Genomic DNA, 115,343 nt, shown 5'->3' with positions numbered 1-115,343 from the left:
AATCGTTCATACAGGCGATATTATATTTTCGTGGTCTGGAACACTTCTCGTAAAAAACTGGTCAGGCAGAACCGCCGGTTTGAATCAGCACCTATTCAAAGTCACTTCAAAACATTATCCTGATTGGTTTATTTATGAATGGACTAAACACCATTTGTGTAAGTTTCAGGCGATCGCATCTGGTAAAGCAACAACTATGGGACATATTAAGAGAAGTGATTTAAAATCTTCGCAAGTCCTTATACCTAACAAGAATGAACTAGATATGTTAGATGCTAAAATGAACCCTTTTTACAACCAACGTATAGAACTTATTAAAGAGAATCAACGGCTAGTGGATCTTAAACAAACGTTACTGCAAAAATACTTCTAAGCCACTAAATTATCATTTACCGTACCAAGTAAAGAAAGGAGCGTGATTCGTTATCACAAAAGGATTTTTATTAGAAGCAGACGTTGAAAACCTTGCATTAGATACTTTAGAGCAAGTTGGTTACAAGGTTTATAAGAGCCCAAGTCCAACCGCACCACATCCAGAAATCGATGCGATGCGTGATAATAACCATACAGTAGCAATTTTAACTACCGTTGTTGAACAAACTATACGTCGACTGAATCCAGGATACCCGGACGAAATTTATCGCGAAGCTTTACGACAATTAACTCGTTTAGCAGATAATCCAGATTTAATGGTTAACAATCATTACTTCCACAAATTATTAATCGAAGGGATTCGTGTCAAAACGACAGTTAATGGTGAAAACCGGACTGAAGTACTATATCCTATTGATTTTAATCAGATTGAACGGAATAGTTTTATTGCGACCAATCAGTTCACTTTTAAAGGAAGCCATGAACGACGTCCTGATACGACAATCTTCGTTAACGGGTTACCAGTGGTCAATTTTGAGTTCAAGGATGCAAGTAACCCAAATGTAAGCATTACTAATGCTTATCGACAATTGCAGACTTACAAAGCAGAAATCCCAGATTATCTTAAATATAATGAAATTTTAGTTGCTTCGGATGGACTTAACTCACGAGCCGGATCATTAACTGCTGGATTTGACCGCTTTATGCGGTGGCGTGCACCTAAAAACATTTCAACAGGTGATGACCTAGAGTTAGAAGTTATGATTAAGTATATGTTGAGCCCGAAAGACTTACTTAATCTAATTGAGAACTTTATTATCTTTGAAACTGATGGAGATAGTACGATTAAGATTTTAGGTGCTTATCATCAGTACTACATGGTCAACAAAGCTGTTCAAGCGTCTAAACGAGCTCTTAATAATCCTGAAGATAAGCGAATTGGGGTAGTTTGGCATACAACTGGTTCGGGTAAAAGCTTATCAATGGTGTTCTTTTCCAGTATTGTGGCTAGAAAACTCAATAACCCAACATTGCTGGTGATCAATGACCGGAATGATTTAGATGACCAATTATTTGACACTTTTGCTACTGCCCATGAATTTCTTCGGCAAACACCGGAACACGCTGAATCGAGCGAAGAATTACGCAAGTTTATGGATAAGCAATCTGGAGGAATCGTCTTTTCTACCATTCAGAAGTTCTCACCTGACTTCGAACGTGGTGAAACTGAAATGCCAGTATTAACTAATCGGAGTGATGTAATTGTAATTGCTGATGAAGCCCACCGAACTCAATATGGGATGCGGGCTAAAATTACTGATAATGGTCTTCGCTATGGTTTTGCCAAGTACTTACGTGATGCTTTACCAAATGCATCATTTATTGGATTTACAGGAACACCAATTTCTACAGCTGATAAGTCTACTGTTGCAGTCTTTGGTAAGTATATTGATGTTTATGATATTACTCAAGCAGTTAATGATAAAGCAACTGTTAAAATTTACTATGAGAGTCATGTCTTCCCACTGAAGTTAAAAAAGGATGCCCAGGAAAAGTACCAACAACTGCTTAAAGAAGCTAACTTAAATGATGATCCAAATTTAGAAGAGAACGCTCGGCGTAATCGAGAGTTTTCGCGTCTTGAAGCTTTAGCGGGAGCTCAACCACGTCTGGAAAGTATTGCTAAGCATTTTGTCGAACACTTTGAGACTCGTCAAAAAGAAGCTTTTGGTAAGGCGATGATTGTTGAAATGTCACGTCGAAATGCTGTACGTCTTTATAACGAGATTGTAAAACTTCGCCCTGAGTGGGATAGCGATGACCTAGACAAAGGGAAAATCAAAGTTGTTATGACTTCTTCGGCTGCCGATGGTCCAGAAATGGCAAAATTCCAAACTAGTAAGTCTGAACGCCGGATTCTTCAAAAACGTATGAAGGATAATAATGACGAGTTACAGATTGTGATTGTAGTTGATATGTGGCTAACCGGATTTGATGTGCCATCGATGAACACAATGTATATTGATAAACCGATGAAGGGACACAATTTAATTCAAGCAATCGCACGGGTTAATCGTGTTTTCAAAGATAAGGATAGTGCACTTATTGTTGACTACATTGGAATTGCTGAAAATCTAAAGGATGCTTTAAATATTTATTCTACCGAGGATCAAGGCCAAGTTGGGGTTAACATGAAAAAGGCACTGGCTCTTTTAAAAGAGAAGTACGATATCATTACAAATGACTTCTTGTATGGTGTTGATTACTCAGACTTTGACTCCGAAGATGGGATAGTACGATTGAAGGTAACTCGTCGAGTAGCTAATGAAATTCTGCATGAGAATGATGAAACTCAAAAGAAGTTTCTAGATGTCGTTACAGAATTGCAAAAGGCATATGCTTTAACTTCAACACAACCAGAAGCTCAAGCTTACGGTAAAGAAATAGCATTTTTTAAGACGGTTAAAGTGTTTATTCAAAAGCTAAAGCAACCAGATGATCAACAAGCCGGAGATAGTGGACATGCTGATGTAGATTACCGAATGCAACAGTTGCTAGATCAATCTATCATTTCAGAGCCAAACGTTGATATTTATAATCAGTTAGGTATTGAAAGACAAAGCGTTGATTTGATTTCGGATGAATTCTTGCAACATGTGAATAATATGCAAGAAAAGGATGTGGCGATTGTTTTATTAGAAAAGTTGCTTAAAGGTAAAATTAAAGCAATGACTAGAACTAATAAAGTGACATCACAGAAATTTGAAGAGATGCTTAAGAAGTCAATTGATGAATATAACAAACGTGGAATTACTAGTGAACTTGTTATCCGTAAATTAATCGAAATGGCCAAAAACATTAATAAAGAGCAAGAGAAGGGGAAAGACCTCGGTTTAACCCCTGAGGAAGTTGCTTTCTATGATGCTTTGGCTGATCATGAAAAAGCGGTTCAAGTATTAGGGGAAGAAAAGCTTCACTTAATTGCGCAAGAATTAGTGAAATTGGTTAAAGAAGAATCTGGTGTGGACTGGGAAAAGCGTCGTAATATTCAGGCAAAGATGAGAGTTGCCGTTAAACATCTATTACGGAAATATGGTTATCCGCCTGATATTGCTCCTCAAGCTATTAATACCGTAGTTGAACAAGCAGAATTGATGGCATCAAATGATTGATAAGGAAGTTTATTTTTGAGGTTATTAATGAAAGTTGATAAATCAGAATTAAAAATTGTAGATTCTAGGAAAATTGGTCTTGTAATTAAAGTCGTTGAGGAAGAGTACCTACAGGACGCATTATCTGGTAAGTTATTCTTTGGTTCACTAGGTACTTATAGAGATGTTGAGAATGACAAAGGCGATAAAGTTATTGGTGATATGAATGAGGGACAGTTGTTTTCTAGATTCAAAGCATCTAAAACTATTATCAAATTAATTAACTGTAGGAAAAATGATAGTATGATTATTGAAATACCGATGGATATGCAGAAAGAGAATGTGACCCACAGATTTAAGATGAACACAGATAAGAACATCGGTATTTGTAGTTTTACTTATCTGAGTTTAGATGACTTTAAGGAATACCGTTATGAAAATGATCGTACTTATTTTGAACTGCGACAATCTGCAATGGATGATATAGATCAGTTTGTTAAGGCGAAGGAAAAGCTTACTGGACATAAATGTAAAATAGTTGTTTTTAAAAATGAGTTTTGGGATTGTTTGCATAAAAGTAGTAATTTAGATTTTGATTTTGTAGAATATTATGATTCTAAGAATCCTGAAGAAGTAATCAAACTTGAAAATAGAAAAAAACCTATGTATTTTTGTAAATCAAATAATTATAAATCTCAAAGGGAATTCCGAGTTGCAAAAGAACTGGGTAAAGAAAGTAAGGGTGAGATAGTTAATTTTAAATCTAAAGAAAATATTGGCATACAAGTTACCTTACCAGAATTAAAGAAATACGTGCTTATAGCAGAAGGATTAGTCAAATTAGATTAATTAATATGTCTTGAAAAGTATTATTAGGAATTTTTGACCATTTTCCTCAAACCGCCATAAACCAAATTGGCCCATCAGACACAAGTGTGTTCATGATGGGCCAATTGTGGATATTAGCGGTGGAAAGTTGAGAGATTGTAAGAACGTTGATTTGGTAACCTTTAGGCATGTCTTAGGCTTGACGGCAAGGTTGCCGGGACACGTTGAGAGCGTTACTTTGCTTGAGCGCGACTAGCAGGAGCGTGAAAGCTTAGAAACGCTCCACGCGATAGGTTCCCAAGAACGAGGAATGTGAGTGACGAGTGATTGGTTAGAACCGAACCGCCGAGAGTTTTACTTTGCTTGAGCGCGACTAGCAGGAGCGTGAAAGCTTAGAAACGCTCCACGCGATAGGTTCCCAAGAATGAGGAGCAAAGCGACGAGTGATTGGCTAGAACCGAACCGTCGAGAGTTTTACTTTGCTTGAGCGCGACTAACAGGAGCGTAAAAGCTTAGAAACGCTCCACGCGATAGGTTCCCAAGAACGAGGAATGTGAGTGACGAGTGATTGGTTAGAACCGAACCGCCGAGAGTTTTACTTTGCTTGAGCGCGACTAACAGGAGCGTGAAAGCTTAGAAACGCTCCACGCGATAGGTTCCCAAGAACGAGGAATGTGAGTGACGAGTGATTGGTTAGAACCGAACCGCCGAGAGTTTTACTTTGCTTGAGCGCGACTAACAGGAGCGTGAAAGCTTAGAAACGCTCCACGCGATAGGTTCCTAAGAACAATGAGGAATTGGCAATTCTTTACCCACAAATTAAGCAGTTCATATTGGATCATAACGGTCAATATCCAAGTAAAGAATCTAATGATGACTTGGAAGTCAAATATGCATATGCTTTAGCTAAGTTACGTGATCTAAGAGCACGGAGAAAGGCGGCAGAAAATGGCAAGTAGGCAATATCGAACCTTAGATGATATTTTTAGTGATCCAGAATTAGATGAAATCCTCAAGCCATTAGAAAAGAAGCCCAAGCTCAAGGCGATGGATCCGGATGTCCATTCTTTTGAAGAAGTACAGGACTGGGTTCGTGAACATGGCCGAAAGCCTGAAAATACGCGGTCAGATCTTACTGAACGACGAATGTTTCACCGATTGAAGGGGATGCAAAAGAAATATGATAAGCTGCATGACTATGATGAGCTGGGACTATTAGTGGCAGAGGATAAAAGTGTCTACAAACAATTAGCTGAAGAAGTTAAAAAAGACACCAATACTAAGTCCTTTAACACTCTAGATGATGTCCTGAATGATGATTCAATTTTATTTGATGATCTGGATAATATAGGATCTGACGAGCCAAAGTTTTTTGATACTGAGAAGGTTACTCGTAAGCAGGATAATAATCCAGACGCAGTTGCTCAACGTCAAAAGATGGACAACTTTGATGAGTATAAGCAAATGTTCCGAGCAGTCCAAAAGGATATTGCTAGTGGTCGACGTCAATTGCTACCTTTTAGGAACTATGAGATTTTGCTTCACCATTTTTATGTCCTACGGGGGCAACTTATTTATATTGAAGCATTTGGTGAAGATATCCAAAAGGATAATAAGAACGGTTCGTATAAAGATAAGCGAGTTCATGTTATTTATGAAAATGGAACTGAAAACAATGTTTTATTCAGGGGGCTAGGCTCATCACTTTATGGCCGTGGCGGTAAGATTGTTAGTGAACCTGAAAATGATGACATCAAGTTAACAGCTGATGATTACGAAACCGGCTATATTTACGTACTGAAATCATTAAGTAAGGATCCACAAATCTCAGAAATTAAATCACTTTACAAGATTGGCTTTACAGCTAGTAGCGTGAAGAAGCGAATTGCTAATGCTGAGAATGAACCAACTTATCTGTACGCCCCAGTAAAGCTAATTGAGCAATTCCAAGTGATCAATCTAGATCCTGAAGCCTTAGAAACTGCTATTCACCATACCTTAGCAAATTATCGTCTTGACGTAGATATTAAAGCACCAAATGGGAGAATGATTACTCCAAGAGAATGGTTTGTAGTAGATCTTCCAAAGGTTGAAGAGATTATTAACACGATTGTGGCGAGACTGCAAAGTGAACAATAGGTAGGAGGCTAGAATTCTGAAAGAAAATCAAGTTAACTCTATTGACGAGTATTTAAATTATCTTGATAAGTATAAGTCTTATAAAGAAGAAGGACAGCTTTTCTTTAGAGGACAGTTATCAAAATTTCCAAATATGATTCCATCAGTTGCCAGAGATAATAAAGTATTTACCAATGAATATCAGTATTACCAAAAATACGAGAATTTTCATAAGAGTGTTGTACAGAATTTAGCCAGAATGCAACATGATGGTAATCCTACTCGATTCCTGGATTTTACTACTGATCCCTTAGTTGCATTATTTTTTGCTACTCAGTCCAGTTTGAGGGAGGATGCCAGTGTATATTTATTTATTCGGCAGGCTTTTGATGCCAATAGTAAAGAGGTAAGGTTATCGGCGTTTATAGCCTCTCAAAAAGACCGTAATTTAAAGCAGTTGGTAAAAACATTTAATGAAGAAGAGAAAGAATCTATAAGTGTTGCAGAGGCAAAAATGATTTTAAGTCGTGGTATCTTTGTAAAACCTAACACGATAAAAGATCCTGATAACTTGAGAATGTTAAGGCAAGAGGGAACTTTTGCAATTCCAGGTAACTTGATAGAAAAAGAATATATTACTGAAATCTCCCCTTTTGAAAATGATTTATCATTTGAGGAAATAGTTATTCCTTTTGAGTATCAAGAAGAAATCAGAAAGGGATTAGTACGGCGAGGTTATACTAGAGAAAAACTATTAGGAGAAGCTGACAGAACAATAAAATATGATTGCTTATCTGAAAGTGATATCAGTCAAATTAATCCAAGGTATATTCAAAAGGCTTATTGCCAGTACTCCGTGACTGTTGAATCAAAAGAATTTATGACAGTTGGAGAAATGGAGCAGTTGGGATACAGGATTTCAAAAGATAGTAAAGCGGATTCTATCTGGATTTGGTTTAGAAGACCGGATAATGATAGTGGTAATAATATTTTAATCCAACACTGGTACAAGGAGAGCGTGAATAAGTACGATTGGAGTGGGAGTCAATATAAAGATCTTACTTTAGATGAGACAAAATGCGACTCTTACATTACTTACGAATACTTTAAAGCAAACTATTACCGTATCAATTATAAGCATTTACCTAATAATCCAAAGGCAAAGTTAGTTAATTTAGAAGTAGTGTATAAAAACTCAAAATTACTTTTAAAGACAAACTTGTTAAAGGGGACAAAATTGAGCCTGTCCTATAGGGTCAATGATAATGTTGAAAAGTCAGTAAAGTTGGAAGTATCTGAACCGGTAACATCTATTGACGTTCAAAGTTATAAAGAAGTTAGAAAGCTCGAAGTTGAAGTTATAATGATAGTCCCAATTTTACAAAACCAAAGCATAATAAAAAACTATGGTATTGATTTTGAAAAAATAAAGGGTGATTTTATTCAAAGAAATGAAAATGGACCATCCGTTGGCTATAAAAAGTTTGTATTCAATTGTGGTCTATAGCGAAGGTGATTGGAAATTAGCCAACTCCACTATCAAATATAAATGATGATTTATAAAAGCCTGCATCCCTTGCCATTAAGAAACTTAGCATGTTCGATTTGCCCAGAGCACTCACGGTACGTTGAGAGTATCACAGTATTATCAAGGAGCTGAAAGCGACGAAGAGAATACTAGTGATACTCCACGCGATAGGTTCCCAAGAACGAGGAATGTGAGTGACGAGTGATTGGTTAGAACCGAACCGCCGAGAGTGTTACTGTCCTAGAGAAAACCAACTAAGCCGCGTCATGGCGGGCTTAGCTAAAGATTTGAGTGTACCTTACTTGTGAAGACATTTTTCGCAAAGGGTACACTTTTTTTGATACCTTTTTTAAAAGAATGCTGACATATCAGTGTTTGTGGTACTTGAGTAGGCGATGTTCCCACTAGACAAACCCAGTGAAGATATACTGGGATACTAAAAGGCGTGTAAAGTGTTGGTATTACTGGGATTGAGTTAGTTTTTTGAAAATGGTATCGGAACCCCATTTTTCACAAAGTTTGGGTCGATTTTAGCCAAAAAAGGCTAATTTTAGCAGTTCATATTCCCACAGACTGATTGCGTGTGTTCCACAGACACATAGGAGAGTGAGGGAAAGTCCTAGAAAAATAGCTGAAAGCCTTGGTAGACATGGGATGGTACGGGTGGAGTGTGAGAAAATAATTGATTTTGAGAGTAAAGTAAAGCTCCCAACCTCAAAACTACTGAGACTAGGAGCTGCTTTTCTGTATCTTCAGGTTTAGCAGTCGATGGTGATTTCTTCACTGTCCATGAAAGTGAACTTGTAAGTCTTGTCGTTGATCTGGATTTTCTCAATGTATAAGCTGACTAACTTGGGCTCAAATTCCAGTAAGCCGACACGCGCAGTTGCTTGACATCATTGTGGTAACCTTTAATTTTAGTAATGGTCGACATGGCAAACCTCCTTTCATCAGTGTGGTATGTTAGCTCTGGAACGTTGATGTATCAACACTTTCAGGACTAAATAGCGGTGGAAAGGAATGCCTGTTCAATTCGTCGATTTTCTGAAATTGTGTAGTAGAAATCAGGCCTTTGTCCAGTAGATGTTGGATGATCTGCTTGGCTTGTCGATAATGCAGGTCATCGAGTAATCGCTTTTGCGTAATTGTTGTGTTAATCGGTGTCAGTGGTTGATGAGTTACTTCTTTAATTTGTTTGATCATCTTAATTACCTCCACTGATAAGCCAGTGGAAGCCAAAAAGTAAACCATAGCAAAAGAAAAAAGCTGACAGAAAACTGCCAGCTAAAAAGTTGAAAAATTCGAATAGATCAGATATGATTGTAAATGAAAAGAGAGCAACGAGTGGCGCCTCGTTACCCTCAAGCGTGATCTGGAATGATCGAGGTTGAGCTAGCCGTTATGGTTAGCTTTTTTTATTATCGCGTAGGCTTTAGCACAGTCGATGATCAACTGGCCGATTGCCACGATAACTATGGCGGCAGTGATGCCGAGTCCTCGATTCTTTCCAATTTAACATAGTCATCACCTCGCGTGTCTAGAAATGTTTGAGGGGTGATGAGACCATGTCCTTATCACTAAGCCTTCCATAATGGTAGCTAGTCATCACTTCCGGCCTGCTAATATTTTAGCATAGAAACAACCAAAAAGCCTACAGACCGTAGTCCACAGGCGAAAGTTACTTATCACCATCCTTATCGTGTAATTGTTGCAGAACACTCTTCAATTTGTCTGGAACTGGTAACCCTAAACGACTGATATTTTCACTGATCTCATCAATACTGTGGAGCTTAACCTAATTTTTAGCATCTTGACTTTGCACCTTTTCCTTTTGCTTTCTTAAATCCATAATCTGCTGGGTGAGACCATCGCAATCTTGGAGCTGGTTGGCTGTCTGAATTTATTTCATCTGCACTTCTTCAAGTTGCTTATCTAGTTGAGCAATGGTTGGCTCCTTAGAGTTCTTGATGACCTTCATGATGTTATCCTTAATTTGCTGACTAGCCAGCTTATGATTTTCAATTAGTTGATCAAAAGCATCCACGGTGGCTTCTTTGAGGAATGGTTCCTTGATATTCCAAAGTATACAGCGCCAACTAGTTTTGCTACGTCTAGTTCGACTGGCACAGCGCCAGACCGCTACTTTTTCTGGACGATACCATATATTTCTCTGCAGAATATCGCCACACTTGCCACAAAAGACTTTCTGGGAGAAGCAGTACTTGTCATTAATTCTTCGATACCGACAAGAGTATTGCTGTCCTGGAACGCGCAGAAAAATAGCCGGTGAATGCTGGTGTGACGGCATTTATAAGTAATTGGAAGTGTCCTTTTTCCTTTCTGGATGATGGAATTAGTACACTTTTTTGGTTCTTTATCAATCATTACCGATTAACAAAGAACCGTTTGTTTACTGTATACATCACTCTAAAAGAAAAGGTACAGATGCAAGGAATGAGGACAAAATAAAACGCCATGTTTGGATTACATGACGTTAATTACTATTATTTGTACTATGTTGTTTAATGATGTTAGCAACTTTTAGCATTTCATCCTCGGTATCATCAGCCAAGGTGATTTGCATTACTAATGCTTCACCTTCATCAGTCGTAAATTTTGTGTTATAACCATTCTTTTTCAGAAAAAGCAACGTTGTCAAGAAAGCAGTACGTTTATTTCCATCAGCAAAAATGTGCTTTTTAGTGATCTTTTGCATGATATAGGCAGCTTTTAACCAGATTGTCGGATAAAGGGTATGACCGTGAACTACTCGGCCATAAATGACCGAGCTTCCAGATCAAAAGGCAACAGTGTGCCTCTTGATCTGGAAATCGTTTAGGCAATGGAGAATCAAGTTACACTTGATTCTCGAACAGTTAAAACCGTTTCCGAAGGCTTTTCGCACCCGTTTTGCACGCTCAGGGTGATACGCCAAAGTCTCCTCTTGTAGCCTTTAAGGACGGCAAGGTTCTGTCCCGCCCGTGATGATATTAATTAATTTCAACTAGATATTCTGGCTTAATTGCTTTAGGGAGTCGTGTTTTAGCGACTCCTTTCTTTTTTGCGTCTTCAATTTCTTGTTGCCGTTCGCGATACTTGTAATGTTTCTTTGGATCGAGTGCCCAACTAAGAATATTCCAACTTGCGTTGAGATCCCGAATGATTTCTTTACCTGTCAGTTCAGAACGCCAGTAGCGTTCCACAACCTCATGTTTCTGGACATAATCAGTGCCGTATTCAACTTGACTTGTCTTGTAGGAATCAACCCTAAGCAGAGTTTTACCCTCGCGGTTGGCGACTTGCGTCAATAATTGGGCTAATTCGTAAGATTTAACTTTTGCTAAATGGCGGTTCTTACCGCGATTACCGGCTTTACTTAACGCCTTAGACTCACGACGCATTTCTTTAGCGTCGAGTTGCTCGATGGCTAGTAAGTCGTAATCATCAAAGAGTTGTTTAGCAATTTTACGGTAGGCTTCCGTTAGCAGATTCGTCCTTCGCACATTATAGTATCTAATTTGTTGGTTGAGATCAGCTAAGCGGCGGCACCGCTTGTTTAGGTGAGCGCTTAAAATATCTCGACGACTCTTGAGCCCGTTGATGATTGATTCATACTTATCAGCTAATGCCGACGCTCGTAAGGGCAGGTAAATTCGCTCGTCATTGGAAGTATGGAAGATTTTTTCGTCTTTCATGTTCCAATCAGCGCCAGCTTTTCTTGCTGGTTTAACCCGTTCAACTGTGGACTTTAGAACTAGCTGAAGCTCAAAAGTATCATCGCCTTTACGCTTAATCTTAGATGTGACAATCTTCTGGTTCTTTAGGTTCCGGATATCTTCTAATACTTGAACCACTCCATAATCTTGAAGCTTAATCCAGTGTGGTGACAGCACCTCGATTTGACCATTATCGGGCAAGGAAACCGTCTTATGACTAGCTTCATTCCGTAGGAATGTTAGTGATCCCTTACGGTACCAAGAGCGGTGTTTAGGATTGTTACCGTGCTTATTGTTACGGTAATCTTCTTTTTCTTGTTCGGTCATCATGGATGCTTTCTTGAGCACCTTTCGGTACTCGCCGAAATTAGTCAACATCGTTACTAAGAATTGATAAGCTGCTTGTGAGTGTAATCCGATTTTCTTAGCATTCCAACGTTTTAAATTATAGTATTCTTTTAAAAATCGCGGTAATATTTCATCCTTAATAATATAGTTCTTACCAGTACGAGTAGTTGGAAAAGTACGACCGAGATGCTTATAACCGTAGGTTCTTTCTAGGAATTTAAGCGCATAGTTGTGTAGTTCGTTTTCTACAGCCAAGTTACACATGTGTCTTTCAGTTAACTCTGCCGTAACAACTAGGTGGTACCGGCGAGTACGGACATATTCAGTTGTTTTAGGCAGTTTAAGCATTTAGCTCTCCTTTTTACGTTGGTCGTCAATATATTTAACTACAGCTTGCTCGTTTACGGCACCAATGCTTTCTACGTAATAACTAGGTGACCAAAGGTGGCGCCCCTTTTGTTTCCAATAGCTGGTCTGCAATTCTGGACATTTGCGAAATAATTGATATGCAGTGATCCCTTTTAACCAACGAACAATATTGGTGACAGATAGCTTAGGTGGTGCGCTAACCATTAAGTGAACGTGATCATCCTTGCCAATTTCAAGATGAGCAATTGTAAAGCCATACTCTTTAGCAATCTGATTAACTAACTCCTTAAACACTTGTTCAACATGTCCCTGCAAGACTTTGTTACGGTATTTAGTTCCCCAAACAATGTGGTAATTTAAGTTATATACGGAAGTTCTCCCATACGTAAGTTTATTTATATCTTTCATATCAGTAATTATACCACATATTTATCTACCCATGTGACCTAAAGGACAGAAAATTAGGGCAATTCATCACGTCCTTAAAAGAACGTGTTTCCTTGCCCGTTTTCAAAAAATTAAGCAAACGATCTGCGCAAGGTTTTTCCTTGAGCAGGTCGTTTTAAGTTTCGGGTTGATATAGCCGCCGTAAAATCTGGATAAAGTCAATTACCCGTTGGGAGGCCCCTTTCTTGACTACTAAGTAGTAGGGCATCCGAATAGTCGGTTGAAAGTTAAGCCAGGCGAAGTGAGGATCATCATCTTGGTAAAGGTCAGGGCTCAAGCAGACTGCTTGACCGGCGGCTATCCGGGTTAGCGTGGTGGCGTGATCGTGGCTAATCAGCGTTTTGATATCCTGGTTGCGGGTGACTTCGTCTTGTAGTGCTCGGAGTTCCCGGGAGCTACCACCACCAACTAAAAGAGTTCGCCCGCTTAGGTCGGCCGGCGTTACCGTTGTAAGTTTAGCTAGGGGATCATTCCTTTTTACAACCAGTTTTACCACGGTTTCGTAGAGGGGATAAGCCACCAACTGGCGCATATTTTTGATTTCTTGATTCCGAACCAGGAGAATGTCACTTTGCCCGGCTAAAAAATGATCCAAGCGGTTCACACTTTGGTCAAAGACGGGTTCAACGTAAACAGCTGAAGCTTGGTGACTGAAGATCTGCATTGCTTGGGGTAACTTTTTGATTGCGGAGCGGGTGAAGAGGCTGATCCGAATACTTTCTTGATAGGAGTTTGAAAAATTTTGACATTGTTCAATTAAGCGTTTTAGATCGGCATCAATTTCCCGTAACCCTTGGCAAAATTGCTTGCCAGCGTCGGTTAAGGAAATACTCCGTCCATTGCGGTTAAAAATTTGAAAGCCCAGTTCGGTTTCGAGATTTTTAATGTGATGGGAAAGGGTTGGTTGCGAGAGGTATAGGTTTTCGGCCGCCCGATTAAAATTAAGGGTTTTAGCGGCTTCGAGGGTACAGTTAATTTCTTGTTGGTTCATTTTTTGTCCTCTAATAGATATTATCAATTATAAATAGGATTTAAGTATTGGATATATCTATTATAGGCATTTATCATAATAATTGAAAGGAGCGAATCAACATGAACGTTTTAATTATCGGTGCGACCGGAACGATTGGTGGGACTGTCCGGGAACGCCTGTTACAAAATCCCCAAATTCACTTAACTTCGCTTGCTCGGCACGCTGATCGCTTAACGGAAGCTGTAAACGAGATCTTAGTTTCGGCGGATCTATTTGATGTAGCCCAGTTGGCGGAAGTCATAAAAGATCAAGACTTTGTTTTTGTGGCTGTTAGTGGTGATATGGTTGGCGCTGCTAAAGCAGTAGTTACGGCCATGGAAAAAACGGGTGTTAAACGCCTTGCCTTTATTTCTTCAATGGGAATTTACAACGAAGTTCCTGGTAAGGATCCCCAAGCACCAATCCCAGCCATCCTCCGGCCATACCGACAAGCAGCAGATTTAATTGAAAATTCCGCTCTTAACTATACAATAATTCGCCCCGGTTGGTTTACCCGGGGGCCGGTTGACTATCAAATTACCCATAAAGGCGAACCCTTTGGTGGTCACGATGTTTCCTTAAATAGTATTGCAAATCTGGTTAGCCGGTTAGTCCAGCAACCAACCTTGTATAACCAGGAAAGCATCGGGATTAATACCCCAAGTTAGTGAGGCAATTAGATAAAAAAACGTTACTTTGCGATACCACTTGCAGGATAACAAGCCGCCTTTCGATGAACTAGGTTGAATTTAAAGTTCCCTAACCCCGTCCGCAATCACTTACTTTTTGTGTTAATTTAACCTTAAATACAAACAAAGCGTTTTTTTAAATGCAAGAAGAAACAGTTTCAGGAGAAGTATTACAAAATGTACTCGGTAAAATTGAAAATACTCAGGCTTATAAAGCGGGAAACCGGGCGCAGTTTAGTCCGGTAAACCTTCAATTTGATCCAACTTCGCCCTTAGCTGGAAAGAAGATTGCTTTTCTTGGTCCTCGGTAACTTATGGCTTTGTCTCCCGTGGAGTATCTTTTGTTGACTACTTAGCGGCAAAAGATGGGGTGGTCGTAACTAAGTCCGCGATTTCTAAAACCACGCTTGCTGGCCAAGAAAGGGCAGGTTACTTAAGTCGACTCCCCAGAGATTTTAGTCAAGAGGATAAGGGCGACCTTTTTACTTTATCGTTTTCACCCACCAAACTAAGGCTTGGGCCATTAACTTTTGCTGGGTGGATCACTAATCGTGGCTTGGAGATCACCTTTTGGAGCCAGAATTACCGTGGTTACCTGCCGTGAATGGTTTTATTCATTTCCGTACCGCGCCCAGTATTCCGCAAGGTACTTAGTCGTTAAAGTTGTTGGCTGTTGAATTAGCTCGCTTGGACGGCCGGAGGCAACGATCTTACCACCCTTACTTCCACCACGGGGCCCGAGGTCGAGTAGGTAGTCGGCGTTAGCAATCAAATTTAGGTCGTGGGTAATGGTGATCATTGTTGCTCCCCGGTCCAAGAGTTCTTGCATCACATGGACTAAGGTTTTAACGTCTTCGGGGTGCAGGCCGATCGTTGGTTCATCAAAGACAAAGAGGGTCGTGGCTTGATTATGATTAAGGTGCTTAACCAGTTTTAACCGTTGAGCTTCCCCACCCGAAAGGCTTGGGGTGCTTTCACCTAGGTGAAGATAATCCATGCCGACTTCTTGGAGCAGGGTTAATTCTGCTTCAATCTGAGGAACGGCTTTAAAGACGGCTAAGGCTGCTTTAACGTCTAGCTTTAGGAGGTCAACAATTGAATAACCATGCCATTTAACGGCTTGGATGGCTTGGTTATACCGATCACCGTGGCAGGTTGGGCAAACTTGTTGCATATCCGGTAAGAATTGGATATCTAAAGTGACCATCCCCGCCCCGCCACAGGTCGGACACGCGCCTTGTTTATTATTGTAAGAAAAGTAACTGGCCGTATAGTGCTTTTCTTTTGCTAAAGCTTGCTTAGCAAATAATTTCCGCAGATTATCCATGATGCTAGTATAAGTGGCCACGGTTGAGCGAAGCGTCTTTCCAATTGGGGCCGCATCAACACTCACGACGTGTTTTAAGGGCGATTGCAAGTGCGTTAAACTGGCAGGTAAAGCTTGGTGGTGACCTTGGGCTTGAATCCCAGCGACCAGATTATCCAAGATCAAACTAGTTTTACCGGCCCCCGAGAAGCCAGTCACTGCCGTTAGTTGATTGACTGGGAGGTGGGCGTGAACGGCTTTAAGGTTATAGTAATTTTGAACGGTGAAGTCGATCGTCTTGTCAGCTGGTTGGCGAGTCGTTGACCGGGCCAGGAGCTTGGCTTGGCCATTGAGGTAGGGCGCAATGCGGGAATTGGCTTGGCCGATGATGGTTTGAGGGGTTCCTTGGGCAATTACCTGGCCGCCCGCTTCCCCCGATCCCGGGCCAATTTCAATAATCCAGTCAGCGGCCTTAATGATATCAACATTGTGATCAACGACCACCAGGGAGTTTCCTTGGGCTACTAATTCGTGAAAGACACTGAGCAGTCCCGTTATGTTATCCGGATGAAGACCAATCGAAGGTTCATCCAAAATGTAAAGCACTCCGGTCGTCGCTGTCCGCAGTGTCCGCGCTAATTGGATCCGTTGAAGTTCCCCAGTAGAGAGGGTATTCCCATTGCGCGACAAGGTAAGGTAGTCGAGTCCTAACTCTAATAGTGGCCGTAAGTCATCGTTAAATTCTTTGAAGAGGTTATTTGCTAGGGTCACCATATTGGCCGGTAAACTAGCTAAAACTTGCTTTTGCCACTGGGGGAGGGCGCCTAAGGTGAGGTCACTAACTTCCGCAATGTTCAAGCCCCCAGCCAGTTGGGTGAGTAATTCGGGGCGCAGACGGGTCCCATGACAAACTGGACAGGTGGAATAGTGGAAGAATTCGCTAATCCGCTTTTGGGCCCGTTCACTTTTACTGGACTTAGCGGAAGCCAAAACCGCTTGGTGGGCATTTTCGTACAAAGCGTTGAAATCGTGGAAAACCCGCCCGGTACTAGAGCGAAAATCAAGTTGATACTTCTTTTCCGGTCCATTTAAGACAAAATCTTTTTCCTTGGACGTTAATTCGCGGTAGGGGACGTTAATCCGAACGCCAGCCGCTTCGGCGACTGTCGGCATAAAGTTTCGCCCCGGGAGGTGCCAAGAAGCCACCGCCCCTTCGGCCAAGGTTAGGTTTTCATCTAAAATTAATTTACTTTCATCCAAATCCCGAACTTTCCCCGTTCCGTGGCAATTTGGGCAAGCTCCATCGGCATTAAAGGCAAAATCTTCGGCAGAAAACGCCATAAATTTAGTGCCACATTCCGGACAGGTAATTTGGCCCATGGCCGCGCCACTTTGACTCATTGCGTGGGCAATTTCTAGACTTGGCTTGATCCGGTGCCCGTTTGGACAGACAGGGGTTCCTAAGCGCGAAAAGATCAAGCGGATCATATTGAAAATTTCACTCATGGTCCCCACCGTTGCCCGTTCAGAGGGGATTTGGGGCCGTTGTTTTAGCGCGAGCGCAGCGGGAATATGCTTTACGCTAGTAACGTCTGCTTGAGCCCCTAACTTAATTCGCCGGCGGGTGTATGTTGATAGGGCTTCAAGGTACCGACGCGAACCCTCTTCGTATAAGATTCCCATTGCCAGTGAACTTTTCCCAGAACCTGACAATCCGGTGATTGCCACAAATTGATGGAGGGGAATATCAAGATCAACGTTTTTTAAGTTGTGGACTTTTGCTCCCCGGACTTCAATTTTGGTTGGTAACTTTTGCATTGCGAACTCCCTTCTTTAAACCTTAATGATATCTATATTATAAGCAGAAGTTATTGGGAGGTAAATTTACCGGAAATGGATTTAGGTTTAAGGTAAGAATTTTGATCAAGAGTCGGGGAAAACAGTAAAAAAGCGCCTAACCGATCTGGCTAGCCGCTTAATGATTAAACTTAATTAACCTACTTGCCGTTTAATACTTAATCCCAGCATTGAAAGTAAGCTTACACCAACGAGAGCGAGGATTCCGCGATTGCTTTGGTTACCTGTTTGTGGAAGTTGCTTTTGCTCGCTTTCCTTTTGGTTGTTAGTCCGAGCCACGCTAGAAGCAATCGTTACTTGACTAGTCGTCTTGGCTTGCTCAAGGTGTGACTTGGTACCGACTTCTGTATTTTCAGCAATAATTTCTTGTTGTTCAGGTGTTGTTTGTGTTTGGTCAGTGATATTTCCTTGAGTGGAAGGGTCTGTTTCTGCCTGTTCAGCCACTTGGGCATTAGTGAGGTAAACTTTTCGGTCTAATGCCGGTGTCTTGATTGGAGTTCCGGCTTTCGTCATTGAAGTAATGTAGTCGATGAAAGCTTCTGTGTCTTGACCAACGATCCCAACTAATTCCGTATCCTTAAAAGCTGAGAAACCATCCCCGCCGCCAGCTAAGAAATCGTTAATGACCACGTTATAAGATTGGTCATCGTTAATCGGCGTACCATCTGCTTTGTACATCTTAACTACCCGGTATGGTTGGTTAGTATCGTCTTGATCAGTGTAGGTGTACTTTAAGCCGGCAATTTGAAGATAGAATTTTTGATTCTCATCGTATTGTTGGTTTAAGGCCTGACGAATTTGCGCCCCGGTCATTTTAACGACTCGGAGAATGTTACCAAAGGGTTGGACGGCTTGGGCTGCTCCCCAGGTAATCGACTTATCTGGGTTAACCACGATATCAGCCCGAACCCCACCAGTATTGGTCATGGCAAAGTCAGCAGGAAGGCCGGCTTTCTTGGCTTCGTATAATTGACCATCAACTACAATCTCACCAGCCCCGTTTTCCATTGTCTTGGAATTGTTTAAACGACCAGTGATAGTTTGGTTAGTGGCGGCTTCCCCAATCTTTTTGTTGATAATGGTGGCCACCCGGGAGTTGGCATCTTCGACAATTGCTTGAACTTTTGGATCAGCTTTAGTCGTTGGATCATCAGTTTCGGAAAGTACCGGGTAAACGTGGGCAACCAAACTGTCGGAGATAAAATCGTTTGTGGCCGGATCAAGATAACCAATGATGTCGTCGTAAGCTTTCCCAGTGTAAATAGCCTGAACTAAGTGCGTTTGCCCAACGGTAGCATTAGCGTATTGATGAGAATGAGCAGCTAAATAAACGTCGACCGAGTTATTTGGATCGAGTTGGTTTACCTTTTGTAAAATATCAACCGCATCCCCCTTAGTTTCACCATTAGAAGATGCTACGGCGGTGTGAGCTAAGACTACAATCGCGTTAACTCCTTGGTTGCGGAGAATTTTTGCATATTTTACAATCGTTTCCGCTTCATCTAAAATATCATAATCTTTATAGTTATCGTACAGAGTGAGGATCGGAAGGGAAGTGGTTTCAATTCCAATAAAACCAACCTTTACGACTTGATTATCACTCGTATGAATTTCCTTAATTAAGTATGGTTGAAGCCCAAAAGGAACTTCACCGGTCGTTTTATCGACCACGTTAGCCGTAATAATGGAAATCCCACTTGGGGTGTGAGGATAAGCCATTTCGGCTTCGTTGTATTCCTTGGTTGGCGCTTGACCATTAACAATTCGTAAAAACTCTGGTAGCCCTTCATCAAACTCATGGTTACCAAGTGTTCCAATCGCTATTCCCATTGCTGAGAGGGCGTGCATGGTGGATTCATCTTGCAACAGCGCTGAGTTAGCTGGTGAGGCTCCGACAATATCACCAGCCTCAACCCGAATCGTGGTCCCAGTTGGGTTGGCCTGTTTAAAGTCATTTTCAGCCGCATTTAGGTAGGCTGCTAGTCGCGCTGCTGTCCCAGTATTTTGATAAGTTTTACCATCAATTTGCGCTTTTCCTCCAAGTTCTAAGCCCCCATGGAAATCATTAATTCCCAAAATTTGGATGGGGACTTTACCTTGATAATCCGCTGGGTTGGCCCAATCAGTAGTTTCACTTGGCTTAGCTGCTTGATCATGATTGGTAACTACAGTCACGGGATCAGTTGACTGAGCACTAGCAGTAGTTACCGTTGAAGTGGTAACTGTAGTTGGCTGGTTAGTGGCTGTTGACGCAATCGGTTGCGTATCTGCCTTGGCTGGATTAGCGAAGAGCGCTAGACCAACTAAGGCTGAGCCATAGAGTAAGATGGTTCGTGATTTTACGTTCGTCATAAGGAACCTCCAAAATATGAACTTAGCAGTTATCAACTACTAAAATATAGCAGATAAATAAAGCGCTTACAATAAATTTTGAAGAAAAAATGCTTAGAATATGAGATTATTGTGATAAATACTGATTAAACGTAAGTTAATGGTTAAATAAAATTAAGTCAAATAAATAATTGACAATTCTCAACAGATAAATTAAAATTTGGTTAACGAATTTCACAGATGACTCAAAGAAAGGAAGAATGATGATGGCTAATCAACAACGACAATTTAATCAATCTTCCCGGTCTTCAGCTTAGCTGGAGGCTGTCATTTGAGTTGGCCTCCAAGCAAAGTGGGGGCAAAAAAAAAAGTCCTCACTGCGGTGGGGGCTTTTTCTTTTTCTAACACGACGAAAGGAGTAATTTATGATGACGATTTATAACTTTGCAGCGGGGCCGGCAACTTTACCGGACCAAGTTTTAGCGCAAGTGCAAGCTGAGCTAACCAATTATCAGGGGACCGGGTTAAGTATTTTAGAGATTTCGCATCGCTCTGCGCAGTTTACCACTTTGCTTGCCCAGGCCAAACAACTATTACTCCAATTAATGAACTTAACGGAAAGGGAATATGAGGTGCTCTTCTTACAAGGTGGGGCCACCCTCCAATTTACGATGGTGCCCTTAAACCTGGCCAATAAATTTCACCGGGTAGCCTTCGTCAATTCAGGTCACTGGGCCGAACGGGCAATGGCTGAAGCTAAGTTAATCCCGGACTTAGCAGTTGAAGAAATTGCTACCAGTGCACCCCAATTTAATCATTTTCCCACCGTTGAGTTTACCGGCCCAGCCCAATATGACTATCTGCACTTAACGACCAACAATACGATTTACGGAACCAGTCTTAAGCAACTTCCTGCGGCTAATTTACCGTTAGTTGGTGACCTCTCTTCCAATTTTTTAGCCCAAGATTATCCCTTTGATCACTTTGATTTAATCTACGCGGGAGCGCAAAAAAACCTTGCTCCAGCCGGCTTAACCGTAGTGGTCGTTAAAAAGTCCTTACTATCCCAAATGCCAACTGCTTTACCAGCAATGTTGAGTTATCGAAAATTAGCCGCTAAGGATTCGACTCTCAATACACCACCAGTTTTCCAAATCTACGTCGCAAAGCTAGTCTTGGAATGGTTAGTAAGCCAAGGGGGCGTGAGCGCGATGGAAGCCATTAATCGGCAAAAAGCCCAGTTAATCTATGAGGCAATTGATCAAACTAATTTTTATCACAATCCGGTTCGGCCAGCCGATGGTTCGCTTACGAATATTCCGTTTACCACTGGGAACTCAGCGCTAGATCAAACCTTTATCACTACTGCTGAGCAAGCCGGCCTCAAAAATTTAAAGGGTCATCGTTTGACCGGAGGAATGCGGGCCAGCCTCTATAACGCTATGCCATTGGCAGGAGCCGTTGCCCTGCGGGACTTCATGTTGCAATTTGCGAAGGATCATGCGGAGGAAAAGTAATATGTATCAAATTAAAACTTTTAACGCCATCTCACCAGTTGGCTTAGCGACCTTTACGGCGGAATACCAAATTAACCAAAAAGATGCCCAGCCCGATGCCTATCTGATTCGCTCAGTTGATCTGCATGAGCATGATTTTCCACGGTCTCTCAAGGCGATTGGCCGTTGTGGTGCAGGCTATAATAATATCCCACTTGAACGGGCAAGTGAACAGGGGATTGCCGTTTTTAATACCCCCGGTGGTAATGCTAACGCCGTTAAGGAGTTAGTTTTAGCAATGATGATCTTAGCAAACCGCCAAGTTATCGCCGCCGCCAATTGGACTAACCAGGTTCAACCGGGCGCCGATATTACTTTAGAAGCTGCCAAAAGCCAATTTAACGGGCAAGAATTACTTGGGAAACGGTTAGCGGTGATTGGCCTGGGGCATGTTGGGTCATTGGTTGCCAATGCCGCCGTTAATTTAGGAATGGAAGTTATTGGTTATGACCCTTATCTTTCGGCCGATGCGGCTTGGCAATTGTCGCGGGAAATCCACCGGGCCCCAAGTTTAGCCGCAGTGGTTGACCAAGCTGATTTCATTACCGTCCATGTTCCCAAAAATGAGGAGACAACGGGGATGATTGATCAGGAGTTGATCAGCCAATTTAAGCCGACCGCCGTCCTGTTAAATTTTGCGCGTCACGGGATTGTGGACAACCAAGCAGTGATTGACGCTTTAAACACCAAGCGACTACGCTGGTATTCGACTGATTTTAGTGACGCTTTAATTCACGGCCATCCTCGAGTCACGATCTTACCTCACTTAGGCGGATCGACGGTTGAAGCCGAAGCTAATTGCGCCCGGATGGCCGCCAAAGCGGTGATGACCTACTTAACAACGGGGAACCTGATCAACAGTGTTAATTTACCAGCCCTCCAAACCCCCTTCGCCAGCCCAGAGCGGATTACTTTAATTCATCGGAATATCCCAAACATGTTAGGGCAGATCTCAAGTTTAATTGCCCAACATCAAATTAACATTGAAAACCTAGCTAACCGAGCGAAAGCTGACTTTGCCTATACGATTGTCGATGTCAGCGATTTTGCTAATCCGGATCAACAAGCCGCTTTAATTCAAGAACTTGCCCAAATTCCAGCCGTTAGTCGGGTTCGTTTAATTCACCAACCAAGAGGAGGAAACAAATGACTGAACTTTTAATTGTCCGCCACGGGCAAACTAGCTTAAATGTCAAAGGTATCAAGCAGGGGACGATCAATACTCCCGCAACCTATTTATCACCCGTCGGGAAGCAACAGGCGCAAATTCTCGCCGAAAAACTTGAGCTTAGCCAAACCAAGCAGCTGTTTGTCTCCCCCCTAACCCGGGCTCGGGAAACGGCCGCAATCTTGAATCAAGCTGCCCAATTACCAATTAAAATTGATGATCGCTTAAAAGAAATTTCTTATGGCGACTGGGACGGTCAGCTAAACCAGGAGTTGGAAGCCAAGTATCCCGAGCACTTTTATCACCGCATCCACGATGTCCGGCCATCATACGCTCAAGTTGCCCACGGTGAAAGCTTTACAGCCGTCCAAAGGCGGGTAGCAGCGTTTACCAATGACGTGGTTAGTGAATTTCCAACGGCCCAACTTTTAATTGTTGCCCACGGCTTTACGGTGCGTTCCTTTGCGGCTAATGTTGTCGGTTGCCAAGGGTTAGAAATTCTCGAACCCGCTAATTGTAGCGTAACTAAAATCGTGATTGATCCCCAGAACCGCGAGCAACACCTGGTTTACTATAATCGTTTGGCAGTTCCGGAGTTTTAGGCTTGTTAGGCGGACTAGCCAACTGGTTTAGCGTTGGTGAACCCCCAAGAGCAAACCGGATGGCGCCACTGCCAAGGGGATTAAATTATAATCAAGGTCACCAAGCAAGGTTGAATTGGTAAATCTTGGCTGCGTCTTAGAAAAACTCACCCCCAAGTGATGACGTGATGGATAGCAAAGCTGGTTAGTTGGATTGCCAATTAACCAGCTTTTTAGTATGCTGAAAGAAATTTTACTAACGAGGAAAATCCATGTACCTAGAAATCAAAGCTAAGTTTGAAGCCCTGGCGAATCCTGATCACGCGGTCCCGATGGCTAAATATATGCGGAATCAATTTAAATTTTATGGCATTAAGGCCCAACCGCGAAAAGCCGCGGAAAAAGAATTAATTAGGCAAGCCAAGCAGGCAAAAGTAATTAACTGGCAAAGTTTAGGCCAAATTTGGGATGATCCCCACCGGGAAATGCAGTACTTTGTGGCTGATTATTTGGTGGGGATGGCCCGCTTTTTAACCTATGAAGACCTCCCGCAAATGAAAAAATTCGTGACAACTAAACAATGGTGGGACACCATCGATACTTTGGTGAAGGTCTACGGGAAAGTTGGCCTTCAAGATGACCGGGTGGACAACTTAATGCTAACTTGGTCGACGGCTGCCGATTTTTGGCTTCGACGGGTGGCAATTGAATATCAATTATTACGGAAAACCAAAACGAAAACGGATCTTTTAGCAACCATTCTGGAGAATAACCTCGGGAGTGATGAATTCTTTATCAACAAAGCGATTGGTTGGGCGCTGCGAGATTATTCCAAAACCAATCCGGCCTGGGTCCAAGCATTTATTGAGAATCAGCAAGCCGGTTTGAGTCAATTGTCGATCCGGGAAGGCAGTAAGTATTTATAAGTAGGAGCGAGCGGCCTCTTTTGCATCTCCGAATGTTACTCAGTAACTAAGGTCAAAAAGCACGGCCTTAGTGGATAAGTGCGAACGAAAGGCCGATTCTAATGAATCAACCTTCGTTCTTCTTATCCCAACCAGGCCGTCAAGGAGCTTTTTTCCCAACCTCAGTCGCTTTAAGTTACTTGTGAAGATCTTCATCGAGAGTTGAAGAATACTTCCGTAAAAGGAAAATGTAGCAGAGTAAAGAAATAAACGCGGCAGCGGAAACGTACCAGTAGAAGGCGGCTTCGTGGCCGATGGAGCGGAGCCCTAAAGCAACATAGCTTACGGTTCCCCCAAAAATGGCGACGGTTAAGCCATATGGTAAGCCCACTCCCAAAGCGCGGATTTCACTCGGAAAGAGTTCGGCCTTGACGATGGCATTGATTGAGGTATAGCCGGAGACAATTACCACCCCTAGCGTCATTAAAGTAAAGGCGGCCCAGGCGTTGGTAACCTTAGATAAGACCGTAAATAGTGGAACGGTAGCGACGGTTCCGCCAACTCCGAAGAAGATTAGGAGTGGTCGGCGACCAATCTTATCCGAGAGGCCCCCAAAGAGTGGTTGGAGACAAATCATAATCAGGAGCGCGCCAAAGTTGATGAAGGTAACCACGTTTTTCGGTAAGCCCACCGTGTTAATCATATATTGTTGTAAATAAGTGGTGTAGGTATAAAAGGAAATTGTTCCGCCGAGGGTTAAACAAACCACGATGAAAACTTGTTTAGGATAATGCATCAGTAAGCGGAAAGTCCCGGCACGTTTATTTTGGCGGTTGGCCTTAAATTGGGTGGATTCATCCATCGTTAACCGGAGCCAAAGGACCACTAGAGCCCCGACGGCTCCAATAGCGAAGGGAATCCGCCACCCAAAGGCGGTAATTTGGGCATCAGTTAGGTTGTGTTGGAGCCCAATTTGGACGAGTAAAGCAAAAAGTTGACCGGCAATTAAGGTGACATATTGGAAAGAAGAATAAAAGCCCCGTTTGCCTTGAACTGCCATTTCCGCCATGTAAGCGGCTGAAGTTCCGTATTCACCACCCAAGGATAATCCTTGGACGAGCCGGGTAACCACCAAGATAATTGGTGACCAGATGCCAATTTGCGCATAGGTGGGAACTAGGGCAATCACTAAGGAGCCGAACGCCATGATCATGACCGAAACGGTGAGGGCTGTTCGCCGGCCATGCCGATCCGCTAAGCGCCCCATGATAAATGATCCAAGGGGCCGCATTAAGAAACCAATTGCAAAGACACCAGCGGTTGAAAGTAATTGTGCGGTCTGGTCACCAGCCGGGAAAAAGGCGGCCGAGAAGTAAATGGCAAAGGCCGCGTAAACGTACCAGTCAAACCATTCAATCATGTTTCCAAGCGAACCCTTAATGATATTAATGGCAATGCGCCGTTCACTCATCGGTTCCATGGTCATCACTAACTTTGGTTGTCGAATTGTTGCTTGCATGTAACTAACCCCCTTCGGTGAAATTCAAGTATGGGGCTATCATACGCGCTCAATAAGGATTAGTTAAGTTTATTCTAATTTTTCTCTAATGTTTAAGTTTACCAGGCTACCTAACTAAAATGTCGTGATTATCTACGTTCTTAGTTTAAATTAATTAAGTATCGTTTTGAAGTTAAGCTAGTTTAGTACCACTGATATTTAATAAAATTAATTTGCGGAAGTTAAAGGCAAAAGTGGATAGAAAAAACTTCGTAGTAGCCGGTGTAAGAAGTTAATAAACTGGTTATTTTCGATGTGGGAAAGTGGCTGGTTATTAAGCTTCATCATCCCAAATGGCATTAAAAATTACGGTAACAGATTGAATATTAATTGGCCTTTTTGAATTGCTTGCGTTTTTAGCTCGTGCTCCACAACCTACTATGAACCTTCAAGTAACGAGGCCACCATCAAAATCGCAAATATGCGTCTTATTTTTTGGCATTCTGTTGCAACCTTACTTGCCAAAATTATCAATTTAAAATCACGACTCTCTAGTTGATAAATAACGAAAAAAACTAAACAGGAGCTGTCACCTATAGATTTGGGGTGATAGCTCCTGTTATTAATGGGAGGTTTACTGTCCTTAATTGGTATTTGCATTCTAATTTACGGTATTTATTTGGAGGTTAGAACAGCAACTTCCCATGGTTGCATTTCTACTGTTGGCGTTTGCTTGGTGATCAAGTCATAGTAGCCCTTGGTGAATTCAACCGGTAAGGCTTGGACTTCATTTGAGAGGTTTAAGATGAAGGTTAATTTTTCACCGTCTGCTGTAATCCGCTGGGTAACTTCAACCTTGGTTGGTTTAGTAGTTAATCCATGAATCTGGGCTTCCAGTAAGACTTGATCCATGACAGTACTGAGACTTCTTGAATCAAGGCGAGTACCGACGTACCAAGCCAAGCCTTTACCGAATTGATTCTTAGTAATTGCTGGAGTACCAGCGTAGAATTCACTAGCGTATTGACCAATGACCTGGGCTCCTTGGGGATGAATGATGTCAGCTAAGAGGGATCCATTGAGGTTTTGACCAGCAAGATCAACCTTAACGCCTTGGTGTGGCGGGAAAGCGTCACTTTCTTCAACCCAAATCCCTAGCAGGTCCTTCAATGGACCAGGGTAGCCACCGAGGTAAACGTTGTCGTTTTCATCGACCATCCCTGCCATCATCGTTGTCAAGAAGTGACCGCCAGCTTTAACATATTGCTTCAGCCGGGCGGCTACTCCTGGTTTTAATAGGTAGAGGTATGGTGCGATAACCAGGGAATATTGGCTAAGATCATCATCGGTGCCGACAATATCAACCGGAATGTTTCGATCGTAAAGTTGTTGGTAATAATCCATCATCAAGGCCATGTAGTCGAGATCTTGGGTGATGCCAGCAACGTATTCCAGGGCCCAGTAGTTACTCCAATCAAAAAGCATAGCAACTTTGGCATGGTTCATACTTCCCTGTACCGTGGGCCCAATTTGTTTGAGAGTCTGGCCAAGTTTTTGAACTTCTTTGAAGGCTCGCGTGTCAGTCCGCCCACTGTGGCTAATGACAGCCCCATGGAACTTTTCAGAGCCTCCGACTGCTTGTTTTAATTGAAAGAACTGAACGGTGTCCGCTCCGTGGGCAACTGCTTGGAGCTCCGTTGCCGCCATTTGTCCCGGTCGTTTGAGGGGGCTATATGGTTGCCAGTTGACCTGACTTGGCGTTGATTCCATCAACATAAATGGCAGGTGCTTAAGGCTTCGCATCAAATCGTATAAAAAGGCGGGCCGAGAAGTTGGCATATCATAAGCTGGGTAAGAATCATAGGAAACAATATCTTGATCTTTTGCCCAAGCTTGGTAGTCAATCAACTTGTTTGGCGTACTGTGGAAGTTGGTCAAGATTGGGGTTTGGTGATCGTATTTTTCAATGATTGTCTTTTCCATCTTGTATTCGTCCAACATCATTTCCGATTGGAAACGAAGGTAGTCTAGTGACAAGCCAGCGACAATGGTATTGCTTCCTTCAGGACCCCAGGCATCCCCAAGCTCATTTGGCACAACGATTTCGTTCCAGTCAAAGATTTGGTGACTCCAAACGGTGTTGTTCCAAGCCTTATTCAAGGCTTCTAAAGTGCCATAACGATCTTTAAGCCATTTCCGAAAGCTAGCTTGGCATTGGTCGCAGTAACAAGTGCCCCCGTATTCATTATTGATGTGCCAAGCTACGATGTGGCGATTACCAACATAGTGGGCAGCAAGGTGATCAACGAGATCACTGGCTAAACGTCGAAAGGTTGGTGAAGTTGGACAGAAGTTATGGCGTTGACCAAACTTGTGCCGCCGTCCTTGGTAGTCGACCCGAGCGATATCCGGATATTTTTTGACCATCCAAGCGGGCATGGCAGCCGTTGAAGTCCCCATCACGATCTTAAATTCGGCGGCACTGAGTTCAGTGACAATTTGGTCAAGCTGGCTAAAGTCATATACTCCTTCAGCAGGATTTAGTGCAGCCCAGGAAAAGACGTTGATGGTAGCGGAGTTAATGGCGGCTTGTTTGAAAACCTCAATATCGTGGTGCCAGGTATCGGCAGGCCATTGGTCGGGGTTGTAGTCTCCACCATATAAGAAGGTTGGTAGATTGCGTTTGAACATATTAATTCTCCTTTGCGGCAATTTGCTCTTCGAGTTCTTTGACAACTTCATCGTGCTTCTTTTCAGTCAAGGTAACCTTGAAGAGCATAACTAAGATTGAACAAATGGCTAAGGCTAATGGGATGTAGAAGGCCAAACTATCGAAGGTATGAATATCCTTGGCGGTCATGCTGGCAGCCGTGGCAGAGCCAGTCATGTTTGCGGCCACGGCGATGTAACCAACTAATCCGTTGGAGATCGCCCCAGTTAGTTTGTCAATCATTGGCCGGACGGCAAGGACAACTGCTTCGTTCCGTTGCCCATTCTTTAATTGTCCGTATTCGATAGCATCGGTTAAGGTCAAAACCGTAACTAATTGGGCAAAGTTGATGTTGAAGAGGACTAATCCAACGTCCAACATAAAGATGTTATTCCGCAAGAAGAGGAAGATCAGGTAGGCAAAAAACATTGAAACTTGGCCGGCACAAAAGAGGACCTTCCGGGGGATGTACTTATTTAGGATTGGGAAGAGAGGACTGGTGCAGAAACCGATAATGGTGGCAATGACTCCAACAATCCAGAACTGTCCAGGTTTACCAAGGACGTACTTGTAAAGGTAGTAAAGCACTCCGTTGGTCATAACGTAGGCTAAGGAGTAAAGCAGGTAGGCTAAACTTGGCCAAAGAATTTGATCATTGTGAAAAATAGCTGAGAAAACTTGCCGTAAGGTCGTCTTGTCTTGAGCAGCTTGCCGAATAGAATTATCATTTTCCTTCGTCCCTAAGGCAACAACAATCGCACTTAAGAGGGCCAACAAGGAAAAGATGATTGCGAAGGCGAGCCAACCTTGACTGCCTTGTTCGTGCTTCCCAGTTGCGAGGAAGGTGAAGTAGGTGGTGATTGGTACTACGACAATTGTTAAACCGTTCCAGCCAATCGTGCCGGCGAAAGCGCCAAGCGAAGTGTAAACTCCCCGTTCCTTAGAATCTTCACTTAAAGCGGGAACCATTCCCCAGTAAGAAATATCGGAAAGGGAGTAGAAAACATCAAAGGTAATAAAGATAATCACAAAAAGAATTGCAAAGAGGGTGGCATTTAATTTGAAGATGCCAAAGATTCCAGTGAAGAGGATAACTAGTAGGATGGCACTGACAATATTTCCCCAAATAATCCAAGGCTTGAACTTACCCCATTTGGACTTGGTGTTATCAATAATGTTTCCTAACATCGGGTCAATTAAAAGTTCTAAGATTCTGACCCCAACAATTAATCCGGTGATTAGACTAATTAATTTGGTTGAGGTAGCTTTGTTAACGCCGGTAAACATGTCACTCGTAACAAAAATAATAAAATAAGTGCTCATTACGCCATAAAAGGCCGAGTGACCAAGGTTACCAAAGCAAAACGATAATTTTGAAACCCAGTGACCACCATGATGAGCGGTAGTTGGGGCTTGCTTAGCAGAAACTTGCATGGTTAATTCCTCCAATCGTTCATTGTAATCGCTTACATTTTCAATATAGAAGGATACCAAGCAAGTGTAAAGCTTTTTATAATTAAGTAAATTTCATTAAATTAATTGCGTAATTTATTTATTATTTTCTTTTGGAGGGATAAAACTCTTCCGCACTACTAATTGGGTATCGACCAGGGCATGGATGTGGGGTCGAGCTTCGTTAGCCGTTAAGGCCGTTTGGATAAGCTGGCAAGCGAGCTTACCCATGGCAAGTTGGTCAATGTGGTAGGTCGTTAAGGGAGCAGAAACGTATTGGGCAACTTCACTATCATTAATGCTAATTAAGGCGATGTCCCGGGGGACAAGAATACCGGCTTCGTTAAAAGCTTGCAGGATCCCGACACTGAGGGTATCAGAAGCAACAATGATGGCATCCGGCAAGTAATGGGGGAACCGTTGGAGAAACTTCTTACCTAAGCGATAGCCATTTTCAACGTTAAAGGGTCCCTGGGCAATGATTAGTTGATCGTCAACAACTAATTGGCGGAAGGTTTTTTCCCGGATATCTGGTTCTAGCTTGCCATTAACTAACAGGCCTTCACCACCAAGAAAGGCGATTGTTTGTTTGTCAGCCTGATGGAGTAATTGGTAGGCTGAACGAATGGTATAGGCTAAGTTTGGTTCAATTGAGTCAAAGTATTCGGGTGCCGGATTACTGTCAAGGTAAACGCCGATTGGAAAAGCGCGGTGAAGCATGGCCAGGTCGACATTTGATAAACCATCAGTCCCAACCCCAACAATGGCTTGAAGCTCTTGGGCGTGGTCCATTAAATCGCGCGGATTATCAAAGGAGATCAATCTGATCCCGGTATCTGCAAAAGCAGCATAAATCGCTTGATTAAGGGTAGTAAAGTAGTTATCAGCTAAGTGATCTTCAGAGTTAATACAATTTAAAAAGCCAACTTGAGCCACTAACTTGGGGTTAGCTTTATTTTGCCAATACCCCATTTCATGGGCGACTTGTAAAACGTGTTGCTTGGTTTCAGATGTGACAGACAAGGTAGGATCTTCGTTTAAAATCCGTGAAACCGTGGCTGGAGAGTAACCCGCAGCTTTGGCAATATCTTTAATTTTTATCTTCATTTTGATCACCATTAGTAAATTATTTACGATAATTATAGTATAGTTTATTACTAAAAATTGAAGTATAAATTTATCTGAAGATGATTGCAAAGGTGAGCATTGTTGTCTGTCAAGGATACAGTTCAGATAGAAAAATTATTTATGCGGCTTGAGCAACGCTCTATTGGTGAATTTTCCCATGGATGACTGGGGTGAGACATGAATTCTGATCAGCTAAGTAAACATTTGAATAACTACGATTACTTTGAATCGGTGTAACTGGCAACGCCCGAATTAGTCGGCTAAGTTCTGAAAAACTTTTTGTCGCTCTCGGTACTCTTTTATGATGCCGATACTTCAAATCAACAAGGTTGTGCTTTAGCTGTCGTTTAATTTCAAAGTAGTCACCTAGAAAGTGGCATTGGCGCATACGCACAACCTCCTTGATTAGTAAAATAGGTTTAGTATGAAGCTCATGATGCCGTTTACAATCAATGTTTTGCTACTTACAATTGAGATTGAGCTAAGTTCTCTATAACAAATTAGGATGGAAAGATACAATGACCTTCGAACAACTCTTATACGTCACTGAACTTGCTAATCAACATTCGCTTCAGAAAACCGCGATGATTTTGCACGTAAGTAAATCAGCTTTAAGCCATGCCGTTACTGAATTAGAAGGGGAATTAGGCTTAAAATTATTTGACCGGACTGCCAAGGGCTCTTTTCTAACGCCCCAAGGGCAAGAACTGTTACCGCAAATGCTGACTTTGTTAACGAACCGGTCGGATCTCAAGTTGGCTGCCCAAAGCCTCGCCCCGAATAACCAGGTCGAACAGTTGACTTTTGCTTATGGGAATACCTTACTGAAACCTTTTATTGATAACTATTTCAAACTTCGGCGCCAGTATCATGATCGTTTAACGATGACAATTGTTCAAAAACCAGCCCCGCGGATTATCCAAGCAATCCGTGATCATCAGATCGATTTTGGCTTTCTAGCCATTAATCAGGTTAACCAGAATGAACTTAATGGCCTCAAGTTTCTGCCAGTCCATCAGGGGCATCTAAAACTATTGATGGGAAAAGACAATCCCTTGCTCGCAAAAAGCAAACTGACCTTAGATGACCTTAAGTCCCAAAGATTTGCTCTTTTTAGTGATCCTTATAATGATCGGATCTTTGCGCACCTGCAGTACTTGTGTGGCCCTTTGCCAAAAATCTTAGAGACTGATGATGGGTGGGCGATCTACCGGGCGGTCCATGACCTAAACTGTGTCGGACTGGCCCGTGATTGGCAGGCTAAATGGTCCTCTTTTGATGGAATTAAAACCTTGCCGTCTCGCCAAATTGGAAACTTAATTGATGACCGCTTTGCGATTGGCTGGGTCACGCGTCAACAAGCTGTCACCAAGCCAATTCAGGATTACATTACGATGGTCAATCATGACATTGCCGGAAAATAATTGAAGGGTGAAAGCGAAATCTAGCATTTTGCCATATTCGACACCGTACAGATCTGGTGGATCTGTGCAGTGTCGTTTTTAGGATTTGGGCAAAATAAAAACTGCCAGGTGAAATCCTGACAGTTTGAATAAAAGATGCCTTTTACAGTTTTCCTTCTTCAATATCCTTTAAGTCCGACTTTGTCCCGTTATGAATAACACTGGCGTCCAGGGAACCAGACTTATGGAGAATAGCGATGGATTCTCTCCCTGGTAGATGTGGTTCCATCTTCATGTCGGAGAAGAGGTTAATAAGCCCAGGCGTCATCTTGGCAAGCTTGACTTGTTCTGGGGAAATCTTGGTGATGATGTCATCGCCGTGACCAGTCACGATCTTGTGAGCAAAGAGAGGATCAATAATTGAAGCCCGGCCAACCGCTACTAAGTCAGTATAGTTTAAAGCATCCTTGGCATCGGCTTCATTCATTACATTACCGACGATAATTTCTTTTTTTCCGTTCAAGACGGGTTGGAAGAGTTCGGCAAAGGTCTTGTCGGAATCCGCTGGCTTTTCATTGTAAGCTGGCAAGGAGAGATGGATGTAATCCAGGTCAAATTCAGTGGTTAAGGCTTGGATTAATTGAGTTGATTCATGCCAGGTGTAGCCAATTTCATCATGAATTTCTTCCGGTGAGATCCGGTAACCGACGATAAAGTCCTTTGGTGCTTCTGCCTTAACGACCCGCATGACTTCAGCAGTCACTTCCTTAGCGAAGTTCATCCGCTTGGCTAAGGAACCACCCCAGTGATCAGTCCGCTTGTTGGACCACTTGGAGAAAAATTCTTGGATCAAGTAGTGGTTGGCGCCGTGAATTTCAACCCCATCAAAGCCACATTTGATGGCCCGGAGCGTGGCTGCCCCGAAGTCCTTAATAATTTGACGGATTTGGGCATCACTTAGTTCATAAACGGGGTAGTCTAAGAAGCTAAAGTCAATAGCACTCGGAGCGTAAACCTTTTTGCCTAACTTTGGCAGGTAATTAGCTTCCCGCCCAGAGTGAACGATTTGGAGAAGGGCTTTATTACCGTCCTGCTTTAAGGTGGTCGCAAGCTTGGTCATTTGGGGGATGAACTTGTCATCGTAAATTGCCAATTGTTCCCGATCGTCTGCCCAACTCCGGGAAGGACCCCCATTTTCACTAACGCTGGTGTATTCGACGATTACCATTGCAGCCGAGTTTGACCGGGCGCCATAGTAGTCGAGGGTGTCTTGGGTAACAAAGCCATGATCACCACTGTTAGTTAACATTGGTGGTTGGACTAAACGAGAACTAAGCGTGGCACCATTGGGAAAAGTTACTTTGTCAGTTAATTGCTTCATTGTTATAACCTCCTTGAGTATCTGTGAAAAGTTTAACATGATCTTTAGTGGAGAGGTCATTCGAAAGTATAGAACGCAGGGTTCGATGATGTTGAACGCAGTAAAAAGAAGTCGGGAGGAAACCTTCGTGACAGTGAATTTTCCGATCTAAATCAGCTTGACGTCGCTAATTTTGTGGCGTATCACCAAGCTAACCGTCAAAAGTGGCGGAAAATTAGGGCTTGCAGATCCTTCAAAAAGCAGATGGGGAAAAGCGAAGTTAATAAGATTGAATTAAAAGAATCCGTAAAAAGGTAATTTTTATGTAAGCGGTTTATGGACAGCGAGGATATTTCTAGTAAAATGATATATGTTGATATTTGCATGTATCATTTATCGGTTAGTAGGCTAGCTGATATGGGGGAATAATTAATAGTAGGTGATGGGGATGTTAGATGTTGTTGGCTTTTGTATAATGTTGACTTGTTTGGGAGTTGCGGCATTGAAGGTTAACCAACCAAAGAAAACTGGGCAAGATGACGAAAAGTCGGAAAAAAACAGGGTAAATAAAGTCGCGGTCGCACCACCAAAAGCTGAGATTGAAGCTGAAGTCGGAGTAGCTAGTCGACTATCACAGACAAGTACGCAGCCAGAAATCAAACTGGAGGTCACGCCAGAAACAAAACAAAGCACGGTAATCCAAAAGGATCCAGTAACTGGTACCGCAGTTAAACGGGTTACCGTAACGAAAAAGGTAAAGTCGACCAAAAAGAAGCGATCAAAGCAACCAGTTCAAAGGAAAGTCAAGCAAAGTTCAAAACCTAAAAAAGTTGCACGGACCCATGTTCAAGGGCGTCAGCGGAAGAAAGGTGAATTGAAGGACTTATACCAATATGAAATGGATAGCAACTGCTTCTTAACCCGGTCGAATTTTACCAAGTGCGTTGCTCATGATCATAATTTATATGACATCGCCGGAATTGTTTCAATTGATATTGGAAAGAAATATCAAAAGGTACGCTTTCCGGCCGTTTACTGCCAGACTTGTGATAAGTTCTTTGTCTTGGAACGGGTCTACCAAAGGTTGAAAAAACGAGGCCGCTTACTCTGTAAGGTGGTAACGACTGATTTTTGGCTACCTAAGTATTTGAAAGTTGAAAATTCAAATGACGATAGCATTTATGGAAACCCTGAATCACACTTGCATATGTTAGGCTACAATGTCAATGCCCAATTAAATTTGAGCAAAGTTCAACGTCGGTCAATCTTACGTCAAATTATCATCAACGGTGATTTAACCCGGGGGGGAGATTTGCAACCACCTAATTTATTTGATTAATCGAAACCAAAATAATTCTAAATTCGATGTAGCAATTACTAAGTTGTTAGATGATTTGAAATATGTCGAAAACCTTGATTTTAATTACAGTCGAATCCGGGTGGATGAGTTGCGGATTAATCAGTATCACTAGTAAATTGTAATCAACCTTGATTTAACTTAAAATTACAATAAATCAAATTTTGCAATGGAGAAAAATATGAACGAACCAGAAGTCCTCATCAGTGAATTTTCTTATAATGAACAAGTTTTAGAAGAACTACAGGAAATTGATCCAACCACGAGTAAGGGAAAATTAGTACGGCGTTACCCAACCGTTTATGTGGTTAAGGATAAAGGAAAAGCGCGCTCTTATTCCGTTTATGTGGGGGAAACTAACAATATTGTTCACCGAACTTCCCAACATTTGCATGACGACCCGAAGAAGCGGGATGATTGGAAAAAACTATCTCATTCAAGGACAGCAAATATGTATGTAATTGCTAATAAGCACTTCAACAAGTCCCTAACCCTAGATATCGAAAATCGGCTAATGCTGTACTTGGGAAGTGTTGAAAACGTTAACGCGCTCTATAATCGACGGACGAATAGCCAAGATCAATATTACCCGGTTGAAGAAGCTGACCATATTTTTAAACAAATTTGGAATAAGCTTCATTATCGGGATGCCAAGTTATTTCCGGCAATGGACCTGTTGAAAGATTTAGCGATTTTCAAAGCTTCACCCTTCCATAAATTGACCGAAGAACAATTGGATGCTAAAAATTTAATTCTTGATCGGGTTGCCAGAGCGGTACCCCATAATCAACTTGGCCAGTTAATTTTGGTTGAAGGGGAAGCCGGGGCCGGAAAGACGGTTTTGTTAAGTAGCCTTTTTTATGATCTTTGTGATCCAGAAGCGAAGATTGATGCCCGATTGTTAGTTAATCATGACCAGCAACTCAAGGTTTATAAGAATGTCGCAACAAAGCTTGGCTTAGGAGAAGCAAAAGTTTCTAAGCCAACGATTTTCATTAATAGTGAAAAAGAGGAAGATAAACAAGTTGATGTCATCTTAGTAGACGAAGGTCATTTACTTTGGACGCAAGGAAAACAAGCCTATAAAGGTAAGAATCAACTGCGTGACTTACAAAAACGGGCCAAAGTAGTCATTTTAGTCTTTGATCCTAACCAAATTGTCCGGACTCAACAGGTACTTACCCATTCGCAAATTGCAGAACTTGAGGATGAGGCAAAACGGGAACGAAATCTAATTAAGTTAACTCACCAAATGCGGATTGATGCTTCACAAGCAACGGTCAATTGGATTGATGATTTTGGCAAGGGCCACGTTATTAATCCACTGCCAGTGGATGATAAATATGAAATTCAGATTTTCGATTCCCCACAAAAACTTGAAGCAGCGGTTAAAGCTAAAAATAGTGAAGATATCGAAAGTCACTATGCTAATGGGATTTCCCGGATTATTGCCACTTTTGACTGGAAGTTTTCGTCCGCTTCCAAACCGAAAGATGATCCGTACTGGATGGTCCGCGATGAAGAATTTAATTGGGAACTTCCATGGAATGAACAAATTAAGCCAAAGCACCGTTCTGTTAACTATAAAAAGCTCTCTTGGGCTGAACAGGTAGATACCATCGGTGAAGTTGGGTCAATTTATACCGTTCAGGGGTCTGATCTTAACTATGCTGGCCTGATCATTGGACCAAGTGTTGGTTTTGAAAATGGTAAGGTTATTTTCTATCCGGAAAAGCATGCCAATAAGGATGCCGTTCAAAATCGGACTTTAGCTGATGGCTCCAAGAAAAATTTTGCCAAGGAATTAATTCAAAACGAATTGAATGTTCTCTTGACACGAGGAGTTCACGGACTATATATTTATGCCGTTGATAAGAACTTACGGCAGAAATTATTGGAAGTTGCTAAAGAGCGGAAAACGTTTAAATAATTCTATAATTAAAACAGCTACAGGATTCATGCAACTGCATGTCCTGTAGCTGTTGTTGTTTAGTTCAGTAGCTTTTTAAAGACTGAGCGTCGGCGAAAAGAAACCTTAAATTCTTGACCAGATGTTAAAGTTACAACGCCCGCTTTAGCATTGTAACTTTTGACTTGACTAAGGTTAACCAAGGTATCGCGACTGATATAAACCAGTTCTGGATACTTTTGAGCAAAATCCTTTAGCTTTCCTGTGCATTCAATAATTTGATCATTACTCGTAATGGACAGCCAGTTTGCTTTATGCGAGTTTGTTTGGAGAAAGAGCACTTGTTCCAAAGGTAGGCGTTCAATTACGCCACGGACGCGTTCATAATTTAAAAACTGTTGGGAAGTATCTCCTAAGGAATTGATGTAGCCTCGATAAGCAGTATCAATGGTTTCTTGCAATCGGGTAGTTAATCCTTCAATACCATTATTCTTAGTGATGTAGTCTAAGGGAGCGATTCGCCGCTGAATTGTTAGTTTCAAAGCTTCGGCATCAGCCGTGATAAAAGCGATTTGGTTAAAGATAGAAAGATTTTTAATTTGTTCTGCTACATCGATCCCATCAAGAGTCGTTTTTAAGTCAATGTCGAGAAAGGCTAGATAAATTTTATCTTGATGAGCCTGAAGATAGGCAATTACTGCATTAGGGTCACCGGTAGCTAAGGCAATTTCAGCATCGTATTGTCGTGGCGTTACATTGATTAGAATGCGGTTGTTAACGATTTCCCTGATTTTTCGCTGTTGTTCAAGATTATCTTCTAAAATCAGAATTGATAGCATGTAGATCAACCTTTCTGTAATAGGAGCTCAAACGCTATGGTTTGGGAATCCTGTCTAATACTCAAAGAAAAATCGGAGTTGTGGTCAACAATTTCTTGGAGATTGGCTAAACCCAGACCGGCATGATTGGCCTTGTTAGTAATGCCAGGGACGAAAATTTGCTTGAGATTAAGTTGCTGACTAATGGTATTTTGCACGGTGATGGAACAAGCTCCATTCCCATAACGATTAACAATTAGGTTTAGTTGAGGGGATGGTTGGCTGATGCATGCTTGAAGCGCATTATCAAGTAAAATTCCTAAGCAACGTGTAAGATCAACTAAGTTACCGGGGATTTCCGTTAGTTCTTTATTGATTTCGACGGTGACTTTTACTCCCATGTGTTGGGCTTGAATTAGTTTTGGTAGTACCAAATATTTAAGGGGCTTAACCTTTAGATTAGCCAATGAAGTGAAGAGAGCATGAGTAGCGGAGTGAAGATCGTTATGGTAGTCTATGAGCTCTCTTAAATAACTTTTAGCCCCCACAATGTCGGCATCATGTAGATAACCATCTAAAGCTAAGAGACTATTTCGGTAATCGTGGCGATTCTTACGTAACGAAAGGTTTGCCGCTTCTAGTTGGTCAGTGTAAGCAAAGATTTGCTTGGTTTCCGCACTTCTAACTTTAGTTTCCGTTAGTTGATGGTTTTGGATGATCATCAGCATGAAATTAATAATTAATAAAACGAAGGTAAATAGGTAAACAAAAACAAAGATGATAAACGCTTTTCCCTCAATCTTCATTGAAGCAAGAATTAAGCTATAGTCAATAATCATGAGTCCCCACAGAATCCAACAAACGGTACGAAAAAATTGGAGATTTTTTGATAATTCAATTCGAATACCGTTGATAATTGGCTGATAGTTGCTCATTAATGAATATAACCCTAAACACAATAAGGCTTCCGGTACCAAACAAATTAAATTTAAGGTTAAATCGGAGAAGGGATAGATCATGGCAAAAGTCATACCTAAAAATTCACTAACTGGTGGGGCAGAAGCCATTGCTAAGTAAAGGCAAAAAATTCGATGAGTCCATTGAGATTTTACGCTAACAAAGAGCGTAAAAATTTGTACGATAATGATTACTAGTAATCCCCATTGATAACCAAAAATCAACGAACCACAAAGCGGAAGCAACTGGATATCTTTTTTGCGGGATGGAATTAAAATTAAGTACAAAAAGATGCTAAATAAAAACGGATTAAATACAAATTTTGAACATGCGAATAGTAAATTTATTGCCATTATTATCTCCTTCTAACGTTTAAATGATAATTTTTGACGTTGAGATAAAAATGAGTCACTAATACATTGTTAGCGTTATTTTTATATCGAAGATGAAATAACCTCGGTTAATTATAACTCAAAAGCAATAGCGGAGTATAACGGTTGACTTTTTAATTTTATAGTTAATACATTATCAAATGTGTAATCGACAGATAAGTAAATGTGGATGGTATTTTCTCAAACTATCGTTGTTGTTACTGAAACCACTAAGAGCAAAACCAGACTTACTAGAGTTTATGGGACGCCTAACCTTGAATATTAGACGCTGAAATAATAATTATCAGCTTACTGGTAAGGAATAATAAAATTTACTCGTAATCAACTAATTGAAAAAGTTAAGAGTGTAATTAGTCAGGTTATTTAATTTTGATGCTGATTCAGTTAGCTAATCAAGAGGGGAGGTTAAATATGCTAGAGCGCTTTGGAATTCTACCAAATAAAGCAACGGCACCTTGGTTTAAGTTTTTCCTATGTGTGGGTTTGATTTTGGTTGCAATTAGTCTCCTAATAAAAAGTGATCAATTAAAAGACCCAACTAATCCAGGTAATCAAGGATGGCCAAGCGTTAACTCAGCGAAACTTACCAATCGGCAGCAACCCTCTAAAATTGCTTTAGACTGGTTAAGAGAAGTTTTTATTCAACCGCGGGCGGACTATGTAGTTAATAAATCAATGTTACCGAAATAGATTTAACGGAGGAAGTATGTTACCAAAGGAATTATTAAAAACAAGTGCGATTCATAAATTAGGCTTGGCGCTGGCATTATATGCTTTATATATTGCTTTTTTCTTAATTGGTTTTCCAAAACCAATTGATAATGGAGTCCACATTCTAGTAGTTATTGTGGCGCTTTGTGCCATTATTCGTGAATTAGGTACTTTGCGAATTACGAATCAGCCCTTATTGATGGATAAACGACAAAAAATAATTTTCAGTTTTTTTCTAGTGTTTTTTGTTGGCCTATACGTTCTAGTGACCTTTCAAGGGATTAAGAATGTTATTAGCGTTTTTAATTCGCCTTTTCATAAAATAATTAATGTTGCGACCACGGCATTTTGCGCGGGATTCTTTGAAGAATATTTGGTCCGTGGCCTTATTTTAGCTGCATTAATGCAAATTCTGGCTAATAAGCGATTCGGCTATACCTTAGCCGGCTTTGGGGCAGCATTTATCTTTGGGCTCCTTCATTTATCCAATCTAACTTTTCAGTCACCTGCGGCAACGCTTCAACAGGTGCTTTATGCGACGGTCTTGGGTTTTACCTTTGCTTATTTACGAATTGCTACCAATCGCTTGTCTTTATGCATTGGCTTACATACTTTGATTGATTTCCAACCAAGTGTTAATCAAGGTGTAACCACAGTTCATTGGGGGAGTTTATTGATTGTTTTTGCACCATTATTACTTGCCACCTGGTATTGTTTGTGGCAAGCAGATCGCCAGAAAAACCATTCAAAATTTAAAGTTTAACAATCAGATCAGAGGTGAGACCAATGCATCAATATTTAATAACCGGTATGTACAATCCTAATTTTGGTGCCGAATTTCTCGTGATTAGTACTGATGAGTTCCGGGCTAAAAAGATTGTTCAAAAGCAAAAGCAGTTTTATAAGGTGTTCGTCAAATTATTGCCGACAAAATTAGCTAGTGAGTCGACTGAAAAGGTAATTTTATTGGGAAAATTAGCGGATTATACCCTACGCGGAAGAATGGAAGATCTTGAAGCTTTTGAACTGAAAAAAGCGACATAAGAGCAAACCGACTTTTGGCGACGACTATAGGGAAAAGGCGTGATTAAACGTTAATAAACTCCGCAAAAATTATGGGGGATGTGAAGGCCCTTCAAACGCTAGGGATGCTTTTTATTTTAATGAGGAGTATGGTATTCTTAAACTTAGGATAATTATAATGAAGAAATTCTTCTTTATATATTTATTTGAGTTTAGATATTAAGGAGTATGCATGTTTAAGTATAATTCGGCGATTATTGAACGCGACCTAGCTGCAGAAAAGCAACTTGGCATTCAAAACCTCCAGGTTAATGCTTATGAAGAAGAAGGGATGCTCGATCTTGTTGGTCAGATTGAAGCTACTGCGATCAAGCACCCCTTTATTTTGCGAGTTGAAGGTTATGATAAGCAAAATAAATTGGTGTTGACCGAAACAAATGATGGTTATGGTAATGAAGTCGTGACCAACATTATTTCAAACCAGACCTTCTTTAATGGTTACCCCTTTGAAATTTCGGCTTGGAACCTTGATGAAGTGATTCAAGTCAGCCGCCTAAAGGTTTTTCCTGTGGAGGTGTCCCATGCAAAATAATTTACCAATCCCAATTGATATTTTTGCTTACCAAGAAGGGGCTGCCTTACCGGATAAGCTCGTGGTTCGTGATCCAGAAGCGGAAACTGAATTTGGAATTAAGGTCTTAGTCTACCACCTTACCCGGGTAGCCGGTCTCAAGGATGGTTTTGCTGGGATCAACGTCTTTGGGAACATTATCTACGAAAAACGGCCGGAAAATAAGTTAATGTTTCTCATCGCTTATAACGAAGCGGGCGAAGTAATCGGTTTTGTAAGTGAAACCACCTTAAAGGCAGGGACTGACGAAAGTGAAATTGATGCCGACCTTTACTTCCCGGCGAGTGAGCGAGTAGCGCAGATCTTGATTCGTCCGGCACTGGATCCGGAGATCAATCGCGCAGCAGAAGACCGTTTCTGAAGCTGTGGGCGTGCTTGGAATTAAAATAAAACTAGTTCGTTACCAAAGCCAAACGAAAGCAGGTTACCCATGGAAAAAGCTGATTACATCAAAGCCTTAAATTTAAGTCCGCACGCGGAAGGTGGTTGGTATCGCCAAGTTTACCATAGTGACAAAACCCACTATGATTTAAAAGCCGGCGACCAACGTTATGAGTATACTTCCATCTATTTTCTCTTGGATGGGGGTTCACCGTCGCATTTACACCGGTTGCGTCACGATGAATTGTGGTACTTCCATGCCGGCTCAGCGATTGTGATTCACTGCTTCTTCCCCGATGGGACTTATCAAGCGGTCCAACTGGGTCCCGCCATTGCCAAGGGGCAACAAATGCAATTTAGGGTGCCGGCCGGGACAATCTTTGGTTCCGAAGTTTTAGAGCCAAAATCCTTTGGCCTGGTAAGTTGTGTGGTTGCCCCCGGATTTGATTACCATGACTTTGAACTTTTTACCCAAGCCCAATTATTACCGCAATATCCGGAGCAAGCGGCGGTGATTCGTCGGGTGTCGTATGAGCAGGTGCCGGAAGAATAGCGTAATGAAGTTTTGAAAAGCAAAAAGACCACTAATTCAAAGGTGTCGGGCCAAAGCCGTTGAACCTTTGATGTTAGTGGTCTTTGTTTTTTTATCTTAAATAATCTTCAGTAACTGCGGTCGCAAGCCATGGCCGTTAAGGGGGCTTGCTCTTTTAGCTAATCGACCATTTCATTTGCATGCTTGGCCACAAAGTCCCGTTGGATAAGGACGGAGATTAACATGGCCAGGGCGTCGATAACGACGAAGACGATCAGGGTAACGTAGTAGTTGTGTAATACTTGGTGGGTGTAGGATAAGAGGATTGGGCCAACCATCCCCGCGGCTGCCCAGGCGGTTAAGATGTAACCGTGGATGGCCCCGAGTTCCTTAGTGCCAAAGATATCGCCAAGGTAAGCAGGGATAACTGAAAAGCCGGCTCCGTAGCAAGACATCAAGAGGCAGAGCGCCATGGCGAAAATGAATGGAACCTTGAAGAATAAGAGGATGAACAGCATGATAATGTCTAAGACGAAGATCAAGCTGTAGGTTAATGGTCGCCCAATGTAGTCGGATAAAGTGGCCCAGGCCAGCCGCCCAAAGCCGTTGAAAAGCCCGATGATCCCAACCATCACGGCCGCCATCCCCGTGGTCATCGTCGTCATATCTTGGGCCATAGGGGAAGCGGCGGAAACCAGGCCAATCCCGGTCGTGATGTTAATAAAGAACATGAACCATAAATAGCCGAAGGTCCGGGTCTTCAACGCTTGGTTAGCCGTTAGTTCTTGACCAGTCAAGCTAACCCGTTGCGCCTTAGCAGCAATTGCCGCTGGGAGTTCATTGGGCCGGGGCTTCTTGATAAATTGGGCAGCGATGACCATCACGATGAAGTAGAAAGCTCCCAGGATGTAGAAGGTGGTGGCTAACCCAACCTTAGCCATCAAGTTTTGGGCAATGGGTCCAGTCAAGAGTGCCGCAAAGCCAAAGCCCATGATTGCTAACCCCGTAGCCAACCCGCGCTTGTCGGGGAACCACCGGATGATCGTAGAAACGGGCGTTACATATCCCGACCCGAGACCAAGGCCCCCGATCACGCCGTAAGCCAGGTACAAAAGCCAGAGTTGATGGGTTTGAACTGCCAGCCCCGTTAAAGCAATCCCAGAGCCGTAACAAATACCGGAGATTGTCCCGGTTACCGTTGGGCCAAATTTTTCAACTAAACGGCCTATGAAAGCGGCCGACATTCCCAGAAAGAAAATCGCTAAGCTAAAGGCAAATGAGACGGCGGTTTCTTGCCAGCCAGTTTGGGCGGCAATGGGCTTAGTGAAAACGCTCCAGGCGTAAACCCCACCGATCATTAAGTGTAAAACAACTCCGGCTAGGGCGACCCCATACCGATTCCTTGATTTTTCCATCGTGATTTAGGACTCCTCTCTCAAAAAAACGAACATTAAAAATTAAAACAGCCGATTGAAGGCGGTGATTAAAAACTAACACAAGTTTATCCGAACGACAACTAAATTTGCGGAAAAATATTGAAATAAAAACCGAACTTTATTTTTGAAAGGAAAATAAAAAGCGCTCAGGAGGGAATTACCTTCCTGAACGCGGGGTAAAATTATTTTTACCTTAATTCTTTTAAGCTCGGCCCAAAGATTTGTTCAATTGTGGCGGGATCATGGTGGTCAAAGAACTGACTGTGTCCTTGGTCAAGTTGGGCGATGGCGGCCATGTCATCGGTGCTGAGCTCAAAGTCAAAGACGTTGATGTTTTCCTTTTGCCGGGCATCGTGGACGGATTTTGCAACCACTACAATTCCCCGTTGGAGGAGATAGCGGAGGACCACTTGGCCGCTGGACTTCCCGTACTTTTCACCGATTTCAACAAGGGTCGGGTTGGTGAAAAGGTGGTTTTTGCCTTCCGCAAAGGGTGCCCAGGCTTCAACCGCGATGCCTTCATCTTGGTAAAACTTTACTTCGGCTGGCCGTTGGAACCAGGGGTTGATTTCAATTTGGTTAACAGCGGGTTTAACATGGTTACCAAGTTCCAAGTTTTTAACTTGGTCGGGCCAGAAGTTAGAGACCCCAATCGACTTGATCTTCCCAGCGGCCTGGGCATCTTCTAGGGCCCGCCAAGCACCGTAGACATCCCCATAAGCTTGGTGCAAAAGCATTAAATCCAGATAGTCAGTGTTTAATTCCTTTAAGTCCTGGTCAATGGCCGCTGCGGCCTTTTGGTAGGAGAAGTTACTTACCCAGAGTTTCGTGGTTAAGAAAATCTCGTCCCGGTTAACGTTACTATTTTGCATAGCTTTACCAACGGCAGTTTGATTTTGATAAGCTTCGGCGGTATCGATTAACCGGTAGCCGTTTGCTAAGGCTTGTTCAACGGCTTGTTGGGCCTGGTTAAGATCAGTGATTTGAAAGACCCCAAAGCCGAGTTGGGGCATGGTGTGGCCATCATTCAGTTTAAGCGTATTCATTATTTAGCCTCCTGTTCAGGGTGAACGTTGAAGTTATTTAGCAACATGTCCGCTACTCCCGGAGCATCGGGATTGTGCTTGCCATGGCCCTTGTCGAGACGCGCAATGGCATCCATTTCGTCGGAGGTGAGGGTGAAGTCAAAGATCGCCTGGTTACTGGACATCCGGGCTTCGTGAACTGACTTCGGGAAGACGATGATCCCAGTTTGGTATTCAAAATGCAGGATAATTTGGCCAACGTCTTTCCCATACTTAGTTGCGATGGCCTTTAAGACTGGCTCGTTAAAGAGGTCAGCGTTACCTTGGCCCAATGGCGACCAGGCTTCTAAGGTAATGTGGTGGTCAGCCATGAGCTGGCGAAGTTCACGTTGCTGGAAATAGGGGTTAAATTCAACCTGGTTAACGGCGGGAACGTGGTTGGCAAAGGCCGATGCCCACTTTTGCCAGAGGTCTGGCGTGAAGTTGGAGATTCCGATTGAACGAAGCTTACCCGCGGTTTGGGCTTCGCTTAAGGCTTGCCAAGCTTCGTCAACTTGACCATAAGGTTGGTGGAGAAGATAGAGATCAAGGTAGTCAAGTCCCATTTTTTCTAAGGTGGCGTCAATGGTTTGTTTGGCCGTTGCGTAAGCGTAGTCTTGGAGCCAGAGCTTAGAAGTAACCCAAATTTGATCGCGGGGAATGCCACTATCCTTGATTGCTTGGCCGACTTCGGCTTCGTTAAAGTACGCTTGAGCCGTATCGAGGTGGCGGTAGCCGAGTTTGAGCGCGGTTTTAACGGCTTGATAAGTCGACCCATCGGCTGGAATTTGGAAGGTCCCAAAGCCAAGGGCGGGGATTTCGTTACCATCGTTAAGTTTAAAAGTTGGTATCTTAGTCATAAAAATGCCTCCTAACAAGTTTTCCTAATCTTAGTGTAGTTGATTTAATGGGGGTTGAAAATTCAAACATAATCATGCTAGGATACGCTTAGCGTAAGGTGGTGAAAAAATGCTTGATAATTATCTCTTAGCAGAATTGGTGGCCTTTGCCCATACCGGGACGATTGCTCAAGCCGCCGATCGCCTGGGGGTTTCCCAACCAGCAATCACCCGGGGACTACATAAAATTGAAGCGGAGCTGGGGGTTCCCCTCTTTATTCGGCAACCCAATAAACTAACTTTAAACCCGACCGGGGAGTTTGCGGCCAAACAAGCAGCCAAGGTGTTAGCGACCAACCAAGCGTTAGTGACTGACATCCAGCACTTTGCCCAAAGTCAGGCGACGATTACCGTGGGCGCGGTTGCCCCAGGTCCGTTGATTGTTTTACGCCAAATCACGGCTTTTCCCGTTGAAATTAAGCCGGATTTTTTTACTGAAGATCAAGCTTTAATGGCGTTACAAAAGGGACAAGTCGCCTGTGTGGTCACCCAAAAACCAATCCAAAATCCCCAGGTCAAAGCGGAATTTTTAGGCACGGAAAGTTTACTAGTAAATCTCAATCGGTTTTCCCCCTTAGCTAGCCAAAAGCAAGTGACTTTTAAGCAACTCGCGGGCCTCAGCTTTATCGTGATTGACCAGATTGGGGTCTGGGCTAAATTAATTAAAAAGGCGATCCCCGATGCTAAATTCATCTACCAAAACCAGGATAATTTTTTGGCGATCGTGAATAATTCGATTTTTCCTTTTTTTACCACAAATTTAAGCCACTTTGACCGTCGACGGATTATTAAATTGGGGGATCGGGTACCAATTCCAATTCAGGATCAAAGTGCACACATGGACTTTTACGTTAACTACTTGAAGGTTGATGCCAAACGAGTAGCTCCGCTAATTGAAGCTTGGCGATTAAAGTGGACATAAAAGATTAACAGCAAGCCAAAATGTCAATCCCTTAAGCGCCAGGCCAAGCGCAAAATTGGCAAGTCATTTTTAATGGCAACTGGTTCCAAGCTCCGGTGATTTCCGGAGAACCAGGGGCCTAAAATTACTCCCATGTAGTAGCTATAGCCTACGTAGCTCCCCAGCAAAGCTTATTAGCGGTATCGCTAATAAGCTTTGTGAATATTAATTAAAAAATTAACTTACAATTTTTCTGTTAAGCGTACATATGAATTTCTTATCATTGGGTCAAAAGGGTGCGCTGACGGTAATAGTGGGAATATAATTGAAGCGAAGATACCAGTTTTTAATCGTCGAACGGGGAGTAAGTGATTAAGATGATTATTTGGACTATTCAGCCGTATGCGGTCTTCGAAAAGGTAATGACTGCTGGGGTTTTCTTTTGTGATCCGCAGAAATCACGTAAATTAACGGATGATGGGGGGAACTTTTTACAGGCCTATCAATGGATGATTAAGGAAATGCGACAACGGATTGGCGAGCCGCCAAAAGCCGGGGCTTACCCAATCTGGGCCTGGTACCGGAGCCGGGATTTCCGCCATCAGCGACCGGATTTTCGCTGGATTCGGGATTATGCCAATGAAGTTTGTATCGAACTTGAGTTGCCGGATAAGGCCGTTTTGCTAAGTGATTATGAAGGTTGGCACTTTGTCTTGAACAATTGGTACTACTCAGCAATGACGGGAAAAACACAATTGCACCAAGATGATTTGTGGTTAGCCAAAATTCCGCCGCTTGAACGGCCAGAACTGAAGGAAACTTCCTGGCAAAAGATTTTTGATATTACCCCACGACTAGGCAGGGACCAGAATGGCGAAATGGTCCAAGCTTGTTTTTGGGGGCTTTACAAGTCCCAAATCCGGAAGGTTTGGCACTTACAAGCCGGCAAGAAGGTTTCATTAATCTATGTTCAACCGCCAAGGGTGGGCGCTAAATAAGCCGAATTATTTTCATGCGGACGCTAATTGATCTACAATGTAAGCGTTAACATAAAATGGAGGCGATTAAATGCAAATCTCAATTATTGGTACCGGTAATATGGGAACCGCCATTGCCAAGAATTTTAAGGCAGCAGGTAATGAAGTCACGACGATCGGTCATGGCCAAGTTGCCAAAGAATTCGGTGAGCTGGTGGTCTTTGCCGTTCCGTTTGAGGCAGAAGCCGAGTTAGCAGATCAATATAAGCATTTGTTGGCCGGGAAGATTGTGGTCGACATTTCCAATCCGTTGAACTTTACCACTTGGGATGAACTCGAAGTCCCAAGTAATTCATCAGCCGCTGCTTTGCTCCAAAAGGAATTGCCAGCCGCCAAAGTTTTGAAGGCCTTCAACACGACCTTTGCGGGAACGTTAACTGCTGGCAAGGTGGGGACCACCCCGACGACGGTTTTGGTCGCTGGGGATGACGAGGAAGCCAAGCAAACTTTCATGAAAGCCCTTGATGGTAGTCCGCTCCGGGTAAAGGATGCCGGACTGCTAAAGCGCGCGCGTGAATTGGAGGCAATGGGCTTTTTACAAATGACCTTAGCTAATCGCAAACAGATCACCTGGATGGGTGGCTTTGGTGTGAATGCTTAGTTTTATTTTTAATGAAGCGGACGGGAGCCACCCTTTGCGGTGACCTGAATAAACGGAAAAGCATTGCGACTGTGGATGGAAAAAGCCCCATTCGCAGTCAATTTTTATTGACTAAAAGTGAATGATCATTTATTATTAGAAGCATTAGGAGGTGATGATTTGCGGACACGTGATCAGACTAAGGTTGATAAGATTAAGCAGGCGGTCTTAGATTTGACGAGTCAAGAAGGCCTTTTAGGTTGGAGCATCGCGAAGCTAGCCAAGCGGGCGGGGGTTTCTCCGGCAACGGTTTATATTTACTATCCCAATAAGGATGAAATGTTAAAGCAGTTGTACCGGGAGTATTCTCAAAAGGTCAATGACTATTTGACCGAGCGCGTTGATCAAACTGAAACGGGGTCGACCGAACTTCGCCAGTTGATGACGGCTTATTATGAATACATCAAGGCGTATCCGGCAACGTATTTATTTTTAGATCAGTTTGCCAATTTTCCGCCGTTAATGAGTCAACTCCCAGAAGCCAAAACGGGGTTTGCGGTGGAAAAGATTTTGGCACAGATGAAAGCGGACCAGAAGCTCCGAGATTATCACCTTGGTACCATGCTTGATTTAATTTTCTATCCCTTACGCGCGGTTGCTACCCAAACTCCAGCGAGCGAAGGCAACGCGGCCCAATTGGAAGAATTAATTCAAATGGTTCAACGAGCCATATTACGAGCGGAATCTTAACCTGCTTTTTATTTTCAGTTAAAAAGAATGAATATTCATTTAAAGGAGGAAGCATAATGAAGATTTTAGTGAGTGGAGCAAGCGGTCACTTAGGTCATCTAATTATTCGGAACCTTTTAGAGCGTGGCGTTTCAAAGGAACAAATTGTCGCCGGTGCGCGGCACACCAATCGGGCAAGGGATCTTGAAGCACAGGGAATTAAGGTAATTCCGTTTGATTACGACCAGCCAGCAACATTAGAAGCTGGCTTAAAGGGAATTACCCACTTCATGATGATCTCCGTTTCGCAAAATGATACCCCCGTGCATCAACATGATTTAGTAATCGAAGCGGCTGCTAAGGCAAACCTGGAAGTTTTAGTCTTTACCAGTATTTTTCGGGCCAAAGAAAGTAATTTGCCACTCGCGCCAATTATGAGAGCGGCCGAAGAAGAGATCGAAGCCCTGGGCATTCCGCACGTTTTTTTACGGGACAATGCCTATTTGGAAATGTATCTTAGTAATGTTATGCAGGCCATACAAACTGGTCAATTAGTTTCTTCAGCCGGCGACGCTAAGATCGCGGGGGTGAGTCGCTTTGATATTGCTGAGGCGGCAGCGATTGTTCTTACCCATCCTGAATACTACGGTCAAACCTTAGAATTAGCCGGAGATCAAGCCTTTACCTTTAAGGATTTGGCCCAGCTTGCCCAAACCTACCGGAAGGCGCCAGTTACGTACCAACCAATTACCTTAGCGCAAAGTCATCAAATGATGAAGCAAGCGGGTTTTCCTAAACATGACTTAGCGGTCATGGATCAGTTGGAAAAGGTTACAGCCTCAGGCGCCCTAAATACCGACGACCATACCCTAAGTGAAATCTTAGGCCATGCGACCTTAACGATCGATGATTTAGTGAAACGTTACTTAATGAGCTAGGAGGAAAAAGAATGCGGAAAGATTTAACTTTTAAAGCCCCTGCCGGGACCTTTGTTGGGTATGAAGACGAAGGAACAATTCAAATTAAAGGAATTCGCTATGCTGATTCCGTTCGCTATGATCGACCAGCCCTTTATCATTATGGATCTGGAAATCACCTCATGATGGCCAACGCTCCCTTTGGGATTCAAGCCCATTCGGTAGCCGAATACGACCTCCAAGGAACCCGGTACGAAGATTTTCCGCAAGTTGAAAACGACCAGTATCTTTCCATTACCCGGCCCCTAAATCAACAAATTGATGAAAAACTTCCTGTGATGGTTTGGTTCCATGGAGGGTCATACCGGAATGGTGGGGCTGACGGGCCAAGCTATGATCGAAAACTCCTAGTTAAGGAAAATGGCGTGATCGTGGTGGGTGTTAACTATCGGTTAGGAATTCTTGGTTTCTCGCGCGATCGGGAAGGGAACTATGCCAACAATGGTTTGCTCGACGCCATTACTAGCTTAAAGTGGCTCCAGGAAAATATCGCGGCCTTTGGGGGTGATCCCGATAACGTTACGATCTTTGGACAATCTGCCGGGGCTGATATGGTGCGGGGAATCATTTTGGCGAGCGGGACGGCTAATCTCTATCACCGGGCAATTATGCAAAGTGACCCGATTGGTTCGATGAAAAACCGGGAAAAGTTAGACGCTCAGGTCTTAGAGCTAATCAATCAGTATCCAATTGATGCCCCAACTAGCGAATTATTAAAGATTCAACTTGAAATTCAGGACAATATTACTGAAAAGGGCTTGGACAAGTTTCTGATTTTTGCGCCACACTATGGGGTTTACCCATTACCAAACGAAAATGAGATCCCCACTCGTTTAAAAGAAGTGGCCGCGGATCACAAACTATTAATTGGGGCGACGACCAGAGAAGCCGCCATCGTGCTTGGCACTAGCGAAAAATTAGCGGGGCTCCATGAAAAACGCTTAACGAAAAGGATTACCGAACGCTTCATCAAGAAGATGAGCCACGCAATCTTTATTGATCCAAGCCTTGAGTTTGCCCAGCAGTATGCCCAAGCGGGGGGAACGGTCTATCATTATGCCTTCTCCTGGTTGGACGATCAAAAGACGTTGGGAGCAATGCATATTGCGGACCTGGCACCGCTTTTTGGCCTTGGTCAAGCGGAAGGATTGCCGGTTGCGATGGGGTATACGCAAGCTCAAGTCGTTGAAGCTGGGCGGCCAATGCGGCAAATTTGGACCACCTTTGCGGCAAAGGGGATTATTAAGCAGTTTAAGATCAATCAGATGTTAACGATCGAACAACTATAAGGTTGGTTAAATGAGAAAATAAGTTAAGTCATCAGTCCTTGTAAGGTTGGAAAAAGAGCGAGGGCAAGAAGAAACTTGTGCTTCTTCCTGCCCTCGCTTTTTGGGTAGCTAAAAACTAACCGTTAGTGATGGGAAATTTACATTTGGTGAGTTAATACTTTCCCTTATTTACCACCGCAGGCCCGCTGATCACGCCAGGATTGATCGGAATTGCGGTATTTTTTCAAAATCAGATCGTTGGGGTTACCATCTGATCACCCTTTAGCCGGCTTGCCTTAGTAACCGGTTTCAAAAATGGCTGAATTGTTAAATTGAAGCGCCGAGTAAGTAGGCAATCAGCGTGGTTACCAAACCGACCACCAGGTTCCGGATGACCATCCGGGGAGTTGACACGTTTGCTTGATACGTACTAATTGTGGCATTCAAGGCCAATGCTAGTAACATCGCGCCTAAAGTGGTAATTACCCGCAAGGATCGGTCAGCCAAAGTCATGGCTAAAAGGGGAATCAATGCGCCAACGAAAAAGGATAAAAAGGAGCTGATTGCGGCATGGATTGGCATTAACAGGTCGGATTGCTTGAGGGTTTGGGGATGGCTTTCCATCGTTTTGAGTTGGATGTCGCGTTGAGCACTGACTGAAATCCATTCCCCACCAGCCATTGAACAAGCCCCGGAGATAGTCCCCATGAGGCCACTGATGAAAAGGGCCTTGCTGTTAAGGTTAGCCCCGGTTGCTCCGAGAACAATTCCTGAAATCGAAATAATCCCGTCGTTAGCTCCTAAGATACTAGCCCGGATGACATTAATACTATCCCAAAAACGGTGCGCTTTAATTTTGAAAACGTTAACGATACTCATATTAATTTGCTCCAAATAATTTACTACGTTCAAAGTAGCACAATCTAGCTTTTAAAAAAAGTCTAAATATAATATTTGAATATTCTTTTTTTAAATAGTAAAAAAATGAGTATCAATCCTAAGCAAGCAGCTAAGGATCAATTAGCTAAAACCATCCCTAAAAATAAGTAAAATCAAAGACCCGACCGATCGAGATCTGGTGCAATTAAAAAAGTAATTGCGCAGATTTGTGGATCTGTCGGGTCTTATTTATTCAAAATCGCAACCTATCGCATTTCTTTCAGCAATTGGTTAATTTGTTTTAACACGCCGTCGTGGTTGTTATCAAAATCAGTGATGTTCGCTGCTTGCATTTGGATCAGTGGGGCCGCGTTTTTCATGGCATAACTTTGCCGGGTCATGGTTAACATTCCTAGATCATTTTCGTTATCGCCAAAGGTGACTACGTGTTCAGGATTAATCCCATCCCGGTCAAGTAGTTTGATCAGGGCATTAGCTTTGGTAGCGCCGGCTTGACCAATTAGTTCGGTGTTAAAACCGGAAACTTCCATTAAGAGATTATCAGGTAAGATGCCGTCCAAGATTCGTTTGAATTGGGTTGGTGAAACTTCGGGGGCAAAACAAATCGCAATCTTGATAAAATGCTCATTAGGAAAAAGTTGCGTGACCTTGGTTAGATCATTGACCACTGTGACGTTTTCGTAAAAGATTTTGGTTTCCGCCAGGCTAGCGGGACTCATACTTTGGTCAACATAGGCAGTATCAATTCCGGCAACGATTAACTCACTAATGTGTTCAGCGGGGAAAGCTTTGGTGACTTCATGGAGAATGTAATTAATATCCTGCGGATCGATTGGGGTGTAGTCAGCTAAATGAGTACCTTCATGAATGACCGACCCGTTTTGGGAGATGAAGTCGAGTTGCTCTTCAAACCCCTTAAACTCCCGGGCAAGCCGGGGAAAGGATGACCCTGAGGCTAAGACAAATTTGACATCGTATTTTTGCATTTGTCGGAGGACTTTTTTGAAGAGATGGTGATTATAGGAATGTTGATCATTCAAAAAGGTTCCATCCATGTCGGTAACAATCATTTTAACGGTCATTTTTTCACTTCCTAATTGGTGCTTGGCTGATTAAAAGTTGGGGCAAAGGCAATTCCCGCCGTATTGAGAGCCTTTAGGGTGTCATTTAAAAGTTCGCTCGCTAACGTAGCCACTACGGCGGTATTAGCTTTGACACTCAGCTGATAGAAAAGTTGGCCCTTCACGGTTACTGGTCCAAGGATTGTAGCGCTTGCCCCTTGCCATTCTTTCCTTGCAAGATGGTTAGTAATTTCTTGGCTGATGATTTGGTTGACTTGATCAAGGGGGGCCGCTGGGGCCAATGGGAGATCAATGGTCTGGGTTAATTGGTGGCGAGAATAGTTTTTAACCGTCGTGATATTCCGGTTGGGGATGAAATTTAAGGTCCCGTCAGCACTTAAAATCTTGGTTGTCCGTAAGCCTAGAGCAGTGATCGTACCTTTGATTTGGCCAATTTCGACGACATCGCCAACGTCAAGCTGTTGTTCTAGTAAGAGGAAGAGCCCATTAACCATATCGGAAACAAACCCTTGTGCCCCAAGCCCTAAGGCGATGGAGAAGATCCCCGCACCGGCAATCAAGGTTCCTACTGGTACGCCGATCATCGAAAGTACTGCGTAGAGATAGAAGAGGTAGCAAGTATAACGAAAAATATTTAGCGTCAACATGTGGAAGGTGGCGGCGCGCCGATTACCTCCCAAGATTTCAATCCGTTTAGTTTGTTTAAACAGCGAATTAATGATGATTTTTCCAATCCATAAGATTAAAAAGAAAATGATGGTCGCTAAGATTAAACTGGCCAATTTATCAATAAAATTGCTAACCAGGTTTTGCCACCGTAATTTTGCGAGGGAGGAACTAATTTCTTTGATTTGGTTTTTTACCTGCGGGGTCATCGCCGCTGCCATTTTGATTACTCCTTTAAAGGAAATTTTTTTAAACAACTATAAATGTAGCGAAAGCAAGGAAAGAATGCAAATCTAATTGCGACGAAAGTGGTTCCATGCTATGCTAAATTAAAATCAAAGGGGGCATCAATGATGACAGTTGGACAATTAGCAGGAATGATTGCGGCCGTAGCCTTAGTAGTCTTGGTAATCGCGTTGGTTTGGTTCTTGGTCCAAGTCGTTAAGGCAATTCAGCAAGCAACTGCTAACCTTGCAGACTTAACCAAAGAAGCCACTGAGCTGAGCCACCAAGCTGATGGCATCTTGAAAAACACAAACGAATTATTGGAAGATATTAACGATAAAGCTGATAAAGTTGACCCGGCTTTCGTTGCGGTCGGTGAAGTTGGCCAAAGTGTTAGTGACTTAAACGATGCTTCACGGGATTTCATGGACCACCTTGCTCAACGGTGGGCTCGTCGCAACAAATGGACTACCAAATTAGGTGAAGCAGTAGCGGTTAGTTTATTTAATCGTTTGAAGAACCGAAAGAAGGAGAAGTAAAATGGCAAAACGTTTATTAACGACCTTAGTACTTGGTGGAGCGGCAGCGGCCACCGGTTGGCACTTCATGAATAGTGAAAAGAAAGCTGCGGTTAAGGCGCAAACCCGAAAGTATGTCGACAACGCTTTAGATGTAACCACTGATTACGTTTTAGAAGTTTTAGATATTACTGATGGTTTGATTGCGGATTACTCCGACCGGTTTGGTGGTCGCTTCATGGCGGTTAAAGAACAAGCCCAAGCTCAATCTGAAAAGTTGGCTAAGGCCGTTATGCCAAAGGGGTTCGACGAAAAGACCGCTGATCTGCGCGATGAATTAAAGGCCGCTAAGGAAGCCGAAAAAGCTGATGACATTGTAATTGATCAAACGGCGACGGCTGAAGAAACTAATGCAGAAGCTGGGGATGCTTCAGCTGATAACGAAGATGCATCATTAAGTAGTGAAAAATAGGCGGAAAAGTAAATATTTAAGCTACCAAAGCTAAAGAGAGGCTGAGAAGAAACACGATTTTCTTCTCAGCCTCTCTTTTATCTCCGAAGGTTACTCAGCAACTACGGTTTAGGTAGAGATAGCTGCCCAACCGACTGTGACAATTCATCAGGTTACTTACTTGACTGCCATAAACTCTTTCGAAGTGTGGGTAAATGGTTCACACCCATCTTCAGTGATGTGAACACAGTCTTCGATTCTCACGCCGGCAAAGCCAGGAATGTAAATCCCTGGTTCAATGGAGAAACACATGCCGGGTTCAAGGACGAGGTCATTGCCTTCCATGATTGAAGGAAATTCGTGTTCACTCATCCCCATCCCGTGGCCAAGCCGGTGGATAAAGTATTCACCGTAGCCAGCCTTGGTAATGATATCCCGCGCGATTTTATCTAGTTCGGCGGCAGTTATTCCAGGTTTAGCAGCTGCTTGCGCGGTTAATTGGGCTTCTAGGCAAACATCAAAGATTTCCCGTTGCCGATCAGAAATGTCGCCAATGGCAATCGTCCGGGAAGCGTCACTAATGTAGCCATCAAAGACGGTCCCAAGGTCAAAGAGAACCATGTCATGGTCTTGGATTACGCGGTCAGAAGTGGCACCATGCGGTTCCGCAGCGTGCGCCCCAGTTTGAACGAGGGTGTCGAAACTCATTTGCATAATTCCTTTTTGCTTTAAGGCGTATTCGAGTTCGGCCGCGACCGCTTGTTCCTTAACGCCAGGGTGAGCAGCCTTGAAACCAACTTCGAAGGCAAAGTCAGCCCATTTTCCCGCTTCGTTTAGCTTCGCAATCTCATCTGGTGATTTGATGAGACGCATCTTTTCAATGACTGGGGTTAAGTCAGTTTCAAATTTTGCCTTTGGGAAGTTATCTTGCAAAGCACGTAAGCGGGCCACGGTTAAGAAACCAAGCTCTGCTCCCCACTTAGTCGGGTTGGGAACCCGCTTTTTAACTTGTTGGGCAATCATTTCATAAGGATGTTCGTGGTCTAGGTAACCATAAACTGGGTTTGTCCAACCGGTCTCCTTGATGGCTTCAACTTCAAGGGCGGGAGCGAACAAGAATGGGTCTTGGTCCGGAAAGACCAGGAGGGCTAACACCCGTTCAACTGGGTCACTGTAAAACCCAGTTAAGTATTTAATGGTCATGGGGTCACTAATGTAAGCGACATCGAGCCCTAGTTGACTAATTAATTTACGCAATTGGCTTAATTTGTCCATTTAAAAAGGCCTCCTAGCTAGTTTGATTAAAAAACAATGAACATTTGGTAACAATTATATCACGATCGGGTGAATGATTTGCGCTTTCATGTGAACTTTGCTATATTGTTGAGTGCCAATGAAAACATATGTGAAAACATACCAGACTTAGCAGGAAGGGGAGTATTTAGTGATGAAGAAACAATCAGTAACTATTTACACAGTTGCACGGGAAGCACGGGTTTCAATGGCGACGGTTTCCCGGGTCGTTAATGGGAACCCAAACGTTAAACCCGAAACCCGGAAAAAGGTCCTCGAAGTAATTAAGGAATTGAACTACCGGCCCAATGCGGTTGCTCGTGGCTTGGCAAGTAAGAAGACCACGACGGTCGGGGTTGTTATTCCTTCAATTACCAATGATTATTTTGCGCGGCTAGCCCTTGGGATCGACGATATTGCTTCGATGTACAAGTACAATATGATTTTAACTAATTCCGACGCTGATGATGGCAAAGCCTTGCAAGTGGTACGGAGTATGATGGCCAAGCAAGTTGATGGGATTATTTTCATGGGACATGACATTACCCCGGACTTACAAACGGAATTTGAAAATTCCACGATTCCAGTGGTTGTCGCAGGCTCAATGACTAATGATCCTGAATTACCAACGGTGCGGATTGACTATCGGAAGGCTACTCAAGAAGCCACGACTTACCTCTTAGAACACGGCGCCAAAAAGACGGCGTTGGCAATTGGCTCCAAGGAAACTACGGTTAACAAGGACTTCCGGATTCCTGGATATCAAGCCGCTTTGGAAGCCGCTGGGCAAAGCTTGGATGAAAGCTTAATTTTTGAAGGTCATGATTCTTATAGTGAAGGTTATGCCCTGGCAGAAAAGGTCAAGGATGCTGGCGTTGATGCCATCTTCGCTAGTGATGATGGGATTGCGGCTGGCTTATTGAATGGTTTGACGGATTTAGGCGTTAAGGTACCAGCTGAATTCCAAATCATTACTGGGAATGATACTAAGTTGGCGGAGGTCACGCGGCCGATGTTAACCTCGATTACCCAACCGCTTTATGACCTTGGAGCGGTTTCCATGCGGTTATTGACTAAGTTGATGAATGGGGATCAAGAAGAAAGCGATCAACCAACGAAGATCGAAGGCTCAAGTGTGATCCTCAACCATGGCTTTGTCGAACGGCAAACCACGCGTTAAGCAAGATGGCAGAAACACAATTAACCCGAGAAGAATTAAGGCGGCAACGAGAAGCTAATACGCCTCCAAAGACAACGGCAACGGTTGAAAAACATCCTTGGCATCTTTGGAGATACCTGGTGGCGATCTTGGTCGCCCTTTTCTTCATGGTTGGGTTGTGGGCACACCAGACGGTTTTAAACGAATCGAAGGCCGAAGCAACCCTTACGAATACGACGGTTTTATCAACGGTCCAAAGTGAATTGAATAGTGGCTTAACTCAGTATGGCCTATCAGATTTAGTGACGACGAGTGATACGAAATCAATTTTGCATCAGCTAGTTACTGAGGTGTATGGAAATCAGAAGTTATCCCTTGACTTGTCCTCAATTACGGAGCGAGTTAGTAACGAAGCTAATTCCAGTCTTTCGGTTTATGGGGTCCAAATTCCGAGTCAGTTAACGAATGGCGTTGCCGGAACTGTTAATACGGCGATTAACAATCAATTGAATACGAGTCAATTGCAAAACTTTGAGCAAGGGCTTCAAGTGGCAAAGTTTGTTGACTGGGCGATCATGATTTTTACTGGATTATGGTTAGGGTTATTAGCAATCCGAGAATTGAAAAATCACTCCTTAAGGCGATATCTCAGTGTGGTAAGCCTGCTAAGTGGTATTTTAATGTTCATCTTGGTGGCAGGGGTTAACGGCTATCTTAAAACACTAAACTTTAGTAATGCGATTGCCAATAGCATCCTTACCGCTACCACCAATACAGTGACGCATACCGGCCAATTGATTGCCTTAATTGCGGTGATAATCGGCCTTAGCTTCCTGGTTTTAAACTTCATCTTTCGCCGGCGCCAGCGATCATAAGGAGGAAAGCTCGTCTGAGGGTTGAAATTAACGGTGGAAACTGTTAGAATTCAAATGTTTGTTATCAATTAAAAAGAAAAGAGGAGTTAGTAATGTCAGGACATTCAAAATGGCATAACATCCAAGGGCGGAAAAACGCCCAAGATGCTAAGCGTGGTAAGATTTTCCAAAAGATTTCACGTGACTTGTACCAAGCCGCTAAAGCAGGTGACCCGGATCCCGACAACAATCCTCAACTTCGGCTGGTGATGGAAAAGGCGCGGGCAGCTAACATGCCTAAGCAAAACATCCAACGGGCCATCGACAAGGCGACTGGTGCTGGTGGTGCCAACTTCGAAGAAATTACTTACGAAGGTTACGGTCCAGGTGGGGTTGCGGTAATGGTCTTCTGCCTTACTGACAACAAGAACCGGACGGCAGCTGCGATTCGGTCGGCCTTCACCCACTCTGGGGGCTCCCTGGGGGCTAACGGTTCAGTTTCCTACATGTTCAATCGGATGGGGTTAATTGAAATCCTCCGTGACGGTTTGGACAAGGATGAAGATGAAGTCTTGATGGATGCTTTGGACGCTGGGGCTGATGATATGAAGGCTTCAGATGACAAGTTCCAAATCTTCACTGATCCAAGTGCAATGCCATCCGTCCGGGACGCCCTACAAGAAAAGGGTTACGAACTTGATACTGCTGAAGTAACCATGATTCCGGAAAACAAGACTAAGGTTCCTGCTGACAAGGTTGGCCAATACCAACACTTGATTGATGAACTTGAAAACAACGATGACGTGGCTGACGTATACGAAGCCGCATACATCGAAGAATAATTGAATGATAACGTTAGTTGGGCAAGTCCGGACTAGTGGTGAAAGAGGTTAAGCTTTTAGCTTAGCCTCTTTTTTATTTTAAGTAACCCTATGAGGGATGAACCGTTCGTTTGCAGTTGTCTAATCAGTGCAGAGTGGAGAAATGAGTTGTAATTAAACTTACCTAGCCCCGCGAGTGACTATTTAGCGAAAAGAATTGCGGCCCAACCACAAGCAAATGATGAGCATGCGATTGAAATTGTGATTGAGCGTTGGCCAAAAGCGTAGTTGAGTTAGTGATGGTAAATTTTAGGCTAAAGGAGGGGGATGTTTTTGGATCTAGCTAGGTTTAATGAACATATTTAAATTTAATGTCTATTAATTATTTTAGATTAGGAATCTGATAATCCTTGTTAAATTAACGTTTAAAATATTTTTAAATAAATAAAAATTTTCACCCCCCCTTTACGTATCTATATAAGTAAAGGGGGAATTTTTTTGGACTTAGAACGAAATTTTACCAAAACCTTGACCGCTGCGATTGGTGAGCGGGTTTCGGATTTGTATTTGTTACCGCGGGATAGGGAATATCAGTTATGCCTTTTAAAGGCGGGTAAATTGGAGTTGGCTGCCCAATATTCATTGGCAGCGGGGCAACAGTTGATTTCGTATTTAAAATATCAAGCTGATATGGCGGTTAGTGAACATCGGCGACCACAAACGGGAGCCCTCCGATGGCCAGTTCCGGGCCAAGCACCGATTGATTTTCGTTTGTCAACGGTTGGTGATTACCGGGGTCGTGAATCCTTAGTCATTCGCTTTATTTACCGCTTAACTGACCAATATCAGCTGATGTTACCTGATCAATGGGAAAAGCTTAGTCAAGCCTGCCTCCAACGGGGGTTGATGTTGTTTTCCGGACCGATGGGTTCAGGGAAGACAACAACGATGTACCGCTTAGCTCGGCAACTAAAAGATCAACACGTTATTATGACCATTGAAGATCCAGTTGAAATTGATGAGCCGGGCTTCATCCAACTACAGGTTAATGAACTCGCCCAAATGGGGTACCAAGACCTATTACGAGTTGGCTTACGGCACCGGCCAGATATCTTTATTATTGGGGAAATCCGGGATCCGGAAACCGCCCAAATTGCAGTCCGGGCCGCTTTAAGTGGGCACTTAGTCTTAGCGACTGTTCATGCGCGTTCTGCTTGGGGGGTGGTGAGTCGGTTAAAAGAGTTGGGGGTTGCGGATCATTATCTTGAACAAACCTTAAATACGATTTGTTATCAACGGTTGCTTCCGTTAGCAGATGGTCAACAAGCCGTCTTGTTTGATCTTTTGAGCGGGACTGATTTGATTAGTCGATTGGAAAAGAACCATCAAGGGGGGATGTCAGATGAATGGCAAACTACGCTTCAAACGGCGCAAAAGCAGGGAACCATTAGTGCCAAAACTGCCACGCAATATTCGGCGGGTTAAGGTTAAACGGGTGCATCTAGCCCAGTGGTTTGGTTTGATGGTGGACATGTTACAAGTCGGTTTTTCAATTCGTCAAACCTTAGAGTTTACGATAACCATGATGCCTAAACAGGAGCCGGTGATTGCATACGTTGAAAAACAACTGGAACGGGGGATGAATTTTGCCGATGCAATGCGCCCGTGGCTAACCGCAGATCTTTATTATCAGTTACAGTTAGCTGAACATCATGGCGAACTAACTGTTGCATTAGGTGAAATGAGTAAGTATTTAGCACTGCGGGAAAAGGAACGGCAACAGTTGCGGGCACTGGCCCAGTATCCGCTCTTACTCTTTGGAATGCTAGTTGGCTTGGGAGTGGTAATGCGTTTATATGTCTACCCAGAGTTAAATGACTGGCAAACTTGGCAGTTACCAGGTTGGGTTACGAGTTTAAAAGCCGCTTTGTTAGGCGCAAGTGGGGCCGGCTTAACGCTCGGGCTCTTACGTTACCTAACCTGGCGAAAGCAACCGCGACTGGCCCAGGTAAATTATCTTTGTCGTTTGCCCATTATCGGGCGCCTAGTCCGACTATATTTTGGTTACTATCTCACGAGTAACTTGGCAATTTTAGTACGCCGTGGGCTTTCCCTAAAAGAAATTTGTGCCTTATTTAGTGAATTTGACCCAGCCTCACTGTTATATCAGTTGGGGCATCAGTTAGCTCACCAAGGACAAAGCGGGGCAGATTTAAATATCTTCGTTAAACATCAACCATGTTTGCCCAATGAACTAATTTCCTTTATTGGGCGAGGGCTAACGAATGAACGTCTCGGTGAGGAATTTTCCCTGTTTGCCCGCTTACAGTTTGAACGCCTACAACGGCAAACGGAGAGCTTGATTGTGATGTTGCAGCCAATTTTGTTTTTAATCGTTGCCCTAGGAATTTTAGGCATGTATTTAAGTCTTTTATTACCAATTTATCAATCAATTACGGTGGTGAAGTAAAATGAAAAAAATATTGAAGAAGCGATCTGGATTTACTTTGATCGAAATGTCAATTGTCTTGTTTATTATTGCCCTCTTAGTTTTGATTATTTTGCCAAACTTAGCGAGTTAGCGGAAGCACGCTAACCATGTTCATCAAGATGCAATGGTAAATGTCGTTCAAACGCAAATTGATCTCTATGAAAACAATACGGGAAAGGACGTCACCGGTTTTGATGATTTACAGACGAACGATTATTTAACTGAAGCCCAAGTTAAAAAAGCGCAGAAAGAAAACATCAAAATTCAAGGTGGTAAGGCGGTTAGAGAATGAGACGGTCGGCCTTTACCCTAGCGGAAATGATATTAGTTTTAGGGATCCTGGCCTTAACGCTTTTGCTGACGACGCCCAAGATGGTTCGCTCTTATGAACACTGGGAACAACAACGGTTTTTTAAGCGGTTAGAGCAGGAGTGGAATGGTTCTTTGACTTATGCAAGAGCAATTGACCATCGGGTATTTGTTCAGTTTATTCCAACAAGGCAGGTAGTGAGTTTTCAGACCAAAAACAATGGTCAAGCTTATACAAACCTAAAATTACCCCATTCGCTACGCATGGGAATTGGCAATGAAGGTGAAAAGGATTGGCAGATTACCCAAGATGGGATAACCAGTCCAGGAACGATTACATTCTATGACCGACGAACGGAGGAACGCTATGAGATGCGGATTCAAATGGGGGGAGCCTTTAAATTGGTCCATCTGCCACCGGCAACGATTAAGGCAACCGGGGATGATGGCCGCTAACCAATTATTAGCCTTAGGAATCATTAGTGTTGCCCTCGCCTTTTTAGCCGTTAATGTTCAGGCCCTTAAAACCCAACGTTACCAGATGGAGCAAGCGGTAATTGTTAATCGCCTTGCCAAAGAGGCTAGTCAAGAAATTAGGGACGGTCAAAACCAAGTAATCCTCACCCGAGCTGGTTATACTGCGCTGGGAACTAAAGCCGGTGTGCAAGTCAAACAAGGGGCAAAAGTAATTTTGGAGGTTAGGCCATGAAGCAACGACCAGCTTTTACCTTGGCAGATGCTATTTTAGGACTCGGAGTTTTAGCGGTTACGGTCCTTTTAATTCAATTAGCCGTTAACCTTTTAAACCGACAAACTAATCTTAGCCTGGGATCAGAAACAACTTGGTACCAGGCAATCAATCTGTTGGAAAGTGACCGCTATGATTTTGAATTGGGGATGATTTCAACCTATCGGGTGCATTTCGTTGATAAAGCGGGCCGAAGATTTTATCTGCAACGCGAAAAAGATAGCCAAGCGCCCTTGGCTTTACGCGGCGTCGATGGTGGTTATCTTCCCTTAGTGTTTCACGTGCAACACGATAGTTTCCAGTGGCGGAAGTTGAATGACCACGAAATCTATTTAACGGTTACTACAAATGATCACAGGAGGCACGAAGCAATTGTTCAGCTTAAAGCACCGCGCCAATGCACTACTGATGGTGATTCTAATCCTAACGTCAGTCACGAGTGTAACTCTTTTCAATTTGACATATTTGGCTCGGCAAAGAGAGATTAACCAGCAACTAGTGCATGAATATCAACACCAAACTCGGCAAAATCTTAACAAGGCACAAGCAAATCAAGCAAAACCGGCAGGAGGGACGAATAATTAAGCTTAAATCCTAATTTAAAGCGCTTGAATTTAAGGACAAAAATCAGTAAACTAGGGATGTTGCAAAAACATGCAGAAGGGAGCGACCCAGACTGGTACAACAAACTCCAGAACAATTATTTGAGCCGTTTGATGAAGCAACGACCCTCTTACAAGCTGCCTTGAAGAGCTCGTATTTGGATGCTTTTCTTGAAAATGCGGAAAACTTGGTTGATGGTGGAAAAGTTCGGATTGAAGATGGCATTCCGGATAAAGCCACGACCGAGAAGATAGCAGCTCAGTATCAAAAACTTGATCTCGAGCATGCCGATCGCGAAACAATCCGGAAATTACTCCAATTGTCGTTGCTTAAAGTGATCCGCAAGGACATGATCCAAGCAAATCATCAAATGACGCCCGATACGATTGGCTTACTCATGGCGGCCTTAGTTGAGCGCCTGGCACAACACCATTTACCAAAGTCAATTCTTGACTTAACCGTCGGGACCGGAAACTTACTTTATACGGTAATGAACCAATTGCAAAGGGATGAACAACAAACCTTGCAAGGGTATGGAATTGATAATGATGATTCACTCTTGGCAGTAGCTAGTGTGAGTGGTGAATTACAAAAGCAAAAGGTGCAACTTTACCACCAAGATGCCGTTCAAGCTTTAGATGTTCCCTTAGTCAACCTCGTGGTTAGTGACTTACCTGTTGGTTATTATCCCTTGGATGATAATACGACCAATTATAAAACCCGGGCCAAAGAAGGCCATTCTTGTGTTCACCACTTGTTGATTGAACAGGCAACGAATTACTTACAACCGGGTGGATTTGGACTGTTCTTAATTCCAAGTGATTTGTTTAAGACGAAGGAAACTAAAGGTTTTGTGGAGTGGATTCAGTCGGTTGCTTATTTACAAGGATTGATTAATTTGCCTCATGAGTTATTCGCTAACCCAGCGGCCGAAAAGTCAATTTTGTTATTGCAACGCCACGGAGCTGATAGTCATCAGGCAGGAAAAGTGTTATTAGGGACTTTCCCATCTTTCAAAGATCAAGTAGGCTTCAAGCGCTTTATGGCTGAAGTTGACCAATGGATGGTAAGTAACTTAGCACGGTAAATCAAAGGAGAGTTAATATGTCAAAGTCAATTGCGGTTAATGCCGGTAGTTCAACAGTTAAGTTTAAGTTATTTGATATGCCAAGCGAAAAGGTTGTCGCTGAAGGGCTAATCGAACGGATCGGGCTTGAGATGGGTCACGCCAAGATTAAGTACGGCGATGGCCAAGTTCACGATGAAGAAACTCCATTTAAGGACCATGGGGTTGCTGTTGAATACCTTTTGAAGCAATTAACCAACCTTGGGATCGTTAAGGAATACAATGAAATTACAGCGGTTGGTCACCGGGTTGTTGCTGGGGGCGAATTCTTCAAGGATTCTGCAGTGATCGATGATGATGTGATGGCAAAGATTGACGAATTATCTGAATATGCACCATTACACAACCCAGCAGAATTAATGGGAATTAAGGCCTTCAAGGAGGTTCTTCCTGATGCCTTTGCAATCGCGGTCTTTGACACTTCCTTCCACACGACTATGCCAAAGATGAACGCCTTGTACAGTTTGCCATACGACTGGTATGAAAAGTATGGTGCCCGGAAGTACGGGGCTCACGGGACAAGTCACCGTTATGTTGCAATGCGGGCCGCTGACATGTTGGGTAAGCCATTAGATCAACTCAATTTGATTACGTGCCACATCGGGGCCGGCGCTTCAATCACGGCCATCAAGAAGGGGAAGTCTTATGATACTTCCATGGGCTTTACGCCGTTAGCCGGGATTACCATGGCAACTCGTTCAGGGGATGTTGATCCATCCTTAGTTAACTTCTTGGAGCACAAGCTCAACATTTCTAGCGATGAAATGGTTGATATGTTAAACCACAAGTCCGGGTTGCTCGGTTTATCCGGTATTTCTAGTGATATGCGGGATGTTCAAGCCGCTGCCGAAAAGGGAAACGACCAAGCTCAATTAGCTTTGGACATCTTTGAGAACCGGATTGTTCGCTACATTGGTTCTTACATGGCCGAATTAGGTCACACGGATGCCATTGTCTTTACCGCTGGGGTCGGGGAAAACGACATTGAATTCCGGCAAGCTGTTACTGATCAATTGCAAGGCTTTGGTCTCGGGGTTGATCCAGAAAAGAACAATGTCCGGGGTGTTGAACGCGATATTTCAACGGCTGACGCAACGGTTAAGACTTTGTTAATTCCAACTGACGAAGAATTAATGATTGTTCGGGATATCGAACGTTTGCGGAAGGCTTAATAAACCAAGATCAATTAATCGAGAGGCTGGAAATTAACTCAGCCTCTTTGTTGTTACATAAACTAGTTACCTAAGCCGGCATAAATGAGAAAGTGGCTAGCTTTCTCAATACATACGGGGGGCGAAATTTAAATGCAATATGTAATTTCAGATACGCACTTTTTAGATGCGAATATGTTGGGGATTGATGATTTTGCTCCGCGACCATTTGAAACTGTTCAGGCGATGGATCAGGCAATTATTGATCATTGGAACGAGCGGATCAAGGAAACTGATACGATTTATCACCTTGGTGATCTGGCAGTTGACATCACCCGGTCAGATAAGGAGGTTAATTCAGCGATCTTTACCCTCTTACAGTCGCTAAATGGACGATTGGTTTTAATTAAGGGCAATCATGATCGGCGGAGTCTCTTTAAGTATCTGGCAGCTCATAACTACGATGTGAGTGGCCAACCAAAGTTTGAATTTCATGATGTCGGCAAGCTAATTAAGTATGACCACCGACAATTCTATATGACACATTATCCAATGCTGCTTGGAATCGCGCCGCAGATTGTTAATTTACACGGGCATATCCATCATTACCAACTTCCGTACAAGACAAATTTAAATGTCGGGGTTGATGCTCCTGAATTAGCATTTTTGCCGCAAAAGCCACCATTTGGTACCCCGCTGTCATTTAAAGAAGTCGAGACAATGATTGCGGCTAAAACAGCTTGGTTAGCGAAGCAGGGAGGACAAGGCTAATGAATCGGACTAAGTTTGCCGAATATAGTGAACGCCGTCGAGATGAACGAGCGGGTGTATTTATGATTGAACGGCAAGATGAAACGCATTTTACCTTAAACCATCATCCGTATGAACTCTTAGTCAATCACAAAGCCGCTTTCCAAGCGGATGCGATGGCGGATCGTTTTAGTACGGTTTTGAGCAAGTATGATTATATTGTTGGTGACTGGGGTTTTGATCAATTACGATTGCGGGGGTTTTATGATCCTCAAAATCGCTTGTATACACCAGAACGGGGTGTTGAAACGATTGAGGATTATCTTTTTGAAGCATGTAACTTTGGTTGTGCTTATTTTATTGTCCAAAATCAAGATGTCCAAATTCCGCGGTACTTAAGTAAGCGCCGGGGAGCAAACATTAATGAACGGCGCTTTAACTCGCGCAATAATCACCATCCCCGGGTTCGTCGCCTTAAGAGTGGTCACCGCAGTCAAAAAATGTAATTAGGAGTTATCAAATATGAAGACAAATTATCAAGGTTATTTTATCGATCTTGATGGCACCATGTATAAGGGAAAGCAGAAGATTCCGGCAGCCCCCGGCTTTATTCAACGGTTACGTAAAGCTGGGAAGCAAATCATGTTCTTGACGAATAATAGCACGAGGACTCCGGCTGAAGTAGCAAGGAATTTACAAACTAACCACGGGATTGAAGCCTATCCAGAAGAGGTTTATACCACGGCCTTGGCAACGGCCGATTATTTAAAGGCTAACATTAAGGAGCGTCCGAAAACCGCTTATGTCGTTGGCGAAGAGGGTTTGAAAATTGCAATTCAAGCGGCTGATTTTACCTTAACCCCGACGAAGCCATCATATGTTGTAGTTGGCTTGGATACTCAAGTTACTTACCAAAAATTAGAAACGGCGGTCCTCGATATTTTAGCGGGAGCAACCTTTGTCGGAACTAATGCCGACAGTAACTTACCAAATGAAAAAGGGTTAACACCTGGAGCGGGTTCTTTAATTAAACTGGTGGAATATGCCACCACGGTTGGTGGTGTTAAACCAATTATGATTGGGAAACCAGAAACTTTGATTATGGAATTAGCGCTTAAGCGGAGTGGCCTCAAACGAAATCAAGTAGTGATGGTAGGGGATAACTATCGCACCGATATTTTAGCGGGTATCCGGAGTCAAATTGATACGCTCCTAGTGTACACAGGGGTTTCTACTCCTGAACAAGTTGAAAAGCAAACTCAACAACCAACCTATACTGTGAGGACTTTAGATGAGTGGCAAGTCAATTAAGGCAATTAGTATTAGCGGATTAGCAGTTATTAGCGGCGGACTGACAATGTTAGGCGTCGCTTTTTTGCTAACCTTGCTACTTTCGCCGGTTCTTTTATCTTATTCAAGTCATTTCTACGGCCTTACTTATTATCAAGAATTTCAGGAGTACTGGCGGATCATTCATTATTTTGCTAGTTGGCAACCATGGCTAACCTTTAAATGGCTCCCCTTAGCAGTTGCTGGTCAGCGACATTTCGCTGAAGTCCGCGGACTTATTTGGTGGGGCGGAGTGATTACGCTAATTGCGGGGATCGTGTTTGCTTGGACCTTGAAGTGGTTAAAGGTAAATTACCAACTATGGCGCTTAGTTCCAGGCTTGCAGTTTTTACTTTGGCTTTGGATGGCCGGTTTGATCTTTGGGGTAATGAACTTTGATAATTGGTTCATCACTTTTCATCGAGTGATTTTCCATAACCAAGATTGGATTTTTACAACAAAAAAAGAGCCGATCATCCGGCTCCTAACAACAGGTTTCTTTTTACGGTATTTGATTTGTTGGGTATTAATCAACTTAGGTTTAGTTAAGCTTACTCAATCGCTAATTAATCGGTGGTTAGTTAGTCTCCTTGCCAAACCGCGCCTTGATCCCGCCAACAATTGCCGGAATCAAGGTAACAACGATAATTGCAAGGATGATTAATGAGAAGTGCTTTTGGACGAAAGGTAAGTTACCAAAGAAATACCCCCCGCCACAACAAAGGAGCACCCAAGAGATGCATCCAATGATACTAAAACGGCAAAATTTGTAGTACGGGAATCCAGACCCAGCCGCTGCGAATGGAGCAAAGGTCCGGATGATCGGCATAAAGCGCGCCAGAATGATTGCTGGGGCGCCATGTTTTTCAAAGAATTGCTCAGCTCTTTCGAGACTTTTCTTATCAATTAATCGCCCAAACCACGAGTGGCTTGATAAAGAACGACCAATTCGATGTCCAATCAAGAAGTTTAGTGAGTCACCACTAAGGCAAGCGATCAAGAAGACGACTGCAAAGATCCAGATGTTTAAGCCATAACGAGGATCAGCAGCCAGCGCACTCGCGGCAAAGAGGAGAGAGTCACCAGGTAAAAACGGCATAATTACTGCCCCGGTTTCAATAAAGATAACCAAGAATAAGATCAAATAGCTCCAATCACCAAAGGCATTAACAATTTGAACAATGTGCACATCAATGTGGAGAATAAAATCAATCAGTGTCGACATGAGTACTCCTTTTATTCAATATAGTATGTTACCGGTAAATTCTATCAGTCCTATGGATAAAAAGAAAGATGATGTGAGGACTTTAAAGGTTTATTTACGATTAGATTTATCAAAACAAAAAGACGAACTAGCAAGAGCTAAAAAGCGATAACGATCCGCTAATGCGAAACTTTTTCGCCAACTAATTCGATAATTGTAAGGATAAAAGAAATAGTTAAATAAATTTACAGAAAACCTTTGACATTCCTTAAAGAACCCGGTATATTAGATATCGTTGTCACGGCAGTTAATTAAATTCACTGCTGATCAACAAAAGTTAATTAAAAAAGTGGTTGACAAAGAGTTGATAGTTTGATAACATGTAAGAGTTGCTGATGAGCTTAGTAATCAAGAGCTTCAAAAAAATGATTTAAAAAAAGTTCTTGACATCTTCTAAACCAGATGATATAATAACTAAGCGCTAGGAATTAACTTTCCAAGCAATTCGGTAGACCTTTGAAAACTGAATAAAGTTTCGACGAATCAAATGTGTAGGGTCCTTGATCTTAATGATCGAGGCAAAAACATTTGCGAAGTCAATTCGCTTAATTTATTTTTGAGAGCTATCTCAAATTCTTGTTTTATATGAGAGTTTGATCCTGGCTCAGGATGAACGCCGGCGGTGTGCCTAATACATGCAAGTCGTACGCGTTGGCCCAACTGATTGATGATGCTTGCATCTGATTGACGTTGGTTTACCAACGAGTGGCGGACGGGTGAGTAACACGTAGGCAACCTGCCCAGAAGCGGGGGACAACATTTGGAAACAAGTGCTAATACCGCATAACAACATTAACCGCCTGGTTAATGTTTGAAAGATGGTTTCGGCTATCACTTCTGGATGGGCCTGCGGCGCATTAGCTTGTTGGTAAGGTAATGGCTTACCAAGGCAATGATGCGTAGCCGAGTTGAGAGACTGATCGGCCACAATGGAACTGAGACACGGTCCATACTCCTACGGGAGGCAGCAGTAGGGAATCTTCCACAATGGGCGCAAGCCTGATGGAGCAACACCGCGTGAGTGAAGAAGGGTTTCGGCTCGTAAAGCTCTGTTGTTGAAGAAGAACATGCTAGAGAGTAACTGTTCTAGTATTGACGGTATTCAACCAGAAAGTCACGGCTAACTACGTGCCAGCAGCCGCGGTAATACGTAGGTGGCAAGCGTTATCCGGATTTATTGGGCGTAAAGCGAGCGCAGGCGGTTTTCTAAGTCTGATGTGAAAGCCTTCGGCTTAACCGAAGAAGTGCATCGGAAACTGGATGACTTGAGTGCAGAAGAGGGCAGTGGAACTCCATGTGTAGCGGTGGAATGCGTAGATATATGGAAGAACACCAGTGGCGAAGGCGGCTGCCTGGTCTGCAACTGACGCTGAGGCTCGAAAGCATGGGTAGCGAACAGGATTAGATACCCTGGTAGTCCATGCCGTAAACGATGAGTGCTAGGTGTTGGAGGGTTTCCGCCCTTCAGTGCCGCAGCTAACGCATTAAGCACTCCGCCTGGGGAGTACGACCGCAAGGTTGAAACTCAAAGGAATTGACGGGGGCCCGCACAAGCGGTGGAGCATGTGGTTTAATTCGAAGCTACGCGAAGAACCTTACCAGGTCTTGACATCTTGCGCCAACCCTAGAGATAGGGCGTTCCCTTCGGGGACGCAATGACAGGTGGTGCATGGTCGTCGTCAGCTCGTGTCGTGAGATGTTGGGTTAAGTCCCGCAACGAGCGCAACCCTTGTTACTAGTTGCCAGCATTTAGTTGGGCACTCTAGTGAGACTGCCGGTGACAAACCGGAGGAAGGTGGGGACGACGTCAGATCATCATGCCCCTTATGACCTGGGCTACACACGTGCTACAATGGACGGTACAACGAGTTGCGAACTCGCGAGGGCAAGCTAATCTCTTAAAACCGTTCTCAGTTCGGACTGCAGTCTGCAACTCGACTGCACGAAGTCGGAATCGCTAGTAATCGCGGATCAGCATGCCGCGGTGAATACGTTCCCGGGCCTTGTACACACCGCCCGTCACACCATGGGAGTTTGCAATGCCCAAAGTCGGTGAGGTAACCTTTTGGAGCCAGCCGCCTAAGGCAGGGCAGATGACTGGGGTGAAGTCGTAACAAGGTAGCCGTAGGAGAACCTGCGGCTGGATCACCTCCTTTCTAAGGAATTAATCGGAAACCTACACAGCGTTGAAACTTTGTTCAGTTTTGAGGGGTTTACCTCTCAAGCTTGTACTTTGAAAACTAAATAATATCTTTTCTAAATAATCAAGAAAACCGAGAACACCGCGTTATTTGAGTTTTTAACGAATATAATCGCTATCTCAATTAACTCGATTGATCGACGATCAATCAGGTTAAGTTACAAAGGGCGCATGGTGAATGCCTTGGTACTAGGAGCCGATGAAGGACGGGACTAACACCGATATGCTTCGGGGAGTGGTAAGTACACTTTGATCCGGAGATTTCCGAATGGGGAAACCTAACTAACTTAGTCGTTAGTTGCTTGACTAGTGAATTCATAGCTAGTAGGCGGTAGACGCAGTGAACTGAAACATCTAAGTAGCTGCAGGAAGAGAAAGAAAAATCGATTTCCTGAGTAGCGGCGAGCGAAACGGAAAGAGCCCAAACCAACGAGCTTGCTTGTTGGGGTTGTAGGACTGAACGTTTGAGTTACCAAGGGGCAAGGTAGTCGAAGCAGTTGGGAAGCTGCACCAGAGATGGTGATAGTCCAGTAGACGAAACCTTACCCCCTCAGTTCAGGATCCTGAGTACGGCGGGACACGTGAAACCCCGTCGGAATCCGCGAGGACCATCTCGCAAGGCTAAATACTCCCTAGTGACCGATAGTGAACCAGTACCGTGAGGGAAAGGTGAAAAGCACCCCGGGAGGGGAGTGAAAGAGTTCCTGAAACCATGTGCCTACAAGCTGTCGGAGCCCGTTAATGGGTGACGGCGTGCCTCTTGCAGAATGAACCGGCGAGTCATGATTACGTGCAAGGTTAAGGTGGAAAAACCGGAGCCGTAGCGAAAGCGAGTCTGAAATGGGCGTACGAAGTACGTAGTTATGTACCCGAAACCAGGTGACCTACCCATGTCCAGGATGAAGGTGCGGTAAAACGCACTGGAGGTCCGAACCCGTGTCTGTTGAAAAAGGCTGGGATGAGGTGTGGGTAGCGGTGAAATTCCAAACGAACTTGGAGATAGCTGGTTCTCTCCGAAATCTCTTTAGGGGGAGCCTCGGAATTAAGAATCTTGGAGGTAGAGCACTGTTTGAACACGGGGCCCGTCATGGGTTACCAACTTCAGATAAACTCCGAATGCCATCGATTCATGTCCGGGAGTCAGACGATGAGTGATAAGATCCACCGTCGAAAGGGGAACAGCCCAGATCACCAGTTAAGGTCCCAAAATATATGCTAAGTGGAAAAGGATGTGGAGTTGCATAGACAACTAGGATGTTGGCTCAGAAGCAGCCATCATTTAAAGAGTGCGTAATAGCTCACTAGTCGAGTGATCCTGCGCCGAAAATGTACCGGGGCTAAGCATATTACCGAAACTGTGGATTCAACCGTTAGGTTGAATGATAGGAGAGCGTTCTAAGGGCGATGAAGTTAGACCGTGAGGACTAGTGGAGCGCTTAGAAGTGAGAATGCCGGTATGAGTAGCGAAAGACAGGTGAGAATCCTGTCCACCGAATGACTAAGGTTTCCTGGGGAAGGCTCGTCCTCCCAGGGTAAGTCGGAACCTAAGGCGAGGCCGAAAGGCGTAGTCGATGGCTAACAGGTTGAGATTCCTGTACTAGTTAGTTGCGTTTGAATGATGGAGGGACGCAGAAGGCTAAACGATCCGGACGATTGGAAGTGTCCGGCCAAGCAGTAAGTTAGGGTTAGAGTTAAATGTTTTAATCCGGGTTAACAAGCTGTGATGGGGAGTGAAATTATAGTAGCGAAGTCGTTGATGTCACGCTGCCGAGAAAAGCTTCTAGTGAGTAACTAACTACCCGTACCGCAAACCGACACAGGTAGTCGAGGAGAGAATCCTAAGGTGAGCGAGTGAACTCTCGTTAAGGAACTCGGCAAAATGACCCCGTAACTTCGGGAGAAGGGGTGCTGGTCGCAAGACCAGCCGCAGTGAAAAGGCCCAGGCGACTGTTTATCAAAAACACAGGTTTCTGCAAAATCGTAAGATGAAGTATAGGGGCTGACGCCTGCCCGGTGCTGGAAGGTTAAAAGGAAGGGTTAGCTTCGGCGAAGCTCTGAATTGAAGCCCCAGTAAACGGCGGCCGTAACTATAACGGTCCTAAGGTAGCGAAATTCCTTGTCGGGTAAGTTCCGACCCGCACGAAAGGCGTAACGATCTGGGCACTGTCTCAACGAGAGACTCGGTGAAATTGAATTGCCTGTGAAGATGCAGGCTACCCGCGACAGGACGGAAAGACCCCATGGAGCTTTACTGTAGCTTGATATTGAGTGTTTGTATTGCTTGTACAGGATAGGTAGGAGCCATAGAAACCGGGACGCTAGTTTCGGTGGAGGCGTTGGTGGGATACTACCCTTGCACTATGACCACTCTAACCCGCACCACTCATCGTGGTGGGAGACAGTGTCAGGTGGGCAGTTTGACTGGGGCGGTCGCCTCCCAAAAGGTAACGGAGGCGCCCAAAGGTTCGCTCAGGATGGTTGGAAATCATTCGCAGAGTGTAAAGGCACAAGCGAGCTTGACTGCGAGACAGACAGGTCGAGCAGGGACGAAAGTCGGGCTTAGTGATCCGGTGGTTCCGCATGGAAGGGCCATCGCTCAACGGATAAAAGCTACCCTGGGGATAACAGGCTTATCTCCCCCAAGAGTCCACATCGACGGGGAGGTTTGGCACCTCGATGTCGGCTCATCGCATCCTGGGGCTGTAGTCGGTCCCAAGGGTTGGGCTGTTCGCCCATTAAAGCGGTACGCGAGCTGGGTTCAGAACGTCGTGAGACAGTTCGGTCCCTATCCGTCGCGGGCGTAGGAAATTTGAGAGGACCTGTCCTTAGTACGAGAGGACCGGGATGGACATACCGCTGGTGTACCAGTTGTTCCGCCAGGAGCACCGCTGGGTAGCTATGTATGGATGAGATAAACGCTGAAAGCATCTAAGTGTGAAACTCGCCTCAAGATGAGATTTCCCATTCCGTTAAGGAAGTAAGACTCCTCAGAGATGATGAGGTAGATAGGATGGAAGTGGAAGTGCGGTGACGCATGGAGCGGACCATTACTAATCGGTCGAGGACTTAACCAAGGTAAAAGGTGGTAAGGTTGCTTGAAGGGGAAAGATATTGTTTAGTTTTGAAAGCACAAGCTTTCAGTCCTGAAAAGGATAGAGTGTGGTGATGATGGCTTGAAGGATACACCTGTTCCCATGCCGAACACAGAAGTTAAGCTTCAACGCGCCGAAAGTAGTTGGGGGATCGCTCCCTGCGAGGATAGGGCGTCGCCACGCAAATGGAGGATTAGCTCAGTTGGGAGAGCGTCTGCCTTACAAGCAGAGGGTCACAGGTTCGAGCCCTGTATCCTCCATTGAGCCGGAAAGCTCATGAGCCGTTAGCTCAGTCGGTAGAGCATCTGACTTTTAATCAGAGGGTCGACGGTTCGAACCCGTCACGGCTCATTGCCAACAAAGGAAGGATTCCTAAAGTCATATGCCGACTTAGCTCAGTTGGCAGAGCACCTGTCTTGTAAACAGGGGGTCGGAGGTTCGAATCCTCTAGTCGGCATTTATTTTGCGGAAGTAGTTCAGTGGTAGAACATCACCTTGCCATGGTGGGGGTCGCGGGTTCGAATCCCGTCTTCCGCTTTGCCAATTCCATCCTACTATATTATTATGCCGGGGTGGCGGAATTGGCAGACGCACAGGACTTAAAATCCTGCGGTCAGTGATGACCGTACCGGTTCGATCCCGGTCCTCGGCATTTACTTTGCACCCATAGCGCAATTGGATAGAGTGTCTGACTACGAATCAGAAGGTTGCAGGTTCGACTCCTGCTGGGTGCATTTTTTCGGGAAATAGCTCAGCTTGGTAGAGCACCTGGTTTGGGACCAGGGGGTCGCAGGTTCGAATCCTGTTTTCCCGATAGTAATTTAGATAAGTTACTTAATTCGCGGTGTAGCTCAGCTGGCTAGAGCGTCCGGTTCATACCCGGGAGGTCGAGGGTTCGATCCCCCCCGCCGCGATTTGGGTGGTTGTTTTGGACCTTTAGCTCAGTTGGTTAGAGCAAGCGGCTCATAACCGCCCGGTCGTAGGTTCGAGTCCTACAAGGTCCATCCTACGGGTTCATAATTATGGAGGATTACCCAAGTGGCTGAAGGGGGCGGTCTTGAAAACCGCTAGGCCGGGCAACCGACGCAAGAGTTCGAATCTCTTATCCTCCTTTTATTATCGCGGGGTAGAGCAGTCTGGTAGCTCGTCGGGCTCATAACCCGGAGGTCGTTGGTTCAAATCCAGCCCCCGCAATTTTGGTCCATTGGTCTAGTTGGTTTAGGACGCATCCCTGTCACGGATGAGATCGCGGGTTCGAGTCCCGCATGGACCGTTTCTGGCTCGGTAGCTCAGTTGGTAGAGCAACGGATTGAAGCTCCGTGTGTCGGCGGTTCGATTCCGTCCCGCGCCATTTAATTAAATATTTAAGATGCGGGTATAGTTTAGTGGTAAAACCACAGCCTTCCAAGCTGTTGTCGCGAGTTCGATTCTCGTTACCCGCTTTTTCTTTTGAATGGGTCTATAGCTCAGCTGGTTAGAGCGCACGCCTGATAAGCGTGAGGTCGGTGGTTCGAGTCCACTTAGACCCATTGGGGAAGTACTCAAGTGGCTGAAGAGGCGCCCCTGCTAAGGGTGTAGGTCGCGACAAGCGGCGCGAGGGTTCAAATCCCTCCTTCTCCGTTATGACCCGTTGGTCAAGTTGGTTAAGACACCAGCCTTTCACGCTGGTAACATGGGTTCGAGTCCCGTACGGGTCATCTTATTTTATTATCGCGGGGTAGAGCAGTCTGGTAGCTCGTCGGGCTCATAACCCGGAGGTCGTTGGTTCAAATCCAGCCCCCGCAATTTTTGGTCCATTGGTCTAGTTGGTTTAGGACGCATCCCTGTCACGGATGAGATCGCGGGTTCGAGTCCCGCATGGACCGCTAATAAAAAAGCTGGGAAGAAGCATTTTCTTCCCAGCTTTTTTCTACCGCTGAACGGTTACTTAAAAACATGATTCTGTTTAGCTTGTTCGAGTTCGTAAACGCCGATTAAATTGTTAGTCCGCTCCAAAAACGATTCCGACAAATTAATCTTGATGGAACTTACCCTTGATCGGTCGTCGAGATGGTGTGCTTTTGCCATTCCATTATTCAGCTAAATGGTATTGATCAAAGAAGTATTGATTACGTGGTCCTGGTTCGCCATATTGCCGGAGGGGATCATAACGTGGACTATCTAACCATTCACTTAAATCTCCTGCGGACTGCCACCAGGTCATCAAAACAGTTGTACCTGGATCATCTTTTCGTTCCATTAGATAACCCGTTAATAATTTTGTGCCTTGTGAGTCAGCAATTGTCTCGTCAAGAATATCATGTGCCCATTTCCGCAATAATTTCCGTTCCTTCCGACTAAGAGTAAAGGATTGGTAATTTAGAAATCCCCGAAAATCGTCTTTGCCAACTGCGTGTAATGTTTTGAGTCGAATTGGAGCAGCAAAAGCTGATTTTTTGCCGGAAAAATCAAACAGAGTATATTTACCGGGTATCCGGGTACTACTATAGAGGCGTAGTAGTCGGTCTGACTTTAATTCGTTCTCCTTATCGTGGAGAAAATCAAGTGATCCAAGAGCATAGCTAATTTCTGATAACATAATTATCACTTCCTTAACCTTATTATACTTCTTAATATAAATTGTGCGATAAAAAATTACATTATCAAGTGATTCTGGTTTTGGGGATCGATAATTAAATAAAATCAATTGACGGTTTCCCGGACTTAAGGTGAGTAGATGTAAAATAACTTTTGTATATCATTGAAAACGGTTAAAATCGTATTTTTAATACACTTACAAAAAGTAAATAATTTTCAAAAGAAAGGTTTTATTTATCAGTGTAGTAGCATATAATGGAATTGAAGGATAGATGAAGTTCAGATTTTCAAAAAGGGGGCAGCTTAAATGGTAACACTTTACACATCACCAAGTTGTACATCTTGTCGGAAAGCGCGGGCATGGTTAAAGCAACACAATATCCCATATGTAGAGCGAAATGTTTTTTCTGACCCGTTAAGTTTAGCCGAAATTAAGACGATTCTCCGGATGACTGAAAATGGAACTGAAGATATTATTTCTAAGCGTTCCAAAGCTTATCAATCTTTGAAGATTGACCTTGATGAATTGCCAATGACGAAGTTATACGAATTAATCACTAAAACACCAGGGCTATTGCGGCGGCCAATTATTATTGATGACAAGCGGATCCAAATCGGTTATAACGAAGATGAAATTCGGCGCTTCTTACCACGGAAGGTCCGGGCAATGGAGCTAGCCGAAGCCCAACGTCGGGCAAATATGTTTTAAAAATTTTAAAATTAAATGTGGGTGAAAGCAAATTTCACCCGCTTTTTTTGCAGTTTGGCATGAAATTCGGTAAAATAGAGAGGATTTAAATTTAACGGAGTTGGGAGGAACTAGCGAATGGAAAGTAAACGAATCGATGAAAATACCATTCAAGTTCTGATAAACCAAGATGACTTGATTCAACGGGGAATCTCAATCCCAGACTTGATGAATGATCAAGATAAAATCGAGGCCTTCTTTTACCAAATTTTGGATGAAGTTGATGTTGATCATGATTTTGATCATGATAGTGCGCTAACCTTCCAGGCAAGACCAATGCAAAATAATGGATTAGAACTACTAATCAAAAAGGTGGTGAACCAATCAAATGATGTTGGCTTACCACCGTCAATTAAAGATCAATTACAGGGTTATGATGATGACCAAAGTTTAAATGATCAACCAGATGATGTTGAAACGGCCTTAGCAGATCCAACCGTTGATAAGTTCGAACAAGTTGTTAAATTAGTTAATTTTGAGGACTTAGTTGAATTAGCCCAACAACTTGACACGCTAAATTTAGTAACCGATCTTTATCAATTTGAAGGTGATTACTACTTAGTACTTACCTTCATCAATGAAGGGACGTTGACTTCTGGTGAAATCCGTGACCGGATGGCAGTTGTCAATGAGTTTGCGCAACCAGCTAGTGTTTCAAAGAGTTTTTTAGCCGAGCATGGTAAACAAATCATGGATCAAACGGCAATCGAATTGATTCGGCATTATTTTAGTTAAAAGAATGCGGTCGGAGAAAAAAGTCTTCAACGGCTTGAAATGAGCTAGCCAACTTACTTGGTGTTTGCTCGTCTACTTGGTGACTGGCTTGGTCGTAGTTGCTGAGCAACATTGGGCGATGAAAGAGGGAGCCGGGAAGAAGCAAAAGTTTCTTTCCGGCCCCCTTTTAATTTGTTTAGACTTTTTGGTAAATAAAAAAATGCAAAATCATCTTTTTTACGTATTTAAATAGTAGGAGGGATGAAATGAAAATTGCAATTAGTCAAAAAGGAATTTTAACATTAGCGCCAAACGCAATTCGCGGTCAGCAGTATTGGTGTCCCGATTGTGGTCAATTAGTGCGCATTTGCCGAGGTAAAGCTAAAAAGGCCTATTTTGCTCATCAAAACGATCGTCAGCATGGACAAGGTGAAACAAATGAGCATCAAGTCGGTAAAATTCAAATGCTGGAATGGGCGAAGAAGCGCGGATGGCAAGGGGAGTTAGAACATTACTATCCCCAGATTAAACAGCGCGCAGATATATTGTTAAAACGACCAACGCAACAAGTAATCATTGAGTTTCAGTGTAGTAATCTTGATTTAAAACGGTTGGTAGAACGAAATCAAGGGTATGCTCAAATTGGAATTAAACCAATTTGGATTCTGGGAAGTCCATATCGGCATTGGCTCCGCGCAAATCGGCAAGCCCAATTTACCTACCTTGATCACCAAAAACCAACGATTTATTTTTGGGACTATCAAAAGGCAGAGTTAATTAAAATGGTTGGTTGGATTTCAGCTAAGGCAAAAGTAAACCCACAGCAAGTTAGTCAAGATGTTTATCGCAGTCAGTTTAGCAATGGTAAGAATCAAACCGTGCGCCAAATCGTAACCCAGGTCTATCAAGCTGGACATGAACTAAGTACAAGCCCCTTAGTGGCCCATTGTCGGGAAACTAACTGGCCCTTTTTAGCTGAGCCACTATTTTTTTGGCATTTACGGCAATTATTATGGATCGAGCGCTTTGGGCTAGGAAAAACTTGGCTACTCAGAGAATGGTTACTTGGGGTTGATCAATTTTCAGCTTGGTTGCCATTACCATGTTTAAGTAAGCAACAAAGGCAACAGGTTCATCAACAGTTAATTTGGGCTTGGACAAAACAACTATTAACGGCAAGAATTTTAAAACAAGATCAACACAAGATTATCTATTGGCATCCACCGGTGTGGTTTCCAAATTATGAAGCCAAATTAAGAGCTTTGCGGCGAATAAAGTAAGCAACCTAGGGGCTTGCAAAAAAGCTCCTCAACGGTCTGATTAGGACGTGAACTACTCGGCCATAAATGACCGAGCTTCTGGATCAAAAGGCAACAGTGTGCCTCTTGATCTGGAAATCGTTTAGGCAATGGAGAATCAAGTTACACTTGATTCTCGAACAGTTAAAACCGTTTCCGAAGGCTTTTCGCACCCGTTTTGCACGCTCAGGGTGATACGCCAAAGTCTCCTCTTGTAGCCTTTAAGGACGGCAAGGTTCTGTCCCGCCCGTGATGATATTAATTAATTTCAACTAGATATTCTGGCTTAATTGCTTTAGGGAGTCGTGTTTTAGCGACTCCTTTCTTTTTTGCGTCTTCAATTTCTTGTTGCCGTTCGCGATACTTGTAATGTTTCTTTGGATCGAGTGCCCAACTAAGAATATTCCAACTTGCGTTGAGATCCCGAATGATTTCTTTACCTGTCAGTTCAGAACGCCAGTGGCGTTCCACAACCTCATGTTTCTGGACATAATCAGTGCCGTATTCAACTTGACTTGTCTTGTAGGAATCAACCCTAAGCAGAGTTTTACCCTCACGGTTGGCGACTTGCGTCAATAATTGGGCTAATTCGTAAGGCTTAACTTTTGCTAAATGGCGGTTCTTACCGTGATTACCGGCTTTACTTAACGCCTTAGACTCACGACGCATTTCTTTAGCGTCGAGTTGCTCGATGGCTAGTAAGTCGTAATCATCAAAGAGTTGTTTAGCAATTTTACGGTAGGCTTCCGTTAGCAGATTCGTCCTTCGCACATTATAGTATCTAATTTGTTGGTTGAGATCAGCTAAGCGGCGGCACCGCTTGTTTAGGTGAGCGCTTAAAATATCTCGACGACTCTTGAGCCCGTTGATGATTGATTCATACTTATCAGCTAATGCCGACGTTCGTAAGGGCAGGTAAATTCGCTCGTCATTGGAAGTATGGAAGATTTTTTCGTCTTTCATGTTCCAATCAGCGCCAGCTTTTCTTGCTGGTTTAACCCGTTCAACTGTGGACTTTAGAACTAGCTGAAGCTCAAAAGTATCATTGCCTTTACGCTTAATCTTAGATGTGACAACCTTCTGGTTCTTTAGGTTCCGGATATCTTCTAATACTTGAACCACTCCATAATCTTGAAGCTTAATCCAGTGTGGTGACAGCACCTCGATTTGACCATTATCGGGTAAGGAAACCGTCTTATGACTAGCTTCATTCCGTAGGAATGTTAGTGATCCCTTACGGTACCAAGAGCGGTGTTTAGGATTGTTACCGTGCTTATTGTTACGGTAATCTTCTTTTTCTTGTTCGATCATCATGGATGCTTTCTTGAGCACCTTCCGGTACTCGCCGAAATTAGTCAACATCGTTACTAAGAATTGATAAGCTGCTTGTGAGTGTAATCCGATTTTCTTAGCATTCCAACGTTTTAAATTATAGTATTCTTTTAAAAATCGCGGTAATATTTCATCTTTAATAATATAGTTCTTACCAGTACGAGTAGTTGGAAAAGTACGACCGAGATGCTTATAACCGTAGGTTCTTTCTAGGAATTTAAGCGCATAGTTGTGTAGTTCGTTTTCTACAGCCAAGTTACACATGTGTTTTTCAGTTAACTCTGCCGTAACAACTAGGTGGTACCGGCGAGTACGGACATATTCAGTTGTTTTAGGCAGTTTAAGCATTTAGCTCTCCTTTTTACGTTGGTCGTCAATATATTTAGCTACAGCTTGCTCGTTTACGGCACCAATGCTTTCTACGTAATAACTAGGTGACCAAAGGTGGCGCCCCTTTTGTTTCCAATAGCTGGTCTGCAATTCTGGACATTTGCGAAATAATTGATATGCAGTGATCCCTTTTAACCAACGAACAATATTGGTGACAGATAGCTTAGGTGGGGCGCTAACCATTAAGTGAACATGATCATCTTTGCCAATTTCAAGATGAACAATTGTAAAGCCATACTCTTTAGCAATCTGATTAACTAACTCCTTAAACACTTGCTCAACATGTCCCTGCAAGACTTTGTTACGGTATTTAGTTCCCCAAACAATGTGGTAATTTAAGTTATATACGGAAGTTCTCCCATACGTAAGTTTATTTATATCTTTCATATCAGTAATTATACCACATATTTATCTACCCATGTGACCTAAAGGACAGAAAATTAGGGCAATTCATCACGTCCTTAAAAGAACGTGTTTCCTTGCCCGTTTTCAAAAAATGAAGGTTGGTGCGACCGTAGTTACTGAGTAACATTCGGAGATGAAAAAGAGGCCGGAAAGAAACATTAGTTCCTTCCCGGCCTCAGCCACCTTGATCCTAAAACGCTACCACTGATGGCCAAGTAGCTCACCCAGATTTGCATTAGATAATCCTAAATGAATGGTGTTGTTTACCTAGCTTATCAGCAAAAACTTGGGGATCTTGACTAGCTTGTAATTGACCATTTTGCATACATTCAAGTAAACTGTCGTAGTCAAAATCATTAATCATTACCCCGTACTCAGGTTCATTGGTGTCAAAGACAACCGCGGTTGCTGTCCGGATTACTTTGAGTTCATTTGCCATTTTTTGATCCGCCAAAAAAGCTTTACGAGCAAGGGAAGACTTACGATCAGTTAAAAACATTTCTAAGTCTAACCCAACGTTATCAGCAATCTTGGTAGCTAGTTCAAAGGAATAACTTTGTTGATGGTTAATTAACTCTGTTTGAAGTTGTAAAAGATATTTTCGTCCGCGTTTACCGCCTTGAAAGAGAGCGGCCTTAAAGTCCAAGCTGATTTGATAAAGAAGCTCAGAAATTTTTTGCTGGTGGTTAGCTGACAATCCATACCGGTGAAGGGTATCTTGAATCGTATACAAGTTAATCAGCGGGATGAATTGATAGTTAAATTTAGTTTGTTCAAGATCATGCTCAATCCGCATTACATCTTGTTCACAACGGTAACACTTCATCCCTAACGGATTGACGAAGAGATGGATTTCAATCACGGATGGCTCCTCCAATCGTTAGATAGTTTCTGCAATTATTTTGGCAAAATCAATTAAAATTGTAAAGTAAAGTGTTTTTAGATGACAGGTAAGTTGCCAACACCCAAATTATCCGTTAGTGGTTAGGCGTTAAAACCGCTTAAGTGGCAGGGGTATGTTAAAATGGATCTTAGAATTAAAGAGAAAGTAGGAACGCTCATGGTTGAAAACTGGCAACATTTTTTATTACCTTATCAACAAGCCGTCAATGAATTAAAGGTTAAGTTGCGGGGCATGCGGAAACAATTTGAGGATCAAGCGCAACATTCGCCGATTGAATTTGTGACTGGCCGGGTAAAACCAGTTGATAGCATTAAGGAAAAGATGGTTCGCCGTCACGTCCAAGAAGATCGTTTGGAACAGGATATGCAAGATATTGCCGGTTTGCGGATCATGTGTCAATTTGTTGAAGATATCTATGTTGTGGTTGATCTCCTCCGCGAACGAGGAGATATGACGATCTTAGAAGAACGTGATTATGTAACGAATGTCAAGCCAAGTGGCTATCGTTCTTATCATATTGTGATTGAATATCCCGTCCAATTAACGACCGGTGAAAAACGCATTTTAGCTGAAATCCAGGTCCGGACCTTAGCGATGAATTTCTGGGCAACAATTGAGCATTCACTAAATTACAAATACGGCGGGACCTTCCCTAAAGATGTTAAAGACCGGTTGCAACGGGCAGCTACGGCAGCCTTCAAACTTGACCAAGAAATGTCAGAAATTAGGGAAGAAATTCAAGAGGCCCAGACGATTTTTTCATATAATCGGCAACCAGATCCAAAGTTAACAGAACCAAATCGGGAGGAAAATGATGAAAGTCGCGATTTATAATTCGGGAACCCAAGAATCCAAACGCTTAAAGCGAATGATTATTCAGGGCCTGGCTAAAGAAAAAATTCCTTATGATGAGGAACAGCCAGAGCTGGTAATCTCAATTGGCGGGGATGGAACCTTACTTTCAGCATTCAACCATTATGAAGATCAACTTGATCGGATTCGCTTTGTCGGGATGCATACCGGCCACTTAGGGTTTTATACTGATTGGCGGACGTTTGAAGTCTTTGATTTAATTGAAAGCTTAAAAGCGGATACTGGTCAATCAGTTTCATATCCTTTACTTGATATTGATGCGAAGTATTCCGATGGGACGCACCAAAAATTCATCGCTTTAAATGAGTCGACAATTAAAGATACCCTAAAGACAATGGTTTGTGATGTCTACGTTAATGCCGAATTATTTGAACGCTTCCGGGGGGATGGCCTTTGTATTTCAACGCCCACTGGTTCAACGGCTTATAACAAGTCAGTTGGTGGGGCGATCATGGATCCCAAGATTATTGGTTTCCAGTTAAGTGAAATGGCCTCCTTAAATAACCGGGTTTTTCGGACTTTGGGTTCACCAATCATTTTTGGGGCCGACGCAGTTTTGACCCTGCGGTTAGATGATGATTCAACGGCAGTTTTAAGCTGCGATCGCACGCAACTTGAGCTTGGACAAGTTCGGCATCTCACTGAATTAACTTATTCGGTAGCTAAACAACAAATTCGATTTGCAAAGTATCGGCATACCGATTTTTGGCGGCGGGTTAAGGCTTCCTTCATCGGGGGTGAAGCATGACATTCACCTGGACCTATAATGGAGTGGTGCCGCGTAAGTTAAGACGCGTCTTGAAATCATTGGGAGTGACTTCTTCCCTCATCAAGGTGGCTATCTTTCACGGTGGCCGGCTTTTATTGAATGGCGAAACGGCCTGGGCAATCGCTAATGTTAACCCTGGGGATGAAGTGGGAATTGAAGTTCCAGATGAACAAGCCAATGATCGGGTTACGCCTTGTGATTTACCTTTTAAAATTGCTTATGAAGATCGCGACTTTTTGGTCATCGATAAGGCAGCAGGCGTCGCAACTGTCCCCGCCCATAATGTTCCGGTGCAAGATAGTTTGGTTAACCGGGTAAAAGCGTATTATCAACGACAAGGATATCCGAACCAAGTTACCCACGTAGCAACCCGGCTTGATCGGGATACGAGCGGTCTGGTAATTTTCCCTAAACATCGGTTTGCACACGCTGTTTTGGACCGGCAATTAAAAGCTCACCAAATTAAAAAAGAGTATGTAGCAGTGGTGGGGGGAAAAGTTTCCAGTCATGGTTACTTGGATGCCCCAATTCAACGGGATCCAGAATCGTTTGTTCAACGGATGGTTGGTCCCGCAGGAAAAGTTTCAGTTACTGAATACTGGCGCCAAGCGATGACGCCCACAGCAAGTTTAATTAAGATTCGTTTGCACACTGGCCGGACGCATCAAATTCGATGCCACTTTAGTTGGCGAGGAAATCCCTTATTTGGGGATGAAATGTACGGCGGTAATTGTACCCGAATTACTCGTCAAGCCCTTCATTGCCAACAGATTAGTTTTTTTAGTCCCTTTTTAAATCAAACAATTACCTTAAAGGCAGCCTTGCCTTGGGATATGGAAGACTTGATCAAGGACTTGAAGTTAAAATAAAGAGAGAGGCTGAGAAGAATGTTAATTCTTTTCAGTCTCTCTTCTATTACTGAATATTACTTAAAAGCGATAGTCGATGGTGTGGTGACTTACCACTTCTTAACACAAACTGGTTCAGGACTTGGGACGTCCTTTTGCAGGAGGGTCAACTTTCCAGTTTGATCATTCCGCTTATAAAGAGATAAGTTATCAGTGTTTTGGTTGGCAGCAACCAAGTATTCTTCCGTGGTACTTAATTCAAAGTCCCGGGGGAAGTCACCTTCAGTGCTGATCGATTGAACGTGTTCAACGGTTCCGTCAGCTTGAATGGCAAAGACGGCAATCGTATTTTCCCCCCGGTTGGAAGTGTAGATGAACTTACCATCCTTAGTCATGTGAATAGCAGCGGCCCCATTGTGGCTAGTCCAATCAGCTGGAATCGTCTTGATTGTTTGAACATGGGCAAAGGCGCCATTTTCAGCGTTGTACTTTAAAACTTCGAGTTTGCTAGAAAGTTCGCCAAGCAGGTAGGCAAACTTCCCATCAGGGGAGAAAGTAATATGACGGGAACCAAACCCGGCTTCTGATTGGTAACGAGACTTAGCGGTTAGTTTGCCGTCGTCAGAAAGGTCGTAAACGACAACAAGGTCCATCCCCAGGTCACAAACTACCAGGCGGTGGTCAGGAGTCAAGTCAGCAAAGTGGGGGTGCGGACTATCTTGTTCAGGTTCTGGACCAGTAGCGCCTTCATGATGAACTGAATCAGTGAGGGTTAGTTTCCAGTCATTATCAACCTTGTATACATTGATATCGCCAGTGTGGTAGTTAGCCGAGAACAAAAGGTGCTTTTCAGCATCGTAGCTAACGTAGGCTGGTGGTGAGCCAGCTGCTAATGATTGATCGAGCATCGTAGCGTGATCATTTTCAATTTGATACGTGGCAATTCCACCGTCTTTGCCAGCTTGCTTAACGGCTGCTACCTTATCGTCGATGACTTGAAGATAGGATGGCTTTTGGGTTTCCGCAACGACCCAAGGGGTTGATAACTTTTCAGCGTCAGTGTCAAGGGTTACTCCGTAAATTCCTTTACTGGTTTTACTGGTGTAAGTCCCAATCATAAACTTTTCAGTCAAAAGAAAGACCTCCTTCTTAAATTACCCCTTAATAATAGCAATAATGAAATTGTTTTGCTAGGGGCAGATAAGGGTTCTGACCACTTGGGATGGTTGATTAACAATCGGAAATTAACTAAAATTAAACCATTAGTCATAAAGTGAGGAGAAAGGTTTTGAAAAAACGTGAATTAGCTGCTCAATGGGTCGTAAAGCATGGTGAAATGTTAGCTTGTCCAATTTGCCAAGCCGCTTTTGCTGCGGTGGAAAATCAAAGTATTCGCTGCACAAATGGCCATCAGTGGGACTTTAACCGGGCGGGGTTTATCCATTTTCTTCAAGGAGCAAGCGCCCAAAACGGCTATGATCAAGCGATGTTAGCGGCGCGACGCCGGGTTCTAACTGCCGGATTATTTAAACCAATGGTGGCAGTAATTAACACTTATTTGCCAAGTCAGCCAATTCGCCTCATTGATGTTGGAACTGGTGAAGGAACTCCCTTAGCCCAGTTGGATGAGCTACGTCACCAGGCAGATGATGCCTTGGCAGGTTTTGATATTTCAAAAGCTGGGGTGAACTTAGCGACCCAACTTGACCCGGCAAAGCTGTTTTTTTGTGTTGCCGATTTACGGAAGTTACCATTCCAAACCGCAAGCTTAGATGCGGTAATTGAGCTCTTTTCCCCCGCTGATTATGATGAATTTGACCGGGTCTTAAAGCCAGGAGGAAAGGTGTTAAAGATCATTCCAACAGGTAATTATTTGCGTGAGCTCCGCAATTTACTTTATCCAGCTGATGACCAACACCGAAACTATGATAATCATCTGGTTAAGGACCGATTCTTGCAGCGGTATCCAAACGGGACGGTCATCCCGATTAACTACCGGTTTAAACTAGCTCCGGAATTGCGCAAAGATTTAGTGGCAATGTCGCCCCTTCATTGGGGAAAACAAGCCCGGCAACTCGGGGAAGCTGAGCTAGCTAACTTAGCTGAAGTTACCGTTGAAGTTGAGCTCTTGCAAGCTTAGAAAATAAACTCATGCTGGCCAACCAATTGAAAATTCAAAAAAATGAAGCAAAAATTATTGAATTCTTAAGGCGTTGTGTTAAAATAATTGGCAGAAATCATTTGGTAAGTGACATCGAACAATTTCGTTGGTACTTACCAAAGAGCACTTCACTAAAGCAGCGTTTCGCCGTGCCCACACCGAGACCCTGCTTTTTTTGTTTATTAAGGAGAATTTTATGACTAACCATATCGTTTTATTTGAACCTCTCTTTCCCGCCAATACTGGGAATATTGCCCGGACTTGTGCGGGAACAGATACGGTCTTGCATTTGATTAAACCGCTCGGCTTTTCAACTGATGACAAGCATCTGAAGCGGGCTGGGTTAGATTACTGGGATAAAGTTAAGGTGGTTTACCATGATGATTTACCATCTTTCATGGACACGATTCCCGATCTGAAAAAATTATATTTAGTCTCAAAGTTTGCGACTCGCGATTATACCGAAGTGAACTACCAAACTGAAGGGGATCATTACTTTCTCTTCGGGAAGGAAACTACTGGTTTGCCAGAGCCATTTATGCGGCAATATCCAGAATTAGCAATTCGAATTCCCCAAGATGATCAAAATATTCGGGCCTTAAACCTTTCAAATAGTGCCGCCATTGTTATTTATGAAGCATTACGCCAACAAGGTTTTCCCAATTTGGCTCGGGTTCACCAATATCCCTACGATAAATTAAAGTAGATTAAATAAGAGAGGGCGAAAAAATGGCACGAAAAAAACGCGCAACGCCACGGAAAACAAGCCGGAAAAAGTCAACCGACGACCGGATCGAACGGCACTTAGGGGGCTTATTAGTAACCTTGCTTTTATTGGTCGGGTTGTTTAACCTTGGGCTAATTGGTGAGTTAGTTTTAGGCCTTTTTAAAATCATTGGGGGCGAGAGTGCAATTTTCCTCATGATAATTGGCCTTGCTTTGGCTCTTTGGATTACCATCTTTGCGGCGATGCCCAAGTTAAAGGCCCGCTTCTATTGGGGGCTCTTGATTTTCTACTGTGGCCTCCTCTTGGTTTTACATGCGCAAATGTTTGATCAATTAGCGACCCATCATCAATTTACCTTAGTAACCTGGAATAACCTTAACCGGGAGGTTTTCAATGGCGACTCGACAATTCTGATTGGTGGGGGGATGCTTGGTGCCTTCCTTTATTCGGCTAGTTATGTCCTCCTTAACCAGACGGGATCTTTAGTTCTCGGATGGCTATTAATGATAGTGGGGGTAATTATTTTCTTCCGGTTGCCTTGGCAAAAGATTTTCCCCCTGCTTCAAGGGATTTTCCGGGGGACCGGGAAGTTGGTTAAAGAGGCCAAAATTCAACCAGAAACTAAGCAACCCCATTCACACCGCGGGTGGTTAAAAAAATTAAAGCCAAAGCAAGCAGTTAAAGCCAAGCCGTTGCCAGAGCCGAAAGCTGCGGTCTCAGATGAGCCGAGTCATCTTGCTGAACCGGTGACAAAACCGGTAACCCCAAGTCAGCCGGCACCAAAAATTAATGTTGCTAGTCAACCAGAACCAGAGCAAGCAACCCCAAAGGCAGAAACCTTTGCTACGGCAACCCCTGATGATGGTGATTATCAATTACCACCAACTAGTTTACTGTCTAGTGTCGCCGCAACCGATCAGTCGAGTGACCTCAAGGCGATCAAACAAAATACGAAGAAACTAGCAACCACCTTAGCTTCCTTTGGAGTTGAAGCAACGGTCGAAAACGTTAATTTAGGTCCGTCAGTTACGGAGTATGAGTTAAAACCGGCAACTGGTGTTAAAGTTGCCAAAATTACGCGCTTAGCTGATGACTTGGCCTTAGCGTTGGCAGCCAAAGGAATCCGGATTCAAGCCCCAATTCCCGGAAAATCCCTCGTTGGAATTGAAGTTCCTAACCGGGCCCCGGCAACGGTAGGCTTTAAGGATTTAATCGAAGCAATGCCCCAAACTGATCATCCCCTGGAAGTTCCTTTGGGACGGTCGGTTAACGGTCAAGTGGTCACGGCAGATCTTGCTAAGATGCCGCACTTACTGATTGCCGGGGCAACTGGGAGTGGGAAGTCAGTCGCAATTAACGTGATTCTAACGAGTCTCTTATTGCGAACCAAGCCTAGTCAAGTGAAATTATTAATGGTTGACCCGAAGAAAGTTGAATTGAGCGTTTATAATCAAATCCCTCAATTATTAAGTCCGGTGGTTTCCGAACCCAAGAAAGCAACCCGGGCCTTGGCCAAGGTCGTTGCGGAAATGGAACGACGGTATGAGTTATTTGCCAAATTTGGGATTCGCAACATTCAAGGCTTCAATAAGCTAGTTCAAGAGCATCCTGAAGATGAGCAGGCACCAATGCCATTAGTCTTAGTGATTATTGATGAGTTGGCAGACTTAATGATGACGGTTTCTAAAGACGTGGAAGATTCGATTGTGCGAATTGCGCAAATGGGCCGGGCCGCTGGAATCCATATGGTAATTGCCACACAGCGGCCATCCGTTGACGTTATTACCGGGTTAATTAAGGCCAACGTCCCTTCACGGATTGCTTTTGCAGTTTCTAGTGGGATTGATTCCCGGACGATTTTAGATGCTAATGGGGCAGAAAAACTCCTTGGTCGTGGGGATATGCTTTTCCAACCGATTGATAAAAATAAACCAATTCGGGTGCAAGGGGCTTTTATTTCTGATCAAGACGTTGAAGCGGTCGTTAATTACATCAAAGCAGAGCAACCAGCAGAGTATGATGATGAGATGGTCGTGACCGATGAAGAGATGCAACAAGCTGAGGATCAAGCAGATCAAGATCCCTTATTTAATGAAGCTTTGGCGTTTGTAATTGATCAACAACGGGCATCAACTTCGATGGTTCAGCGTCGTTTTCGGATTGGCTATAATCGGGCTGCCCGGATCATTGATGATTTGGAGCAACAAGGTTATATTGGTCCGGCAAATGGCGCTAAGCCACGGGAAGTTTACCCGGACCGTAAAGAATAATGGTTTAATAAGCGGACTGCTAATTAAGGTTTAGGAAGATCTCCTTAAATTAACCTTAATTGGTAGTCCGCTTTTGGTATTGAGAACGCGATCCGCGGATGTTATTCAGAAAAAAGAAGATGGTAAAAGTCTTCAGCCTTAGTTTGCAAATGTTGGTAGGGTGTGGGGTTACGCCTTGGGATAATAAAAAAAGTCCAGGGTGGTGAAACGCATCCTGAACTTAGCTTTGATTATTTAAATCCAACCCAATGCACCAACTGCAGAGAAGAGAAGGGAACCAAGCATGGCAATTAACATTAGCCAAACCGCAATCATTGTAATTTTTTGAAAGCGGGTCTTTTTCTTCTTTTTCATGTGAATCTTCCTTTTCTATTGTGTAATCTTCCACCTAGTTTAATCAATCTAGCACTAAATTTCAAACATTCTCATAAAACGTGGTAGAATTAACCCTAAATCAAATTTAAATTAAAGTTGTGTTTAATATGGAAATCAAAAAAATCTTAATTGAAATTTTGATCGTTGCTGTATATTGGGGAATCGAATGGTTAATTGGCCATTTATTTCACCTGAAAAACTATCACTTCAAGTGGGTTTGGACATTATTGTTAATGGCTATCGCGGAAACTAACCTTGGCTTTTACTGGTTTGCTTACCCGGTTATTGTTTGGATGATTATCGGCATTGGACTGGTCTTTATTCAGTTAGGGGCGCGGAAAGAGTTTATTTATCAGCGCTACTGGCCAGCTTTTTGGCGCATTTCCTTTTTATTGGCCTTGCTAGTAAGTGTCTGCTCCGTATTTGCAATGAATTTAGCAATTCCTTAAGTAATTAAAGATAAATCTAGGTGAATTAAAAGTTATCAATAAAAGTATTTGGAAATTATCAAAATAACAAAGCTGATTCGGTAATCTTGAAGATTTCAAAAGGGGCTGGGCGCTAGCTTGGTAAGGAGAAAAACAAAGATTGACTTATTAGCATCGGCTTTAGAGTGAACTAGCCAACTCGCTTGGCGTTTGTGAGCCCATTGGGTTACTGCTTTGGTCTTAGTTGTGAGTAACATTCGGAGATGAAAGGAGGAGGCTGAGAAGAAACTCGTGTTTCTTCTCAGTCCCTCCTTTCTTTTTTTATTTAGATCTAGTGAATTTAAGAAATTACGTGGTGAGAAGTGGGGGATTGTGGTAGACTTGACATGTAATCGGGAAAGGGGGTGGCACTTTTGTTCATGGGTGAATTTAATCACACGATTGATGCAAAGGGCCGCTTGATTATTCCGGCGAAGTTTCGTAATCAATTGGGAGAAAAATTTGTCATTACGCGGGGGATGGATCAGTGTTTGGCTGGCTACCCGCTAAGTGAATGGCAGAAGTTGCAAACGAAACTAGCTACCTTACCGATGACGAAGAAAAACGTCCGCCAATTTGTCCGTTTTCTATACTCAGCGGCATTGGAATGTGAATTTGATAAACAAGGTCGGGTAAATTTATCACCGACTTTAATGAAATACGCTAGCTTAAGTCAACAATCAATCATTGTTGGGGTGGCAGCGCACTTTGAGATTTGGGAACCAAATGCTTGGGAGAAGTATAGTCAAGAAGCGGAAGATAATTTTGCGGATGTTGCAGAAAACTTAGATTTTGATTTTTAAGAACTGGAGGAACCGGAATGGAATTTGAACACACCACTGTCCTGTTGCATGAGGCAGTAAATGCATTGGCGATTAAGCCAGCTGGTATTTATGCTGATGCAACCTTAGGTGGCGGTGGCCATAGTGGGTTAATTGCTAGTCAATTAACTGGTTCCGGCCATCTTTATTCATTTGATCAAGATCAAGTGGCAATCGATTATAATCAACAACACTTAGCTAGCCAGATTACAGCTGGTCAAGTTACGTTAATTAAGGCTAATTTTCGGCAACTAAAGGCCGAGTTAGCCAAGCAAGGCGTTCGTCAAATTGATGGGATTGTTTACGATTTAGGTGTTTCATCACCTCAATTTGATGATGCTAAACGGGGATTTTCTTACCAACATGAAGCACCGCTTGATATGCGGATGAATCAAGCGCAAGCTTTGTCGGCTAAAGAAGTTGTTAATGAATGGGATTTTAATGAGTTAGTACGGATTTTAAGCCGTTATGGAGAAGAAAAATTCGCTAAGTCAATTGCCAGAGCAATTGAACGGCATCGCCAGGTTGCGCCAATTGAAACAACAACGGAATTAGCTGAGATTGTTAAAGAAGGGATTCCTGCCCGGGCCCGCCGCCATGGTGGTCACCCTGCTAAAAAAAGTTTTCAAGCAATCAGAATTGCAGTTAATGATGAATTAGGGGCGCTTGAAAGCTCTTTAGAACAAGCGCTAGACTTATTGGCGGTTCACGGGCGAATCGCTGTGATTACTTTTCAATCATTAGAAGATCGATTAGTTAAGACGATGTTTCGGGAACGGACGTCGTTGCCAGAATTACCGCCTGGGTTGCCGGTAATTCCAGAAGCGAGTCAGCCAGCATACCGATTAGTGAATAAAAAGCCTATTTTGCCAAGTGAAGCTGAGTTAGCAAATAATCATCGAGCCCACAGCGCAAAATTAAGGGTAATTGAGCGAGTTAAAAAATAGAATAGGAAAGTGGTTTGAATGGATGCAAATACGGCACGTGAATTAAGACAAGTTGAACCTGCTCCCCAACAGGAGCAACAACCGAATCTTTACCCGGTTCAGAGAAAAGTACCGGCTTCAAAATTCGAAGTTTTATTAGGGATTGTTTGTACAGCGATTGTTGCTTGGATGGTTGTTAGCGTTATCTCATTGAAGATTACCCTGACTAACCACCAACAACAATTACAACAAGTTCAAACGAAGATCACAAAAATTAATGGTTCAAATACGAGCATCCAACAGGAAATCGCCGAGGTAACCAGTCAGTCCAATTTACAACGAATTGCCCATAAATACGGGTTGACTGATGCTAATTCAAGTGTAAGGAACGTTAATAAATGAATGGTCAAGAGTCTCCGAAACGAACGATAAAACAGGAAAAACAGCACAACCATAAGGCCTTTGGCTTTGGCCTGTTTATGATTGCGCTTCTTTTATTCTCCCTGTTTATCGTTCGTTTTGGCTATATTGCAATTTTTAAAGATGTAAAAAATCATAATTTAAAGCTTGCGGCTCAAAGAATGTATACGAATACACAAATCATCACTGCTAAACGAGGGACGATTTATGATGCTAACGGAAATGCCATTGCTCAAGATACGAGTAAGTATACTTTAATTGCCGTTTTAAACCATTCAATGCGCGATACTGATGGCAAACCACTTTATGTTGTTAATAAAACGAAAACCGCAAATAAGTTAGCAAAATACATTAATATGAAACCCCAGCAAATTAAAAAGTTGTTATCAACCAAGAACGCCTTTCAAGTTCAATTTGGTCCGGCGGGGAGTAATCTTTCGGTTGCAACAATGGAAAAAATTAAGGCAGAAAAATTACCAGGAATTACCTTCACTAAGACGCCAGCCCGGGAATATCCGGAGGGGCAATTTGCTAGTCAATTGATAGGTTTGGCAACGGTCAAAACTTCGAAGAATTCAACTCCCCACCTTGTTGGTCAGATGGGGCTGGAAAGTACCTTAAATAAATTGCTGACTGGTAAAAATGGCCTTAAAAAGTCAATCAATGATGTTTATGGGACTCAATTGGCTGACTCTGGTAATTCGGCTAAGCCAGTAAAGGACGGTGACAATATCACCACCACTTTGGATAATAAGCTGCAACATCAATTAGAAACCTTGATGGGCAAAGTTTATGACTATTCGCACCCCACGATGATGACCGCAGTTATCATGGAAGCTAAGACCGGAAAGATTATTGCGGCCACTCAGCGGCCAAACTATAAGTCAGAAAATCCAGTTTGGACAAACGCCTTGGTGCAAGACACGTACGAACCTGGTTCGACGATGAAAGTTTTATCCTTGGCAGCGGCGATTGATTCTGGTCATTTTAATCCGAACGCCACTTATAATTCCGGAACATGGACAATTGGTGGTGGGAAAGTTACCGACTGGGTAACCTCTGGATGGGGTACGATCTCATACAAAGAAGCCTTTTACCGGTCTAGTAACGTTGGATTTGCTCATATTGAACAAAATATGGGTTCGTCAACTTGGATGAAGTACCTCAAGCGGTTTGGCATGTTTAAGCCGGTAAATGTTTACGGAATGGGTGGTGAGCAAGCCGGTTATACGAATTTCCGGGGCACCTTGGAACAAACTAACACCGCCTTTGGTCAGGGGATTACCGTTAATGTGATGGAGATGTTGCAGGCGTTCACGGCCATTGCCAACCATGGCAAGATGGTTAAACCATATTGGATTGAAAAAGTAACTGATCCTAAAACCGGGAAAACCGTTGAAAAAGCCAAAACTCAAGTTGTGGGCCACCCAATTTCAGCCAAGACCGCCAAGCAAGTTTTAAAGTATATGCAAGGAGTTATTTACGATAAAAATGGGACCGGTGGTGCCTATAAAGTTGATGGTTACCGGATTGCTGGTAAGACCGGGACTGCTCAAATCGGGAGTGCCAACGGTTATGAAACTGGTTCAAATGCTTACTTGTATTCCTTTGCTGGTTTTGCGCCGGCCAATAATCCCAAGTATATTATTTACTTAACGATGCGGAAGCCAAGTAAGGTTAACGGTTCAGCCGAAAAAACATTGGCGACAATTACCACGCCATTGCTTAGAGAACTGTTAGATAAACAACGACTCGAAAGTACGAAAAATCAAGGTTTGGTGAAGTTACCAAACTTAGTGGGGATGACAACCGAGGCGGCTCAAAAGGGACTTACGAACAAGGGCCTCCAACCCGTAGTCCTTGGCAATGGTACCAGGGTGAAGGAACAATCGGTTGCGGCCGGAAGTTCAATTACGGTTAATAACCGGGTCTTCTTAACAACTGGGGGAACGGTAAACATGCCAGATCTAACTGGTTGGTCGCAAGCTGACGTTAGTCATTTAGCCCAAATTTTAAATCTGAAGCTTAAGAGCTCTGGGGGTGGCTTCGTGGATGGCCAAAATATTAAGAAAAATACGGTTGTCCATCCAGGTCAAACCTTAAAAGTAACTTATAAAGATCAAAGTACCGTAAAATGATTAGAATTCAAATGAGGAGAAGAAAATGATTACCAATCTATTGTTGTGGTGTGGCATTGCCGGTTTGTTTTCGTTTTTGATCACTTTCCTGCTAATGCCCCAATTGATTCAATATTTCCGGGCTAAAAAGGAAGGTCAACAAATTCGCGAAGAAGGGCCAACTTGGCATCAAAAAAAGGCCGGAACACCAACGATGGGGGGCTTACTGTTTATTTTAAGTACCGTCATTGCAGTGCTCATTGCGGCTTTTGCCATGAACCTTTTAACTAATACCATGTGGGCCTTACTGTTTACCCTGGTGATTTTTGGCTTAATTGGGATGTGGGATGATAGTATCAAGATTTTCCATCACCAAAATGAGGGATTTAAGCCTTGGCAAAAGTTTTTAGCCCAAGTGATTGCAGCAATGATCTTCACCGTGATTTACCAACATGAGGGCTTCCAAATGGGATTTGGGAGTATGAATCTTGGTTGGATTTACGGGTTGTTCATTATCTTTTGGATGGTCGGCTTCTCCAATGCCGTAAACCTAACCGACGGACTTGACGGTTTAGTCGATGGGTTAGCCATCGTTTCTTTCTTGGCTTATTTAGTGATTGCCTTAATTCAAGGTCAAGGTGAAGTTGCCCTCTTTTGTTTGGCAATGATTGGTGGGTTGTTAGGTTTCTTCCGTTATAACCATAAGCCAGCTAAGATCTTTATGGGTGATATGGGTTCGTTAGCCCTCGGTGGTGCCTTAGCGGCAGTTGCTTTATTACTACATCATGAATGGTCCTTGTTGTTAATTGGGATTGTGTATGTAATTGAAACAGCAAGTGTGATTTTACAAGTGGCATCATTTAAAACGACTGGCAAGCGGATTTTTAAGATGACGCCAATTCACCATTCATTTGAAATGGATGGTTGGAGTGAATGGAAGATTGATATTGTCTTTTGGCTATTCCAATTGGTTGTTAGTGTAGTTACAGTTGTCGTAATTAGTTTCCGGTAGATAAAAAATTAAATATTAATATTATTAGTCGCCTTAATTGGTGATAAAATAAAAAACGAATGACGAAATTTTGATGGAGTGGAAAAAATGAAACAAATTACTAAATACCAAGGGAAAAAGGTTTTAGTTATCGGCTTTGGAATTAGCGGGATTAATGCTGCTAAACTACTGGTAAAGTTGGGAGCCAAGGTGGTTGCAAATGATCAAAAGACACCTGCTGATCCAACGGTGATTGCTGATTTAGAAGCGCTTGGGATTAAGACAATTACTGGTGATAATCCTTTATCATTGGCTAAGGAAGGGTTTGATTATGTGGTTAAAAACCCAGGAATTCCTTATGATGTTCCTTTGGTAGCCAAATTTGTTGAACTTGGCACCCCAATTATTACAGAAGCTGAATTGGCAGCAGAAATCTTTCCCGGACATCTCGTTAGTGTAACGGGAAGCAACGGAAAGACAACTACGACCACTTTGATTCAAAAAATCTTGGCAAATGGTCTTTCCGGAAAGGTTGAATATGCTGGAAATATTGGTGTCTCTTTTTCAAAGATTGCCGAAAAACTTTCAGCTGAGGACACAATTGTAACTGAACTTTCTAGTTTTCAGTTGCTTGGTGCGCCAACCATCCATCCGCATATTGCCGTCATTACCAATATTTTTGAAAATCACCTCGACTACCATAAAACCCGTGAAAACTACATCAATGCAAAGTTAAATATCACGCGAAACCAAACGGTTGACGATTACCTAGTAATTAATTGGGATCGCGAAGAGTGGCAGCGCTTGGCTAAGCGGACCAACGCAACGGTCGTGCCTTTCTCCCGGCTGATGAAGTCTAAGGAAGGTGCTTATGTTGAAAACGGCCAACTTTGCTGGCGTGGTGAAGCAATTATGCCCATTGATAAAGTTCGTCTGATCGGGCCGCAAAATATTGAAAATGCTTTGGCGGCGTTAGCAGTTGCAAAGTTGAGTGGTATTAATAATGAAGCCATTATTCAAGTTTTGACGACCTTTACTGGCGTTCGCCACCGGTTACAATTTGTTTTAGAAGCAAATGATCGGATCTTCTACAATGATTCTAAGTCAACGGATATTGAAGCCACCCAAGTTGCCCTCCAAGGTTTTAAGCAACCAGTGATCCTTTTGGCTGGGGGACTTGACCGCGGTTACACCTTTGAACGGTTAGTTCCTTACTTTAAAGCCCACGTTAAGCACTTGATTGTCTTTGGTGAATGTAAGGATAAGATGAAGGCCGCGGGGGAAATGGCTGGGATTCCAGTTACTGAAGCCCAAGATGCAGTGGCCGCGGTACCGGTTGCCTGGCAATTGAGTAAACCTGGTGATGTGATTTTACTTTCGCCAGCCAATGCAAGTTGGGATCAATTCCCGAGCTTTGAGGTTCGGGGCGACAAGTTTATTGAAGCGGTTGAGCAAGTAACTGGCCAGAAGGAGGAAGCATAATGCGACTAATGGTTTCAGGTGGGGGAACAGGAGGACACATTTATCCGGCCCTAGCCTTAATCGAGCGCTTAAAAGAATTGGATCCAAGTACCGAAGTCCTCTATGTCGGGACCACACGGGGATTAGAAAATCAGATTGTACCGGCAGCAGGGCTTAAGTTAGTAACTTTACGGACTCAAGGCTTTAAACGCTCACTTTCTTTGGCAAACTTCAAGACGCTTTACCTCTTCTTAAAATCGGTTCACCAAGCCAAAAAGTTAGTTAAGGATTTTAAACCGGACGTCGTTTTGGGGACGGGTGGTTATGTAAGTGGAGCAGTGCTTTATGCTGCGGCGCGCTTACATGTTCCAACCGTTATTCATGAACAAAATAGTGTCGTTGGAATTACTAATAAATTCTTGAGCCGGTATGTGGACGAAATAGCGATTGCTTTTGCGGCCGCAAAGTCACAATTCCCTGCTGAAAAGGTTACTGTGGTTGGTAATCCACGGGCCCAGCAAGTCGCCTCCCAAACAAAAACAACCTTTAAGTGGTCAGAAATTGGTCTAAAAGATGATGTACCAACTTTGATGATCTTTGGGGGGAGTCAAGGGGCACCCAAAATTAACCAAAGTGTCATTGAAGCAATTCCCACTTTTAACCAGCGACCTTACCAAGTGATCTTTGCTACTGGTCAAAAACGGTATGAAGATGTGAAAAAGGCTTTGGCGAAGGTTGAAGTTGGCAAAAACGTGAAGGTGGTCCCTTATATTGAGGAGATGCCACAGAAATTACCAAAAGTGGCGGTGCTAGTCTCCCGAGCGGGAGCGACAACGATTGCTGAAATTACAGCAATTGGCGTGCCGACTGTCATGATTCCGAGTCCATACGTGACTGCCAACCATCAAGTTAAAAATGCCCAAGCCTTGGTTGATAAAGGCGCAGCCCGGATGATTTTAGAAAATGATCTTTCTGGCAAGACCTTATTAACCGCGGTTGATGACTTGATGACCAACCAAGCCTTACGAGATAAAATGGCAACTAACTCCAAAAAAATTGGCCATCCAACGGCAGCGGATGACTTAATTGCCATTTTGAAAAAAGCCCAAGCTGATCATCAAAAGTAAAATTAACCATCTAAATAGCAGAAAGGAGGAACACGATGGCGGATCACTATTCAAATAATGATCAGCATCAAAGGTATAATGAACGCTTGGCGAAGCTTGAAGAACGAAGTATCCTCGCGCTTAACAACAGTGCAAAGCGGCGAAAACCACTTTTAAAAAAGCAATTGCCAAATTTGAAACAATTTCGATTAAAACGAAATTTACAACGAATCATCAGTGTTGTCCTTCCGTTTAGTTTAATTCTTTTGTTCATGCTATATATTATTTCGCCGCTTGCACGGATTAATCAGGTAGTGGTTTCGGGAAATCATCATTTGACTGATCAAGAGATCGAGCAGGCCACCCAAGTAAAGAAAGGACGTTTTATTTGGGGGAGTATTGCGATGAGCCCAGCGCGGCTACAAAAAATTCAAACCCGAAATGCTCAAATTAAGAGTGTTAAGATCGTGTTAACGGGGATGCGATCGGTTGATATTCGGGTTAAAGAATATGATGTGATTGGGTTGATTAATGTTGGTAATCAACCGAAACTATTACTAAGTAATGGGAAGGTGCGACCAGTCACTGGGCATCTTGAACAATTTATTGCTTACGATGGTTTTAAAAATCACTATGGGATATTAAAATTAACAGCTAAGGAAGTTGGAAGACTCAAACCTGCAATCCGCAATGGGATCTCAGAGGTCACCTATTCACCAACAACGCTTGATACGCAACGCCTAAAATTAGTAATGAACGATGGCAATACGGTTTTTGTGCGAGCAGATACGCTGGCCGAAAAAATGAGTTATTATCCGTCAATTGTTGCTAATACAAATGGAAAACGGATTATTAATCTTGAATTTGGCGCTTATTCTTATGGTTATAGTTCAAAAGCTAAGTGATTAATCATCCGCTTCCAAATTATTTGGTGAATAAAATTAATTACCAAAGGTGATTAAATCGTAGTTAAATCCCGATTTAATCACCTTTTATCATATAAAATGTGGTAGAATTTAAACATAAATACCAACAATAAAAATAATAAAAATAATAAAATTTATAATCATTTAAATAGGAGGGTTCCTTGAGATGAATAACTCACAAATCTATGTTGGCTTAGATATTGGAACCGCCTCGATTAAGGTACTTGTGTGCGAAAACGTCAAGGGCAAACTTGAAGTCGTTGGGGTCGGATCGCAACCATCTGGCGGACTTAGTCATGGGGCGATCGTTGATATCGATAAAACTGCTCAGGCAATTCGGACGGCTGTTGAAAAGGCTAAGGCCAAGTCAGGTGCGGATATTCAAACGGTAACGGTTGGATTACCGGCAAATTACTTAAAGCAAAGCGAAGTTCATGGTATGATCACGGTTACAGATCAAGGGCAACCTCGCGAAATTATTAACCAAGATGTGATCGATGTTGCCCATTCAACTCTTTCACAAGCTTTACCGCCGGAACGGGAAGTGATTGACCTTGTTCCAAAAGATTTTGCGGTTGATCAATTCCGCGGGATTAAGGATCCCCGCGGAATGGCTGGTGTACGGCTTGAATTATGGGCAACCCTATATTCTGGTTCGAAGACTATTGTTCATAATACAAAGAAAGCTGTTGCTGCTGCCGGCTTGAAGCTTCAGGATTTAGTGGTTGGACCAATTGCAACTGGCTTTAATTTGCTTTCCGATGGGGAACAGGACTTTGGAACCCTCTTAATTGACCTTGGTGCAGGTCAGACGACCACTAGCATCATTCATGATCATCAACTAAAGTTTGCCTATGTTGATCCTGAAGGGGGAAAATATGTTACCAAAGACATTTCAACGGTCTTAAATACTTCCCAAAAGAATGCCGAACGGTTGAAACTCGATCACGGCTATGCCTTAGCGTCAGTTGTTGAAGATGATGTTGAACTTGCGGTCGATGTAGTGGGGAAGAGCCAACCCGTTAACTACACGGAAAAGTATCTTGCGGAAATTATTGAAGCGCGGATGCGACAGATTTTTCGGCGAGCTAAGGATCGCTTGGAAGCCATTAATGCACCTGAGTTACCAGGAGGATTAGTGCTCTTAGGTGGTGGAGCAGCGATGCCTGGCTTGAAAGAATTGGCGAGTGAATATTTCCCTGGTAATATTCGGGTAATTGTACCTGAACAAATGGGGATTCGTCATCCTGGTTATGCCACCAGTTTGTCATTGACAATGTACGAAGCCAATTTAAGTGATGTTACCCGGTTAATAAAACGGACCTTACATGACGAAGATTTGATTGCCAGTCCAAGTCAAAGTCGGAGCCAAGTTAATCGGCCCATGCCGGCACCAAAACCAGCGCCAGCTCCACAGCCGGCAAAAACACATGTTTTGGCAAACATGCGGCGGCATGCCCCTAAACCGGATAAAGTATCAAATGAACCAACGCAAAAGGAAGCAACCCCAGCTCAAGCTCCGGTAAAAAAGGAAAAGACAAGTTGGCGGAACTTCTTCAGTAACTTTTTTGACTAATTAACCACAACGGAGGAATTTTTCATGGATAATGTAACCAGCACTGACCAAATGGATTTAAAGGGCGCTAGTATCAAAGTCATCGGTGTTGGTGGCGGTGGTGGAAATGCCGTCAACCAAATGATTAACGAAAAAGTCAAGGGAGTTGACTTTATCGTTGCTAATACTGATTTACAAGCCTTAGATGGTTCAGCCGCTCAAACTAAGATTCAATTGGGGCCTAAGTTGACCCGAGGATTAGGCGCCGGATCTAATCCAGAAGTTGGGGCCAAGGCAGCGCAAGAAAGTGAATCCCAGATTTCGAAGACGCTTGAAGGCGCTGATATGGTCTTTGTCACTGCCGGAATGGGTGGTGGTACCGGGACTGGTGCTGCTCCGGTAATCGCCAAGATTGCTAAAGACTCTGGTGCTTTAACGGTGGGGGTTGTGACCCGGCCATTTTCCTTTGAAGGGAGCCGGCGGGCTAAGTTGGCCGAAGAAGGGTTGGAACGCTTGAAAAAGAGTGTTGACACCTTAATTGTGGTTGCCAACAACCGCCTTTTGGAAATGATCGATAAGAAAACGCCAATGATGGAAGCCTTCAAGGAAGCTGATGACGTGCTTCGTCAAGGGGTTGAAGGGATTTCTGATTTGATCACTAATCCGGGATACATTAACTTGGACTTTGCTGATATTCGGCACACGATGACTAACCAAGGTTCTGCTTTGATGGGAATTGGTTCTTCAACTGGTGAAAACCGGGCAACGGAAGCAACTAAGAAGGCAATCTCATCACCATTATTGGAAGTTTCCATTGACGGGGCTGAACACGTCTTGGTAAACGTTACCGGTGGTAAGAACTTGTCAATGTTTGAAGCCCAAGAAGCTTCAAGCGTAATTCGTCAAGCCGCCAATACAAATGTTGATATTACCTTTGGGATGGCCATGGACGACAATCTAGGTGATGAAGTGCGGGTTACGGTTATCGCTACTGGTATTGATAAAAAGAAGCAAGACCAACGGCGAGCAGCGCAAGAACAAGCTAGCCAAGGACAACCAGTTGTGGAAGCCAATGAAAATGAAACGGCGCCATTGACTGAAGGAACTGGGGCACCGATCAATGAACCAGCAAGTGAAACCAAGACGGATCCATTTAGCGGCTGGGATGATGATCTGGGTACTAACTTGACTAATCGACAAAATGACAACTTTAATGATGTTGAAAAGCCTGACTTCAGTGTTCAAAATGATAATTTAACAAACGTCGACGATGAGGGCGAAGATCTTTCAACTCCAGCCTTCTTTAAGAATCGGCGGAAATGATCAGAAAGGGGGCGGTTGAATGGCTGGTAAGTTTTTTAGTAACTTTTTTGGAATTAGCGACGAACCAACTGCTACGGAATACTACGCTAAGGAAGCCCCTGTAACACCGGCAAAACAACCGGTTGTTAAACAAAATAATAAGGTCGTCTCAATCCAACAGGGAATTTCTCGGGAACCGGGGCGGATTGCCTTATTTGAACCGCGAATCTATAGCGACGTTAGGGAAATCAGCAAGCAGCTATTAAATGGCGAAGCCGTCATCGTTAACTTTAGTCAAGAGGACGAGCAAACTGGGCGGCGAACCTTAGATTTCTTAAATGGGATCGTTTTTGCGATTGATGGCAAGATTAAGCGGATCGGTGAAGAAATTTTCTTGTGTACCCCTAAGAATTATGAAGTTAGTGGTCGTGTCGGGTTGGACCTTCGACATGATAGTAACAATTTATAGGAGTGGTGAAGTGGTCGCTTTTATTGTGTGGGTAATTAGTAGTTTATTGAACTTATACACAACAGCAATTGTTGTTTGGTGTATTTTAACTTGGTTTCCAGGTGGCTTAAACTCAAAAGTTGGGGAATGGCTGACGAAGTTAGTGGGTCCCTACCTGGACTTTTTTGAACGGGTTATTCCGCCGCTTGGAGGGGTAAGCTTTGCGCCTGTGGTTGCGATCATGGTGCTTTGGTTTGCCCAATCAGGGATTAGATTTCTTGGTCAATTGCTTTAAGTTAGTAGTTGGATAGGAGTAGTTAGCAATGGTAAACGACTTTAGACAACATTTTCGACCTGAAGAAAATCCCTTTATTGATCAGGTTGAGGATTGGCTAAAACAGGTAATAAACGAATATCGGCCGGTTTTGACCGAATTTGCAAATCCCCGTCAGGTTTACATTGCTCAGACGTTGGTTAATCGTTATGATGACGTCAAGCTTGCTCATTGGGGTGGTTATCCACAAGCGGAAATGCAACGGTTGTTGTTTTACCCGTCTTATTTTAGCCCTCAAGCTGAAGATTTTAAGCTCCAACTATTGGAGATTGATTACCCAACGAAGTTTTTGGAGCTTCATCATCGACAAGTAATGGGAACCTTAATTGGCGAAGGCCTCGCGCGAACGACTTTTGGGGATATTTTAAAAGCCGACCTTCGGGTCCAGGTAATTGTCAAAGAAGAGATGGTTCCCTTTATTCGGCGCGAGATCACCCATGTTGGGAAAGCCAAGGTTAAATTTTTACCGGTTGATTTTGAAGCAGTCATTACCCCGGAGGTTGATTGGGAACCAGTCCAAACGACGGTTAGTTCGTTACGGTTAGATGTAATTATCGCTGCAGGGTTCAATTACTCGCGAAATCGGGCTAAGCAAACAATAGAACGGGGGCTGGTCCGGGTTAACTGGGAAACCATTGATCGCCCTGACTATGAGCTTGATGAATTTGATTTAATGTCGGTCCGGCATGCTGGAAGAATTCGGCTTTCCCAGATCGGTAATCGAAATAAAAAAGATAAATTACGTGTTATAATTGACGTTATAAAAGCATGATTTGGAGGAATGAATAATGACGTTGACGCCTGATGAAATCGCAAACAAGCAATTTGATTCAAAAATGCGAGGATTTAACCCCAACGAAGTAAAAGACTTTTTACGTCAAGTTGCTTCGACGGTTGCAGATTTGGCAGAGCAAAACCGGGCCTTAAGTGAACAAGTAAAGGCAAATGAAGAAAAGTTGAAGTACTTCACTGACTTGAAGGACTCACTTAATAAGTCAATTTTAGTTGCCCAAGAGGCGGCTGATAAAGTTAAGAGTAACGCTAAGCGTGAAGCTGAAATTGTGGTTCGGGAAGCCCAAAAGCAAGCAACTGATATTGTTTCAGAAGCTAACGACAAGTCTAACGCTGTCATCGAAAATGCAGCTAGTCAAACTCGGCGATTAACAACCGAAACTAATGATTTGAAGAAGCAAACCCGGATTTTCAGACAACGGCTCCAAGTGATGCTTGAATCCCAGCTCGAAGTGGTTAAGAGCAAAGATTGGGACGAATTATTAGCCAACGATGATTTGAGTCAATATGATGAAATTGAAAAGATCTTGGGTTCAAGGGTTGACAAGGTTTCAAATGAGAGTGTAGAATCAACGGCAACAAATCAATCAAGTCAATTTGATTTTGCGGCTACGCAAGGGGAAGCCCACGATCCGGAAATGGAAGTTCCAGCGATGCCAGCAGCGGAAGAACCTACTTCCCAAGCTAATGAACCGGAAAGCCAAACGGTAGTGATTTTCCCTGATGATGCTGACAAGCCAGCTGACTAGTTGATTATTCGCAAAGCAATGATGAGGACGGGCAGACGGCAATTAATTCTTAGCGAGGCAACAATTGGTGAGAGGTTGCTAATTAAGTTCGTCTGTAAATCACCTCGAGTGGATCCCTAAGTTTCTAGGGGATCTCGGTTCATGACCGTTATTCAATGACCAAGTTAGGGAGTTTCTCCCGAAAACAAGGGTGGTACCACGAAAACACTTCGTCCCTTTTGGGGCGGGGTGTTTTTTCATTTTAGCTTTGCAAAACATATTAAGGAGGAAGAGTCATGCGCGTTAAGGACACCTTAAACTTAGGTAAAACTAAGTTCCCAATGTGGGGCCATTTACCGGAAACTGAAGGCAAGCGGGAACAACTTTGGGAAGAAAACAAAGTTTATCAATTACGGCAAAAATTAAACGAGGGGAAGCCAACTTTTGTGCTTCATGATGGTCCTCCATACGCTAACGGAAATATTCACGTTGGTCACGCCATGAATAAGATTTCTAAGGACTTTATTGTTCGTTACAAGTCCATGACGGGCTACCGGGCCCCATACGTTCCTGGTTGGGATACTCACGGTTTACCAATTGAACACCAATTAACGAAAGCCGGATACGACCGGAAGAAGATGTCTACAGCAGAATTCCGGAACCTTTGTCGTGACTTTGCCCTTGAACAAGTGCAAAAGCAAATGGCAGGTTTTAAGCGGCTTGGAGTTAGTGGGGATTGGGAACACCCTTACTTAACTTTGCACAAGGAATTTGAAGCCGCGCAAATTAAGGTTTTTGGTGCCTTTGCCAAGAAGGGACTCTTATACCAAGCTAAGAAGCCGGTTTACTGGTCATGGTCTTCTGAATCAGCATTAGCCGAAGCTGAAGTTGAATATCACGATGTAGTTGCTAAGACCGCTTTCTTCGTTGAACAAGTTAAGGATGGTAAAGACTTACTTGATGACAACACATATCTGGTCGTTTGGACGACGACGCCTTGGACGATTCCCGCTTCGGAAGCCGTTGCGGTTAATGCCGATTACGAATACGTGGTGGTAAAGCCAGCTAATGATGATCGGCAGTTTGTTGTTGCCGGCAGTTTATTAGCTGAATTAAGTGAAAAGCTTGGTTGGGAAGATGTTGAGACGGTTAAGGTCTTGAAAGGGAAAGACTTGGAAGGCATGGTTACTAACCACCCTTACCTTGATCGCGACCTTTTAGTTGGCCTTGGTGATTATGTTACTGATGATACCGGGACGGGGTTAGTTCACACGGCTCCTGGTTACGGGGACGATGACTACCGTTTCGGTTTGAAGTACAACTTACCAATCTTCGCTCCAATGGATGATCAAGGGCATTTGACGGCTGAAAATGGGGATGGCTTTGATGGCGTCTTCTACCAAGATGCGGACGACATTTCCTTGGAAAAATTGAAGGCAAACAACGCCCTCTTACTCCAAGAACCATTGAAGCACTCCTACCCATTTGATTGGCGGACCAAGCAACCAATTGTCTTCCGGGCCACTGATCAATGGTTTGTTTCCATCGATAAAATGCGGGACGAAATTTTGAACGCGGTGGATGAAGTTCAGTACAAACCAGAATGGGGTAAGGTTCGACTATACAACATGCTTCGTGACCGGGGTGACTGGGTTATCTCCCGGCAACGGGTTTGGGGAGTTCCGCTCCCAATCTTCTATGCTGAAGATGGGACCCCAATCATGACGGAAGAAACGATTAACCACGTTTCTGATCTTTTCCGCGAATATGGTTCAAATGTCTGGTTTGAACGGGACGCTAAGGATCTCTTACCAGAAGGTTTTACGAGTGAACATTCACCGAATGGTAAGTTTACTAAGGAAACCGACATCATGGATGTTTGGTTTGACTCTGGTTCTTCTCACCAAGGGGTTTTAGCCGAACGGGATTACTTAACTTACCCGGCAGATATGTATCTTGAAGGCTCTGACCAATACCGGGGTTGGTTCAATTCGAGTTTGATTACCAGTGTCGTGGTTTCCGGTCATGCACCATATAAGCAAATTCTTTCTCAAGGTTTTACCTTGGATAAGAAGGGGAATAAGATGTCCAAGTCCCTAGGAAACGTGATTGATCCAGCCAAGGTTGTCCAAAACATGGGGGCTGAAATTATCCGTCTTTGGGTAATGTCCGCTGATACCTCCGCTGATGTTCGGGTTTCAATGGGGACCTTCCAGCAAATCTCGGAAGCTTACCGGAAATTGCGGAACACTTTCCGCTTCTTGTTAGCGAACACGGCAGACTTTGATGCGGCTGAAGAAACAGTGGCCTTCGAGAAGCGGACGGAAGTTGACCAATACATGACGGTTAACTTCAACCACTTCTTAGCTGGCATGCGTAAGGACTTCGACAACTTTGACTTTTTGAGTGCATACAAGCGGTTAATTAACTTTGTTAACAACGACTTGTCAGCCTTCTACATGAACGTCGCCAAAGATGTCCTTTACATTGAACCAGCTAAGTCCTTAACGCGGAAGTCAATGCAAACGGTCTTCTACGAAATTTTAACGACTTTAGTTAAGTTGTTAACCCCAATCTTACCGCATACGACTGAAGAAGTATGGGAATACATGGATGAACCAGAGGACTTTGTTCAATTAACCGAGATTCCAGATGCCCAAAGCTTTGATGGCGAAGAAAGCTTACTTGCGCGTTGGGAAGCCTTTATGGAATTACGTTCACACGTTTTGAAGGCTTTGGAAGAAGCCCGGAACGCTAAGTTAATCGGGAAATCCTTAGAAGCAAAGGCAACCCTCTACTTGACACCAAGCCAACTAGAATTAGTTAAGAGCTTCAAGACTGATGTGGCCTTGTTATTAGGGGTTTCTGATTTAGCCTTGGAGGCCGCTGATGATGCACCAGCTGACCTCGAACACTTTAGCGACAATTCAGCAGTTGCCATTGAAAAGGCGACCGGCGAAGTTTGTGCGCGTTGTCGGATGACTAAGGAAGACGTTGGTAGTGATTCGGCTTATCCACAACTTTGTGCGCGGTGTGCTCACATTGTGCGAGCTAACTTCCCAGAAACGGTTGAAACTGGTTTGGAAGATTAATCTCGCAAGCGAAAACTAAATAAATGTTGTAAAATGAAAAGGCTGAGTAGTTTACCTCGGCCTTTTTGTATTTTCTAAAAATGTTTAAAAGCCACTGGTAAGCAACTAAATTGGTAATCGGAGGAATTAAAATGGAAGGAACAGTCAAATCGTTCGACCGGGCCAAAGGCTGGGGATTCATCGAAGTTCCTGGAGAAGCAGATATTTTCGTGCATACTCAAGCCATTACGCCAGCCAGTCGACCATTGATGCAACCCGGGCGGAAAGTAAATTTAGTCTTGGTAATGGGCCGGCGGGGTTGGCAAGCAGCGCACGTGAAGATAAAGGCGGTGAAGGTTCATGAATTTTGAGGAAAAAGTTTTACGGTCAGAAAAGATTTTTGATGGGTATCTGATTCAAGTTGAAAAACAAACGGTGAAAACGCCGCTAGGTAACGAAGCGAGTCGCGAAATTGTTCATCATGCCCCTGCAGTGGCAATTTTAATGATTAACGATCAGCAACAAATTGCTTTAATGAAACAATGGCGGGCCCCCGTACAAAAGTTAACTTACGAAATTCCCGCCGGCAAGGTTGATCAACGGGATCATGATAGTGTAGAACATGCGGCCATCCGGGAAATGAATGAAGAAACCCGCCTAAAAGCAGGGCATTTAGAAAAAATCAATGGGGCTTATACTTCGATTGGCTTCTGCGATGAATATATTACAACCTTTTTGGCAACGGATTTACGTCCGGTCAAAGAAGCATTGCCACAAGATGAAGATGAAGAATTGGCGATGTTTTGGGTTGATCAGGCCCAAGCCTTGGCAATGATTAAGAATGGCCAAATTGAAGATCAAAAGACCATTTCAGCAATTTATTACTGGGTAGCAATCGCAAAATAGCAATTCAAAAGAGGCAAAATGGATAAAGAACCGTTAACCAGAAGTGAATATCGGCGTCGACAGGCGCAAAAGCAAAAGGATGAGCCACAAACTAACCGAGCGTCGGAAAAATTAACTCGGGAAGAAAGTTTGCGGCTAACCAAAGCGCAATTGGAAGCGGAACGGACGGCGCAATTAAAGCATCGGTTGAACTTAACGATTATTGGTTTAGTAGTTGCGATCGTCATTGTTTATTTATTTTTATTCTTTGTTGGGTAAAGAGGAGTGACTAAGATGAAGTTTGGAATTATCTGTGCCATGCCTGAGGAAATCAAGGAATTAACAGCACAGTTAACGGATAGTAAAGTAACAACTTTGGGCGATAAGCAATATCATGAAGGAAAGTTAAGTGATCAAACGGTCGTCCTGGTTGAATCAGGAATTGGGAAAGTTGAAGCGGCTTTGACGGCGGAACACTTAATTGTCGACTTTGGGGCTGCGGTGGTTATTAACTCTGGTTCCGCTGGTGGAATTGGGGATGGCTTGCACGTTGGTGATGTCGTGATCTCAACGGAAACGGCTTATCATGATGTTGATGTCACGGCCTTCGATTATGCTTATGGTCAATTACCAGCCGGTCAGCCAGCCCGGTACAAGGCTTCCGAAAAGTGGAGCCAGGCAATCGCGCGCGCTGGTGAACAAACGGGCTTAAACATCAAGCGGGGTCTCATTGTGACGGGGGACCAGTTTATTGCAAGTCAAGCCCAAATTGAGCAAATTAAAAAACATTTTCCAGATGCCTTGTCTGCTGAAATGGAGGGAGCAGCTGTTGCCCAAGTCGCAACTGATCATCATGTTCCATACGTCGTTGTCCGGGCAATGTCAGATACTGGGGATGAAGAAGCCAGTGTTTCCTTCGATGATTTTATCATCGAAGCTGGAAAACGTTCTGCAACGATGCTCTTGAAGTTATTTGCTGATTTAAAGGAAGGAAAGATTGCTTAATGGCTGAGATCTACCTTGATAATGCTGCCACAACCCCAATGACCCAACCGGTTATTGATACCTTGGTTGAAAACCTCCACCAAAATTGGGGGAACGCTTCAATGGGGTATAGCTACGGCAGAGAATCCAAACGAGTTTTAGAAGATGCCCGCCACGTCATTGCCCAAAGCATTAATGCCGAAGATGACGAAATTGTTTTCACTAGTGGGGGAACAGAAAGTGATAACACGGCAATTATTCAAACGGCGCTAAGTCGCCAAAAGCTTGGTAAACATATTATTACCACGGCTATTGAACATGAAGCGGTTCTAAAACCGATGAAGTACCTTGAGAATTTAGGCTTTAAGGTAACCTACTTGCCAGTTGATGAAACGGGGCAAATCTCACTCGCTGATTTTGATGCCGCTTTGGATGATGAGACAATCTTGGTTTCAATCATGATGGGAAATAACGAAGTTGGGAGTCACTTGCCAATCGCAGAAATTGGGGCACGGTTAGTTGACCATCAAGCTTGGTTCCATACGGATGCCGTCCAAGCTTATGGCTTGTTGGATATTGATGTTAAGCGCGACCATATTGATTTACTTTCAACTTCAGCGCATAAATTGAATGGCCCCAAAATGCTGGGGTTCTTATATCGGCGGCAGGGAATTAATTTTCCAAGTTACCTCAAGGGTGGCGATCAAGAAACCAAACGGCGGGCCGGGACCGAAAATGTTCCGGCAATTGCTGCCTTTGCCAAGGCGGTTGAAATTGATTCCCCAACCGAAAAAGCAACCCGACAAGCGCGTTACTTTGACTTTAAGAAGCAAATTGTTGCTGGCTTAACGGCAGCCGGAATTGACTTTGAAGTTAATGGTTCCATGGATCCAAAGAATTTAAATCACGTTTTGAACCTTTGGATCAAGGGGATTTCAACCTATATTTTACAAACTAACCTAGATTTAGATGGAATTGCGGTTTCTGGTGGTTCGGCATGTACTGCGGGGAGCCTTGAACCATCCCACGTTTTGGTTGCCATGTTTGGGAAGGATTCTCCACGGATTGAAGAATCAATTCGGGTTAGCTTTGGAGCTTTGAATACAAGTGATGAAATTAACCAATTTGTGACAACCTTGGTCAAGATTATTAAACGGGTTAAGGGGGAAAACTAAGATGGAATTTTTACCAGCCGTTAAGGTTCAAGGGGACAAAGATACTTATGAAATCAGTCCAGAAATGAAACCATATACCTTACTTGACCTGGGTTTTGAAAAAACTAAACGCGGAAACTATAAATATAGTGGCTCCTTAGACCGGAAAAACCCCTTTAAGCCTGCTGCTCGATTAATCATTACGGTTGCTAGTGATTTAAGTGGGATGAAAATGGAAACGGTCAACGCCACAGGATTTAATAAGGTAAATATTTTTAAGCATGCCCGGAGCAAAGAATTTACCTTACAGTACCACTTCATCCTTGATGAAATGGTTGAACGGGGATTATTTGTCAAGAAGGGGTAGGTCGGGAGAAAAACTTCTCGCAGGCATGCCGGTTTAATGATAAAGGCCACTAATAAAGGTTAAGTTGTGTCGGCTCCGTTTCAACCTTTAAATTAGTGGCCTTAGTAGTTTAGCATGACCACAGATTAAAACTTTGGTACAATGGTCATTACTGGACATGCGACCTTCAATCGTAATTCGATCCAGAATCTATGAGAAATGATGGTGATTTATGCATGGCTGATAACAGTCAAACCCGGGTTGTTGTGGGGATGAGTGGCGGTGTCGATTCAAGTGTGACCGCCCTTTTACTCAAGCGTCAAGGATATGACGTGGTGGGTGTCTTCATGAAAAACTGGGATGATACCGATGAAAATGGTGTTTGTACGGCAACAGAAGACTATAAGGATGTCGCAAAAGTCGCGAGCCAAATTGGGATCCCATATTATTCCGTTAACTTTGAAAAAGAGTATTGGGATCGGGTCTTCAAGTATTTCATTGCGGAATACAAAAAGGGCCGGACACCAAACCCGGATGTGATTTGTAACAAAGAAATCAAGTTCAAGGCGTTTATTGAATATGCAAACCAATTGGGGGCAGACTATGTGGCCACCGGTCATTATGCTGACCTAAAGCGGGATGAAGATGGTAATGCGCATTTAATGCGGGCCAAGGATACTCATAAGGACCAAACCTACTTTCTTTCCCAACTTGACCATGCCCAATTAGCAAAGGTGATGTTCCCCTTAGCAAACTATACGAAGCCAGAAATTCGCCAGATTGCTAAGGAAGCTGGTTTGGTAGTTGCTGATAAGAAGGATTCTGTAGGGATCTGTTTTATCGGTGAAGATGGTCACTTCAAGGAATTCTTGAGTCAATATTTACCAGCTCAACCTGGGAAAATGGAAACCTTAGATGGTAAGGTCGTTGGTGAGCACGCTGGATTAATGTATTACACGATTGGTCAACGGCGGGGCCTTGGTCTTGGTGGAACTAAGGAAAACAATGATCCATGGTTTGTCGTTGGTAAGGATATGAGTAAGAATGTCCTTTATGTTGGGCAAGGTTATGAACATCCGCACCTGTACGCTACCCATCTGGAAGCTTCTGACATTCACTGGGTTGATGATGTTGTGGCTCGTTATGGTCGTCATTTTCACTGTACGGCCAAGTTCCGTTATCGCCAAGTTGATGAGGGCGTTACCGTTACAATTGCCGATGACGACTCAATGGTAACCGTTGAATTTGATGATCCGGCACGCGCAATCACGCCTGGCCAAGCGGTCGTCTTTTATGATGGTCAAGAATGTCTTGGAAGTGCAATTATTGATCGCGCTTACCGTGGTGACAAGCAACTCCAATATATCTAATTAATTCGGTTAGGAAGAGCCAGAAGTTGCAGTTTTTATCGAGTTTTCGTTAGTAAATGGAGTAAAAATATTAATTAATTTTCACTTTTTTAGCAAAATCTGGCCAGATTTGCCAAATCTTTGCTATCATAGATTTAGAAATTGGTAAAAGGATTAATTGGTGAGTGCGATGACGAAGATTTATTTTATTCGACACGGAAAAACAGAATGGAATCTTGCATCACGCTATCAAGGGGCTCATGGAGATTCGCCACTGTTGCCAGAAAGCTTAACCGAAATTAAGCTGTTAGCTAAGTACTTAGCACCGGTTAAGTTTGCCCATGCCTATGTTTCGCCACTTTTGCGGGCGCAAACGACGGCAAAAGAGTTGATTGCGGCGTTACCTCAACCGGTTCCGATGACAACGGATGAACGATTAAGGGAATTTGATCTTGGCAAGATGGAAGGGATGCGCTTTGCTGATGTGGCAAAGCGTTGGCCAACTATCCAAGAAAATTTCCACCATCATGCTGATTTATACGATGAGCAAATTATTGGTGGGGAAAGTTTTTCTGCGGTAATCGCACGGTTTAAGGAGGCAATTGGTGAGTATGTGGCAATGAATCCGGAGCAAAATATTTTGGTTGTTTCCCATGGGGCAGCGCTCAATGCCGGAATTAACGGTTTGCTTGGTTTACCGCTCGCCCATCTAAAAGATAAGGGTGGGTTAAGTAATACATCAACTACGATTTTATCAACCGTAGATGGAAAGAGTTACCAGTTGTTGCAATGGAATGAAACTGGTTACTTACACAAAACAAAGGTCGACCCAACTGATACCATTTAGAGAGGTGTAAAAATGACTGAAAAAGTAAAACAAAAGCAAACTGAAAAGCTCGTCCACCGCTTGGTTGAAGCGATCGACGAAGCGCCAGATAAGTTTAATAATTACTATGACTTGGGTTCTTTACTAACCCGTTTACAAGATTATGAACAAGCCGAAGAGTTATTTATGAAGGCTTTGGGGATTTTTGAGCCTAAAGGAGATCAAAAAGCAATCAACTTGTTAAAGTACGGTCTTGGAAATCTCTACTATTCAGTTGGCCAAGTTGATAAGGTAATCGCTTATTACAACCAAATTACGGATGCCAAATTAAAAGGTGATTCATACTTGATGTTGGCGCAAAGCTACATGAAGAAGAAACAATACAAGCAAGCAGTTGCTTATGGGTTAACGGCCTTGGACTTGCGCCCAGATGATCCAGAAATTGCCCAAGTTTTAGGAGATTCATGCTTAGCTTTAGGCGAATTTAAGCCGGCCAAGGATTACTATGATCGGATCCTCAAACACCATCCTGGTAGAGCTGATACCCAGTTTAACCGGGGCTTAGTCGCAATGGCATTAGGTGAACCTTATGAATCGTTTTTAACCCAAGCTAAGCAACTAGACTTGGATTACTATGAAAAGAGCGAGCAACGGATTGCCGATATTGAGCATACGCTCCAAGAGCTAGATGGTCATGCCAAAAAGTAAATTAGTTAATGAAGGGTCATTGACGGGGGTAGTGCAAGACATTACCTTTGCCGATGGCTTCTTTCGTATTCTGGTTGTTAGAGTTGTCCGGTGTAGTTTTGATTGGACCCGACCCGAAATCACGGTTAGTGGGCCAATTGGCGAGGTAATGGAAGGTGAAGAATATCAATTTATCGGACACCTTGTCTTAAAACCACGCTTTGGACAACAGTTTGTCGCACGGCAAGCTAAACGAATAGGTTAGGGAGAAAAATGGCAAGTCAAGGTAATTTTGAACCAGTTGAACACAGTGAAAAGGTAACCACCACCGGTCCAACGTCCTTCATTGGGAAGGTGAAGGTGGTGATTTTTGAACGGGGTCTTTTTCGGATTGCGGCGATTAGTGTTGAGGAAAAAAATTTTGAATGGGATCAAGGCGAAATTACCGTTAAGGGTCAACTCGGTGAAATTATTGAAGGTGACCGTTACGAGTTTGAAGGCCGGGTAGTTGAGGATAAGCGCTATGGTCTGCAATTTGCCTGTTCCGGAGTGCATGTTGTGCTCCCGCAAAATGCCCCCCAGTTAGCAACCTTTGTTAAATATCATGGGGTGAAATTACATGCCCCCAAAAAGTCGAGTCAAGCGGTCTTTAAAGCTTTGGGAGCAACTGCTATGAAACAGGTCACCGATGATCCAACCATCCTTAAGCAGGTGAGTGGTTTTGGGATTGGTGACCAGGAACGACTAATTGATTTCTTTACCGCCCATGATTTTGGGAATACTACGGG

At 43.4% G+C, this 115,343-nt stretch carries 108 protein-coding genes, 19 tRNA genes, 3 rRNA genes, 3 pseudogenes and 1 other annotated feature (2 of these 134 only partly in view); of the genes and pseudogenes, 102 read left to right on the top strand and 31 right to left on the bottom strand.

Features of this window, described 5'->3' with window-relative positions:
• From GTO83_RS07820 to GTO83_RS07795, 6 genes are all read left to right on the top strand, one after another.
• On the top strand, positions 1-373 hold the 3' end of the coding sequence (locus tag GTO83_RS07820) for a restriction endonuclease subunit S (RefSeq protein ID WP_180870213.1). It extends 737 nt beyond the left edge of the window; only the last 373 of its 1,110 coding nucleotides appear in the window; its start codon lies off the left edge, out of view; its stop codon occupies positions 371-373.
• Between the two features lie 52 nt (positions 374-425).
• Complete coding sequence (locus tag GTO83_RS07815; protein ID WP_180872166.1) at positions 426-3,545, top strand: type I restriction endonuclease subunit R; 3,120 nt, start codon at positions 426-428, stop codon at positions 3,543-3,545.
• 27 nt (positions 3,546-3,572) lie between these two features.
• Complete coding sequence (locus GTO83_RS10990) at positions 3,573-4,373, top strand: hypothetical protein (RefSeq protein WP_255463113.1); 801 nt, start codon at positions 3,573-3,575, stop codon at positions 4,371-4,373.
• 776 nt (positions 4,374-5,149) lie between these two features.
• Positions 5,150-5,311 carry a hypothetical protein gene (locus GTO83_RS07805; protein WP_180870211.1) on the top strand — a complete coding sequence of 54 codons (162 nt, stop codon included), beginning with the start codon at positions 5,150-5,152 and terminating at the stop codon, positions 5,309-5,311.
• A complete protein-coding gene (locus tag GTO83_RS07800) occupies positions 5,301-6,491 on the top strand; it encodes a GIY-YIG nuclease family protein (protein ID WP_180870210.1) in 1,191 nt (396 codons plus the stop codon). The genes GTO83_RS07805 and GTO83_RS07800 overlap by 11 nt, the downstream gene beginning before the upstream one ends.
• 13 nt (positions 6,492-6,504) lie before the next feature.
• On the top strand, positions 6,505-7,977 hold the full coding sequence (locus GTO83_RS07795) for an FRG domain-containing protein (protein WP_370524352.1): 1,473 nt from the start codon (positions 6,505-6,507) through the stop codon (positions 7,975-7,977).
• A 984-nt stretch (positions 7,978-8,961) separates the two neighbouring features.
• Here GTO83_RS07795 and GTO83_RS07790 read toward each other — a convergent pair.
• The 8 genes and pseudogenes from GTO83_RS07790 to GTO83_RS07760 all read right to left on the bottom strand — a co-directional run bounded on the left by GTO83_RS07790 (position 8,962) and on the right by GTO83_RS07760 (position 13,869).
• A complete protein-coding gene (locus GTO83_RS07790) occupies positions 8,962-9,201 on the bottom strand; it encodes an SHOCT domain-containing protein (RefSeq protein WP_180870206.1) in 240 nt (79 codons plus the stop codon).
• A 475-nt stretch (positions 9,202-9,676) separates the two neighbouring features.
• Positions 9,677-9,769, bottom strand: coding sequence for a phage holin family protein (locus GTO83_RS07785; protein WP_255463199.1), 93 nt, complete (start codon positions 9,767-9,769; stop codon positions 9,677-9,679).
• A gap of 129 nt (positions 9,770-9,898) precedes the next feature.
• Complete coding sequence (locus GTO83_RS10985; RefSeq protein ID WP_255463206.1) at positions 9,899-10,042, bottom strand: hypothetical protein; 144 nt, start codon at positions 10,040-10,042, stop codon at positions 9,899-9,901.
• 3 nt (positions 10,043-10,045) lie between these two features.
• Positions 10,046-10,306 (bottom strand): annotated as a pseudogene (locus GTO83_RS10980) (recombinase zinc beta ribbon domain-containing protein); the annotation flags it as partial.
• Between the two features lie 186 nt (positions 10,307-10,492).
• Positions 10,493-10,780: a type II toxin-antitoxin system death-on-curing family toxin gene (locus GTO83_RS07775; RefSeq protein ID WP_370524351.1), complete on the bottom strand. Its 288-nt coding sequence runs from the start codon at positions 10,778-10,780 to the stop codon at positions 10,493-10,495.
• Positions 10,781-10,988: 208 nt separating this feature from the next.
• The gene (locus tag GTO83_RS07770; RefSeq protein ID WP_180872183.1) at positions 10,989-12,410 is read right to left on the bottom strand and encodes a transposase; all 1,422 of its coding nucleotides are present in this window, start codon (positions 12,408-12,410) and stop codon (positions 10,989-10,991) included.
• Positions 12,411-12,839 (bottom strand): IS200/IS605 family transposase, encoded by a 429-nt coding sequence (gene tnpA / locus GTO83_RS07765; protein WP_180870202.1) that lies wholly within the window; start codon positions 12,837-12,839, stop codon positions 12,411-12,413. It abuts the gene before it with no gap.
• Between the two features lie 154 nt (positions 12,840-12,993).
• Positions 12,994-13,869 carry a LysR family transcriptional regulator gene (locus GTO83_RS07760; RefSeq protein WP_180870200.1) on the bottom strand — a complete coding sequence of 292 codons (876 nt, stop codon included), beginning with the start codon at positions 13,867-13,869 and terminating at the stop codon, positions 12,994-12,996.
• Positions 13,870-13,970: 101 nt separating this feature from the next.
• Here GTO83_RS07760 and GTO83_RS07755 point away from each other — a divergent pair, with 101 nt between their 5' ends.
• Together GTO83_RS07755 and GTO83_RS07750 are read left to right on the top strand one after the other, a co-directional pair.
• Positions 13,971-14,558 carry an NAD(P)H-binding protein gene (locus tag GTO83_RS07755; RefSeq protein ID WP_180870199.1) on the top strand — a complete coding sequence of 196 codons (588 nt, stop codon included), beginning with the start codon at positions 13,971-13,973 and terminating at the stop codon, positions 14,556-14,558.
• 161 nt (positions 14,559-14,719) lie between these two features.
• Positions 14,720-14,890: a hypothetical protein gene (locus tag GTO83_RS07750; RefSeq protein ID WP_180870197.1), complete on the top strand. Its 171-nt coding sequence runs from the start codon at positions 14,720-14,722 to the stop codon at positions 14,888-14,890.
• Positions 14,891-15,189: 299 nt separating this feature from the next.
• Here GTO83_RS07750 and GTO83_RS07745 read toward each other — a convergent pair whose 3' ends face one another.
• Positions 15,190-17,703: an excinuclease ABC subunit UvrA gene (locus GTO83_RS07745; protein WP_180870196.1), complete on the bottom strand. Its 2,514-nt coding sequence runs from the start codon at positions 17,701-17,703 to the stop codon at positions 15,190-15,192.
• Positions 17,704-17,877: 174 nt separating this feature from the next.
• Positions 17,878-20,094 (bottom strand): 5'-nucleotidase C-terminal domain-containing protein, encoded by a 2,217-nt coding sequence (locus tag GTO83_RS07740; protein WP_180870194.1) that lies wholly within the window; start codon positions 20,092-20,094, stop codon positions 17,878-17,880.
• A 407-nt stretch (positions 20,095-20,501) separates the two neighbouring features.
• On the opposite strand from GTO83_RS07740, the gene serC reads away from it, so the two are divergent.
• The 4 genes from serC to GTO83_RS07720 all read left to right on the top strand — a co-directional run bounded on the left by serC (position 20,502) and on the right by GTO83_RS07720 (position 24,304).
• On the top strand, positions 20,502-21,590 hold the full coding sequence (serC, locus tag GTO83_RS07735) for a 3-phosphoserine/phosphohydroxythreonine transaminase (RefSeq protein WP_180872163.1): 1,089 nt from the start codon (positions 20,502-20,504) through the stop codon (positions 21,588-21,590).
• 1 nt (position 21,591) lies between these two features.
• Positions 21,592-22,779 carry a phosphoglycerate dehydrogenase gene (locus tag GTO83_RS07730; RefSeq protein ID WP_180870192.1) on the top strand — a complete coding sequence of 396 codons (1,188 nt, stop codon included), beginning with the start codon at positions 21,592-21,594 and terminating at the stop codon, positions 22,777-22,779.
• The gene (locus tag GTO83_RS07725; RefSeq protein WP_180870190.1) at positions 22,776-23,399 is read left to right on the top strand and encodes a histidine phosphatase family protein; all 624 of its coding nucleotides are present in this window, start codon (positions 22,776-22,778) and stop codon (positions 23,397-23,399) included. The genes GTO83_RS07730 and GTO83_RS07725 overlap by 4 nt, the downstream gene beginning before the upstream one ends.
• Before the next feature lie 251 nt (positions 23,400-23,650).
• Positions 23,651-24,304, top strand: coding sequence for a DNA alkylation repair protein (locus GTO83_RS07720; protein WP_180870188.1), 654 nt, complete (start codon positions 23,651-23,653; stop codon positions 24,302-24,304).
• A 175-nt stretch (positions 24,305-24,479) separates the two neighbouring features.
• On the opposite strand, the gene GTO83_RS07715 is transcribed toward GTO83_RS07720, so the two are convergent.
• The 4 genes and pseudogenes from GTO83_RS07715 to GTO83_RS07700 form a co-directional block, all read right to left on the bottom strand.
• Positions 24,480-25,763 (bottom strand): MFS transporter, encoded by a 1,284-nt coding sequence (locus GTO83_RS07715; RefSeq protein WP_180872162.1) that lies wholly within the window; start codon positions 25,761-25,763, stop codon positions 24,480-24,482.
• A gap of 693 nt (positions 25,764-26,456) precedes the next feature.
• On the bottom strand, positions 26,457-28,472 hold the full coding sequence (locus GTO83_RS07710; protein WP_180870187.1) for a beta-galactosidase: 2,016 nt from the start codon (positions 28,470-28,472) through the stop codon (positions 26,457-26,459).
• A 7-nt stretch (positions 28,473-28,479) separates the two neighbouring features.
• Positions 28,480-29,925: pseudogene (locus GTO83_RS07705) on the bottom strand (glycoside-pentoside-hexuronide (GPH):cation symporter); the annotation flags it as partial.
• A 114-nt stretch (positions 29,926-30,039) separates the two neighbouring features.
• Entirely contained in the window at positions 30,040-31,050 is a 1,011-nt protein-coding gene (locus GTO83_RS07700) for a LacI family DNA-binding transcriptional regulator (RefSeq protein ID WP_180870183.1), read from the bottom strand.
• A 539-nt stretch (positions 31,051-31,589) separates the two neighbouring features.
• On the opposite strand from GTO83_RS07700, the gene GTO83_RS07695 reads away from it, so the two are divergent.
• Positions 31,590-32,495, top strand: a complete 906-nt coding sequence (locus tag GTO83_RS07695; RefSeq protein WP_180870181.1) for a LysR family transcriptional regulator — start codon at positions 31,590-31,592, stop codon at positions 32,493-32,495.
• Between the two features lie 142 nt (positions 32,496-32,637).
• On the opposite strand, the gene GTO83_RS07690 is transcribed toward GTO83_RS07695, so the two are convergent.
• On the bottom strand, positions 32,638-33,855 hold the full coding sequence (locus GTO83_RS07690; protein ID WP_180870179.1) for an NADH-dependent oxidoreductase: 1,218 nt from the start codon (positions 33,853-33,855) through the stop codon (positions 32,638-32,640).
• A gap of 427 nt (positions 33,856-34,282) precedes the next feature.
• Between GTO83_RS07690 and GTO83_RS07685 the strand changes: the two genes are divergently transcribed.
• Together GTO83_RS07685 and GTO83_RS07680 are read left to right on the top strand one after the other, a co-directional pair.
• Positions 34,283-35,173 (top strand): hypothetical protein, encoded by an 891-nt coding sequence (locus GTO83_RS07685; RefSeq protein WP_180870177.1) that lies wholly within the window; start codon positions 34,283-34,285, stop codon positions 35,171-35,173.
• A gap of 199 nt (positions 35,174-35,372) precedes the next feature.
• Complete coding sequence (locus GTO83_RS07680; RefSeq protein ID WP_180870176.1) at positions 35,373-37,121, top strand: DUF2075 domain-containing protein; 1,749 nt, start codon at positions 35,373-35,375, stop codon at positions 37,119-37,121.
• Positions 37,122-37,180: 59 nt separating this feature from the next.
• Here GTO83_RS07680 and GTO83_RS07675 read toward each other — a convergent pair whose 3' ends face one another.
• Both GTO83_RS07675 and GTO83_RS07670 read right to left on the bottom strand, forming a co-directional pair.
• On the bottom strand, positions 37,181-37,939 hold the full coding sequence (locus GTO83_RS07675; RefSeq protein ID WP_180870174.1) for a LytTR family DNA-binding domain-containing protein: 759 nt from the start codon (positions 37,937-37,939) through the stop codon (positions 37,181-37,183).
• 5 nt (positions 37,940-37,944) lie between these two features.
• On the bottom strand, positions 37,945-39,228 hold the full coding sequence (locus tag GTO83_RS07670; RefSeq protein WP_180870173.1) for a sensor histidine kinase: 1,284 nt from the start codon (positions 39,226-39,228) through the stop codon (positions 37,945-37,947).
• A gap of 450 nt (positions 39,229-39,678) precedes the next feature.
• On the opposite strand from GTO83_RS07670, the gene GTO83_RS07665 reads away from it, so the two are divergent.
• The 6 genes from GTO83_RS07665 (at position 39,679) to GTO83_RS07640 (ending at position 42,566) form a co-directional block, all read left to right on the top strand.
• Positions 39,679-39,957 carry a hypothetical protein gene (locus tag GTO83_RS07665; RefSeq protein WP_180870171.1) on the top strand — a complete coding sequence of 93 codons (279 nt, stop codon included), beginning with the start codon at positions 39,679-39,681 and terminating at the stop codon, positions 39,955-39,957.
• Positions 39,958-39,973: 16 nt separating this feature from the next.
• Positions 39,974-40,741, top strand: a complete 768-nt coding sequence (locus GTO83_RS07660; protein WP_180870169.1) for a CPBP family intramembrane glutamic endopeptidase — start codon at positions 39,974-39,976, stop codon at positions 40,739-40,741.
• A gap of 23 nt (positions 40,742-40,764) precedes the next feature.
• Positions 40,765-41,022 carry a hypothetical protein gene (locus GTO83_RS07655; protein WP_180870167.1) on the top strand — a complete coding sequence of 86 codons (258 nt, stop codon included), beginning with the start codon at positions 40,765-40,767 and terminating at the stop codon, positions 41,020-41,022.
• Between the two features lie 211 nt (positions 41,023-41,233).
• A complete protein-coding gene (locus GTO83_RS07650) occupies positions 41,234-41,593 on the top strand; it encodes a hypothetical protein (RefSeq protein ID WP_180870165.1) in 360 nt (119 codons plus the stop codon).
• Positions 41,583-41,993, top strand: coding sequence for a hypothetical protein (locus GTO83_RS07645; protein ID WP_180870163.1), 411 nt, complete (start codon positions 41,583-41,585; stop codon positions 41,991-41,993). Before GTO83_RS07650 ends, GTO83_RS07645 begins: the two co-directional genes overlap by 11 nt.
• A 69-nt stretch (positions 41,994-42,062) precedes the next feature.
• Positions 42,063-42,566 carry a cupin domain-containing protein gene (locus GTO83_RS07640; protein WP_180870162.1) on the top strand — a complete coding sequence of 168 codons (504 nt, stop codon included), beginning with the start codon at positions 42,063-42,065 and terminating at the stop codon, positions 42,564-42,566.
• Between the two features lie 158 nt (positions 42,567-42,724).
• On the opposite strand, the gene GTO83_RS07635 is transcribed toward GTO83_RS07640, so the two are convergent.
• The 3 genes from GTO83_RS07635 to GTO83_RS07625 form a co-directional block, all read right to left on the bottom strand.
• Entirely contained in the window at positions 42,725-43,960 is a 1,236-nt protein-coding gene (locus tag GTO83_RS07635; protein ID WP_180870160.1) for an OFA family MFS transporter, read from the bottom strand.
• Between the two features lie 209 nt (positions 43,961-44,169).
• Positions 44,170-45,027 carry an aldo/keto reductase gene (locus GTO83_RS07630; protein WP_180870159.1) on the bottom strand — a complete coding sequence of 286 codons (858 nt, stop codon included), beginning with the start codon at positions 45,025-45,027 and terminating at the stop codon, positions 44,170-44,172.
• The gene (locus GTO83_RS07625) at positions 45,027-45,905 is read right to left on the bottom strand and encodes an aldo/keto reductase (RefSeq protein ID WP_180870157.1); all 879 of its coding nucleotides are present in this window, start codon (positions 45,903-45,905) and stop codon (positions 45,027-45,029) included. Before GTO83_RS07625 ends, GTO83_RS07630 begins: the two co-directional genes overlap by 1 nt.
• Positions 45,906-46,014: 109 nt before the next feature.
• Here GTO83_RS07625 and GTO83_RS07620 point away from each other — a divergent pair, with 109 nt between their 5' ends.
• From GTO83_RS07620 to GTO83_RS07595, 6 genes are all read left to right on the top strand, one after another.
• Positions 46,015-46,866 carry a LysR family transcriptional regulator gene (locus tag GTO83_RS07620; RefSeq protein WP_180870155.1) on the top strand — a complete coding sequence of 284 codons (852 nt, stop codon included), beginning with the start codon at positions 46,015-46,017 and terminating at the stop codon, positions 46,864-46,866.
• Positions 46,867-47,222: 356 nt separating this feature from the next.
• On the top strand, positions 47,223-47,843 hold the full coding sequence (locus GTO83_RS07615; RefSeq protein WP_180870154.1) for a DUF3841 domain-containing protein: 621 nt from the start codon (positions 47,223-47,225) through the stop codon (positions 47,841-47,843).
• Positions 47,844-47,913: 70 nt separating this feature from the next.
• On the top strand, positions 47,914-48,483 hold the full coding sequence (locus tag GTO83_RS07610) for an NADPH-dependent F420 reductase (protein WP_180870152.1): 570 nt from the start codon (positions 47,914-47,916) through the stop codon (positions 48,481-48,483).
• Between the two features lie 159 nt (positions 48,484-48,642).
• Positions 48,643-49,212 (top strand): TetR/AcrR family transcriptional regulator, encoded by a 570-nt coding sequence (locus GTO83_RS07605; RefSeq protein ID WP_180870150.1) that lies wholly within the window; start codon positions 48,643-48,645, stop codon positions 49,210-49,212.
• Between the two features lie 56 nt (positions 49,213-49,268).
• Complete coding sequence (locus GTO83_RS07600) at positions 49,269-50,129, top strand: NmrA family NAD(P)-binding protein (RefSeq protein ID WP_180870148.1); 861 nt, start codon at positions 49,269-49,271, stop codon at positions 50,127-50,129.
• 11 nt (positions 50,130-50,140) lie between these two features.
• Positions 50,141-51,457, top strand: a complete 1,317-nt coding sequence (locus GTO83_RS07595) for a carboxylesterase family protein (RefSeq protein WP_180870147.1) — start codon at positions 50,141-50,143, stop codon at positions 51,455-51,457.
• 306 nt (positions 51,458-51,763) lie between these two features.
• Here GTO83_RS07595 and GTO83_RS07590 read toward each other — a convergent pair whose 3' ends face one another.
• The 3 genes from GTO83_RS07590 to GTO83_RS07580 all read right to left on the bottom strand — a co-directional run bounded on the left by GTO83_RS07590 (position 51,764) and on the right by GTO83_RS07580 (position 54,305).
• Positions 51,764-52,315, bottom strand: a complete 552-nt coding sequence (locus tag GTO83_RS07590) for a VIT1/CCC1 transporter family protein (RefSeq protein ID WP_180870145.1) — start codon at positions 52,313-52,315, stop codon at positions 51,764-51,766.
• 266 nt (positions 52,316-52,581) lie between these two features.
• A complete protein-coding gene (locus tag GTO83_RS07585) occupies positions 52,582-53,418 on the bottom strand; it encodes an HAD-IIB family hydrolase (protein WP_180870143.1) in 837 nt (278 codons plus the stop codon).
• A gap of 11 nt (positions 53,419-53,429) precedes the next feature.
• On the bottom strand, positions 53,430-54,305 hold the full coding sequence (locus GTO83_RS07580; protein ID WP_305066880.1) for a mechanosensitive ion channel family protein: 876 nt from the start codon (positions 54,303-54,305) through the stop codon (positions 53,430-53,432).
• A 132-nt stretch (positions 54,306-54,437) separates the two neighbouring features.
• On the opposite strand from GTO83_RS07580, the gene GTO83_RS07575 reads away from it, so the two are divergent.
• Positions 54,438-54,848: a DUF948 domain-containing protein gene (locus tag GTO83_RS07575; RefSeq protein WP_180872160.1), complete on the top strand. Its 411-nt coding sequence runs from the start codon at positions 54,438-54,440 to the stop codon at positions 54,846-54,848.
• Between the two features lies 1 nt (position 54,849).
• Positions 54,850-55,299 (top strand): hypothetical protein, encoded by a 450-nt coding sequence (locus GTO83_RS07570; RefSeq protein ID WP_180870142.1) that lies wholly within the window; start codon positions 54,850-54,852, stop codon positions 55,297-55,299.
• Between the two features lie 156 nt (positions 55,300-55,455).
• Here the strand turns inward: GTO83_RS07570 and GTO83_RS07565 are convergent, their stop codons facing one another.
• Positions 55,456-56,553, bottom strand: coding sequence for a Xaa-Pro peptidase family protein (locus tag GTO83_RS07565; RefSeq protein WP_180870140.1), 1,098 nt, complete (start codon positions 56,551-56,553; stop codon positions 55,456-55,458).
• Between the two features lie 172 nt (positions 56,554-56,725).
• Here GTO83_RS07565 and ccpA point away from each other — a divergent pair, with 172 nt between their 5' ends.
• From ccpA to GTO83_RS07490, 15 genes and pseudogenes are all read left to right on the top strand, one after another.
• Entirely contained in the window at positions 56,726-57,751 is a 1,026-nt protein-coding gene (gene ccpA, locus GTO83_RS07560) for a catabolite control protein A (protein WP_180870138.1), read from the top strand.
• Between the two features lie 5 nt (positions 57,752-57,756).
• Positions 57,757-58,605 (top strand): hypothetical protein, encoded by an 849-nt coding sequence (locus tag GTO83_RS07555; RefSeq protein WP_180870137.1) that lies wholly within the window; start codon positions 57,757-57,759, stop codon positions 58,603-58,605.
• A gap of 92 nt (positions 58,606-58,697) precedes the next feature.
• Positions 58,698-59,426 (top strand): YebC/PmpR family DNA-binding transcriptional regulator, encoded by a 729-nt coding sequence (locus tag GTO83_RS07550; RefSeq protein ID WP_180870135.1) that lies wholly within the window; start codon positions 58,698-58,700, stop codon positions 59,424-59,426.
• 477 nt (positions 59,427-59,903) lie between these two features.
• Positions 59,904-60,890, top strand: coding sequence for a competence type IV pilus ATPase ComGA (gene comGA / locus GTO83_RS07545; protein ID WP_255463112.1), 987 nt, complete (start codon positions 59,904-59,906; stop codon positions 60,888-60,890).
• A complete protein-coding gene (locus GTO83_RS07540) occupies positions 60,856-61,875 on the top strand; it encodes a type II secretion system F family protein (RefSeq protein ID WP_180870133.1) in 1,020 nt (339 codons plus the stop codon). Before comGA ends, GTO83_RS07540 begins: the two co-directional genes overlap by 35 nt.
• Position 61,876: 1 nt before the next feature.
• Positions 61,877-62,188: pseudogene (comGC, locus tag GTO83_RS07535) on the top strand (competence type IV pilus major pilin ComGC).
• The gene (locus tag GTO83_RS07530; RefSeq protein WP_180870132.1) at positions 62,185-62,661 is read left to right on the top strand and encodes a hypothetical protein; all 477 of its coding nucleotides are present in this window, start codon (positions 62,185-62,187) and stop codon (positions 62,659-62,661) included. The pseudogene comGC and the gene GTO83_RS07530 overlap by 4 nt, the downstream one beginning before the upstream one ends.
• A complete protein-coding gene (locus GTO83_RS07525; RefSeq protein WP_180870130.1) occupies positions 62,648-62,914 on the top strand; it encodes a hypothetical protein in 267 nt (88 codons plus the stop codon). Before GTO83_RS07530 ends, GTO83_RS07525 begins: the two co-directional genes overlap by 14 nt.
• Positions 62,911-63,441, top strand: coding sequence for a hypothetical protein (locus GTO83_RS07520; protein ID WP_180870128.1), 531 nt, complete (start codon positions 62,911-62,913; stop codon positions 63,439-63,441). The genes GTO83_RS07525 and GTO83_RS07520 overlap by 4 nt, the downstream gene beginning before the upstream one ends.
• Before the next feature lie 188 nt (positions 63,442-63,629).
• Positions 63,630-64,643, top strand: a complete 1,014-nt coding sequence (locus tag GTO83_RS07515) for a class I SAM-dependent methyltransferase (RefSeq protein WP_370524350.1) — start codon at positions 63,630-63,632, stop codon at positions 64,641-64,643.
• Positions 64,644-64,660: 17 nt separating this feature from the next.
• Positions 64,661-65,854, top strand: a complete 1,194-nt coding sequence (locus GTO83_RS07510) for an acetate/propionate family kinase (RefSeq protein WP_180870127.1) — start codon at positions 64,661-64,663, stop codon at positions 65,852-65,854.
• Between the two features lie 132 nt (positions 65,855-65,986).
• Entirely contained in the window at positions 65,987-66,604 is a 618-nt protein-coding gene (locus GTO83_RS07505; RefSeq protein ID WP_180870125.1) for a metallophosphoesterase, read from the top strand.
• On the top strand, positions 66,604-67,089 hold the full coding sequence (locus tag GTO83_RS07500) for a YutD family protein (RefSeq protein ID WP_180870123.1): 486 nt from the start codon (positions 66,604-66,606) through the stop codon (positions 67,087-67,089). Before GTO83_RS07505 ends, GTO83_RS07500 begins: the two co-directional genes overlap by 1 nt.
• A gap of 16 nt (positions 67,090-67,105) precedes the next feature.
• On the top strand, positions 67,106-67,894 hold the full coding sequence (locus GTO83_RS07495; RefSeq protein WP_180870122.1) for a TIGR01457 family HAD-type hydrolase: 789 nt from the start codon (positions 67,106-67,108) through the stop codon (positions 67,892-67,894).
• A complete protein-coding gene (locus GTO83_RS07490; RefSeq protein WP_180870120.1) occupies positions 67,875-68,576 on the top strand; it encodes a DUF1461 domain-containing protein in 702 nt (233 codons plus the stop codon). Before GTO83_RS07495 ends, GTO83_RS07490 begins: the two co-directional genes overlap by 20 nt.
• On the opposite strand, the gene GTO83_RS07485 is transcribed toward GTO83_RS07490, so the two are convergent.
• The gene (locus GTO83_RS07485) at positions 68,490-69,137 is read right to left on the bottom strand and encodes a VTT domain-containing protein (RefSeq protein ID WP_180870119.1); all 648 of its coding nucleotides are present in this window, start codon (positions 69,135-69,137) and stop codon (positions 68,490-68,492) included. The two genes, GTO83_RS07490 and GTO83_RS07485, sit on opposite strands and share 87 nt — an antisense overlap.
• A 620-nt stretch (positions 69,138-69,757) precedes the next feature.
• Here GTO83_RS07485 and GTO83_RS07480 point away from each other — a divergent pair.
• From GTO83_RS07480 to GTO83_RS07375, 22 genes are all read left to right on the top strand, one after another.
• Positions 69,758-71,332, top strand: a 16S ribosomal RNA gene (locus GTO83_RS07480).
• Positions 71,333-71,527: 195 nt separating this feature from the next.
• Positions 71,528-74,450, top strand: a 23S ribosomal RNA gene (locus tag GTO83_RS07475).
• 84 nt (positions 74,451-74,534) lie between these two features.
• A 5S ribosomal RNA gene (gene rrf, locus GTO83_RS07470) occupies positions 74,535-74,651 on the top strand.
• Together the 16S, 23S and 5S rRNA genes with 19 tRNA genes alongside form the textbook arrangement of a ribosomal RNA operon.
• 4 nt (positions 74,652-74,655) lie before the next feature.
• Positions 74,656-74,728: transfer RNA gene (locus GTO83_RS07465), tRNA-Val, on the top strand.
• A gap of 18 nt (positions 74,729-74,746) precedes the next feature.
• Positions 74,747-74,819, top strand: a tRNA-Lys gene (locus GTO83_RS07460).
• A gap of 33 nt (positions 74,820-74,852) precedes the next feature.
• A tRNA-Thr gene (locus tag GTO83_RS07455) sits at positions 74,853-74,925 on the top strand.
• Between the two features lie 8 nt (positions 74,926-74,933).
• Positions 74,934-75,005, top strand: a tRNA-Gly gene (locus tag GTO83_RS07450).
• 29 nt (positions 75,006-75,034) lie between these two features.
• A tRNA-Leu gene (locus tag GTO83_RS07445) sits at positions 75,035-75,120 on the top strand.
• Positions 75,121-75,128: 8 nt separating this feature from the next.
• Positions 75,129-75,202, top strand: a tRNA-Arg gene (locus GTO83_RS07440).
• 6 nt (positions 75,203-75,208) lie between these two features.
• Positions 75,209-75,282 (top strand) — tRNA-Pro (locus tag GTO83_RS07435).
• 26 nt (positions 75,283-75,308) lie between these two features.
• Positions 75,309-75,382, top strand: a tRNA-Met gene (locus tag GTO83_RS07430).
• 16 nt (positions 75,383-75,398) lie between these two features.
• Positions 75,399-75,472, top strand: a tRNA-Ile gene (locus GTO83_RS07425).
• Positions 75,473-75,492: 20 nt separating this feature from the next.
• Positions 75,493-75,580: transfer RNA gene (locus GTO83_RS07420), tRNA-Ser, on the top strand.
• Positions 75,581-75,588: 8 nt separating this feature from the next.
• A tRNA-Met gene (locus GTO83_RS07415) sits at positions 75,589-75,662 on the top strand.
• 4 nt (positions 75,663-75,666) lie between these two features.
• Positions 75,667-75,741, top strand: a tRNA-Asp gene (locus tag GTO83_RS07410).
• Positions 75,742-75,746: 5 nt separating this feature from the next.
• A tRNA-Phe gene (locus GTO83_RS07405) sits at positions 75,747-75,819 on the top strand.
• Between the two features lie 20 nt (positions 75,820-75,839).
• Positions 75,840-75,910, top strand: a tRNA-Gly gene (locus GTO83_RS07400).
• A 13-nt stretch (positions 75,911-75,923) separates the two neighbouring features.
• A tRNA-Ile gene (locus GTO83_RS07395) sits at positions 75,924-75,997 on the top strand.
• Between the two features lie 2 nt (positions 75,998-75,999).
• A tRNA-Ser gene (locus GTO83_RS07390) sits at positions 76,000-76,088 on the top strand.
• A 4-nt stretch (positions 76,089-76,092) separates the two neighbouring features.
• Positions 76,093-76,165 (top strand) — tRNA-Glu (locus GTO83_RS07385).
• Between the two features lie 14 nt (positions 76,166-76,179).
• Positions 76,180-76,253: transfer RNA gene (locus GTO83_RS07380), tRNA-Met, on the top strand.
• Positions 76,254-76,258: 5 nt separating this feature from the next.
• Positions 76,259-76,333 (top strand) — tRNA-Asp (locus GTO83_RS07375).
• Between the two features lie 206 nt (positions 76,334-76,539).
• Here the strand turns inward: GTO83_RS07375 and GTO83_RS07370 are convergent.
• Positions 76,540-77,046 (bottom strand): hypothetical protein, encoded by a 507-nt coding sequence (locus GTO83_RS07370; RefSeq protein WP_180870117.1) that lies wholly within the window; start codon positions 77,044-77,046, stop codon positions 76,540-76,542.
• A 306-nt stretch (positions 77,047-77,352) separates the two neighbouring features.
• Here GTO83_RS07370 and spxA point away from each other — a divergent pair, with 306 nt between their 5' ends.
• From spxA to GTO83_RS07355, 3 genes are all read left to right on the top strand, one after another.
• A complete protein-coding gene (spxA, locus tag GTO83_RS07365) occupies positions 77,353-77,754 on the top strand; it encodes a transcriptional regulator SpxA (RefSeq protein WP_180870115.1) in 402 nt (133 codons plus the stop codon).
• A 117-nt stretch (positions 77,755-77,871) separates the two neighbouring features.
• Entirely contained in the window at positions 77,872-78,528 is a 657-nt protein-coding gene (locus tag GTO83_RS07360; RefSeq protein WP_180870114.1) for an adaptor protein MecA, read from the top strand.
• A gap of 245 nt (positions 78,529-78,773) precedes the next feature.
• Entirely contained in the window at positions 78,774-79,787 is a 1,014-nt protein-coding gene (locus GTO83_RS07355) for a competence protein CoiA (protein WP_180870112.1), read from the top strand.
• A 276-nt stretch (positions 79,788-80,063) separates the two neighbouring features.
• On the opposite strand, the gene GTO83_RS07350 is transcribed toward GTO83_RS07355, so the two are convergent.
• The 3 genes from GTO83_RS07350 to GTO83_RS07340 form a co-directional block, all read right to left on the bottom strand.
• Positions 80,064-81,485 (bottom strand): transposase, encoded by a 1,422-nt coding sequence (locus GTO83_RS07350; protein ID WP_180872182.1) that lies wholly within the window; start codon positions 81,483-81,485, stop codon positions 80,064-80,066.
• On the bottom strand, positions 81,486-81,914 hold the full coding sequence (gene tnpA, locus GTO83_RS07345) for an IS200/IS605 family transposase (RefSeq protein WP_180870110.1): 429 nt from the start codon (positions 81,912-81,914) through the stop codon (positions 81,486-81,488).
• A gap of 253 nt (positions 81,915-82,167) precedes the next feature.
• Complete coding sequence (locus GTO83_RS07340) at positions 82,168-82,794, bottom strand: DsbA family protein (protein WP_180870108.1); 627 nt, start codon at positions 82,792-82,794, stop codon at positions 82,168-82,170.
• Between the two features lie 198 nt (positions 82,795-82,992).
• Here GTO83_RS07340 and GTO83_RS07335 point away from each other — a divergent pair, with 198 nt between their 5' ends.
• The 3 genes from GTO83_RS07335 to GTO83_RS07325 are packed head-to-tail and all read left to right on the top strand — an operon-like array spanning position 82,993 to position 85,347.
• Positions 82,993-83,670: a GTP pyrophosphokinase family protein gene (locus tag GTO83_RS07335; RefSeq protein ID WP_180872157.1), complete on the top strand. Its 678-nt coding sequence runs from the start codon at positions 82,993-82,995 to the stop codon at positions 83,668-83,670.
• Entirely contained in the window at positions 83,651-84,457 is an 807-nt protein-coding gene (locus GTO83_RS07330; RefSeq protein ID WP_180870106.1) for an NAD kinase, read from the top strand. Before GTO83_RS07335 ends, GTO83_RS07330 begins: the two co-directional genes overlap by 20 nt.
• Positions 84,454-85,347, top strand: coding sequence for an RluA family pseudouridine synthase (locus GTO83_RS07325; protein WP_180870104.1), 894 nt, complete (start codon positions 84,454-84,456; stop codon positions 85,345-85,347). The genes GTO83_RS07330 and GTO83_RS07325 overlap by 4 nt, the downstream gene beginning before the upstream one ends.
• Before the next feature lie 89 nt (positions 85,348-85,436).
• Here GTO83_RS07325 and GTO83_RS07320 read toward each other — a convergent pair whose 3' ends face one another.
• Positions 85,437-86,459, bottom strand: a complete 1,023-nt coding sequence (locus tag GTO83_RS07320; RefSeq protein ID WP_180870102.1) for a lactonase family protein — start codon at positions 86,457-86,459, stop codon at positions 85,437-85,439.
• A gap of 155 nt (positions 86,460-86,614) precedes the next feature.
• Here GTO83_RS07320 and GTO83_RS07315 point away from each other — a divergent pair, with 155 nt between their 5' ends.
• From GTO83_RS07315 to GTO83_RS07305, 3 genes are all read left to right on the top strand, one after another.
• Positions 86,615-87,466: a methyltransferase domain-containing protein gene (locus GTO83_RS07315; RefSeq protein ID WP_255463111.1), complete on the top strand. Its 852-nt coding sequence runs from the start codon at positions 86,615-86,617 to the stop codon at positions 87,464-87,466.
• 217 nt (positions 87,467-87,683) lie between these two features.
• The gene (locus GTO83_RS07310) at positions 87,684-88,193 is read left to right on the top strand and encodes a tRNA (cytidine(34)-2'-O)-methyltransferase (RefSeq protein ID WP_180870100.1); all 510 of its coding nucleotides are present in this window, start codon (positions 87,684-87,686) and stop codon (positions 88,191-88,193) included.
• A 23-nt stretch (positions 88,194-88,216) separates the two neighbouring features.
• Entirely contained in the window at positions 88,217-90,484 is a 2,268-nt protein-coding gene (locus GTO83_RS07305) for a DNA translocase FtsK (protein ID WP_180870098.1), read from the top strand.
• 234 nt (positions 90,485-90,718) lie between these two features.
• Here GTO83_RS07305 and GTO83_RS07300 read toward each other — a convergent pair whose 3' ends face one another.
• On the bottom strand, positions 90,719-90,838 hold the full coding sequence (locus GTO83_RS07300; protein WP_180870096.1) for a DUF4044 domain-containing protein: 120 nt from the start codon (positions 90,836-90,838) through the stop codon (positions 90,719-90,721).
• Positions 90,839-90,966: 128 nt separating this feature from the next.
• Here GTO83_RS07300 and GTO83_RS07295 point away from each other — a divergent pair, with 128 nt between their 5' ends.
• From GTO83_RS07295 to GTO83_RS07165, 27 genes are all read left to right on the top strand, one after another.
• On the top strand, positions 90,967-91,308 hold the full coding sequence (locus GTO83_RS07295; RefSeq protein WP_180870094.1) for a DUF3397 family protein: 342 nt from the start codon (positions 90,967-90,969) through the stop codon (positions 91,306-91,308).
• 392 nt (positions 91,309-91,700) lie between these two features.
• The gene (gene mraZ / locus GTO83_RS07290) at positions 91,701-92,129 is read left to right on the top strand and encodes a division/cell wall cluster transcriptional repressor MraZ (protein WP_180870093.1); all 429 of its coding nucleotides are present in this window, start codon (positions 91,701-91,703) and stop codon (positions 92,127-92,129) included.
• A gap of 17 nt (positions 92,130-92,146) precedes the next feature.
• A complete protein-coding gene (gene rsmH / locus GTO83_RS07285) occupies positions 92,147-93,094 on the top strand; it encodes a 16S rRNA (cytosine(1402)-N(4))-methyltransferase RsmH (RefSeq protein ID WP_180870091.1) in 948 nt (315 codons plus the stop codon).
• 18 nt (positions 93,095-93,112) lie between these two features.
• A complete protein-coding gene (locus tag GTO83_RS07280) occupies positions 93,113-93,475 on the top strand; it encodes a cell division protein FtsL (protein WP_180870089.1) in 363 nt (120 codons plus the stop codon).
• Positions 93,472-95,631 carry a penicillin-binding transpeptidase domain-containing protein gene (locus GTO83_RS07275; protein WP_180870087.1) on the top strand — a complete coding sequence of 720 codons (2,160 nt, stop codon included), beginning with the start codon at positions 93,472-93,474 and terminating at the stop codon, positions 95,629-95,631. The genes GTO83_RS07280 and GTO83_RS07275 overlap by 4 nt, the downstream gene beginning before the upstream one ends.
• A 25-nt stretch (positions 95,632-95,656) precedes the next feature.
• A complete protein-coding gene (gene mraY, locus GTO83_RS07270) occupies positions 95,657-96,622 on the top strand; it encodes a phospho-N-acetylmuramoyl-pentapeptide-transferase (protein ID WP_180870086.1) in 966 nt (321 codons plus the stop codon).
• 87 nt (positions 96,623-96,709) lie between these two features.
• Positions 96,710-98,083: a UDP-N-acetylmuramoyl-L-alanine--D-glutamate ligase gene (murD, locus tag GTO83_RS07265; protein ID WP_180870084.1), complete on the top strand. Its 1,374-nt coding sequence runs from the start codon at positions 96,710-96,712 to the stop codon at positions 98,081-98,083.
• Complete coding sequence (murG, locus tag GTO83_RS07260; protein ID WP_180870083.1) at positions 98,083-99,189, top strand: undecaprenyldiphospho-muramoylpentapeptide beta-N-acetylglucosaminyltransferase; 1,107 nt, start codon at positions 98,083-98,085, stop codon at positions 99,187-99,189. The genes murD and murG overlap by 1 nt, the downstream gene beginning before the upstream one ends.
• Positions 99,190-99,224: 35 nt before the next feature.
• Positions 99,225-100,073, top strand: a complete 849-nt coding sequence (locus tag GTO83_RS07255) for a cell division protein FtsQ/DivIB (RefSeq protein WP_180870081.1) — start codon at positions 99,225-99,227, stop codon at positions 100,071-100,073.
• 187 nt (positions 100,074-100,260) lie between these two features.
• Positions 100,261-101,670 carry a cell division protein FtsA gene (gene ftsA / locus GTO83_RS07250; RefSeq protein ID WP_180870079.1) on the top strand — a complete coding sequence of 470 codons (1,410 nt, stop codon included), beginning with the start codon at positions 100,261-100,263 and terminating at the stop codon, positions 101,668-101,670.
• 24 nt (positions 101,671-101,694) lie between these two features.
• Positions 101,695-102,972 carry a cell division protein FtsZ gene (gene ftsZ / locus GTO83_RS07245; protein ID WP_180870078.1) on the top strand — a complete coding sequence of 426 codons (1,278 nt, stop codon included), beginning with the start codon at positions 101,695-101,697 and terminating at the stop codon, positions 102,970-102,972.
• A 19-nt stretch (positions 102,973-102,991) separates the two neighbouring features.
• Complete coding sequence (locus GTO83_RS07240; RefSeq protein WP_180870076.1) at positions 102,992-103,420, top strand: cell division protein SepF; 429 nt, start codon at positions 102,992-102,994, stop codon at positions 103,418-103,420.
• Between the two features lie 10 nt (positions 103,421-103,430).
• Complete coding sequence (locus GTO83_RS07235) at positions 103,431-103,694, top strand: YggT family protein (protein WP_255463110.1); 264 nt, start codon at positions 103,431-103,433, stop codon at positions 103,692-103,694.
• Positions 103,695-103,722: 28 nt separating this feature from the next.
• On the top strand, positions 103,723-104,505 hold the full coding sequence (locus GTO83_RS07230; protein WP_180870072.1) for an RNA-binding protein: 783 nt from the start codon (positions 103,723-103,725) through the stop codon (positions 104,503-104,505).
• A gap of 16 nt (positions 104,506-104,521) precedes the next feature.
• Positions 104,522-105,274 carry a DivIVA domain-containing protein gene (locus GTO83_RS07225; protein ID WP_180870070.1) on the top strand — a complete coding sequence of 251 codons (753 nt, stop codon included), beginning with the start codon at positions 104,522-104,524 and terminating at the stop codon, positions 105,272-105,274.
• Between the two features lie 9 nt (positions 105,275-105,283).
• Positions 105,284-105,494, top strand: a binding site (T-box leader).
• Positions 105,495-105,549: 55 nt separating this feature from the next.
• Positions 105,550-108,345: an isoleucine--tRNA ligase gene (gene ileS / locus GTO83_RS07220; RefSeq protein ID WP_180870068.1), complete on the top strand. Its 2,796-nt coding sequence runs from the start codon at positions 105,550-105,552 to the stop codon at positions 108,343-108,345.
• 131 nt (positions 108,346-108,476) lie between these two features.
• Positions 108,477-108,695 carry a cold-shock protein gene (locus GTO83_RS07215; RefSeq protein WP_180870066.1) on the top strand — a complete coding sequence of 73 codons (219 nt, stop codon included), beginning with the start codon at positions 108,477-108,479 and terminating at the stop codon, positions 108,693-108,695.
• The gene (locus GTO83_RS07210; RefSeq protein WP_180870064.1) at positions 108,685-109,230 is read left to right on the top strand and encodes an NUDIX hydrolase; all 546 of its coding nucleotides are present in this window, start codon (positions 108,685-108,687) and stop codon (positions 109,228-109,230) included. The genes GTO83_RS07215 and GTO83_RS07210 overlap by 11 nt, the downstream gene beginning before the upstream one ends.
• A gap of 18 nt (positions 109,231-109,248) precedes the next feature.
• Complete coding sequence (locus GTO83_RS07205) at positions 109,249-109,488, top strand: hypothetical protein (RefSeq protein WP_180870062.1); 240 nt, start codon at positions 109,249-109,251, stop codon at positions 109,486-109,488.
• Positions 109,489-109,503: 15 nt separating this feature from the next.
• Complete coding sequence (locus tag GTO83_RS07200; protein ID WP_180870060.1) at positions 109,504-110,214, top strand: 5'-methylthioadenosine/adenosylhomocysteine nucleosidase; 711 nt, start codon at positions 109,504-109,506, stop codon at positions 110,212-110,214.
• Positions 110,214-111,368 carry a cysteine desulfurase family protein gene (locus GTO83_RS07195; protein ID WP_180870058.1) on the top strand — a complete coding sequence of 385 codons (1,155 nt, stop codon included), beginning with the start codon at positions 110,214-110,216 and terminating at the stop codon, positions 111,366-111,368. The genes GTO83_RS07200 and GTO83_RS07195 overlap by 1 nt, the downstream gene beginning before the upstream one ends.
• Position 111,369: 1 nt before the next feature.
• Positions 111,370-111,714 (top strand): cysteine desulfurase, encoded by a 345-nt coding sequence (locus tag GTO83_RS07190; RefSeq protein ID WP_180870057.1) that lies wholly within the window; start codon positions 111,370-111,372, stop codon positions 111,712-111,714.
• A gap of 215 nt (positions 111,715-111,929) precedes the next feature.
• Positions 111,930-113,063, top strand: a complete 1,134-nt coding sequence (mnmA, locus tag GTO83_RS07185) for a tRNA 2-thiouridine(34) synthase MnmA (protein ID WP_180870055.1) — start codon at positions 111,930-111,932, stop codon at positions 113,061-113,063.
• A 169-nt stretch (positions 113,064-113,232) separates the two neighbouring features.
• Complete coding sequence (locus tag GTO83_RS07180) at positions 113,233-113,889, top strand: histidine phosphatase family protein (protein ID WP_180870053.1); 657 nt, start codon at positions 113,233-113,235, stop codon at positions 113,887-113,889.
• Between the two features lie 12 nt (positions 113,890-113,901).
• Positions 113,902-114,576 carry a tetratricopeptide repeat protein gene (locus tag GTO83_RS07175; protein WP_180870051.1) on the top strand — a complete coding sequence of 225 codons (675 nt, stop codon included), beginning with the start codon at positions 113,902-113,904 and terminating at the stop codon, positions 114,574-114,576.
• On the top strand, positions 114,563-114,820 hold the full coding sequence (locus GTO83_RS07170; protein WP_180870049.1) for a hypothetical protein: 258 nt from the start codon (positions 114,563-114,565) through the stop codon (positions 114,818-114,820). The genes GTO83_RS07175 and GTO83_RS07170 overlap by 14 nt, the downstream gene beginning before the upstream one ends.
• A gap of 8 nt (positions 114,821-114,828) precedes the next feature.
• Positions 114,829-115,343: the beginning of an ATP-dependent RecD-like DNA helicase gene (locus tag GTO83_RS07165; RefSeq protein WP_180870047.1), read on the top strand. Its footprint extends 2,074 nt past the window's final position; only the first 515 of its 2,589 coding nucleotides appear in the window; it begins with the start codon at positions 114,829-114,831; its stop codon lies off the right edge, out of view.

The organism is Lactobacillus sp. 3B(2020) (assembly GCF_013487845.1).
In the GTDB taxonomy this organism is placed as follows: Bacteria; Bacillota; Bacilli; order Lactobacillales; family Lactobacillaceae; genus Limosilactobacillus; species Limosilactobacillus alvi.
This window is presented reverse-complemented; position numbering and strand designations above follow the sequence as displayed.

Excerpts from the sequence above, each read along its gene's own strand:
- GTO83_RS07350 (WP_180872182.1), bottom strand. The coding sequence starts at position 81,485 with ATGCTTAAACTGCCTAAAACAACTGAATATGTCCGTACTCGCCGGTAC.
- GTO83_RS07190 (WP_180870057.1), top strand. The coding sequence starts at position 111,370 with ATGGAATTTTTACCAGCCGTTAAGGTTCAAGGGGACAAAGATACTTAT.
- GTO83_RS07660 (WP_180870169.1), top strand. The coding sequence starts at position 39,974 with ATGTTACCAAAGGAATTATTAAAAACAAGTGCGATTCATAAATTAGGC.
- GTO83_RS07520 (WP_180870128.1), top strand. The coding sequence starts at position 62,911 with ATGAAGCAACGACCAGCTTTTACCTTGGCAGATGCTATTTTAGGACTC.
- GTO83_RS07370 (WP_180870117.1), bottom strand. The coding sequence starts at position 77,046 with ATGTTATCAGAAATTAGCTATGCTCTTGGATCACTTGATTTTCTCCAC.
- GTO83_RS07570 (WP_180870142.1), top strand. The coding sequence starts at position 54,850 with ATGGCAAAACGTTTATTAACGACCTTAGTACTTGGTGGAGCGGCAGCG.
- GTO83_RS07305 (WP_180870098.1), top strand. The coding sequence starts at position 88,217 with ATGGCACGAAAAAAACGCGCAACGCCACGGAAAACAAGCCGGAAAAAG.
- GTO83_RS07310 (WP_180870100.1), top strand. The coding sequence starts at position 87,684 with ATGACTAACCATATCGTTTTATTTGAACCTCTCTTTCCCGCCAATACT.
- GTO83_RS07650 (WP_180870165.1), top strand. The coding sequence starts at position 41,234 with ATGTTTAAGTATAATTCGGCGATTATTGAACGCGACCTAGCTGCAGAA.
- GTO83_RS07615 (WP_180870154.1), top strand. The coding sequence starts at position 47,223 with ATGATTATTTGGACTATTCAGCCGTATGCGGTCTTCGAAAAGGTAATG.
- GTO83_RS07635 (WP_180870160.1), bottom strand. The coding sequence starts at position 43,960 with ATGGAAAAATCAAGGAATCGGTATGGGGTCGCCCTAGCCGGAGTTGTT.
- GTO83_RS07195 (WP_180870058.1), top strand. The coding sequence starts at position 110,214 with ATGGCTGAGATCTACCTTGATAATGCTGCCACAACCCCAATGACCCAA.
- GTO83_RS07335 (WP_180872157.1), top strand. The coding sequence starts at position 82,993 with ATGGTTGAAAACTGGCAACATTTTTTATTACCTTATCAACAAGCCGTC.
- GTO83_RS07330 (WP_180870106.1), top strand. The coding sequence starts at position 83,651 with ATGAAAGTCGCGATTTATAATTCGGGAACCCAAGAATCCAAACGCTTA.
- GTO83_RS07725 (WP_180870190.1), top strand. The coding sequence starts at position 22,776 with ATGACTGAACTTTTAATTGTCCGCCACGGGCAAACTAGCTTAAATGTC.
- GTO83_RS07225 (WP_180870070.1), top strand. The coding sequence starts at position 104,522 with ATGACGTTGACGCCTGATGAAATCGCAAACAAGCAATTTGATTCAAAA.
- GTO83_RS07550 (WP_180870135.1), top strand. The coding sequence starts at position 58,698 with ATGTCAGGACATTCAAAATGGCATAACATCCAAGGGCGGAAAAACGCC.
- GTO83_RS07205 (WP_180870062.1), top strand. The coding sequence starts at position 109,249 with ATGGATAAAGAACCGTTAACCAGAAGTGAATATCGGCGTCGACAGGCG.
- GTO83_RS07175 (WP_180870051.1), top strand. The coding sequence starts at position 113,902 with ATGACTGAAAAAGTAAAACAAAAGCAAACTGAAAAGCTCGTCCACCGC.
- ileS (WP_180870068.1), top strand. The coding sequence starts at position 105,550 with ATGCGCGTTAAGGACACCTTAAACTTAGGTAAAACTAAGTTCCCAATG.
- GTO83_RS07255 (WP_180870081.1), top strand. The coding sequence starts at position 99,225 with ATGGCGGATCACTATTCAAATAATGATCAGCATCAAAGGTATAATGAA.
- GTO83_RS07680 (WP_180870176.1), top strand. The coding sequence starts at position 35,373 with ATGAACGAACCAGAAGTCCTCATCAGTGAATTTTCTTATAATGAACAA.
- ftsZ (WP_180870078.1), top strand. The coding sequence starts at position 101,695 with ATGGATAATGTAACCAGCACTGACCAAATGGATTTAAAGGGCGCTAGT.
- mnmA (WP_180870055.1), top strand. The coding sequence starts at position 111,930 with ATGGCTGATAACAGTCAAACCCGGGTTGTTGTGGGGATGAGTGGCGGT.
- GTO83_RS07500 (WP_180870123.1), top strand. The coding sequence starts at position 66,604 with ATGAATCGGACTAAGTTTGCCGAATATAGTGAACGCCGTCGAGATGAA.
- GTO83_RS07720 (WP_180870188.1), top strand. The coding sequence starts at position 23,651 with ATGTACCTAGAAATCAAAGCTAAGTTTGAAGCCCTGGCGAATCCTGAT.
- GTO83_RS07325 (WP_180870104.1), top strand. The coding sequence starts at position 84,454 with ATGACATTCACCTGGACCTATAATGGAGTGGTGCCGCGTAAGTTAAGA.
- GTO83_RS07665 (WP_180870171.1), top strand. The coding sequence starts at position 39,679 with ATGCTAGAGCGCTTTGGAATTCTACCAAATAAAGCAACGGCACCTTGG.
- GTO83_RS07755 (WP_180870199.1), top strand. The coding sequence starts at position 13,971 with ATGAACGTTTTAATTATCGGTGCGACCGGAACGATTGGTGGGACTGTC.
- serC (WP_180872163.1), top strand. The coding sequence starts at position 20,502 with ATGACGATTTATAACTTTGCAGCGGGGCCGGCAACTTTACCGGACCAA.
- GTO83_RS07625 (WP_180870157.1), bottom strand. The coding sequence starts at position 45,905 with ATGACTAAGATACCAACTTTTAAACTTAACGATGGTAACGAAATCCCC.
- murG (WP_180870083.1), top strand. The coding sequence starts at position 98,083 with ATGCGACTAATGGTTTCAGGTGGGGGAACAGGAGGACACATTTATCCG.
- GTO83_RS07510 (WP_180870127.1), top strand. The coding sequence starts at position 64,661 with ATGTCAAAGTCAATTGCGGTTAATGCCGGTAGTTCAACAGTTAAGTTT.
- GTO83_RS07670 (WP_180870173.1), bottom strand. The coding sequence starts at position 39,228 with ATGGCAATAAATTTACTATTCGCATGTTCAAAATTTGTATTTAATCCG.
- GTO83_RS07280 (WP_180870089.1), top strand. The coding sequence starts at position 93,113 with ATGGATGCAAATACGGCACGTGAATTAAGACAAGTTGAACCTGCTCCC.
- GTO83_RS07240 (WP_180870076.1), top strand. The coding sequence starts at position 102,992 with ATGGCTGGTAAGTTTTTTAGTAACTTTTTTGGAATTAGCGACGAACCA.
- GTO83_RS07300 (WP_180870096.1), bottom strand. The coding sequence starts at position 90,838 with ATGAAAAAGAAGAAAAAGACCCGCTTTCAAAAAATTACAATGATTGCG.
- GTO83_RS07360 (WP_180870114.1), top strand. The coding sequence starts at position 77,872 with ATGGAAAGTAAACGAATCGATGAAAATACCATTCAAGTTCTGATAAAC.
- murD (WP_180870084.1), top strand. The coding sequence starts at position 96,710 with ATGAAACAAATTACTAAATACCAAGGGAAAAAGGTTTTAGTTATCGGC.
- spxA (WP_180870115.1), top strand. The coding sequence starts at position 77,353 with ATGGTAACACTTTACACATCACCAAGTTGTACATCTTGTCGGAAAGCG.
- GTO83_RS07210 (WP_180870064.1), top strand. The coding sequence starts at position 108,685 with ATGAATTTTGAGGAAAAAGTTTTACGGTCAGAAAAGATTTTTGATGGG.
- GTO83_RS07565 (WP_180870140.1), bottom strand. The coding sequence starts at position 56,553 with ATGGACAAATTAAGCCAATTGCGTAAATTAATTAGTCAACTAGGGCTC.
- GTO83_RS07530 (WP_180870132.1), top strand. The coding sequence starts at position 62,185 with ATGAGACGGTCGGCCTTTACCCTAGCGGAAATGATATTAGTTTTAGGG.
- GTO83_RS07740 (WP_180870194.1), bottom strand. The coding sequence starts at position 20,094 with ATGACGAACGTAAAATCACGAACCATCTTACTCTATGGCTCAGCCTTA.
- tnpA (WP_180870202.1), bottom strand. The coding sequence starts at position 12,839 with ATGAAAGATATAAATAAACTTACGTATGGGAGAACTTCCGTATATAAC.
- GTO83_RS07610 (WP_180870152.1), top strand. The coding sequence starts at position 47,914 with ATGCAAATCTCAATTATTGGTACCGGTAATATGGGAACCGCCATTGCC.
- GTO83_RS07760 (WP_180870200.1), bottom strand. The coding sequence starts at position 13,869 with ATGAACCAACAAGAAATTAACTGTACCCTCGAAGCCGCTAAAACCCTT.
- GTO83_RS07590 (WP_180870145.1), bottom strand. The coding sequence starts at position 52,315 with ATGAGTATCGTTAACGTTTTCAAAATTAAAGCGCACCGTTTTTGGGAT.
- GTO83_RS07295 (WP_180870094.1), top strand. The coding sequence starts at position 90,967 with ATGGAAATCAAAAAAATCTTAATTGAAATTTTGATCGTTGCTGTATAT.
- GTO83_RS07600 (WP_180870148.1), top strand. The coding sequence starts at position 49,269 with ATGAAGATTTTAGTGAGTGGAGCAAGCGGTCACTTAGGTCATCTAATT.
- GTO83_RS07745 (WP_180870196.1), bottom strand. The coding sequence starts at position 17,703 with ATGCAAAAGTTACCAACCAAAATTGAAGTCCGGGGAGCAAAAGTCCAC.
- GTO83_RS07200 (WP_180870060.1), top strand. The coding sequence starts at position 109,504 with ATGAAGTTTGGAATTATCTGTGCCATGCCTGAGGAAATCAAGGAATTA.
- GTO83_RS07505 (WP_180870125.1), top strand. The coding sequence starts at position 65,987 with ATGCAATATGTAATTTCAGATACGCACTTTTTAGATGCGAATATGTTG.
- GTO83_RS07275 (WP_180870087.1), top strand. The coding sequence starts at position 93,472 with ATGAATGGTCAAGAGTCTCCGAAACGAACGATAAAACAGGAAAAACAG.
- GTO83_RS07690 (WP_180870179.1), bottom strand. The coding sequence starts at position 33,855 with ATGAAGCAATTAACTGACAAAGTAACTTTTCCCAATGGTGCCACGCTT.
- GTO83_RS07170 (WP_180870049.1), top strand. The coding sequence starts at position 114,563 with ATGCCAAAAAGTAAATTAGTTAATGAAGGGTCATTGACGGGGGTAGTG.
- mraY (WP_180870086.1), top strand. The coding sequence starts at position 95,657 with ATGATTACCAATCTATTGTTGTGGTGTGGCATTGCCGGTTTGTTTTCG.
- GTO83_RS07675 (WP_180870174.1), bottom strand. The coding sequence starts at position 37,939 with ATGCTATCAATTCTGATTTTAGAAGATAATCTTGAACAACAGCGAAAA.
- GTO83_RS07710 (WP_180870187.1), bottom strand. The coding sequence starts at position 28,472 with ATGTTCAAACGCAATCTACCAACCTTCTTATATGGTGGAGACTACAAC.
- rsmH (WP_180870091.1), top strand. The coding sequence starts at position 92,147 with ATGGAATTTGAACACACCACTGTCCTGTTGCATGAGGCAGTAAATGCA.
- GTO83_RS07490 (WP_180870120.1), top strand. The coding sequence starts at position 67,875 with ATGAGTGGCAAGTCAATTAAGGCAATTAGTATTAGCGGATTAGCAGTT.
- GTO83_RS07715 (WP_180872162.1), bottom strand. The coding sequence starts at position 25,763 with ATGGAACCGATGAGTGAACGGCGCATTGCCATTAATATCATTAAGGGT.
- GTO83_RS07525 (WP_180870130.1), top strand. The coding sequence starts at position 62,648 with ATGATGGCCGCTAACCAATTATTAGCCTTAGGAATCATTAGTGTTGCC.
- GTO83_RS07215 (WP_180870066.1), top strand. The coding sequence starts at position 108,477 with ATGGAAGGAACAGTCAAATCGTTCGACCGGGCCAAAGGCTGGGGATTC.
- tnpA (WP_180870110.1), bottom strand. The coding sequence starts at position 81,914 with ATGAAAGATATAAATAAACTTACGTATGGGAGAACTTCCGTATATAAC.
- ccpA (WP_180870138.1), top strand. The coding sequence starts at position 56,726 with ATGAAGAAACAATCAGTAACTATTTACACAGTTGCACGGGAAGCACGG.
- GTO83_RS07575 (WP_180872160.1), top strand. The coding sequence starts at position 54,438 with ATGACAGTTGGACAATTAGCAGGAATGATTGCGGCCGTAGCCTTAGTA.
- GTO83_RS07355 (WP_180870112.1), top strand. The coding sequence starts at position 78,774 with ATGAAAATTGCAATTAGTCAAAAAGGAATTTTAACATTAGCGCCAAAC.
- GTO83_RS07585 (WP_180870143.1), bottom strand. The coding sequence starts at position 53,418 with ATGACCGTTAAAATGATTGTTACCGACATGGATGGAACCTTTTTGAAT.
- GTO83_RS07640 (WP_180870162.1), top strand. The coding sequence starts at position 42,063 with ATGGAAAAAGCTGATTACATCAAAGCCTTAAATTTAAGTCCGCACGCG.
- GTO83_RS07800 (WP_180870210.1), top strand. The coding sequence starts at position 5,301 with ATGGCAAGTAGGCAATATCGAACCTTAGATGATATTTTTAGTGATCCA.
- GTO83_RS07695 (WP_180870181.1), top strand. The coding sequence starts at position 31,590 with ATGACCTTCGAACAACTCTTATACGTCACTGAACTTGCTAATCAACAT.
- GTO83_RS07230 (WP_180870072.1), top strand. The coding sequence starts at position 103,723 with ATGGTAAACGACTTTAGACAACATTTTCGACCTGAAGAAAATCCCTTT.
- GTO83_RS10990 (WP_255463113.1), top strand. The coding sequence starts at position 3,573 with ATGAAAGTTGATAAATCAGAATTAAAAATTGTAGATTCTAGGAAAATT.
- GTO83_RS07620 (WP_180870155.1), top strand. The coding sequence starts at position 46,015 with ATGCTTGATAATTATCTCTTAGCAGAATTGGTGGCCTTTGCCCATACC.
- GTO83_RS07645 (WP_180870163.1), top strand. The coding sequence starts at position 41,583 with ATGCAAAATAATTTACCAATCCCAATTGATATTTTTGCTTACCAAGAA.
- ftsA (WP_180870079.1), top strand. The coding sequence starts at position 100,261 with ATGAATAACTCACAAATCTATGTTGGCTTAGATATTGGAACCGCCTCG.
- GTO83_RS07730 (WP_180870192.1), top strand. The coding sequence starts at position 21,592 with ATGTATCAAATTAAAACTTTTAACGCCATCTCACCAGTTGGCTTAGCG.
- GTO83_RS07700 (WP_180870183.1), bottom strand. The coding sequence starts at position 31,050 with ATGAAGATAAAAATTAAAGATATTGCCAAAGCTGCGGGTTACTCTCCA.
- GTO83_RS07485 (WP_180870119.1), bottom strand. The coding sequence starts at position 69,137 with ATGTCGACACTGATTGATTTTATTCTCCACATTGATGTGCACATTGTT.
- GTO83_RS07495 (WP_180870122.1), top strand. The coding sequence starts at position 67,106 with ATGAAGACAAATTATCAAGGTTATTTTATCGATCTTGATGGCACCATG.
- GTO83_RS07580 (WP_305066880.1), bottom strand. The coding sequence starts at position 54,305 with ATGGCAGCGGCGATGACCCCGCAGGTAAAAAACCAAATCAAAGAAATT.
- GTO83_RS07770 (WP_180872183.1), bottom strand. The coding sequence starts at position 12,410 with ATGCTTAAACTGCCTAAAACAACTGAATATGTCCGTACTCGCCGGTAC.
- GTO83_RS07655 (WP_180870167.1), top strand. The coding sequence starts at position 40,765 with ATGCATCAATATTTAATAACCGGTATGTACAATCCTAATTTTGGTGCC.
- GTO83_RS07750 (WP_180870197.1), top strand. The coding sequence starts at position 14,720 with ATGCAAGAAGAAACAGTTTCAGGAGAAGTATTACAAAATGTACTCGGT.
- GTO83_RS07630 (WP_180870159.1), bottom strand. The coding sequence starts at position 45,027 with ATGAATACGCTTAAACTGAATGATGGCCACACCATGCCCCAACTCGGC.
- GTO83_RS07595 (WP_180870147.1), top strand. The coding sequence starts at position 50,141 with ATGCGGAAAGATTTAACTTTTAAAGCCCCTGCCGGGACCTTTGTTGGG.
- GTO83_RS07555 (WP_180870137.1), top strand. The coding sequence starts at position 57,757 with ATGGCAGAAACACAATTAACCCGAGAAGAATTAAGGCGGCAACGAGAA.
- GTO83_RS07685 (WP_180870177.1), top strand. The coding sequence starts at position 34,283 with ATGTTAGATGTTGTTGGCTTTTGTATAATGTTGACTTGTTTGGGAGTT.
- GTO83_RS07180 (WP_180870053.1), top strand. The coding sequence starts at position 113,233 with ATGACGAAGATTTATTTTATTCGACACGGAAAAACAGAATGGAATCTT.
- GTO83_RS07790 (WP_180870206.1), bottom strand. The coding sequence starts at position 9,201 with ATGATCAAACAAATTAAAGAAGTAACTCATCAACCACTGACACCGATT.